Raw genomic sequence first — 111,179 nt, forward strand, 5'->3', positions numbered from 1 at the left:
GCGACGAGCCCGGAGGAAGCCGATGGCCGTACCGCCGAACGCCCTGAAGAAGTGGGAAAAAGTACGCGACTGCGCCCTGAAAATGCCCGGAGCCGCCGAGGAGCACCCCTGGGGCGAGACCGTAGCCAAGGTCAACAAGAAGGTGTTCGTCTTCCTCGGCGTCCACGACGGCAGCCACCCCCTGGGGGTGACCGTGAAGCTCACCGACGAGACGGCGCACGCCCACGCGCTGACCTGCCCGGGGGCCCGGCCCGCCGGGTACGGGCTGGGCAAGGCGGGCTGGGTCGCCGTGCCGCTCGAGCCCAAGGGCGCACCGGCCGCCGGGCTGCTGTGCGACTGGGTGGAGGAGAGCTACCGGGCCATCGCGCCGAAGCGGCTGGCGGCGGAGCTCGACGCCCGCCGGGCGGGCGGCCGTACCGGGGCGGAATCAGGTGCCGCGCCGTAGAGTGGCCAAGCGCTTGCTCGCCCGGTCTTGTGCCGGATGGAGCACCTTCCTAACATCTCAGGTGTTACACCAGTAGTGTCACATCGCATGGGGGCTCGATGACGGAGGCGAAGACGCCGGGACACGGTCCGCTGAGCGGGGTGCGCGTGGTCGAGCTGGCCGGAATCGGGCCCGGCCCGTTCGCCGCCATGCTCCTCGCCGACCTGGGCGCCGACGTCGTCCGCGTGGACCGCCCCGGCGGCCCCGGACTCGGGATCGACCCCGCCCTCGACGTCACCAACCGCAACAAGCGCTCCGTGATCGTCGATCTGAAGGACCCCGGCGGCCCCGCCCGCGTCCTCGACCTCGCCGAACGCGCCGACGTCCTCATCGAGGGCTACCGCCCCGGCGTCGCCGAGCGCCTCGGCGTCGGCCCCGGGGACTGCCACGCGCGCAACCCGCGCCTGGTCTACGGCCGGATGACCGGCTGGGGCCAGCAGGGCCCGCTCGCCGACCGCGCCGGACACGACATCGCGTACATCGCCCTCACCGGCACCCTCGGCATGATCGGCGACCCGGACCGGCCCCCGGCCGTCCCGGCCAACCTGCTCGGCGACTACGCGGGCGGCTCGCTCTACCTCGTCGTCGGCGTCCTCGCCGCCCTGCACCACGCGCGCGCCACCGGCGCCGGACAGGTCGTCGACGCCGCCATCGTGGACGGCACCGCCCACCTCTCCGCGATGATCCACGGCATGCTCGCCGCAGGAGCCTGGCAGGACCGGCGCGGCGCCAACCTCCTCGACGGCGGCTGCCCCTACTACGGCACCTACGGGACAGCCGACGGACGGCACATGGCGGTCGGCGCCCTGGAGCCCCGTTTCTACGCCGAGTTCCTGCGCCTGCTCGGCCTCGAGGAACCGGCCGGGGCGCACACGGACGTCACCCGCTGGCCGGAGCTGCGCGAGCGGGTCGCCGCCCGCTTCAAGGAGCGCACCCGCGACGCCTGGGCGGCCGTCTTCGACGGCACCGACGCCTGCGTGGCGCCCGTGCTCTCCCTCGGCGAGGCCCCGCACCACCCGCATCTCGCCGCCCGCGGCACCTTCACCGACCACGGCGGCATCACCCAGCCCGCACCGGCCCCGCGGTTCTCCGCGACTCCGGCCGGCATCCGGACCGGGCCCGCCCTGCCGGGCGCCGACACCGAGGCGGTGACCCGCGACTGGGACCTGCCCCGGCCGGCGGCCCCGGCCCCCTCGCACTCCGCCGAACCCTCCCACCCTCAGTGAAAGGCCTCCCCGTGAGCACCGAAGCGTACGTGTACGACGCGATCCGCACCCCGCGCGGGCGCGGCAAGGCCGACGGCGCCCTGCACGGCACCAAGCCCATCGACCTGGTGGTCGGCCTCATCCACGAGATCCGCGACCGCTTCCCGGACCTCGACCCGGCGGCCGTCGACGACATCGTGCTCGGCGTCGTCGGCCCCGTCGGCGACCAGGGCTCCGACATCGCCCGGATCGCCGCCGTCGCCGCCGGACTCCCCGACACCGTGGCCGGCGTCCAGGAGAACCGCTTCTGCGCCTCCGGCCTCGAGGCCGTCAACATGGCCGCCGCCAAGGTGCGTTCCGGCTGGGAGGACCTGGTCCTCGCCGGCGGCGTCGAGTCGATGTCCCGGGTGCCCATGGCCTCCGACGGCGGCGCCTGGTTCAACGACCCGATGACCAACCTCGCCGTCAACTTCGTCCCGCAGGGCATCGGCGCGGACCTGATCGCCACCATCGAGGGCTTCTCCCGGCGCGACGTCGACGAGTACGCCGCCCTCTCGCAGGAGCGCGCGGCCACCGCCTGGAAGGAGAACCGCTTCGAGCGGTCCGTCGTCCCGGTGAGGGACCGCGCCGGTCTCACCGTCCTCGACCACGACGAGCACCTGCGCCCCGGCACCACCGCCGACTCGCTGGCCAGGCTGAAGCCCTCCTTCGCCGACATCGGCGAACTGGGCGGCTTCGACGCGGTGGCGCTGCAGAAGTACCACTGGGTCGAGCGGATCGAGCACGTCCACCACGCCGGCAACTCCTCCGGCATCGTCGACGGCGCCGCCCTCGTCGCCATCGGCTCCAAGGAGGTCGGCGAGCGCTACGGACTCACCCCGCGCGCCCGGATCGTCTCCGCCGCCGTCTCCGGCTCCGAGCCCACCATCATGCTCACCGGCCCCGCCCCGGCCACCCGCAAGGCGCTCGCCAAGGCCGGCCTGACCATCGACGACATCGACCTCGTCGAGATCAACGAGGCCTTCGCCGCGGTCGTGCTGCGGTTCGTGAAGGACATGGGCCTGTCCCTGGACAAGGTCAACGTCAACGGCGGCGCCATCGCCCTCGGCCACCCGCTCGGCGCCACCGGCGCCATGATCCTCGGCACCCTCGTCGACGAACTCGAACGCCAGGACAAGCGCTACGGCCTCGCCACGCTGTGCGTGGGCGGCGGCATGGGCATCGCCACCGTCGTCGAACGCCTCTGATCCCCAGCGACCGCACCCGACTTCCACGAAGACCCGGAGACTCCCTCATGACCGAGAGCACCACCATCCGCTGGGAACAGGACCGCACCGGCGTCGTCACCCTCGTCCTCGACGACCCCCAGCAGTCCGCGAACACCATGAACCAGGCGTTCCGCGACTCCCTCGCCGTGATCACCGACCGCCTGGAGGCGGAGCGGGACACCATCCGCGGCGTCATCCTCACGTCCGCCAAGAAGACCTTCTTCGCCGGCGGCGACCTGCGCGACCTGATCCGGGTCACCCCCGAGACGGCACAGGACCTCTTCGACGGCGGCATGGCCATCAAGCGGCACCTGCGCCGCATCGAGACCCTCGGCAAGCCCGTCGTCGCCGCGATCAACGGCGCGGCCCTCGGCGGCGGCTACGAACTCGCCCTGGCCTGCCACCACCGGATCGCCCTCGACGCCCCCGGCTCCAAGATCGGCTGCCCCGAGGTCACCCTCGGCCTGCTCCCCGGAGGAGGCGGCGTCGTCCGCACCGTCCGGATGCTCGGCATCACCGACGCGCTCCTCAAGGTGCTCCTCCAGGGCACCCAGTACAACCCGCGCCGCGCCCTGGACAACGGGCTGGTCGACGAGATCGCCGGCACCCCCGAGGACATGCTCGCCAAGGCCCGCGCCTTCATCGACGCCAACCCCGAGTCCGCCCAGCCCTGGGACCGGCCCGGCTACCGCATCCCCGGCGGCACCCCCGCCCACCCGAAGTTCGCCGCCAACCTGCCCGCCTTCCCGGCCAACCTGCGCAAGCAGACGAACGGCGCGCCCTACCCGGCGCCGCGCAACATCATGGCCGCCGCCGTCGAGGGCTCCCAGGTCGACTTCGAGACCGCCCAGGTCATCGAGGCCCGCTACTTCGTGGAGCTGGCCGCGGGACAGACCTCGAAGAACATGATCCAGGCGTTCTTCTTCGACCTCCAGGCGGTCAACTCCGGCGCCAACCGCCCGAAGGGCGTCGAACCTCGCAAGGTCCACAAGGTCGCCGTCCTCGGCGCCGGGATGATGGGCGCGGGCATCGCCTACTCGTGCGCCCGGGCGGGGATCGACGTCGTCCTGAAGGACGTCGCCCTGGAAGCCGCCGTCAAGGGCAAGGGCTACTCCGAGAAGCTGTGCGCCAAGGCCGTCGCCAAGGGCCGCACCAGCCAGGAGAAGGCCGACGCGCTGCTCGCGCGGATCACGCCCACCGCCGAGGCCGCCGACCTGGCCGGCTGCGACGCGGTCATCGAGGCGGTGTTCGAGGACACCGCCCTCAAGCACAAGGTGTTCCAGGAGATCCAGCACGTCGTCGCCCCCGACGCGCTGCTCTGCTCCAACACCTCCACGCTGCCCATCACCGCACTCGCCGAGGGCGTCGAGCGTCAGGACGACTTCATCGGGCTGCACTTCTTCTCGCCCGTCGACCGGATGCCGCTGGTCGAGATCATCAAGGGCGAGCGCACCGGGGACGAGGCGCTCGCCCGCGCCTTCGACCTGGTCCGCCAGATCAACAAGACCCCGATCGTCGTCAACGACTCGCGCGGCTTCTTCACCTCCCGGGTCATCGGCCACTTCATCAACGAGGGCGTCGCCATGGTCGGCGAGGGCATCGAGCCCGCCTCCGTCGAGCAGGCCGCGGCCCAGGCCGGCTACCCGGCCAAGGTGCTCTCCCTGATGGACGAGCTGACCCTCACCCTCCCGCGGAAGATCCGGAACGAGACGAAGCGGGCCGTGGAGGAGGCCGGCGGCACCTGGACCGCGCACCCGGCCGAGGCCGTCATCGACCGCATGGTCGACGAGTTCGAGCGCCCCGGCCGCAGCGGCGGCGCCGGCTTCTACGAGTACGGCGAGGACGGCAGGCGCGGAGCCCTGTGGCCGGGACTGCGCGAGCACTTCACCCGCGAGGGGAACGCGATCCCGTTCCGCGACATGCAGGAACGCATGCTGTTCTCGGAGGCGCTGGACACCGTCCGGCTCCTCGAGGAGGGCGTGCTGACCTCCGTGGCCGACGCCAACATCGGCTCCGTCCTCGGCATCGGCTTCCCCGGCTGGACCGGCGGGGTCCTGCAGTACATCAACGGGTACCAGGGCGGCCTGCCCGGATTCGTGGCACGCGCGCGGGAGCTCGCCGAGCGCTACGGCGACCGGTTCACCCCGCCGGCCCTGCTGGTGGAGAAGGCGGACAGGGGGGAGACCTTCACGGACGCGCGCTGACGCGACCCGGCTCCGGCGAGGGGTGCCCGGCCCGCCCGGTCACCCCTCGCGGTCCAGCCACTCCCGCAGCTCCTCCCGCAGCGACCGCTGGAAGGTGGTCAGCAGCGCCTGCACCACGAGCGGATGCATCCGCGCGGACAGGGACCGCACGTCCCGCGCCTCCCGCTCCGCGACCGCGTCGCGCAGCAGCCGCGACAGGTCGTGGGCGGCGGCGCGGGAGTGCTCGACGAGCGCGGTACGGGCGGCGAGCAGCGTCTCGTGGGAGAGCGGCATGTCCAGCAGTTCCACACCGAGCCGCAGCAGCCCGGCGTCCACCCGGAAGTCCTCGCCGTCCGCGCCGGACCCGCCGGCCCGCTCGACGACGCCCATCGCCGCCAGCCGCTCCAGGTCCTCCTCGTCCAGCGCCCGTCCCGCCCGGCGCTCCAGCTCCCGCCGGGACACCGCCTCCACCGCCCCGGGCGCCCACGACGCCACCACGGCCCGCTGGATCGCCAGGTCCCGGGCGCTCAGACCGGGCGGCAGCTGTCCGAGGTACCGCTCGATGGCCGCCAGCGTCATGCCCCGGCTCTGCAGCTCCTCGATGAGCTCCAGCCGGGCCAGGTGTTCCTCACCGTAATGACCGACCCGCCGGGGACCGATCACCGGCGGCGGCAGCAGCCCCCTCGTGCCGTAGAAGCGGACCGTGCGCACGGTGACACCGGCCCGGGCCGCCAGTTCGTCGATCGTGAGCGGCTGCTCGGTCTCGGTCGTCATGTGCAGCAGTATCGCTGTCCCACCACTGATGTGACACCTGCCCGGGGCCACTGTCGGTGGCGGGCTCTACGGTGGCGTCATGTCGGGGATCACATACGTCCGGGGTGACGCCACCGTTCCGTCGGTGAAGGGCGTCAAGATCGTCGCGCACGTCTGCAACGACATCGGGGGATGGGGCAAGGGCTTCGTCCTGGCGGTGTCCCGCCGCTGGCCCGAGCCGGAGCGGGCGTACCGGACCTGGCACCGGGAGCGCGCGTCCAACGACTTCGCCCTGGGCGCCCTCCAGCTGGTCCGGGTCGAGCGGTACGTCTGGGTGGCCAACATGATCGGCCAGCGGGGCGTGCGGACGGGCAGCAAGGGCGTGCCCGTGCGCTACGAGGCGATCGGCACGGCGCTCGGCCTCCTGGTCGGCCGGGCGACCGAGCTGAACGCCTCCGTGCACATGCCCCGCATCGGCTGTGGCCTCGCCGGCGGCACGTGGTCCCGCGTCGAGCCGCTCATCACCGAGCGGCTCGTCCGCAGAGGCGTCCCGGTGACCGTCTACGACCACGGGGACGGGGCCTGACCTCCGGAAATTGTGATGCTCGGATGAGGTGAGTTTTGCGCCAAAGGTGGTAGGGGCGTATCGGGAGGAGCGCCCTCCGCCCACGGCTCTGAGGAAAGGTGCCGCCCGTGTCGCAGGAACAGCACAGTGACGAGGACCCCACGGACAGTCCACTGCCGGGCTCCGAGGCGGGCCTGGCGGGCCGGGGGCTCCCGCAGACCGACCGGGTGGTGTTCGGCGTCACGGCCGTGCTCACCCTCGCGTTCGTCCTCTGGGGCGCCGTCGCGACGGACTCCCTCGAGAAGGTCTCCAGCACCGCGCTGAGCGGTCTGATGCACAACGGCGGATGGGCCTTCATGCTGGCCGCCTCCGCCTTCGTGGTCTTCGCCCTCTGGCTCGCGGCCAGCCGCTACGGCCGGATCCACCTCGGCGCCGAGGGCGAGAAGCCGGAGTTCCGCACGGTGTCGTGGATCGCCATGATGTTCAGCGCGGGCATGGGCATCGGCCTGATGTTCTGGGGCGTGAGCGAACCGCTGGCGCACTACACGACGCCCCCGCCGGGCACCCATCCGGCCGACTCGGGCGCTCGTATGGAGACGGCCATGGCCACGACCCTGTTCCACTGGACGCTCCACCCGTGGGCGATCTACGCGGTGGTCGGCCTCGCCATCGCCTACAGCACCTTCCGCAGGCGCCGCCGGCAGACCATCAGCGCCGTGTTCACCCCGCTCATCGGGGAGAAGAACGCCAACGGCGTCGGCGGCCGGGTCATCGACGTGCTCGCCATCATCGCCACGGTGTTCGGCTCCGCGGCCTCGCTGGGCCTCGGCGCGCTGCAGATCGGCTCCGGCGTGGAGAAGCTCGGCTGGATGGGCAAGGTCAGCACCGGGCTGCTGGTCACCATCATCGCGGTGCTGACCGTGGCGTTCGTGGCCTCGGCGATCTCCGGTGTGGAGAAGGGCATCCAGTGGCTGTCGAACATCAACATGGTGCTGGCGCTGATCCTCGCCGTGTTCGTGTTCGTCGCGGGCCCCACCATCATCGTCCTCGACCTGCTCCCCACCTCGGTCTTCGGCTACCTCGGCGACCTGCCCCAGCTGGCCGGCCGCACCGAGATCAGCGGCGGCCAGGACGTCCCGGCGTGGCTGGGCAGCTGGACCGTCTTCTACTGGGCCTGGTGGATCTCCTGGACGCCCTTCGTGGGCATGTTCATCGCCCGGATCAGCCGGGGCCGGACCATCCGCCAGTTCATCGGCGGGGTCATCCTGGTCCCCAGCACGGTCAGCCTGATCTGGTTCGCGATCTTCGGCGGCACGGCGATGAAGCTGCAGGAGCAGGACCGGCTGGGCAACGAGACGACCCCCGAGGGCCGGCTCTTCGCCGTGCTGCAGGAGTACCCCGCCGCCACCTTCACCAGCCTGCTGGTGATGGTCCTCGTCGGCATCTTCTTCGTCTCGGGGGCCGACGCGGCCTCCATCGTGATGGGCACGCTCTCGCAGAAGGGCGCGCTCGAACCCAGCCGCTGGGCGGTGGTCTTCTGGGGCGTCGTCACCGGCGCCGTGGCGGCGATCATGCTGCTGGTGGGCAGCGGGCAGGGCGACGCGCTGACCGGCCTGCAGAACCTCACGATCCTCGCGGCGGCCCCGTTCGTCCTCGTGATGCTCTTCATGTGCGTGGCGCTCATGCGCGACCTGCGCCGCGACCCGCTCATCGTGCGGGGCGAGATGGGCTCGGAGGCGGTGGAACTCGCGGTCATCGAGGGCCACAAGAAGTACGACGGCGAGTTCGAGATCCGCGTGGGCCCGGGCCGCGGCCCGGACATCGAGGGCGACCCCATCGGCAAACACCACTGACAGCCCCCGGCACGACCACGCCCGCCGCGCACGACCCGTGCCCGGCGGGCGTCGCCGCGCCCACCCGAGCACCTCACCGCCGTGCCCGGCGCATCCCCCCGTGCCGCTCCAGTCGCGGGCAGTCGTGCCGCAGGGCGGCACGGGCGGGCGCGACGGCGCCTTCCCGGCGCCGGCCGGCCCATGTGCCCCCCGGCCGTCTCAGCGGGCGGCCAGCGCCGCCGCCTCCTCCGCGCAGCCCCACGCCACCGTGACCCCCGCACCGCCGTGACCGTAGTTGTGCACCCACGCGCGCCCGTCCGCCCCCGGCACCCGCTCCAGCCGCACCGCGTCCCGCGCGGGCCGCAGCCCCACCCGGTGCTCCAGCACCCGCGCCCCGGCGACAGCCGGACACAGCACCGCGCACCGGCGCACGATCGCCGCGGCCACCTCCGAATCCGGCTCCGTGGACCACGCGTCCTCCTCCGCCGTACCCCCGAGCACCAGACGCCCCGGCTGCGGGAAGAGGTACGCCATCGAGCCGTCCGCCCCCGTGGACACCGTCCAGGTGCGGACCCCCGGGTTCGCCACGACCACCAACTGCCCCCGCACCGGCCGCACGGAGGGATCCGGCACCAGCTCCCGCGCCCCCAGCCCCGTGCAGTTGACCACCACCGGCGCGGCAGCCTCCGCCAGGTCCGTCACCGCACGCTCCTCGACCACACCGCCCGCCGCGACGAACCGCTCCCGCAGCCACGCCAGATGAACCGGCATGTCGATGAGCGGCAGCCGGGCCCGCACACCCGACCCGACGGGGTACTCGCCGGCCGTCGCCATGCGCAGCCCCGGCAGCCGCGCGGCCGCCCACGAGCCGACCTCGTCGAGGGCCGTCTCGCCCAGTACCCCCTCGACCATCCGTACGCCCGTGGCCCCCGGCCGCACCGCCAGTTCCTCGTACACCTCCAGCGACCGCAGCGCCCATGCCCGCGCCGACGCCACCGGCTCGATCCGGTACGGCCACCACAGCGCGCCCGCGACCGCCGAGGTGGTCCGCCCGACCGGGTCCCGCGTCCACAGCCGTACCCGCACACCACGCTCGGCGAGGACCACGCCCGTCGTGAGCCCGACGACCCCACCGCCGATCACCAGGACGTCGCAGTCCAGTTCGGTTCCCATCGGGCGACCGTAGCGGAAGCGGTCGTACCGTGCTCAGGTCCGTTCTCCGGTGGGAATACTCACCGCATGTCTGCCGAGTACGCCACCTTCGGCCTGGCACCGGCGATGCGGGCCGGTGGACTCCTCGCCAACGGTGACTTCCAAGTCCACCGGGACTTCGTCGACTTCGTCGTCGACGGCCGCCCGCTGCTCCACCGCCTGTCCGACCTGGACGCCGTCTCCCCGCTCGCCTCCGACGTCCCGCCCTCCCTGTTCACCTCCCAGGTCCGCGCCCTGCTGCTGGAGGCCGGGGCGCCGCTGCCCGCCGGCCGGTACATCGTCTACGGCTGCCCCGAGTGCGAGGACCTCGCCTGCGGCGCGGTCACCGCGGTCATCGAACGGGACGGCGAGGACGTCCTCTGGCGCGACTTCGCCTGGCAGACCGACGAGCACGCCGACCTGGAACGCAACGGCTACCACGGCATCGGCCCGTTCCGCTTCCACGGCGCCGAGTACCGCACCGCCCTCGCCGCCCTCCTCGACGGCGGCGTCCCCGGCGCCCGCCGCCGCGTCCTGCTGATCGGCGCCCGGGCCGCCCGGCTCGCCCGCCTCGCCGCCGCCCTGCGCACCATCGGCGTCGGCGCCGACATCGCCCAGGACGCCGACGGCGTCCCCGCCGACGAACTGCGCGGCTACGGCGCCGTGCTCTTCGGCCCGTCGGTGAGCGACGGGGAACGCGACGCCGTGCGCCGGGCCTTCGCCGGCGCGGGCGTCGACGTGCCCTGTGTCGAGGGGCTCGCCCCCGTCGTCCCGCTGCTCGTCGCCCAGACCGAGCAGGCCCTGGACCGCGGCCCGCGGGAGGGGCGCCGCCTGACGGAGCTCACCGCCACCACCGCGGGGGCGGAGCTGGAGATCACCTCGCCGTGCAGGGTGCGGCTCACCGCGTACCGCCTGGACCGCCTCTCCCGCACCCGCGCCCAGGACCTCTTCGACGGCGTCCTCGAACCCGGCCGCCACCGGGTCCCGCTGGACGGCAGGGCGGTGCGGGGCGAGGCGTACCTCGTGGCACGCACCGGCGGGACGGTGCTGGTGACCGGGGTGGGGCGGTGAGGACCCGGGCGCGTCCGGCCGCGCCCGGCCATTAGGATCGGCGGTCTGATGACTGCCACCCTCGTCGCCAAGAACCTCGCCGCCGGGCACGGAGACCGCTCCCTGTTCACCGGTCTCGACCTCGTCGTCGCCCCCGGCGACGTGATCGGCCTGGTCGGCGCCAACGGCGCGGGCAAGTCCACGCTGCTGCGCCTGCTCGCCGGACTCACCGCACCGGAACACGGCGAGCTGCGCCTCTCCCCGCCCGCCGCGACCGTCGGACACCTCCCGCAGGAGCCGGAGCGCCGGCCGGGCGAGAGCGTGCGGGATTTCCTGGCCCGCCGCACCGGCGTCGCCGATGCCCAGCGGGCGATGGACGAGGCCACCCAGGCCCTGGTGGACGGAGCGCCGGGCGCGGACGACGCGTACGCCACGAGTCTGGAGCGCTGGCTGTCCCTGGGCGGCGCCGACCTCGACGAGCGGGCCGAGGAGGTCGCCGGCACCCTCGGCCTGGCCGTCGGCCCGGAACAGCCGATGACGTCCCTGTCCGGCGGCCAGGCGGCCCGCGCGGGCCTCGCCTCCCTCCTCCTGTCCCGCTACGACGTCTTCCTCCTCGACGAGCCGACCAACGACCTCGACCTGGACGGACTGGAACGCCTCGAGCACTTCGTGACCGGACTGCGTGCCGGGACCGTCGTGGTCAGCCACGACCGCGAGTTCCTCACCCGCACGGTCACCAAGGTCCTCGAACTCGACCTGGCCCAGCGCCGGATCAACCTCTACGGCGGTGGCTACGAGGCCTATCTGGAGGAGCGGGACGTGGCCCGCCGGCACGCCCGTGACGACTACGAGGAGTACGCCGACAAGAAGGCCGCCCTCCAGGACCGGGCGCAGACCCAGCGGGCCTGGATGGACAAGGGCGTGAAGAACGCCCGCCGCAAGGCGGGCGGCGACAACGACAAGATCGGCCGCAAGTTCCGCAGCGAGGCCAGCGAGAAGCAGGCCGCGAAGGCGCGTCAGACGCAGCGCATGATCGAGCGCCTGGAGGTGGTCGAGGAGCCGCGCAAGGAGTGGGAGCTGCGCATGGAGATCGCCTCGGCCCCCCGCTCGGGCGCGGTCGTCGCCACCCTCCGGGACGCGGAGGTCCGGCGCGGCGGCTTCACCCTGGGACCGGTGTCGCTGCAGATCGACTGGGCGGACCGGGTGGCCGTCACGGGCGCCAACGGCGCGGGCAAGTCCACCCTGCTCGGCGCCCTGCTGGGCCGCGTACCGCTCGACGCGGGGCACGCCGCCCTGGGTTCCGGGGTCCTGCTCGGCGAGGTCGACCAGGCCCGCGCGCTGTTCCACGGCCCGGAGAGCCTGCTCGACGCGTTCCGCCCGGCGGTGCCGGACTTGGAACCGGCCGACATCCGCACCCTGCTGGCCAAGTTCGGCCTCAAGGCGGACCATGTGACGCGCCCCGCGGCCACCCTCTCCCCGGGCGAACGCACCCGCGCCGCCCTCGCCCTCCTGCAGGGCAGGGGCGTCAACCTCCTGGTGCTCGACGAGCCGACCAACCACCTGGACCTGCCGGCCATCGAACAACTCGAATCGGCCCTGAACGCCTACGAGGGCACCCTCCTGCTCATCACCCACGACCGCCGCATGCTCGACGCGGTCCGGGTGACCCGGCGCCTGGAGGTCGCCGACGGCAAGGTCACCGAGCGCTAGGCCCTTGGCCCCGAGAGCCCAGCCGCCGCGCCAGGCGCAGGTAGTCGACGACGAAGCCGTCCTCGTCGAGTGCGAGATCGCTGCGGAAGTCCCCGGACGCGTAACGGACGCGCCGGGGCCCGAGATGCGTGTACGTCTGCCGTGACGGCCGCACCGCCAGGTCGGGCACGGACACCCACGCCATCAGGAACTCCCGTTCGCCCGGGGCGCGGTGCAGGCCGTGCCGCAGCACCGGCATGGTGTTGGTCAGCGGGCACAGCCCCAGGTCGCAGTCGAGGGCGCCGTCCAGGCCGTCGAGCCGCTCGCCGTCGGCGCTCCAGCCGCCCCGGACGTCGTGGCGCAGGTCCAGCGAGCGGCTGCCGGAGGCGTCCTCGGCGGTCACCCGCAGCCGCCGGGTGACGAAGCCGGCCCCGGTCACCAGCTCATAGGTGATCCAGTACGGCTCCGGAAGGGTCCCGACGGCCCGCCCGCGGGCCCGCAGGGCGTCCCCGCCGAGTTCGGCCCAGGCGGTCTCGTACCCCCCGCTCGCCGTGACCTCCCAGGTGATGACGCGTGATGTCGGCATGCCGGCACTCTACGAGCGGTGCGGGCCCGCCGTGCGGACCACGCCGGGCCGGTGTCCCCGCCGTCACGGCGGAGCACACCGGCCCGGGTCGGCTCAGCGCCTGCCGTTCTTGGGGTCGACCAGACCGGCCCGGCGCAGCGCGTCGGCCATCGCGCCGTTCGCCGGCGCGGGGGCCTGGCGCGAGCCGCCGCCGCGGCCCTGGCGCTGCTGCGGCGGACGCCCGCCGCGCTGCCGCCGCTCCCCGGAGGGCGCCTGACCCTGCGGCGCGGCCTCGTCGTCCAGGCGCAGCGTCAGCGAGATCCGCTTCCGCGGGACGTCCACGTCGAGCACCTTCACCTTGACGATGTCCCCCGGCTTCACCACGTCCCGCGGGTCCTTCACGAACGTCTTCGACATCGCGGAGACGTGCACCAGGCCGTCCTGGTGCACACCGACGTCCACGAACGCGCCGAACGCGGCGACGTTGGTGACGACGCCCTCCAGCACCATCCCCGAGGAGAGGTCGGCGATCTTCTCCACGCCCTCCTTGAAGACGGCCGTCTTGAACGCCGGCCGCGGGTCCCGCCCGGGCTTCTCCAGCTCCTTGAGGATGTCGCTCACGGTGGGCAGACCGAACGTCTCGTCCACGAAGTCCGGCGCCCGCAGCGACCGCAGCACCGCGGTGTTGCCGATCAGCGCGGCGACCTCCGCCCCGGAGGACGCCACCATCCGCCGCACGACCGGGTACGCCTCCGGGTGCACACTGGACGCGTCCAGCGGGTCGTCCCCGCCGCGGATCCGCAGGAAGCCCGCGCACTGCTCGTAGGCCTTCGGGCCGAGCCGGCTCACCTTCTTCAGCTCGCCGCGCGACCGGAACGGTCCGTTGCCGTCCCGGTGCGCCACGATGTTCTCGGCCAGCCCCGACGTGATGCCGGAGACCCGGGCGAGCAGCGGCGCGGACGCGGTGTTGACGTCCACACCCACGCCGTTCACACAGTCCTCCACCACCGCGTCCAGCGAGCGCGACAGCTTCACCTCGGACAGGTCGTGCTGGTACTGGCCCACCCCGATCGACTTGGGGTCGATCTTCACCAGCTCCGCCAGCGGGTCCTGCAGCCGCCGCGCGATCGACACCGCGCCGCGCAGCGACACGTCCATGTCGGGCAGTTCCTGGGAGGCGAAGGCGGAGGCCGAGTACACGGAGGCGCCCGCCTCGGAGACCATCACCTTGGTCAGCTTCAGCTCGGGGTGCCGGGTGATGAGTTCACCGGCGAGCTTGTCGGTCTCGCGGGACGCCGTACCGTTGCCGATCGCGATCAGCTCGACCGCGTGCTCCTTCGCCAGCCGCGCCAGCTTGGCGACGGCCTCGTCCCAGCGGTTCGCCGGGACGTGCGGGTGGATCACGTCCGTGGCGACGACCTTGCCGGTCGCGTCCACCACGGCGACCTTCACGCCCGTGCGGAAGCCCGGGTCCAGGCCGAGCGTCGCGCGGGTGCCCGCCGGGGCGGCGAGCAGCAGGTCGCGCAGATTGGCCGCGAAGACCCGCACCGCCTCGTCCTCGGCCGCCGTACGCAGCCGCAGCCTGAGGTCGATGCCGAGGTGCACCAGGATGCGGGTGCGCCAGGCCCAGCGGACCGTGTCGCCCAGCCACTTGTCACCCGGACGCCCCCGCTGGGCGATCCCGAACCGGCCGGCGACGATCCCCTCGTACGACGACGGCCCGTCCGTGGGCTCCTCCGGCTGCAGGACGAGGTCGAGGACCTCCTCCTTCTCGCCGCGCAGCATCGCCAGCACCCGGTGGGAGGGCAGCTCGGTGAACGGTTCGGCGAAGTCGAAGTAGTCGGAGAACTTGGCGCCCGCCTCCTCCTTGCCCTCGCGGACCTTCGCGACCAGCCGCCCGCGCACCCACATGCGCTCGCGCAGCTCGCCGATCAGGTCGGCGTCCTCCGAGAACCGCTCGGTGAGGATGGCCCGCGCGCCCTCCAGCGCCGCCCCCGGGTCGGCGACGCCCTTGCCGGCGTCGACGAACGCGGCGGCCGCGGCGAGGGGGTCGACGCCCGGGTCGCCGAGCAGCCCCTCCGCCAGCGGCTCCAGCCCCGCCTCGCGGGCGATCTGCGCCTTGGTGCGGCGCTTGGGCTTGTACGGCAGATAGATGTCCTCCAGGCGCGCCTTGGTCTCCGCGCCCCGGATGCTCGCCTCCAGCTCGTCGGTGAGCTTGCCCTGCTCGCGCACCGACTCCAGGATCGCCGTCCGGCGCTCCTCCAGCTCCCGCAGATAGCGCAGCCGCTCCTCGAGCGTGCGCAGCTGCGCGTCGTCGAGCATCTCGGTCGCTTCCTTGCGGTAGCGGGCGATGAAGGGCACGGTCGAACCGCCGTCGAGCAGCTCCACCGCGGCTCTGACCTGCCGCTCCCGTACGCCGAGTTCCTCGGCGATCCTGCCTTCGATGGACCCTGTGAGGGGTGTCGTCACGTTCCCGTACCGCCTTCTCCACTGAGGTTGCGCGGCAATTGTGGCAGGTGACGCCGACAATCGGGGATCAGGGCGGCGACGCGCCGGGGGACCGCACGGGCGGCGTCAGGCGCGATGACCCCGGGTGCTGGACGAGGCCCCGCCGAAGAGCCTGGCGAGCGCCCGGAACGGCAGTGTCACCACCGTGGCGACGGCTCCACCGATCTGACGCAGTACATCCGCGACGGCACGCAGCATGAGTCTCTCCTTCGCTCCCCCGGCCGCTCCGGCCGGGCTGCCCTCCGTGTACCTCGTCAACGCTTCAACATGCATCCGTCACGAGAAGCGCGGCGTCCGGCGCTCCAGGAACGCGGCGACCCCCTCCGAGGTGTCGCCGCTCTCCCGCGCCCGCTCTTCCCAGTGGGCGTCCCGGTCGGTGCGGCCGTTCGCGAACTCCTTGGCGGCGGCCTGCGTCAGCGAGGAGCGGGACGCCAGGATCCCGGTGAACTCCGCGACCCGTCCGTCCAGTTCGCCCGCGGGCAGCACCTCGTCCACAAGACCGGTGCGCAGCGCCCGCTCCGTCCCGATCAGCTCGCCCGAGAACAGCAGGTACTTGGCGGTGGCCGGACCGACCAGTGACACCAGCCGCCGGGTGGCGGAGGACGGGTAGACGATGCCGAGCTTCGCCGGTGTCACCCCGAACCGCGCGCCCTCCTCGGCGAACCGCAGATCGCAGGCGGCCGCCAGCTGCGCCCCGCCGCCCACGCAGTGGCCGCGGACCGCCGCCAGGGTCGGCCCGGGGAACGCGGCCAGCGCCTCCTCGGCCGCCACCGCCAGCCGCTGCGCCTCCAGCGGCGACCCCCGGAGCGTGGAGATGTCCGCCCCGGCGCAGAACGTCCCGCCCTCACCGGTGAGCACCAGCACCCGTACGCCGGGGTCCGCCGCCAGCGTTTCCAGCAGGGGCGGCAGGGAACCCCACATCGCGGCCGTCATGGCGTTGCGCTTCGCCGGATGGCGTATGACGACCGTGGCGACCTGCCCGGTGACGGTGTGCAGCAGCTGGGGCTCCATGCGCCGGATGCTATCCGCCCCGGTCGAGGCGCCGGCCGGCAGGACTCCGCCCGGCGGGGGACCGGCGGACGGCGGAGACTGGGGGAGGGGAAGACGGGAACGAGGAGGCACTCATGGCCAGGTCCACCAAGCCGCGGGGCGAGGCCGCGAAACTGAGCCGCGGCTTCAGCTGGCTCGCCGTGCTCGGGGTGATCCTGGTCGTCGCCGGCCTGGTCGGGCTCGTCTACACCGGCGTCGCCACCCTCACCTCGATGCTGCTGTTCGGCTGGCTGCTGCTCGTCGGCGGCGTGGTCGGACTGCTGCACGCCGTCCAGGCGCGGCACACCAACTTCTTCTGGCTCGGCGTGGTCGTCGCGGCCCTGAACATCGCGGCCGGCGTGGTCATCCTCAAGACCCCCGAGGCGGCTGCCGAGGCGCTGACCATGTTCGCCGCGCTGCTGTTCCTCACCGGCGGGCTGTTCCGGCTGGTGGGCAGCCTGGTGGTGCGCGGGCCGCAGTTCGGCTGGACGCTGGTGCAGGGAGCCTTCGGACTGCTCCTCGGCATCCTGGTGCTGGGCACCTGGCCGAGCAGCAGCCAGTACGTCATCGGTACGTTCTTCTCCCTCTCCCTGCTGTTCGACGGGCTCGGCCTGATCGCCACCGGCTACGGCGGACGCCGGATCGTCGGGATGGTCTCCGAGCGGCTGGCCGGCGAGGAGGCCGCACGGGCGCCGGGGGAGCCGCCGCACACGGGGGAGCGTCACGCCACCAAACCCGTACAACCCGAATAGTGCGCCGAGACGACACGGAACGCACCGGAACGGTCATGTAAGCGACCGTGTCCTGCAGAAACGGTCGGAAGCGCTCGATACCCGCTGACTTCTGTTCAGTGCGGAGGCGCCGGGCCGATCGGGACCACCATTCGGCGTGTGGTGACAATCGAGCGTGACAGCGGCGACCCGCTGCCGTACGAAGGCGTCTGGCGGTTCACCGCCCCGGCGGTCGACGCCTCGGTGCCGCAGGCCCGTCACGCCGTGCGCGACCTGCTGCTGCGCCAGGGAGTACCCGTCGCGGACGAGGTGGTGCAGGGGCTGCTGCTGATCGTCTCCGAGCTGGTCACCAACGCCGTACGGCACGCGGCGCTGCTGTCCCCGACGCTCGCCGTCGAGGTCGCCGTCGGCGCCGCGTGGGTCCGGGTGTCCGTGGAGGACAACCACCCCTACCGGCCCACCGCCCTGGAGACCGACCACGGCCGCACCGGCGGCCGTGGGCTGCTCCTGGTGCGGGAGATCACCCGCGAGGCGGGCGGGACGTGCGACATCGAGCACACCTCGACCGGCGGCAAGGTCGTCTGGGCGGCCCTCCCGCTCAAGCCCGCGTACCTGCCCTAGCGCCGGTCACCAGCCCGCCGACGGTCCCGTCAGCTCGCGGGCGGCCGGGCGGGCCGCGTCGAGGACGGTCGGGAACCAGGCCGAGAAGGTGTCCCTGGCGTGCCGCTCCGCCAGCTCCGCCGGGGTCACGAACGCGGTGGACGCGACCTCCTCCGGATCCGGCCGCGTCGTCGCCTGCACCATGCCGACGAAGAGGTGGTTGTACTCCTGCTCGACCAGGCCCGAGACCGGGTCCGGGTGGTTGTAGCGGACCGTTCCGGCCTCGGCGAGCAGCGAGGGGGAGACACCCAGCTCCTCGAAGGTCCGCCGGGCCGCCGCGGCGAACGGCGCCTCCCCTGGGTACGGATGACCGCAGCAGGTGTTGGACCACACGCCGGGGGAGTGGTACTTGCCGAGCGCCCGCTGCTGGAGCAGCAGCCGTCCCCGCTCGTCGAAGAGGAACACCGAGAACGCCCGGTGCAGCTGTCCCGGCGGCTGATGCGCGGCGAGCTTCTCCGCGGTGCCGAGCGTCACGCCGTCCTCGTCGACCAGTTCCAGCAAAATCGGCTCTGCGGCGCCGTTCGACGGGCTGTTCGTCGCGGTGGCAGGTGTGATCGGCATACCCATCCTTCACTCGGTCTTCGCGCCCCCAGTCTGCCGCACTGATCCGGCACTCCCGGCACTCCGTGACGCGCCCGCATGTCCCGGGCCGCCCCCACGGGGGGCGGAGAGCCGCGTTCCCCGGCGTGTTGGCGCACGGGGGCGCGCCGTGACCCGGGTCTAGTGGCACAGACGCGCCTCGTGCGCCGCGTGCCCGCCGGGCTCAAGCTGGAAGGTGCAGTGCTCCACGTCGAAGTGGGCGCCCAGGCAGTTCTGCAGTTCGTGCAGCATCTTCTCGTGCCCGATGGCGTTCAGGACCTCGGAGCTGACCACCACGTGCGCGGAGAGCACCGGCATCCCCGAGGTGATCGTCCAGGCGTGCAGGTCGTGCACGTCCTCTACGCCGTCCGTGGCCAGGATGTGCGCCCGCACCTTTCCCATGTCGACGCCCTTGGGGGCGGCCTCCAGCAGCACGTCCAGGGTCTCGCGCAGCAGCTTCCACGTCCGGGGCACGATCATCAGCGCGATCACCAGCGAGGCGATCGGGTCGGCGGCCGTCCAGCCGGTGGCGAGGATCACCAGCGCGGAAAGGATCACCGCGACCGAGCCGAGCGCGTCCGCCGCCACCTCCAGGAAGGCGCCGCGCACGTTCAGGCTCTCCTTCTGCCCGCGCATCAGCAGCGTCAGCGACACCATGTTGGCGACGAGACCGATCGCGCCGAACACCACCGTCAGACCACCCGCGGTCCCGGCCGGTGTGACGAACCGGTCGATCGCCTCGTACAGCACATAGCCGCCGACGCCGAGGAGCAGCAGACAGTTGGCGAGCGCGGCCAGGATCTCCGCGCGGGCGAGCCCGAAGGTGCGGCGCTCGCTCGGCGGACGGTTGGCGACGTGGATGGCCACCAGGGCCATGCCGAGCCCCAGGGCGTCCGTCGCCATGTGGGCGGCGTCCGCCACCAGCGCCAGGGAGTCGGCGAGCACCCCGCCGACGATCTCCACCACCATGACGCCGAGCGTGATCGCCAGTGCCACCCGCAGCCTTCCGCGGTACGCGGCGCTCGCGGTACCGCCGGCGGGCGCGCCGTGCGCATGCCCGTGGTCGTGCCCAGCCCCCATGAAAACGGCCCCTTCCCGTGACCCCGTCCGGATGACAGTGAACTACGGGGAGGGGGTATCCGCAACGCGGCACTGAACACCGTTGTCATGTGCCCTGACCTGCGCAAACCTTTCGCAGGTCAGGCGGCGGGCGACGGGTGGGGGCGGCGCCGCTCAGCCGCCGCGGTGCAGCCGCCAGCCCTGCCACGCGGAGTCGATCATGTCGTGCACCGAGCGCCGTGCGGTCCAGCCGAGGCGCTCGGCCGCGAGGGCGGACGAGGCGACCGCGCGGGGCGCGTCGCCGGGGCGGCGGTCCTCCACGAGCGGGGCCCGGGTGTCGCCGGTGACCTCGCCGATGACCGTGATCAGCTCGCGCACCGAGACGCCCTCGCCCCGGCCGATGTTCACCGTCAGGTCCCCCGTGACGTCCCCGCGGGACAGCCCCCGGGCCGCCGCCAGGTGCGCCTCGGCGAGATCGGCCACATGGATGTAGTCACGGACGCACGTGCCGTCCGGCGTCGGGTAGTCGTCGCCGAAGATGCGCGGGGCCTCGTCGCGGGTGAGCCGGTCGAAGACCATCGGCACGATGTTGAAGACCCCGGTGTCGGCCAGCTCCGGCACCGCCGCCCCCGCCACGTTGAAGTAGCGCAGACACACCGTGGCGATGCCGTGGGCCCGGCCCGCCGCCCGCACCAGCCACTCCCCGGCGAGCTTGGTCTCGCCGTAGGGGTTCGCCGGGGCGCAGGGGCTGTCCTCCGTGATGACGTCCACGTCCAGGTCGCCGTAGACGGCCGCGGACGAGGAGAAGACGAAGCGCTCGATCCCGGCGTCGGCGACCGCGTCCAGGAGCGTGGCCAGACCGCCCACGTTCTCCCGGTAGTACCAGGTGGGCCGCGCCACCGACTCGGCGGCCTGCTTGCGCGCGGCGAGATGCACCACACCGGTCACCCCGTGCTCCGCGCACACCCGGCGCACCAGCTCGCCGTCCAGCGACGAACCCCTGACCAGCGGCACGCCCTCGGGCAGCCGCGCCGGCACCCCGGCCGAGAGGTCGTCCAGCGCGACGACCCGCTCCCCGGCGCCGGTCATGGCCCGCGCCACATGTGCCCCGATGTAACCGGCCCCGCCGGTGATCAGCCATGTCATGGTCGTCCACCCTATGCCGACCGCGGGGGCCGGTTCCCCCGGTCGGGACCGGGGCGACCTGCCCTTTCCGGGGACGCGGTTTGTCGGCCGGGCCCCGCATCACCGATGATGATCGCGGCAGGGGCGCGGGCGAACCACACCGATCCAGCCGTCGAACGGGCGGTGAACACGGGCTTCCGGGGATCCGATAATGTCTGCCGACATGCCGCCCGGGGGGTCTCGCACGGGCGGCTCATCGTGTACATGACCGACGTCGACGCGTCGGCACCCAGGGAGTGAGATTCGGTTTGTCGACCGCCATCCTCACCGGTCAGCCGGTCCCCGGTTCGTCACTCGAGGGCGATCTGCGTTCCCTCGGCTTCGACGTCCGGATCGCGTCCGGCGCCGCCGAGGCCGGGCCGCTGCTCGCCTCAGTGCCCGCCGGGCAGCGGGTCGCCGTGGTCGACGCCCGGTTCGTGGGCCACGCGCACGCGCTGCGCCTCGGCCTCACCGACCCCCGCTTCCCGCTCTCCGCGATCCCCGGCGCCGTCACCGCCCAGCCGGCCGGCCGCGACGCCCTGGCGCGCGCGATGGCCCGCGAGGACTCCTCCGGCGGCTCCGCGGCCGGCGGCACCGCCCTGGCCGGCAGCCTCGCCGACCGCGTCGTCACCGTCCTCGACGGCGACGGCGCCGAGGTGCACCGCCCGGAGCTCGGCAGCCTCGTCGCCACCGTCCCCGGCGACCCCCAGGCCCGCAACGAGGCCCGGCAGGCCGTCGCAGCCGTCGACGACGAGGCGGTACGCCTGAAGTCGGCGGTGAAGGCCCGCGACGGCTTCTTCACCACCTACTGCGTGAGCCCGTACTCCCGCTACCTAGCCCGCTGGTGCGCCCGCCGCGGACTGACCCCCAACCAGGTCACCACCGCCTCGCTGCTCACCGCGCTCATAGCCGCCGCCTGCGCCGCCACCGGCACCCGCGGCGGCTTCGTCGCCGCCGGCGTGCTGCTCATCGCCTCCTTCGTGCTGGACTGCACCGACGGCCAGCTCGCCCGCTACTCCCTGCAGTACTCCACCCTCGGCGCCTGGCTCGACGCCACGTTCGACCGCGCCAAGGAGTACGCCTACTACGCGGGGCTCGCCCTCGGGGCCGCCCGCGGCGGCGACGACGTATGGGCCCTCGCCCTCGGCGCGATGGTCCTCCAGACCTGCCGGCACGTGGTGGACTTCTCGTTCAACGAGGCCAACCACGACGCCACCGCCAACACCAGCCCCACCGCCGCCCTCTCCGACAAGCTCGACAGCGTCGGCTGGACGGTCTGGGTGCGCCGCATGATCGTCCTGCCGATCGGCGAGCGCTGGGCGATGATCGCCGTCCTCACGGCCCTCACCACCCCCCGGATCACCTTCTACGCCCTGCTCGCCGGCTGCGCCTTCGCCGCGACGTACACCACCGCGGGCCGTGTGCTGCGCTCGCTGACCCGCAGGGCGAAGCGGACCGACCGGGCGGCACAGGCCCTGGCGGACCTCGCCGACTCGGGCCCGCTCGTCGAGGCGCTCACCCGCGGGGGGAAGAGCCCCGCGGGCCGTCCGCCCGGCTCCGTGGCCCCTGCCGCCGCCCTGCTCGGCGGCGCCGCCGTCGTCGCCACGGCCGCGCTCACCGGATTCGGCGGCCCCTGGACGGCCGTCGCCGCCTGCGTCTACGTCCTGGCCTCCGCACTCGCCGTCGCCCGCCCCCTCAAGGGCGCCCTCGACTGGCTCGTCCCCCCGTTCTTCCGCGCCGCCGAGTACGGCACCGTCCTCGCACTGGCGGCCGACGCGGACGTGAACGGAGCCCTTCCGGCGGCCTACGGCCTGGTGGCCGCGGTCGCCTACCATCACTACGACACGGTCTACCGCATCCGCGGCAACGCGGGCGCGTCCCCGCGCTGGCTGGTGCGGGCGCTCGGCGGGCACGAGGGGCGCACCCTCGCGGTCGCCCTACTGGCGGCCGTGCTCACCGCTTCCCAGTTCACCGTCGCGCTCACGGCCCTCGCCGTGGCCGTGGCCCTGCTGGTGCTCGTCGAGAGCATCCGCTTCTGGGTGTCCGCAGGGGCGCCCGCCGTACACGATGAAGGAGAACCCGCATGATCGGCCTCGTGCTGGCGGCCGGCGCCGGACGGCGTCTGCGCCCCTACACCGACAGCCTTCCCAAGGCGCTGGTGCCGGTGGGGCCCGCGGGCATAGAGGGCGAACCGACGGTTCTCGACCTCACCCTCGGCAACTTCGCGGAGATCGGCCTCACCGAGGCCGGGATCATCGTCGGCTACCGCAAGGAGGCCGTGTACGAGCGGAAGGCGGCCCTGGAGGCCAAGTACGGCCTCAAGCTCACCCTCATCGACAACGACAAGGCCGAGGAGTGGAACAACGCCTACTCCCTGTGGTGCGGCCGTGACGCCCTCAGGGACGGCGTGATCCTCGCCAACGGCGACACCGTGCACCCGGTCTCCGTCGAGAAGACCCTGCTCGCCGCCCGCGGCGAGGGCAGGAGGATCATCCTCGCCCTCGACACGGTCAAGCAGCTCGCCGACGAGGAGATGAAGGTCGTCGTCGACCCCGAGAAGGGCATGACGAGGATCACCAAGCTGATGGACCCCGCCGAGGCGACCGGCGAGTACATCGGCGTCACCCTCATCGAGGGCGACGCCGCCCCCGAGCTGGCCGACGCGCTCAAGACCGTGTGGGAGACCGACCCGCAGCAGTTCTACGAGCACGGCTACCAGGAGCTGGTCAACCGCGGCTTCCGCATCGACACGGCGCCGATCGGCGACGTGAAGTGGGTGGAGATCGACAACCACGACGATCTCGCCCGCGGACGGGAGATCGCGTGCCAGTACTGACCCGGCTCATCCCCTCACCGGTCGTGGTGGACATCCGTCCGGGTGCCCTCGACGACCTGGGCTGCGTCCTCGCCGACGAGCGCATCTCGCAGTCGGGCCGGCTCGCCATCGCCGTCAGCGGTGGTTCCGGCGCCCGGCTGCGCGAACGGATCGCGCCCTCGCTGCCCGCCGCGGGCTGGTTCGAGGTCGGCGGCGGCACCATCGACGACGCGGTACGGCTGGCGGGCGCCATAAAGGCCGGCCGCTACGACGCGGTCGTCGGCCTCGGCGGCGGCAAGATCATCGACTGTGCCAAGTTCGCGGCGGCGCGCGTGGGGCTTCCCCTGGTCGCCGTCGCCACCAACCTGGCGCACGACGGCCTCTGCTCGCCGGTGGCGACCCTCGACAACGACGCGGGCCGCGGTTCGTACGGAGTGCCGAACCCGATCGCGGTCGTCATCGACCTCAACGTCATCCGGGAGGCCCCGGTCCGCTTCGTGCGCTCCGGCATCGGTGACGCCCTCTCCAACATCTCCGCCGTCGCCGACTGGGAGCTGTCCCACCGCGTCAACGGGGAGAAGATCGACGGCCTCGCCGCCGCCATGGCCCGGCAGGCCGGCGAGGCGGTGCTGCGGCACCCGGGCGGAGCCGGCGACGACGGCTTCCTCCAGGTGCTGGCCGAGGCACTGGTCCTCACCGGCATCGCCATGTCCGTGTCGGGCGACTCCCGCCCGTCCTCCGGCGCCTGCCACGAGATCAACCATGCCTTCGACCTGCTCCACCCCAAGCGGGCCGCCGCCCACGGCGAACAGTGCGGACTGGGCGCGGCCTTCGCGATGTACCTGCGCGGAGCCCACGAGGAATCGGCCTACATGGCCGAGGTGCTCCGCCGCCACGGGCTTCCGGTACTGCCGGAGGAGATCGGGTTCACGGTGGACGAATTCGTCCGCGTCGTCGAGTTCGCCCCGGAGACCCGCCCCGGACGTTTCACCATCCTCGAGCACCTCGACCTGAAGACCGAACAGATCAAGGACATCTACGCCGACTATGTCAAGGCCATCGGTAGCTGAACTCCGTCCGGTCGTGCACCCCCCGGGGGTGAAGGACCGGCGCAGCGGTGAGCACTGGATGGGACGCCTCTACATGCGAGAGGTGTCCCTGCGGGTGGACCGCTACCTGGTGAACACCAGGGTCACGCCCAACCAGCTCACGTACCTGATGACCGTCTTCGGCGTCCTCGCGGCCCCGGCCCTGCTGGTGCCGGGGATCGCGGGGGCCGTCCTCGGCCTGGTCATGGTCCAGCTGTACCTCCTGCTGGACTGCGTCGACGGCGAGGTCGCCCGCTGGAAGAAGCAGTACTCGCTCGGCGGGGTCTACCTCGACCGGGTGGGCGCCTACCTCACCGACGCGGCCGTCCTGGTCGGCCTCGGCCTGCGCGCCGCCGACCTGTGGGGCACGGGCCGCATCGACTGGCTCTGGGCCTTCCTCGGCACCCTGGCCGCGCTCGGCGCGATCCTGATCAAGGCGGAGACCGACCTCGTCGGCGTCGCCCGCCACCAGGGCGGGCTGCCGCCCGTCAAGGAGGCCGCGTCCGAACCGCGCTCCTCCGGCATGGCACTGGCCCGCAGGGCCGCCGCCGCCCTGAAGTTCCACCGGCTGATCCTCGGCATGGAGGCGTCCCTGCTGATCCTCGTCCTCGCGATCGCCGACGCGGTCCGGGACGACCTCTTCTTCACCCGCCTCGGCGTCGCCGTCCTCGCCGGCATCGCCCTGCTGCAGACGCTGTTCCACCTGGTGTCCGTCCTCGCCTCCAGCAGGCTGAAGTGAGCGCCGGGATGAAGGTCGGCGCGGTGATCATCACCATGGGCAACCGCCCCGAGGAGCTGCGGGCCCTGCTGGACTCCGTCGCCAAGCAGGACGGCGACCCGGTCCAGGTCGTGGTCGTCGGCAACGGCTCGCCCGTCCCCGAGGTCCCCGAGGGCGTCCGCACCGTCGAACTGCCGGAGAACCTCGGCATCCCCGGCGGCCGCAACGTCGGCATCGAGGCCTTCGGCCCCGGCGGCCGGGACGTCGACATCCTGCTCTTCCTCGACGACGACGGCCTGCTGGCCGGCCACGACACGGCGGAACTGTGCCGCCAGGCGTTCGCGGCCGACCCGGCGCTCGGCATCGTCAGCTTCCGCATCGCCGACCCGGAGACCGGCGTCACCCAGCGCCGCCACGTGCCCCGGCTGCGCGCCTCCGACCCGATGCGCTCCTCGCGGGTGACCACCTTCCTCGGCGGCGCCAACGCCGTGCGCACCGAGGTCTTCGCCCAGGTGGGCGGCCTGCCGGACGAGTTCTTCTACGCCCATGAGGAGACCGACCTGGCCTGGCGGGCCCTCGACGCCGGCTGGCTGATCGACTACCGGTCCGACATGGTGCTGTACCACCCGACGACCGCCCCCTCGCGGCACGCGGTCTACCACCGCATGGTCGCCCGCAACCGGGTCTGGCTGGCCCGCCGCAACCTCCCCGTCCTCCTGGTCCCGGCCTATCTGGGCGTCTGGATGCTCCTCACCCTCCTGCGCCGCCCCTCGCGTTCCGCCCTGAAGGCGTGGTTCGGCGGATTCCGGGAGGGCTGGGCCACCCCCTGCGGTCCCCGCCGGCCCATGAAGTGGCGTACGGTGTGGCGGCTGACCCGACTGGGCCGGCCACCTGTCATCTGACAAGCTCGTGTCCGGGAACACCGGGGCCGTACCCGGGCCCCGGTTTCAGGCCAGGCCCACCGCGGGCCGCGCACCTCGAGGATGAAAGTTTCCACCAGTGAGTGAGACCACGCACGACGGCACGGTCGCGGTCGGCGCGCCCGTGCCGCCCGACGAGGGCCTGTCGGCGGACCGGCTGGCCGCCAAGTACGGGCTGTCCGTCAGCGGCGCCCGGCCGTCCCTCATCGAGTACGTCCGCCAGCTCTGGGACCGGCGGCACTTCATCCTCGCCTTCTCCCGGGCGAAGCTGACCGCCCAGTACAGCCAGGCCAAGCTGGGCCAGCTGTGGCAGGTGGCGACCCCGCTGCTGAACGCGGCCGTGTACTTCTTCATCTTCGGTCTGCTGCTGGACGCCCGCCGGGGCATCCCGCACGACGTCTACGTGCCGTTCCTGGTGACGGGCGTGTTCGTGTTCACCTTCACCCAGAGCTCGGTGCTCACCGGCGTGCGGGCGATCTCGGGGAACCTGGGGCTGGTGCGGGCCCTGCACTTCCCGCGGGCCTCGCTGCCCGTCTCCTTCGCGCTCCAGCAGCTCCAGCAGCTGCTGTTCTCGATGGTCGTGCTCGTCGTCGTGATGATCGCCTTCGGCAGCTTCCCGGGGCTGTCCTGGCTGCTGGTGATCCCCGCGCTGCTGCTGCAGTTCGTTTTCAACACCGGCCTCGCGCTGATCTTCGCGCGGATGGGCAGCAAGACGCCCGACCTGGCGCAGCTGATGCCGTTCGTGCTGCGCACCTGGATGTACGCGTCCGGCGTGATGTTCAGCATCCCGGCGATGCTGCAGGGCAAGGACGTGCCGGGCTGGCTCGCCGACGTGCTGCAGTGGAACCCGGCGGCGATCTACATGGACCTGGTCCGCTTCGCGCTGATCGACGACTACGGCTCCTCGTACCTGCCCCCGCACGTGTGGGCGTTCGCGGTGGGCTGGGCGGTACTGGCCGGCGTGGTCGGCTTCGTCTACTTCTGGAAGGCTGAGGAGAGGTACGGCCGTGGCTGAGACCACCGACGAGCGGATCCCCACGGTCATCGCGGACGACCTGCACATCGTCTACCGGGTCAACGGCGCCAAGACCGGCAAGGGCAGCGCCACCGCGGCACTCAGCCGCATCGTGAAGCGGGGCGAGGAACGGGGCGTGCGCAAGGTGCACGCCGTGCGCGGGGTGTCCTTCGTCTCCTACCGGGGCGAGGCCATCGGCCTGATCGGCTCCAACGGCTCCGGGAAGTCGACCCTGCTGCGGGCCATCGCCGGACTGCTGCCGGCCGAGAAGGGCAAGGTCTACACCGACGGCCAGCCCTCCCTGCTCGGCGTCAACGCCGCCCTGATGAACGACCTGACGGGCGAACGCAACGTCATACTCGGCGGCCTCGCCATGGGCATGTCGCGCGAGGAGATCAAGGCCCGCTACCAGGAGATCGTCGACTTCTCCGGGATCAACGAGAAGGGCGACTTCATCACCCTGCCGATGCGGACGTACTCCTCCGGCATGGCGGCCCGGCTGCGCTTCTCCATCGCCGCCGCCAAGGACCACGACGTCCTGATGATCGACGAGGCGCTGGCCACCGGCGACCGCAAGTTCCAGAAGCGTTCCGAGGCCCGCATCCGGGAGCTGCGCAAGCAGGCCGGCACGGTGTTCCTGGTCAGCCACAACAACAAGTCGATCCGCGACACCTGCGACCGGGTGCTCTGGCTGGAACGGGGCGAGCTGCGCATGGACGGCCCCACCGACGAGGTGCTCCGGGAGTACGAGAAGTTCACGGGCAAGTAGCCCGGTACGGCCAGGGCCCCGCCGGAACTGTCCGGTGGGGCCCGGCGTCTGCGAAGGAGACGTCAACTCCGGCCGCTCCGTGGAATCTTGACGCCGAACGGTGCGTTGTCGTGTGGTGCGGAGGACCCCGCCGGTGCGCGGCGCGTCGTACCACGTAAGCTGGACCGGTCCCGAAAGGCGGCAATCAGGGCCATAATGCCCGACATCATCCAACGATGCCGCTTGGCGGAAACCTGGGCGGCGTGTCCGAAATAGTGTGCATTGGGTCAGCAGTGTAGAACGGGAGATGTGACGGCAATGGCTACGGAAACTCCCCGGCTGAGCGCATCCTGTGCCGTCCCCGCCCACGGCAGTCCGCGATGACGCCCGTGGCCGCGGCGCGCGCCGCCGACCCGGAGCGCGCCACCCTCGACAAGGCAGCCGACGAGAACTTCCCCGTGGCCCCCTTCTTCCTGCCCCGGTCCTGGCGCGACGACCTCATGGCGGTGTACGGCTTCGCCCGGCTGGTCGACGACATCGGCGACGGCGACCTGGCGCCCGGCGGCGCCGACGCCCGTCTCCTCGGGGTGTCCGAGGAGGACGCCGGGGACCGGCTGCTGCTCCTCGACGCGTTCGAGGCGGACCTCCACCGCGTGTTCGACCCGGCGGGGCCCGGGCCGGGCCACCCGCTGCTGCGCCGGCTCCGGCCGACGGTCCGCCGGCACGCGCTGACCCCCGGCCCCTTCCTCGGCCTGATCGCCGCCAACCGCCAGGACCAGCTCGTCAAGCGCTACGAGACCCACGACGACCTGCTCGCCTACTGCGAACTGTCGGCCAACCCCGTCGGGCGGCTGGTCCTCGCCGTCACCGGCACCTCGACGCCCGAGCGGATCCGCCGTTCCGACGCGATCTGCACCGCGCTGCAGATCGTCGAGCACCTCCAGGACGTGGCCGAGGACCTCGGCCGCGACCGCGTCTATCTGCCCGCCGCGGACATGAAGCGCTTCCACGTCCAGGAGGCGGACCTCGCCGCTGCGACCGCCGGCGCATCGGTGCGCGCACTGGTCGCGTACCAGGCGGAACGCGCCCGCGAGCTGCTGAATGAAGGCGCACCCCTCATGGGTAGCGTCCACGGCAGACTCAGGCTGCTGCTCGCGGGGTTCGTGGCAGGAGGAAGGGCGGCCCTCCGGGCGATCGCCGCCGCCGAATACGACGTACTCCCCGGCCCGCCCAAGCCCGGCAAGGTCCAGTTGCTGCGCGAGGCGGGCGTGACTCTGCGAGGAAAGGGGTGATCCGGACCGTGGAGTCGCACACACCCGCGTCCGCACCGGTACTCGCCGCCTACAGCTACTGCGAGGCCGTCACCGGGCAGCAGGCCCGTAACTTCGCCTACGGCATCCGGCTGCTCCCGACGCCCAAGCGGCGCGCGATGTCGGCGCTGTACGCGTTCTCCCGGCGTGTCGACGACATCGGCGACGGGCCGCTGGCGGACGACGTCAAGGTCACCCGGCTGGAGGACACCCGGGCGCTGCTCACCCGGATCCGGGAGGGCGCGGTCGACGAGGACGACACCGACCCGGTCGCGGTCGCCCTCGCCCACGCGGCCGGGCACTTCCCGATCCCGCTCGGCGGCCTGGACGAACTGATCGACGGCGTCCAGATGGACGTACGCGGCGAGACCTACGAGACCTGGGACGACCTCAAGGCGTACTGCCGCTGTGTCGCGGGCGCCATCGGGCGGCTCTCGCTCGGCGTCTTCGGCACCGAACCGGGCGCGCGCGGCGCCGAACGCGCGTCCGAGTACGCCGACACGCTCGGCCTCGCGCTGCAGCTCACCAACATCCTCAGGGACGTCCGCGAGGACGCCGCGGGCGGGCGCACCTATCTGCCCGCCGACGACCTCGCCAAGTTCGGCTGCTCCGCCGGGTTCGCGGGGCCGACGCCACCGGAGGGCTCCGACTTCACCGGCCTGGTGCACTACGAAGTGCGCAGGGCACGCGCGCTCTTCGCCGAGGGCTACCGGCTGCTCCCCCTGCTCGACCGGCGCAGCGGCGCCTGCGTCGCCGCGATGGCGGGCATCTACCGCCGGCTCCTCGACCGCATCGAGCGCGACCCCGGGGCGGTACTGCGCGGCCGGGTCTCCCTGCCCGGACACGAGAAGGCGTACGTCGCGGTGCGCGGCCTGTCCGGCCTGGACACCCGGCACGTCACCCGGCGCGCCGTCAGGAGGCGTGCCTGATGGACACCCCGCTCCCGGGCGGAAAGCGGTGGGCAACCCTCCGCCGTCCCGCCGCGTCCCTGACGGAGACGGCCGGCCGTGCACCGTTCGAGCGGCGCCGCGCCCGCCGGTCGGGGGAGGGCGCATGAGCCACGGCACACGCACCGAGGGGCCGCGCGGGAACGATCCCGCCGCGGCCCGGCGGCACGCCGTCGTGGTCGGCGGCGGACTGGCCGGCGTCACCGCCGCGCTCGCGCTCGCCGACGCCGGAGTGCGCGTCACCCTGCTCGAGGGCCGCCCCCGCCTGGGCGGGCTCGCCTTCTCCTTCCGGCGCGGCGACCTGACCGTCGACAACGGCCAGCACGTGTACCTGCGCTGCTGCACCGCCTACCGCTGGTTCCTCGACCGGATCGGCGGCGCGGCGCTGGCCCCGCTGCAGGACCGCCTCGACGTGCCCGTGGTCGACCTCGCCCGCCCCGAGGGGCGGCGGCTCGGCAGGCTGCGGCGCGACGCGCTGCCCGTACCCCTGCACCTGGGGCGCGGCCTCGCCACGTATCCGCACCTCTCGCTCGCCGACCGGGCCAGGACGGCCTGGGCCGCGCTCGCGCTGAAGGGGCTCGACCTCGCCGATCCGTCCCTGGACGACCAGGACTTCGGCAGCTGGCTGACCGCGCACGGCCAGTCGGCGCGCGCCGTCGAGGCCCTCTGGGACCTGGTCGGGGTCGCCACCCTCAACGCGGTCGCGGGCGACACGTCCCTGGCGCTCGCCGCGATGGTGTTCAAGACCGGTCTATTGTCCGACCCCTCGGCGGCCGACATCGGCTGGGCCCGGGTGCCGCTGGGCGACCTGCACGACCGGCTCGCCCGCGAGGCGCTCGACGCCGGGGGCGTGCGCACCGAGGTCCGCACCCGGGTCACCTCCGTCTCGGTGAACGGCGACGGGGGGTGGAACGTCCAGGTGCCCGGCGAGACGATCACCGCCGACGCCGTCGTCCTCGCCGTACCGCAGCGCGAGGCCCACGACCTGCTGCCCGCGGGCGCCCTCGACGCCCCCGGGCGGCTGCTCGGCATCGGCACCGCGCCCATCCTCAACATCCACGTCGTCTACGACCGCACGGTGCTCGCCCGGCCGTTCTTCGCGGCCCTCGGCACCCCCGTGCAGTGGGTCTTCGACCGCACCGACGCCTCCGGGCTGCAGCGGGGCCAGTACCTCGCGCTGTCCCAGTCGGTCGCCCAGAACGACATCGACGAGCCCGTCGCCGTGCTCCGCGAGCGGTACCTGCCCGAACTGCGCCGGCTGTTGCCGCGCACCCGCGACGCCCGCGTGGAGGACTTCTTCGTCACCCGGGAGCGCACCGCCACCTTCGCCCCCGCCCCCGGCGTCGGACGCCTCAGGCCCGGCGCCCGCACCAAGGCACCCGGCCTGTACCTGGCCGGCGCGTGGACCGCCACCGGGTGGCCCGCGACCATGGAGAGTGCGGTCCGCAGCGGCGTCGGCGCGGCCGACGCCGCGCTGGGCGCCCTGGGCCGGCCCCGCCCCCGCCGTCTCTTCGCACTAGAGGAGGCGGCCTGATGCCGCACGGCAGCGGCGCGGCAGGTTCCCGCGCTTCCGGTACCGCAACAAGAGGAGAGACTGTGCCCACTGTGCCCCCGGCCTCGCAGGCCGCTCGAAGGACCGCGGTGGACGTGTCCGCGCTCCTGGAGCGCGGCCGGACCCTGGCCACGCCGGTACTGCGGGCGGCCGTCGACCGCCTGGCACCTCCCATGGACACGGTCGCCGCCTACCACTTCGGCTGGATCGACGCCGCGGGCCGGCCCGCCGACGGCGACGGCGGCAAGGCCGTGCGCCCCGCCCTGGCCGTGCTGTCCGCCGAGGTCACCGGGGCGGCCCCGGAGACCGGTGTCCCCGGCGCGGTCGCCGTCGAACTGGTGCACAACTTCTCGCTGCTGCACGACGACCTGATGGACGGCGACGAGCAGCGCCGGCACCGCGACACCGTCTGGAAGGTGCACGGCCCCGCCCAGGCCATCCTGGTCGGCGACGCCCTGTTCGCCCTGGCCAACGAGGTGCTGCTGGAGCTCGGCAGCGTCGAGGCGGGCCGCGCCACCCGCCGGCTGACCGCCGCCAGCCGCGCCCTCATCGACGGCCAGGCCCAGGACATCTCCTACGAGCACCGCGACCGGGTCAGCGTCGAGGAGTGCCTGGAGATGGAGGGCAACAAGACCGGTGCCCTGCTCGCCTGCGCCAGCTCCATCGGCGCGGTGCTCGGCGGCGCGGACGACCGCACCGCCGACGCGCTGGAGAGGTACGGCTACCACCTCGGCCTCGCCTTCCAGGCCGTCGACGACCTCCTCGGCATCTGGGGAGACCCGGAGGCCACCGGCAAGCAGACCTGGAGCGACCTGCGCCAGCGCAAGAAGTCCCTCCCGGTGGTGGCCGCGCTCGCGGCGGGCGGCCCCGCCTCCGAACGGCTCGGCGAGATCCTCGCCGCCGACGCCAAGAGCAGCGACTTCGCGAACTTCTCCGAGGAGGAGTTCGCGGCCCGTGCCGCCCTCATCGAGGAGGCCGGCGGCCGCGACTGGACCGCCGGCGAGGCACGCCGTCAGCACACCATCGCCATCGAGGCCCTCGACATCGTGGACATGCCCGGCCAGGTGCGGGAACGGTTCACGGCGCTCGCGGACTTCGTCGTCGTACGAAAGAGATGATCACTATCGGTCGAATAGCCCTCGCTTAGTCGCCGGCCGGTGTTGCGGGGATAACGGCACCGGCCGACGGCGGACCCACAGCAGACGCACCATTTGCAGGACTGCACGAAGGGGAAGCCATGACAGCGACGACCGACGGAAGCACCGGGGCGGCCCTGCCGCCCCGCGTGACCGCGGCCAGCGAAAACGACACCGACATCCCCGAGGCGGCCGGGGTTCCCGACATCGCCGCCCACGCCATGCGGCGCGCCACCGACTTCCTGCTGTCCCGGCAGGACGACCAGGGCTGGTGGAAGGGCGACCTCGAGACCAACGTCACGATGGACGCCGAGGACCTGCTGCTGCGCCAGTTCCTCGGCATCCGCGACGAGGACACCACCCGGGCCGCCGCCCTGTTCATCCGCGGGGAGCAACGCGAGGACGGCACCTGGGCCACCTTCCACGGCGGGCCCGGCGAACTCTCCACCACCATCGAGGCGTACGTCGCCCTGCGGCTGGCCGGCGACCCGCCCGAGGCCCCGCACATGGCCCGCGCCTCCGCCTGGATCCGCGAGCGCGGCGGCATCGCCGCCGCCCGGGTCTTCACCCGCATCTGGCTGGCCCTGTTCGGCTGGTGGAAGTGGGAGGACCTGCCCGAACTCCCGCCCGAGCTGATCTGGTTCCCGTCCTGGGTGCCGCTCAACATCTACGACTTCGGCTGCTGGGCCCGGCAGACCATCGTCCCGCTGACGATCGTCTCCGCCAAACGGCCGGTGCGCCCCGCGCCGTTCCCGCTGGACGAACTGCACACCGATCCGCGCCGGCCCAGACCTCCGCGGCCGCACGCCCCGCCGAACACCTGGGACGGCGCCTTCCAGCGGCTGGACAGAGCCCTGCACGCCCTGCGCAGGGCGGTCCCGCGCCGGGTGCGCCAAGCCGCCATGAACGCCGCCGCCCGCTGGATCATCGAACGGCAGGAGAACGACGGCTGCTGGGGCGGCATCCAGCCCCCGGCCGTCTACTCGGTCATCGCGCTGCACCTGCTCGGCTACGACCTGCGGCACCCGGTGATGCGCGCGGGCCTGGAGTCGCTCGACCGCTTCGCCGTGTGGCGCGAGGACGGGGCCCGGATGATCGAGGCCTGTCAGTCCCCGGTGTGGGACACCTGCCTGGCGGCCATCGCGCTCGCCGACGCCGGCCTGCCCGCCGACCACCCGAGCCTGGTCAAGGCCGCCGACTGGATGCTCGGCGAGCAGATCGTGCGGCCCGGTGACTGGTCCGTGCGCCGGCCCCATCTGCCGCCCGGCGGCTGGGCGTTCGAGTTCCACAACGACAACTACCCCGACATCGACGACACCGCCGAGGTGGTCCTCGCACTGCGCCGGGTCAGACACCACGACCCCGAGCGGATGGACAGCGCGATCGGGCGCGGGGTCCGCTGGAGCCTCGGCATGCAGTCGAAGAACGGCGCCTGGGGCGCCTTCGACGTCGACAACACCAGCCCGTTCCCCAACCGCCTCCCGTTCTGCGACTTCGGCGAGGTCATCGACCCCCCGTCGGCCGATGTCACCGCGCACGTCGTGGAGATGCTCGCCGTCGAGGGACTCGCCCACGACCCGCGCACCCGGCGCGGCATTCAGTGGCTGCTCGCCGAACAGGAGCCGGACGGCTCCTGGTTCGGACGCTGGGGCGTCAACTACCTCTACGGCACCGGCTCCGTCGTCCCCGCCCTGGCCGCGGCCGGGATCCCCGGCTCGCACCCGGCTGTCCGGCGGGCCGTGGCATGGCTGGAGAAGGTGCAGAACGACGACGGCGGCTGGGGCGAGGACCTGCGCTCCTACCGCCACGTCCGGGAGTGGAGCGGCCGGGGGGCCTCGACCGCCTCGCAGACCGCCTGGGCGCTGATGGCGCTGCTGGCGGCGGGGGAGAGGGACTCCGGGGCCGTCGAGCGCGGCGTCGCGTGGCTGGCGGCCACCCAGCGCGAGGACGGCTCCTGGGACGAGCCGTACTTCACCGGCACCGGCTTCCCCTGGGACTTCTCCATCAACTACCACCTCTACCGGCAGGTCTTCCCGCTCACCGCGCTCGGCCGCTATGTGCACGGGGAACCCTTCAGCAAGAAGCAGACCGCGGCGAGGAACGGGTCCGCGCAGCCGCTCGCCGGGGTGAAGGGAAGCCGATGAGCCCCCGGCCCGCCCCGGCCCCGCTGCTGATCGCCTGCGCGCTCGGCATCGAGCAGCTCGCCCTGCGCAGGCGTGAGCACGGCACCCCGGGCGGGCCGGTCACCGTGCTGCGCACGGGCATGGGGCCGGCGGCGGCCGAGCGCTCCGTCACCCGGATGCTCGCCGATCCGGCCCTGGGCGGGGCGGCCGTCCTCGCCACCGGCTTCTGCGCGGGACTCGCCCCCGGGATGCACCCCGGCGACCTGGTCGTCGCCGGGGAGACCCGGGACCCGCGCGGAAGCGTCCCCTGCGCGGGAACCGAACTGCTGGTGAAGGAGCTGGTGCGCACGGTGCCCGGACGCACCGTCCACACCGGGCCGCTCACCGGCTCCGACCACGTCGTCCGCGGTCACGAACGGTCCGCCCTGCTCGCCACCGGCGCGATCGCGGCCGACATGGAATCCGCGGCCACGCTGCTGGCCGCCGTCCGGACGGGCGAACGCCCGGTTGCGGCCGTCCGGGTGGTCGTGGACGCTCCTGAACACGAACTCGTCCGCATCGGCACGGTGCGCGGTGGAATATCGGCTTTCCGTGTCCTTCGTTCCGTCCTTCCGGCTTTCTATGAATGGCACCGTTCCCTGCTGCTCCCCCGGAGGTGAGCCAGATGGCCATGCCGCTGCGTCAGTCCATCAAGGTCGCTACCTACTTGGCCGAACAGAAGCTCCGCAGGCGGGACAAGTTCCCGCTGATCGTCGAACTGGAACCGCTCTTCGCCTGCAACCTTAAGTGCGAGGGGTGCGGCAAGATCCAGCACCCGGCAGGGGTGCTCAAGCAGCGGATGCCCGTCGCGCAGGCCGTGGGCGCGGTACTGGAGTCCGGCGCCCCGATGGTGTCGATCGCCGGCGGCGAACCCCTGATGCACCCGCAGATCGACGAGATCGTGCGTCAGCTGGTGGCCAGGCGCAAGTACGTCTTCCTGTGCACCAACGCCCTGCTCATGCGCAAGAAGATGGACCGGTTCACCCCGTCGCCCTACTTCGCGTTCGCCGTGCACATCGACGGCCTGCGGGAGCGGCACGACGAGTCCGTGGCGAAGGAGGGCGTGTTCGACGAGGCCGTGGAGGCGATCAAGGAGGCCAAGCGCCGCGGCTTCCGGGTCACCACCAACTCCACCTTCTTCAACACCGACACCCCGCAGACCGTCGTCGAGGTGCTCAACTACCTCAACGACGACCTCAAGGTCGACGAGATGATGATCTCGCCCGCCTACGCCTACGAGAAGGCCCCCGACCAGGAGCACTTCCTGGGCGTGGAGCAGACCCGCGAGCTGTTCAGGAAGGCCTTCGCCGGGGGCAACCGGAGCCGCTGGCGGCTGAACCACTCCCCGCTGTTCCTGGACTTCCTGGAGGGGAAGGTCGACTTCCCCTGCACCGCGTGGGCGATCCCGAACTACTCGCTCTTCGGCTGGCAGCGCCCCTGCTACCTGATGAGCGACGGGTACGTGCCGACGTACCGGGAGCTGATCGAGGACACCGACTGGGACCAGTACGGCCGGGGCAAGGACCCGCGCTGCGCCAACTGCATGGCGCACTGCGGCTACGAGCCCACCGCCGTCCTCGCCACCATGGGCTCCCTGAAGGAGTCGCTGCGCGCCATGCGCGAGACCGTCTCGGGAAACCGGGAGTGAGGCCGTGACCGCTGTCTCCCTCGGGATTCCCGGGGTGCCCCTGCCGCCGCTCGCCGAGCGGCGCGCGTCGCGGCGGATCCAGGTCGGACCCGTCGCGGTGGGCGGCGGGGCCCCGGTGTCCGTGCAGTCGATGACGACCACGCGTACGTCCGACGTGGGGGCGACCCTCCAGCAGATCGCCGAGCTGACCGCCTCCGGGTGCCAGATCGTGCGGGTCGCCTGTCCCACGCAGGACGACGCCGACGCGCTCGCGACCATCGCCCGCAAGTCGCAGATCCCGGTGATCGCCGACATCCACTTCCAGCCCAAGTACGTCTTCGCGGCGATCGAGGCCGGCTGCGCGGCCGTACGGGTGAACCCGGGCAACATCAAGCAGTTCGACGACAAGGTCAAGGAGATCGCCAAGGCGGCCAAGGACCACGGCACCCCGATCCGCATCGGTGTGAACGCCGGATCGCTGGACCGGCGGCTGCTGGAGAAGTACGGCAGGGCCACCCCGGAGGCGCTCGTCGAGTCGGCCCTGTGGGAGGCGTCGCTCTTCGAGGAGCACGGCTTCCGGGACATCAAGATCTCCGTGAAGCACAACGACCCGGTGGTGATGGTCGAGGCCTACCGCCGGCTCGCCGCCCGGTGCGACTACCCGCTGCACCTCGGGGTGACGGAGGCGGGCCCCGCCTTCCAGGGCACCGTCAAGTCGGCGGTCGCCTTCGGGGCGCTGCTTTCGCAGGGCATCGGCGACACCATCCGGGTGTCGCTGTCCGCGCCGCCGGTCGAGGAGGTCAAGGTCGGCATCCAGATCCTGGAGTCGCTGAACCTGCGTCAGCGGCGGCTGGAGATCGTCTCCTGCCCGTCCTGCGGGCGTGCCCAGGTCGACGTCTACAAGCTCGCCGAGGAGGTCACGGCCGGCCTGGAGGGCATGGAGGTCCCGCTGCGGGTGGCCGTCATGGGCTGTGTGGTGAACGGGCCCGGCGAGGCCCGCGAGGCCGACCTCGGCGTCGCCTCCGGCAACGGCAAGGGGCAGATCTTCGTGAAGGGCGAGGTCATCAAGACCGTCCCCGAGTCGAAGATCGTGGAGACGCTGATCGAGGAGGCGATGAAGATCGCCGCGCAGATGGAGAAGGACGGCATCGCGTCGGGGGAGCCGGCCGTCACCGTGAGCTGAACAGCACGGAACCGAAGGGGGCCCGAGCGTGACGATTCTGGAGAGCATTCGGCAACCACGTGACCTGAAGGCGCTGTCCGAGGCGCAACTCGGTGAACTGTCCCATGAGATCCGGGAGTTCCTGGTGCACGCGGTGGCCAGGACCGGCGGCCACCTCGGACCCAATCTGGGAGTGGTGGAACTCACCGTCGCCCTGCACCGGGTCTTCGAGTCGCCCGTCGACCGCATCCTGTGGGACACCGGCCACCAGAGCTATGTGCACAAACTCCTGACCGGGCGTCAGGACTTCTCCAAACTGCGCGGCAAGGGCGGCCTGTCCGGCTATCCCTCCCGCGAGGAGTCCGAGCACGACGTCATCGAGAACAGCCACGCCTCGACGGCCCTCGGCTGGGCCGACGGCCTCGCCAAGGCCCGCCGGGTGCGGGGGGAGAAGGGCCATGTCGTCGCGGTGATCGGCGACGGCGCCCTCACCGGAGGGATGGCCTGGGAGGCGCTCAACAACATCGCCGCCGCCAAGGACCGGCCGCTGATCGTCGTCGTCAACGACAACGAGCGCTCCTACGCCCCCACCATCGGCGGGCTCGCCAACCACCTCGCGACCCTGCGCACCACGGACGGCTACGAACGGGTGCTGGCCTGGGGAAAGCACGTGCTCCAGCGCACACCCGTGGTCGGCGCAACACTGTACGAGGCGCTGCACGGCGCGAAGAAGGGCTTCAAGGACGCCTTCGCGCCGCAGGGCCTCTTCGAGGACCTCGGCCTGAAGTACCTGGGCCCGATCGACGGCCACGACATCAAGGCCGTGGAGTCCGCGCTGCGCCGCGCCAAACGCTTCCACGGCCCCGTCCTCGTCCACTGCCTCACCGAGAAGGGCCGCGGCTACGAACCCGCCCTCGCCCACGAGGAGGACCACTTCCACACCGTCGGCGTGATGGACCCGCTGACCTGCGCGCCCCTCGCCCCGTCCGGCGGGCCGTCCTGGACCTCCGTCTTCGGCGAGGAGATCGTCCGGATCGGCGAGGAACGCGACGACGTGGTCGCCATGACGGCCGCCATGCTGCGTCCGGTGGGCCTCGGCCCCTTCGCCGAGCGGTTCCCGGACCGGGTGTGGGACGTCGGCATCGCCGAACAGCACGCGGCCGTGTCCGCGGCGGGCCTGGCGACCGGCGGACTGCACCCCGTCGTCGCCGTCTACGCCACCTTCCTCAACCGCGCCTTCGACCAGCTGCTGATGGACGTGGCGCTGCACCGCTGCGGGGTGACCTTCGTCCTGGACCGGGCGGGCGTCACCGGCGTCGACGGGCCCTCGCACAACGGCATGTGGGACATGTCCGTCCTGCAGGTCGTCCCCGGTCTGCGGATCGCCGCGCCGCGCGACGCCGACCAGCTGCGCGCCCAGCTGCGCGAGGCGGTCGCCGTCGACGACGCCCCGACCCTGCTGAGGTTCCCGAAGGAGTCGGTGGGCCCGGCGCTGCCGGCACTGGACCGGATCGGCGGCATGGACGTGCTGCACCGGGCGGTCGCCCCCGAGGTGCTGCTGGTCGCCGTCGGGGTGATGGCACCGGTCTGCCTCCAGGCCGCCGAACTGCTCGAGGCCCGCGGCATCGGATGCACGGTGGTCGACCCCCGCTGGGTCAAACCCGTCGACCCCGCCCTCCCGCCGCTGGCCGCGGAGCACCGCATGGTGGCCGTCGTCGAGGACAACAGCCGGGCGGCCGGGGTCGGTTCGGCGGTGGCGCTGGCGCTGGGCGACGCCGGGACCGACGTGCCCGTACGGCGGTTCGGCATCCCCGAGCAGTTCCTCGCGCACGCCAAACGCGCGGAGGTGCTCGCCGACATCGGTCTCACACCGGTCGAGATCGCCGGACGGATCGGCGCGAGCCTCGCCGTCCGGGAAGAGCGCGACGCCAAGTCGCCGGACCCACAGGAGCACCAGGCATGACCACCGCGGAGTCCGCGCCGGAGCCGTCGCGCACGGGGGGCTTCGACCTCGGCGCACTGCTCGCCGAGCGCGGAGCCGAACGCTACGAGCTGCACACCCGGTACCTCAACCACCAGCTGCCGCGCATGCTGCGCACCATCGGCTTCGACAAGGTCTACGAGCGGGCCGAGGGCGCCCACTTCTGGGACGCCGACGGCAACGACCACCTGGACATGCTGGCCGGCTTCGGGGTGATGGGCCTGGGCCGCCATCACCCCGTGGTCCGCAAGGCGCTGCACGACGTGCTGGACGCCTCCCTCGCCGACCTCACCCGCTTCGACTGCCAGCCGCTGCCCGGACTGCTCGCCGAGCGGCTGCTCGCGCACAGCCCCCACCTGGACCGGGTGTTCTTCGGCAACAGCGGCACGGAGGCGGTCGAGACCGCGCTGAAGTTCGCCCGGTACGCGACCGGCAGGCCGCGCGTGCTGTACTGCGCGCACGCCTTCCACGGGCTGACCACCGGCTCCCTTTCGGTCAACGGCGAGTCCGGTTTCCGGGACGGCTTCGCCCCGCTGCTGCCCGACACGGCCGTCCCGCTGGGGGACCTCGACGCCCTGGCGCGGGAGCTGCGCAGGGGGGACGTCGCCGCCCTGATCGTGGAGCCGATCCAGGGCAAGGGCGTGCACGAGGCCCCGCCCGGGTATCTGCGGGCCGCCCAGGAGCTGCTGCGGCGGCACAGGGCGCTGCTGATCGCCGACGAGGTGCAGACCGGGCTCGGCCGGACCGGCGACTTCTACGCCTACCAGCACGAGGAGGGGGTCGAACCGGACCTCGTCTGTGTCGCCAAGGCGCTCTCGGGCGGCTACGTCCCGGTGGGCGCGACCCTCGGCCGGGACTGGATCTTCAAGAAGGTCTACTCGTCGATGGACCGGGTGCTGGTCCACTCGGCCAGCTTCGGGGCCAACGCGCAGGCCATGGCCGCGGGTCTCGCGGTGCTGTCGGTCATGGAGGACGAGGGGATCGTCGCGCGGGTCCGGAGCACCGGCGGACTGCTGAGGACCCGGCTGGCCGCGCTCACCGAGAAGTACGAACTGCTCGCCGAGGTGCGCGGCCGGGGCCTGATGATCGGCATCGAGTTCGGCCGGCCCCGCTCCCTGAAGCTGCGGGGCCGCTGGGCCATGCTCCAGGCCGCGCGCAAGGGGCTCTTCGCGCAGATGGTGGTCGTCCCGCTGCTGCAGCGGCACCGGATCCTCACCCAGGTCTCCGGCGACCACATGGAGGTCATCAAACTGATCCCGCCGCTCGTCATCGACGAGGGGGACGTGAACCGGTTCGTGGACGCCTTCACCGCGGTGATGGACGACGCCCATGACGGCGGTCTGATGTGGGAGTTCGGCAGGACCCTGGTGAAGCAGGCGGTCGCCAACCGCTGATCCGGGGGCTTCGCGGGTTTGCCTCACAGGCAAGGAAATTGCCTGTGGGGTAAATCCGGTGCTGAATGGAGGCATGCACTCCTCCGAGGCCGGGCCGCCGGCCGCACCGGGCGACGCGCTCCCGGCGGTCGCGCCGCAACTGCGCGCCCTGCGGCGGCGGGCCTCCCTGACGCTGGAGGCCGCGGCCCGCGACGCCGGGCTCTCGCCCGCCCATCTCTCCCGGCTGGAGACAGGTCAGCGCCAGCCCTCGCTGCCGACGCTGCTCTCCCTCGCCCGCACCTACGGTACGACGGTGTCCGAGCTGCTGGGCGAGTCGGGTGCCGACCGGGACGCGGTGGTGCGCGCCGCGGACATGGAGTCCACGGCGGCGGGTGGCTGGACGTACTGGCAGGCCGGCGCCGCGGGGCGCGGCATGCAGGCCCTGCGCGTCCGTGTGCCGCACGGCTCCCAGGGCGACATCGTGCGCGTCCACCCCGGCGAGGAGTGGCTGTACGTCCTCAAGGGGCGGCTGCGGCTGCGCCTCGGGGAAACCCTGCACCGCCTCGCCCCGGGGGACAGCGCGCACTTCGACTCGCTGACCCCGCACCGTATCGAAGCTCAGGACCCCGACGGGGTCGAGCTGCTGTTCGTCCACACCCTTCTGCAGAGCCCCACGGCCACCCTGTGCCTGGGCCCGACCCACGGAGACGCGACATGAGCGGTAGAGACATGGAGGAGAAGCTCCCCCGGGCCCTGTGGGTGAGGCTGTTCATCTACGTGGTGGTGGGGCACCTCTTCGCGGCCTTCATCTACTTCCTCTTCGAGGTGGCGCCGAAGAAGTAGGCCCCCGCCTCAGTCGAGCAGGCGCTCGCGCAGCCGCTCCCGGGCCCCGGGGGTGAGCCCGAGCGCCCGCTCCAGGTACGGCTCCACACCGCCCCAGGTCTCCTCGACGGTCTCGAACGCGGCGGCAAGATACTCCGCGCGCGCGTCGAACAGGGGGCTGAGCAACTCCATCACCTCGGCGGAGTAGGCCGAGGCGGAGGAGCCGTTGCGGTGCACCTTGTACCGGCGGTGCTTGGCGTTGGACTTCAGGTAGTCGTCGACGATGGCGTCCCGCTCGACGCCCAGCGCGAGCAGGGTCACCGCGATCGACAGCCCCGCCCGGTCCTTGCCGGCCGCGCAGTGCATCAGCGCGGGGACGCTGTCCTCGGCGAGCGAGCGCAGCACCCGGGAGTGCTCGCCGGTGCGCTCGGTGATGATCAGCCGGTAGGAGCGGATCATGCGGTCCGCGCCCTTGCCGTCGTCGAGGACGGAGCGCAGCTGCTCCAGGTCGCCGTCGCGGACCATCTTCCAGAACTCGGCGCCGTCCGCCGGGTCGCTGAGCGGCAGGTTCACGTTCCGCACGCCCGGCAGCGCGACGTCCGGGCCCTCCAGCTTCTGGTCGGCGGCGTTGCGGAAGTCGAAGACCGTGTGCAGTCCGAGCGCGGACAGGAAGGCGGCGTCCTCCGCCGTCGCGTGCGCGAGATGGCCGCTGCGGAACAGTACGCCCTGCCGCACCCGCCGGCCGTCCACGGTCGGCAGTCCGCCCACGTCGCGGAAGTTGCGTACTCCGGCCAGCTCGGGTTCGGTCGACGGCACCTGCTGCGTCACGAAGGGCTCCTCCCTCTCGGCGCCGCCGGCGGGGCTCGCCGTCGGGCACCACTCGACGATACGACATGCCTGCCTGGGGCAATGAGTTGTCCACAGGCATTGCCCGGCGGCCCCCGTGCCCCCGATGATGTTGGTGTCTGATCACATCTGTTCGGGTCTGTTGGAGGTTCGGTGGCGCAGGTCTGCCAAGACGGTCGTACGTGGCTTCTGTCGGGGCCGCACAGCAGTTACGCGCTGCATCTGACGGACCGCGACGAGCTGGTGCATCTGCACTGGGGCCCCCGGATCGAGCCGGCCGACGCGGAGGCGCTGGCCGCCCGCCCGCTGCCGGACGACTGGCCCTTCGAGTCCCGGCTGGACGGACGCGAGGAGTACCCGGTCGAGGGAGGCCCCCGTTTCGCGCGGCCCGCCCTGTCCGTGCGCTCGCCCGGACGGCGCGGCACCGAGTGGACCTTCGGCGGACACGAGGAGACGGACGACGGCGAACTCCGCCTCCGCTTCCTCGACGGCCCGCTCACGGTGACCCTGCACTACCGGATGCGCGACGACGTGATCGAACGCTGGGTGACCCTGCACAACCGGGGACCGGCCGTCGAGCTGCTGCGCGCCGACTCCGCGGCCTGGACCCTGCCCGACCGCGACCACTGGCGGCTGTCCCAGCTGCACGGCCGCTGGGCCGCGGAGTCCCGGCTGACCCGCTCCCCGCTCACCTACGGCGAGAAGGTCATCGGCAGCCGGCGAGGTCACACCGGCCACCAGCACCTGCCGTGGGTCGCGCTCGACACCGACGCGACCGAGGAGCGCGGCGAGGTCTACGCCTGCGCCCTCGGCTGGTCCGGCTCCTGGCGCGTCTCGGTGGCCCAACTCCCCGACGCGCGCGTGCAGATCACCGGCGGCGCGGGCCACGACGACTCCGGCCTGCTGATGCTGGACACGGACGGGACGTACGTCACACCGGTCTTCGCCGGCCTGTGGAGCGACGGCGGCTTCGGCGGCGCAAGCCGCGCCTGGCACGCCTACCAGCGCGCCCATGTCGTCCCGGACGCCGGCCGGGACCGGCCCGTGCTGTTCAACTCCTGGGAGGCCACCGGCTTCGACATCTCGGAGGAGCAGCAGCGGGCGCTCGCGGCGCGCGCCGCCGGGATGGGCGTCGAGCTGTTCGTGGTCGACGACGGCTGGTTCGGGGCGCGTACGAGCGACCGGGCCGGGCTCGGCGACTGGACGCCCAACCCCGACCGCTTCCCCGGCGGCCTGAAGCCCCTCGCCGACCATGTGCGCGGGCTCGGGATGCGGTTCGGCATCTGGGTCGAGCCGGAGATGGTCAACCCGGACAGCGACCTGTACCGGGCGCACCCCGACTGGGTGCAGTTCCAGCCGGGACGCCGGCGCACGGAGTTCCGCAACCAGCTCGTCCTCAACCTCGCGCGCGACGACGTCCGGGAGTACCTCTGGGAGCGGCTCGACGCGCTGCTCTCCGAGACTCCGGTCGACTATGTGAAGTGGGACTTCAACCGCTGCTTCACCGACGCCGGCTGGCCGGACGACCCCTATCCGCAACGGCTGTGGACCGATCACGTGCGGGGCCTGTACGCCCTGCTGGACCGGCTCAGGGCCGCCCATCCGGGCGTGGCCTTCGAGTCCTGCTCGGGCGGCGGCGGCCGGATCGACCTGGGCGTCCTCTCCCGCACCGACCAGGTATGGACCTCGGACAACACCGATCCGCTCGACCGCCTCGCCATCCAGCACGGCTTCAGCCAGCTCCACCCGGCCCGGGTCATGGCCGCCTGGGTCACCGACAGCCCGAACGCGATGCTGAACGGACGGGTCAGCTCGCTGCGTTTCCGTTTCGTCAGCGCGATGGCCGGGGTGCTCGGCGTCGGCGGTGACCTCACACGGTGGACCGGGCAGGAGCTCGAGGAGGCGCGCGAGTGGGTCGCGCTCTACAAGGAGATCCGGCCGGTTGTCCAGCGCGGTGACCTGTACCGGCTGCGCCCCCCGGCGGGAGGCCTCAGCGCGGTGCAGTACGTCCTCGGCGACGAGACCGTGGTCCTGGCCTGGCTCCAGGCGCAGCACTACGGGGAACCCGTCCCGGCACTCCGGCTGCACGGCGTCGACCCGAACGCCTCGTACGAATGCCTTGAAACGGGTGAAAAGCACCGTGGCGCCGTACTGCGGCACCACGGGCTACACACCGGGCTGCGGGGCGACCTGGATGCGGCGGTCTTCCGGTTCCGGCGCCTGGGATCTGGCGATTGAGGCGTTCTGTCCGATTGGGGTGATTTGCCATAACGCGCCCCGAAAGAAGGGAGGATGGGAAAGGGGCGCGTGAGCATCGTCATATCGGTGACGATGTGTTGTCGCCATGCTCACGTAATTCCGTGAAAAGGCAAGGGAATTCACGGCGCGATCCCTGTGCGGATTGACGCTCGGTGACGCCCTTTCCTCCTTTGGATCACGGAAAAGCGCGTTCGGGGTGAACCTCGCGCTTGTCCCTTCCCGTCCGGGTCGCTTACGTTCGCCACCGATCCGGACGGACGCCTAATCCTGCCGCCGCCCGGAGCCCGCACCCACTGACTGACCCGTGTACGGCAGGAGCGGGGGACCCACAGGTACGACTGCCTGTTCCGGTTCCCGGAACGGCTTGGGGTTAAGCCGCGTGAAAACGCGGCCGGGCATCTCCAGTCCGAACCCGACAGCTCACCTCGCAGGCGCCGGAGAGGAATTCACCATGCCCGCGAAGGGTAAGCACCGCCGTACCACGGCCCAGCGTCTGACCCGTTCCATCGCCGTCGCCGGAACCGGTGGCGCCGTACTCGCCCTGCCGCTTCTCGGCGCCACCGGCGCGCACGCCGCCACGCCGCAGACCGCCCCCGGAAAGACCGTCCAGTCCCTTTCCGCCGCCGGCCAGTCGGCCGCCGCCGAGAAGGGCGACGACGCCCGCACGTACACCGTGAAGGCGGGCGACTACCTCGCGAAGATCGCCGAGGCCGAGCACGTCGACGGCGGCTGGAAGAAGCTCTACGCGGACAACCGCGATGCCGTCGGGTCCGACCCGTCGCTCATCCACCCCGGCCTGAAGCTCTCCCTCGAGGGCAAGGCCGCCGCGAGCACCCCGAAGAAGTCGTCCACCCCGAAGGCCCCCGAGGCCGCCGCGGAGAAGAAGGCCGAGAAGCCCGCCGCGCAGCCGTCGGAGCAGTCCGCCTCGGACACCTCCGCCCAGTCCACGAGCACCGACCAGGCCGCGAGCACCTCCGGTTACACCTCCCCGGTGCCCGGCGGCGGCCTCGGCACCGCCTACAAGGTGGCCGGCAGCATGTGGTCCAGCGGCTACCACACCGGTGTCGACTTCGCCGTCCCGACCGGCACCTCCCTGAAGGCCGTCGGCGCGGGCACCGTCGTCTCCGCCGGCTACGGCGGCGCGTACGGCAACCAGGTCGTCATCAAGCTCAATGACGGCTACTACGCCCAGTACGCCCACCTGTCCTCGCTGTCCGTCTCGGCCGGCCAGACCGTCACCGCCGGCCAGCAGGTCGGCCTCTCCGGCGCGACCGGCAACGTGACCGGCCCGCACCTGCACTTCGAGATCCGCACCACCCCGGACTACGGCTCGGACGTGGACCCGGTCTCCTACCTTCGTGGCAAGGGCGTCTCGATCTGACCCCCTGCGACACCCTTCCTGACACGCGCGCCGGTGGCCGGCCCCGATCCACGGGGCCGGCCACCGGCGTATTCCGGAGTTGGCCAACATTTTGAGGGTGTCTTATCTCACCGCACGTCAACCCCTCCTTACGGTCGCGTAGGTCACATTGGAAGGTGAATCATGTGCAGCTGTGGCAGACGATTCGAAGAGTGACAGCAGAGCAGTGATCGGGTCGTACGTGGCGGTGGGGGACAGCTTCACCGAAGGCGTCGGCGACCCCGGCCCCGACGGGGCGTTCGTCGGCTGGGCCGACCGGTTCGCCGTACTTCTCGCCGACCGCCGCCCCGAAGGGGACTTCGCGTACACCAACCTCGCCGTGCGCGGAAAGCTGCTGGACCAGATCGTGGCCCACCAGCTGCCCCGCGCCGTCCAGCTCGCCCCCGACCTGGTCACGTTCTGCGCGGGCGGCAACGACATCATCCGTCCCGGAACCGACCCGGACGAGGTGGCCGAGCGCTTCGAGCGGGCGGTCGCCGCGCTCACCGCCGTGTCCGGCACCGTCATGGTGACCACGGGGTTCGACACCCGCGGCGTGCCCCTGCTGAAGCACCTGCGCGGCAAGATCGCGACGTACAACGGGCATGTGCGGGCCGTCGCCGACCGCTACGGCTGCCCCGTGCTCGACCTGTGGTCCCTCAGGAGCGTCCAGGACCGCAGGGCCTGGGACGCCGACCGGCTGCACCTGTCGCCGGAGGGACACACCCGCGTCGCGCTGCGGGCGGGGCAGCTCCTCGGCATGGAGATCCCCGCCGACCCGGAACAGCCGTGGCCGCCCCTGCCGCCCCGCGGCGCCTTCGACGTCCGGCGGGACGACGTCCAGTGGGCGCGCGAGTACCTGGTGCCGTGGATCGGCCGCCGGCTACGCGGGCAGTCCTCGGGCGACCACGTGCGGGCGAAGGGGACGCTCTCGCCCGACGACATCAAGGTACGGATCGCCACGGTGGCCTGAGCGCCGGGTACCGCCGCACGCACATAATGGAATGTCTGACCGACTCCACCTGGAGGCACCGTGGCCGTCACCCGTTCCGATCGCTCCGGGCTGCGCGCCCTGCGGCCCGAGTCCTTCGGCGCGGACCCCGGCGGCGAGCGCATGGCGCGCATCCGCAGGTCCCCGCACTTCAAGGACGGCGTCTTCCAGAACCCCGGGGGCCCCGCCCGGATCCGCCCGTCCGGATCGACCCGGGACCTGGCGAGGACCTACTTCGACAAGGACTCCCGGTCCCGGCGCGCCCCCAAGGGCGCGATCCCGGTGCACCCGACCACCCTGGCCGACATCTCCCGTCCGCCGGCCACGGGCCTGCGGCTGACCTGGATGGGCCACTCCGGCGTGCTCGCGGAGATCGACGGCCACCGGGTCCTGTTCGACCCCGTCTGGGGTGAGCGCTGCTCGCCGTTCCCCTTCGCCGGCCCCAGGCGGCTGCACCCCGTGCCGCTGCCGCTGGCCGCGCTCGGCCCGGTCGACGTCGTCGTGATCTCCCACGACCACTACGACCACCTGGACCTGCCCACGATCAAGGCGCTGGCCGGCACGGACACCCTGTTCGCGGTGCCCCTCGGCGTCGGCGCGCACCTGGAGCACTGGGGCGTGTCCGCCGGCCGGCTGCGCGAACTGGACTGGCACGAGACGACGAAGGTCGGCGGGCTCACCCTCACCGCCACCCCGGCCCGCCACTTCTGCGGCCGGGGCCTGCGCAACACCCAGCACACCCTGTGGGCCTCCTGGGTGGTCGAGGGCGAGGAGCACCGCGTCTACCACAGCGGTGACACCGGCTACTTCGATGGCTTCAAGGACATCGGCGCCGGTCACGGCCCGTTCGACGCCACGATGATCCAGGTGGGCGCCTACTCGGACTTCTGGCCCGACATCCACATGACGCCCGAGGAGGGCGTCCGGGCCCATCTCGACCTGCAGGGCGGGGACGCGGCCGGTGTGCTGCTGCCCATCCACTGGGCCACCTTCAACCTGGCGCCGCACGCCTGGGCGGAGCCGGGGGAGTGGATGAGGGACGCGGGCGAGGAGGCGGGCCAGGCGGTGGCGTTCCCCCGGCCGGGCGAGCCTTTCGAGCCGGCGGGGGAGCTGCCGGTGGAGCCGTGGTGGCGGGCGGTGTCCGGTCCGGTCGCCCGTTCGTGGAACCGTCCCCGGAGCGCCGAGGGCGTGGCCGGGACGAGCAAGGGGGATCTCGACCTCGCCGGCGAGCGGTGAGCTCCGGTCCCTCACCTTCGGGACGGTTCATGCCGGCCTGTGTCGCGGGCCTCATGACCGGGACGGCCCTCTCCGGCATGAAGGGGAGGCAGCACCGGGAGGCCGGGGGGCCGCCGGACGCACCCGAGCCGGGGGTCGGCCAGGGCAGCGCCGAAGCGGACTCCGGCGGCGGCTTCGACGGCGACCGAGCGGTGACGCCGGGCGGAGGGGAGCGAGGAAGTGGGGGACTCATGACGGCAGCGGACGCGCCGCCCGTCGTCCTGGTGCACGGGACGCGGTTCAGCGCGGGACAGTGGAGCCCGCAGCTCGCCGCGCTCCAGAAGGACTTCCGGGTGGCCGCCGTCGACCTGCCGGGCCACGGCGCCCGCTCCGCCGAGCCCTGGAGCCTGGACGCGGCGTCGGAGATCATCGCCGCCGCGGTGGACTCGCTCGACCGCGGACCGGCCCTGGTCGTCGGGCACTCGCTCGGCGGATACGCCTCGCTGGAGTTCGCGCGGCGCTTCCCCGAGCGGCTGCGGGGGCTGGTCCTCGCCGGGGCCAGCGCCTCCACTCGTGGCCCGTGGGCGACGCCGTACCGATGGGTCACCGGACTCGTCCCCCGTGTCCCGGCGGACCGGCTGGCCCGGTGGAACGACCGGTTGCTGCGCCGGCTCTACCCGCCCGAGGTGGTGGAGGCGACCATCCGCTCCGGCTACGCCTTCCACACCCTGCCGGCCGCCTGGGGCGAGGTGCTCGGCCGCTTCGACGCGGGTGCGATGCGGCACGTGACGGCTCCCGTGCTCATCCTCAACGGTGAGAAGGACCCCGTCTTCCGGTCCGGCGAGTCGGACTTCGCCCGCGCGCATCCGCACGCCCGCGTCGAGCTGATTCCGCGGGCGGGACATCTAGCGAACTTCGACGATCCGGCCGCCTTCACCGACGCCGTCCGCCGTTTCGCCCGGGAGCTGCCCGCTTCCTGTGGGTGAGGCGGAGGTGATCCACGCGGCCGGGGCGGCTCGGTGGGGGAACTGCTCGGCCGGCACTACGCGCTGTCCTGAAGCGCCCGCTTCTGGGACCGCGGCCCCGCCGGTCCCACCATGCGGGCCATCGGTGATCACTACTTGAACACCGCCCGCGGCGGCGCTCCCTCGGCGCCCTGGCCCGATCGCTACGGAGGGTGATGTTCTGGCCGGAGGGGTGAGGGGTGCAGGAGCGGGCCGGAGGCCCCCGCTCGTCGGTCCCGGGCGAGGGAAGGTGGGCCGGTGCGGGTCCCTCCGCCGGAGGCCGCTCCGCCCCGCGGACTCATGACGACCGCTTGTGACCAGCCTCGACCGCGCTCTGTCCACTCTCGATCCCTTGGGCTGAACGGTTATCGGTCTGTCGTACGACGCCTCATACCAGAGCGCGACGGTGTCCGCACCAGTTTGTCAACTGCCCACCGCACATGATGCGGTGACGACTACGGTGAGTGTCGGTCGGGCGGCGCGCGGCACCTCACGTCGAAGGGCGCGTCATGCCCAGGGGCCGCGTCCAGCAGTCGGATCAGGGAGCGGGGACCGGTACGTGCAGCCACAAGGCGGACGAGGGAGCGGACGGGGCGAGGGACCCCGGCGCCCGGGCCCGGCCGGCGCCCCGGGCGCCCGGGCGCGGGGCACCAGCGAGCAGGCGCCCGCCGGCACCGCGGTCGTGGCCCGCCGGCCGGACCGCGGTGCCGTGATCCCCGCCGGATCCCGGGCCCGCCGGACGGGCCCGGCCACCCGCCAGGAGCGCCGCGAGGGCGGACGGCACGGGCGGCCGCCGTCCCGTACCGGCCCCGTGCCGACCGAGGGCCAGCTACGGCCCCAGCTGCTGCGTCTCGCCGTGCTGCCGCCCGTGGCGGTCGCCCTCAGCGCCTGCGCGGCCGTGCTCTTCACCGTCCGCTCCACCGGCGTCCGGCCGGGCCCCACCCTGTGGGCCGTGCTCGGCGGCGCCACCTCGGTGACGTGCGCCGGCATCGTCATCGCCGCCGTGGCCGCCGACCGCGCCGCCCGGTCCGTGCACGACCGCGTCGCGGCCCTGCGCCGGAGCACCGCCCGGCGCGAGGAGGACCTGCGCGCCCTCGTCGGGACACTGCGCCGCGGCGACGCCCCGCCCGCACACGGACGGCGAACCGAACACCCCGACGACGCCGAGGACGCCGAAGACTTCGACGTGCTCGCCGCCGACCTCGACCGGGCGCACGACGCCGCCGTCACCGCCGTCGTGGAGGCGTCCCGGCTCTCCGGCCGGGCCGGCAGCGAACAGAAGCTCGAGGTGTTCGTCAACCTCGCCCGGCGGCTGCAGTCCCTGGTGCACCGCGAGATCTCCCTCCTCGACGAGCTGGAGAACGAGATGGAGGACCCCGACCTGCTCAAGGGGCTCTTCCACGTCGACCACCTCGCCACCCGCATCCGCCGGCACGCCGAGAACCTCGCCGTGCTCGGCGGGGCCGTCTCCCGGCGGCAGTGGAGCAACCCCGTCTCCATGACCGAGGTGCTGCGCGCGGCGATCGCCGAGGTCGAGCAGTACTCGCGGGTCAAGCTGGTGCCGCCGGTCGAGGGCACCCTGCGCGGACACGCCGTCGCCGACGTCATCCACCTGCTCGCCGAACTCGTCGAGAACGCCACCGTGTTCTCCGCCCCGCACACCCAGGTGCTGCTGCGCGCCGACCTCGTCACCTCCGGGCTCGCCGTCGAGGTCGAGGACCGCGGGCTTGGCATGCCCGTCGGCGAGCAGGACCGGATGAACGCGCTGCTCACCGACCCCGACCAGGTGCAGGTCGCCAGCCTGCTGGCCGACGGCCGGATCGGCCTGTTCGTGGTCTCCCAGCTCGCCAGGCGGCACGGCATCCGCGTCCGGCTCCGCAGCAACATCTACGGCGGGGTGCAGGCCGTGCTCGTGGTGCCGCAGGCACTTCTCGGCACCGAGCCGGGCGCCCTGACCGGCGGCCAGGACACGGGAGCGGCGGGGCGGGAACAGGGGCCTGGTGACACCGGTGCCGTCCCCGCGGTCCGCCATCTGCCCGCCGTACCCGCCCCGGTGGAGGGCCCCGGCACCCCGTACGGCGGCGGCTCCGCGCACGCGCCGGCCGCGCCTTCCACCCCGGCCGGCCCGGAGCCCCGTCCCGCCGCCCCGGCCGGGCCGCCCGGCGGCAACGGGGCCGCACCGCCGCTGCCCCTGCGCGTCGCCCGGGAGGCGCGCCCCAACCCCGCCGAGGCCGTGCCCGGCGTCCGGCGGGCGGACCCGGACACCCGCACGGACCCCGGGACCACGCCGCCCGTCCCCCGCGTCGGCACGGTGCGCGGCACCATGGGCAGACCCCAACTGCCCCGCAGACGTGCCCAGGAGCACATCGCGCCGCAGCTCCGCGACGGTCCCGCGCCCCGCCAGGACGGCGACCGCGCCGCCGGCCACGACCCCCAGCTGATGGCGGCCTTCCAGCGCGGCGTCAGCCTCGCGGAGTCCCGGCAGGACGGGAGCGCGCCCGCCGGATGACCACCCCCGCTCCCCCCACCGCCCCCGACCTCAGCGCTCCCGCAGACCTTCGTACCCCAAGGAGTCGATCCACCATGGCGAGCGATGCGCCGACCGCCCAGGTATCCGACCTCGACTGGCTGATGAGCGGCCTCGTGCAACGCGTGCCGCACACCAGCAGCGCCGTCCTGCTCTCCTGCGACGGGCTGGTGAAGTCCGTGCACGGCCTCGACCCCGACGCGGCCGACCACATGGCGGCGCTGGCCTCCGGCCTGTACTCCCTCGGCCGCAGTGCCGGCGTCCGGTTCGGCGACGGCGGCGACGTCCGGCAGGTCGTCGTCGAACTCGACTCGACCCTGCTGTTCGTCACCACCGCAGGCTCCGGGACCTGCCTCGCCGTGCTGGCCGGCCGCGAGGCCGACGCGGCGGTGCTCGGCTACGAGATGGCGATGCTGGTCAAGTCCGTACGGCCGTACCTGGTGACCGCTCCCCGCCAGCAGGGCGTCGAACCGCCGGCGATGAGGCCTTGAGCGTGATGGCGGCCGGTGACGGGCCCTGGCTCGACGACGCGGCCGGACGGCTGGTGCGCCCCTTCACCGTCAGCAACGGCCGCACCCGTCCCACCGTCGCCCTCGACCTGCTGTCGCAGGTCCGGGCCACCGGCGCCACCCCGTTCGGCTATCTCGGCCCCGAACACGCGCAGGCCCTCGACCTGTGCCGCGCCCCCGTCCCGGTCGCCGAGGTAGCCGCCCATCTCGGGCTGCCGGTGGCCGTCACCAAGGTGCTGCTGGCGGACCTCGTCGACTGCGGGGCGCTGACCGACAAGCCCCCCGCGTTCCACCACACCCCGACGGACCGGGCCCTTCTGGAGGCAGTGCTCGATGGACTACGACGACAGCTCTGACCGCGCCGGCGGAGCGGACCACGGAGACGATGCCTTCCCGACCGCGCTGAAGATCCTCGTGGCCGGCGGATTCGGCGTGGGCAAGACGACCTTCGTCGGCGCGGTCAGCGAGATCGCGCCCCTCAGCACGGAGGAACTCCTCACGACGGCCGGCGCCGCCACCGACAGCCTCGACGGTGTCGAGAACAAGGTGGAGACGACCGTGGCCATGGACTTCGGGCGCATCACCCTCGACGCGGAGCATGTGCTGTACCTGTTCGGCACCCCCGGCCAGGAACGGTTCTGGTTCATGTGGGACGAGCTCTGCGAGGGCGCGCTCGGCGCCGTCGTCCTCGCCGACACCCGGCGCCTCGAAGAGTGCTTCGCGGCGGTCGACTTCTTCGAACAGCGCGGCGTCGGATTCATCGTCGCCGTCAACGAGTTCGACGGAGCGTTCCGCTACGACCCGGGGGAGGTGCGCGCCGCCCTCGACCTCCCCGCGGGCACCCCCGTCGTCCCCTGCGACGCCCGGATCTCCAGCTCCGGCGTGCGGACACTGCTGACCCTGGTCCGGCACCTCATCGCCCACACCCCCGCGCCCGCCACGGGGTATGGCGCCCACATGTGATCCCCGCACACCCTCGGAGCCCCTGTATGACCGTCGCCCACACCCCGGGAGCCCGCCCATGAGCTACGACCCGCCCCGCCCGGCCGGTCGTCTGCTGCTCACGCCCGAGGACAAGGAGGCCCCGGAGCGCACCCGCCGGCTGCGTCTGCTGGGACTCGGGCAACACCCCGAGCCCTGGCTCGACGCCTTCGCCCACGGCCTCGCCGACCTCACGGGCGCGCCGTACGCCATGGTCAACTTCCCCGGCGGGCACGGGCAGTTCTTCGCCGGCCTGCACACCCCGGCCGTCGCGCCGCTCGCGCACCGCGACGGCACCGGCGCGCTGCCGGGCCGCGTACTGCCCCGCGAGCACGGCTTCTGCCCCCATGTGGTGGCCCGCCGCAAGGCACTGGTCCTGGAGGACGTGAGCGACTACCCGCGGTTCGCGGGCAATCCGGTGGTGGACGAGTTCGGCGTCCGCTCCTACCTGGGCGCGCCCCTCATCGACGGCACCGGCACGGTGCTCGGTACCGTGTCGGTCACCGACGTCCGGCCACGCGCCTGGGGGCAGCCGGGGCTCGCCGCCATCAAGGCGCAGGCCGCGGACCTCGTCGTACGGCTGGAGCGGCGGAAGGACGACGGGCTGCCGCCGTGAGCACCGCGGACGCCGCCGATGGGGTGACGGCGTGAAGCAAAGCTGTGGCCGCGCTTAAGAAAACCTCGATGGACCGGTGAGGGTGTTGTACGGCAGATTGCAGTGCGATTCCACTCCTCCTCCCGGACCGGGGCCGCTTCGGCGTGCCCGGGGGCCGGGACTCACCCCTCAGGAGCCGTAGCGTTGAAGGCGCTGGTCAAGGAGAAGGCGGAGCCCGGGCTGTGGCTCGCGGACGTCCCGGAGCCCGCCGTCGGACCCGGCGACGTGCTGATCAAGGTGCTGCGCACCGGTATCTGCGGCACCGACCTGCACATCCGGTCCTGGGACGGCTGGGCCCGGCAGACGATCAGCACCCCGCTGGTCCTCGGGCACGAGTTCGTCGGCGAGGTCGTCGGGACCGGCCGCGACGTCACCGACATCACCACCGGTGACCGGGTCAGCGGCGAGGGCCACCTGGTGTGCGGCAAGTGCCGCAACTGTCTGGCCGGCCGCCGCCACCTGTGCCGGGCCACCGTCGGCCTCGGCGTCGGACGGGACGGCGCCTTCGCCGAGTACGTCGTGCTGCCCGCCACGAACGTCTGGGTGCACCGGGTGCCGGTCGACCTCGACGTCGCGGCGATCTTCGACCCGTTCGGCAACGCCGTGCACACCGCGCTGTCCTTCCCGCTCGTCGGCGAGGACGTGCTCATCACGGGCGCCGGCCCGATCGGCCTGATGGCCGCCGCCGTCGCCCGGCACGCCGGTGCGCGCAACGTCGTGATCACCGACGTCAGCGAGGAGCGGCTGGAACTCGCCCGCAAGATCGGCGCGACCCTGGCGCTGAACGTCGCCGAGTCGACCATCGCCGACGGGCAGCAGGGCCTCGGACTGCGCGAGGGCTTCGACATCGGCCTGGAGATGTCCGGCCGCCCCGAGGCCATGCGGGACATGATCGACAACATGACGCACGGCGGCCGGATCGCCATGCTCGGCCTGCCTGCCGAGGAGTTCGCGGTCGACTGGGCCCGCGTCGTCACCTCGATGATCACCATCAAGGGCATCTACGGCCGTGAGATGTTCGAGACCTGGTACGCCATGTCGGTGCTGCTGGAGGGCGGCCTCGACCTCGCCCCGGTGATCACCGGCCGGTACTCCTACCGCGACTTCGACGCCGCCTTCGAGGAAGCGGCCGCCGGCAAGGGCGGCAAGGTCATCCTCGACTGGACCGCGTAAGCCACCCGCCTCTTTCAGGAGCCCCAGAGATGTTCGACTCCGTGCGCGACGACCTGCGCGCCACCCTCGACGAGATCCGCGCCGCCGGGCTGCACAAGCCCGAGCGCGTCATCGGCACCCCCCAGTCCGCCACCGTGAACGTCACGGCCGGCGGCCGCCCCGGTGAGGTGCTCAACTTCTGCGCCAACAACTACCTCGGTCTCGCCGACCACCCCGAGGTGGTCGCCGCCGCCCACGAGGCGCTGGACCGCTGGGGCTACGGCATGGCGTCCGTCCGCTTCATCTGCGGCACGCAGGAGGTGCACAAGGAACTCGAGGCGCGGCTGTCGGCGTTCCTCGGCCAGGAGGACACGATCCTCTACTCCTCCTGCTTCGACGCCAACGGCGGCGTCTTCGAGACGCTGCTCGGCCCCGAGGACGCGGTGATCTCCGACGCGCTGAACCACGCGTCGATCATCGACGGCATCCGGCTCTCCAAGGCCCGCCGCTTCCGCTACGCCAACCGCGACATGGCCGACCTGGAGCGCCAGCTGAAGGAGGCCGCCGAGGGCGGCGCCCGCCGCAAGCTCATCGTCACCGACGGCGTTTTCTCCATGGACGGCTACGTCGCCCCGCTGGACGAGATCTGCGACCTCGCCGACCGGCACGGCGCCATGGTCATGGTCGACGACTCTCACGCCGTCGGCTTCGTCGGCCCCGGCGGGCGCGGCACCCCCGAGCTGCACGGCGTCATGGACCGCGTCGACATCCTCACCGGCACCCTCGGCAAGGCCCTCGGCGGCGCCTCCGGCGGCTATGTCGCCGCCCGCGCGGAGATCGTCGCCCTGCTGCGCCAGCGGTCCCGCCCATACCTGTTCTCCAACACGCTCGCCCCGGTGATCGCCGCCGCCTCCCTGAAGGTCCTCGACCTGCTGGAGTCGGCCGACGACCTGCGCGTCCGGCTGGCCGAGAACACCGCCCTGTTCCGCCGCCGGATGACCGAGGAGGGCTTCGACATCCTCCCCGGCGACCACGCCATCGCCCCGGTGATGATCGGCGACGCGTCGAGGGCGGGCCGCATGGCGGAACTGCTGCTGGAGCGCGGGGTGTACGTGATCGGCTTCTCCTACCCGGTCGTCCCGCAGGACCGGGCCCGCATCCGCGTCCAGCTGTCGGCCGCGCACTCCACCGAGGACGTCGACCGGGCGGTGGACGCCTTCGTGGCGGCCCGGGCGGAGCTCGACGGCTGAGCGGAGCACACCGAGCGATTTGAGACAATCGCTTCATGATCGAGGCGCGGCGGCTCCACATCCTCCGTGCGGTGGCGGACCACCGCACGGTCACGGCGGCGGCCGCCGCGCTGTATCTGACCCCCTCGGCCGTCTCCCAGCAGCTCGCCGCCCTGGAGCAGGAGACCGGCCACCGTCTCGTCGAGCGCGGCGCCAAGGGCGTACGGCTGACCCCGGCCGGCGAGATCCTGCTCAACCACACCAACGCCGTCCTCGCCCAGCTGGAGCGGGCCGAGGCCGAACTGGCCGCCTACGGCTCGGGGGAGGCCGGCACCGTCACGGTCGCCGCCTTCGCCACCGGCATCGCCCAGGTCGTCGCTCCCGCGGCGGCCCGCCTCGCCGGGTCGGCGCCCGGCATCCGCATCCGGGTCCAGGACGCCGAGGGCGACGCCAGCCTGCCGATGGTCCTCGACCGGCAGGTCGACGTGGCCGTGGCGGTCGAGTACCGCGGGGCGCCGTCCGCCGACGACCCCCGGCTGACCCACGTACCGCTGTACGCCGAGCCCTTCGACGCGGTCGTCCCCGTCACCCACCGGCTGGCCGGCACCGCCGAGGTGGCGCTCGCCGAGCTGGCCAAGGACCCCTGGATCGGCCCCTTCCCCGGCAACCCGTGCCACGACGTGGTCGTCCTCGCCTGCGAGAGCGCCGGTTTCCAGCCGATCCTCGAGCACTCCTCGGACGACTTCCGGGCGGTGGTCGCCCTCGCCTCGGCGGACGTGGGCGTCGCCCTGGTGCCCCGCTCGGCGCTGCGCGGCATGGACCTGACCGGTGTGGTCGTCCGCCCGGTCGACGGGGTGGCCCCGACCCGGCGCGTCTTCGCCGCCGTGCGCCGGGGCGCCGAGGGACATCCCCTCATCCGGCCGGTCCTGGACGCCCTGCGCGCGGCGGCCGCGGAGGCGTAGGCCGGCGCCGGATCAGACGGCGGCCCAGCCGTCGTCCACCGGCAGGATCGCCCCGTTGACGTTCCTCGCCGCGTCCGAGGCGAGGAACAGGATGGCGGCGGCCTGCTCCTCCGGCCGGGCCAGGCGGCCCAGGTTGACGAAGTGCGGGCCGAGGGCCGCGGGACCGTGCCCGGCGGGGTCGGCGTCGACGGCGATGCCGGTGGCGGTGCCGCCCGGGGCGATCGCGTTCGCGCGGATGCCCTGCTTGCGGTACATCACCGCGAGGTTCCGGGTCAGCCCGACGACACCGTGCTTCGAGGCCGTGTAGGCGGCCCCCGCCGCGCTGCCGCGCAGGCCCGCCTCGGAGGCGGTGTTGACGACGACGCCCCGTCCCGCCGCCAGCATGTGCGGCAGCACCGCGCGAGTGAGCAGGAAGGGAGCGGTCAGGTTGACCCGCAGGACGCGCTCCCACTCCGCGTCGGTCACATCGGCGAGCGCCGTCATCCCGTCCATGATCCCGGCGTTGTTCACCAGGACGTCCACCGCGCCGAAACGCTCGACGGCCGTCTCCGTCACCCGGTCCACGACCGTCTGTTCGGCTAGGTCGCCGGTGACCGCGACCGCGGTGCCGCCGGCCGCCTCGATCGCCGCGACCGCCGACGCCGCGCCCCGCGCGTCGAGGTCCGCGACCAGGACCCGGCCGCCCTCGGCGGCGAAGGCCAGGGCGGCGGCGCGGCCTATCCCCGACCCCGCCCCGGTGACGATGACGCCGCGTCCGTCGAATGTGCCGGCCATGAAGCTCTCCTGTCCGTCGCCGCGCGGGGCTCCGACGGCCCCGGGCGTCCTCACCGTACGACTTAATGTCTCTGAGTGACATAAAGTGGTGGGGCAAGATCTCCGTAAGCTCGATCACACGATCGGCGGAGCCGGAGGAACCGATGACCGCATCCCGTGGCCGCACGGGACGACCGCCCCTCACCGAGACGCGCAGGGCCGAGATCCGGCGGGAGATCGCCCGGGCCGCGGTGGAGCTGTTCGTCACCCAGGGCGTCGCGTCCACGACCGGCGAGCAGATCGGCCGCGCCGTCGGGCTGTCGGCGCGCACCGTGTGGCGCTACTTCCCGAGCAAGGAGAGCTGTGTGACACCGCTCTTCTCGGAAGGAGTCGACGCCGTCAGCGCCTTCCTGCGCCAGTGGCCGCCCGGCCGGCCCCTGCGGGAGGCCGTGGACCGGTGGCTCACCGAGGGCGCGGACATCGCCGGCGGGCCGGACCGCGGCACCGTCGGCGCCCTGGTGCGGCTCACCCGCACCGAACCCGGACTGCGCGCCGTCTGGCTCAGGACCCACGACGAGGCCGAGCAGGCGTTCGCCCGCGCCCTGGCCGAGCGGTCCGGACTGCCCGCCGACGACCTGCGGGTGACGACCCGTGCGGCGATGTTCAACGCGGCCCTGCGCGCCGCCGTCGAGCACCACGCCTGGCACGGGGACCGGGCACCGGAGGAACGCGACGCCGCGGGCGCCGAGTTGGTGGAGACCCTGCGGCAGGCCCTCGCCGTCGCCGCACAGGGAGTCGGATAGCGCCACCGGACGGGACGGCGGCGCGCACCGGGGCGCCGGGCGCCCGGCGCACGCCCGTTACGCTGGCCGGATGACCGCACAACCCACGCCGGACGGGCGCAGGCCCGCGAACCGGGGGCCGAGGGCCGCCGCCGGCAACCGGGAGGCTCTGGTCGCCGCCGCCCGGGAGATCTTCGCGGCGCACGGTCTGGACGCCCCGCTGTCCGCGATCGCGCGCCGGGCCGGGGTGGGGCAGGGCGTGCTGTACCGGCACTTCCCCGACCGGGACGCCGTCGCGGCGGCGGTCCTGGAGGAGAACGTGCGCGAGGTCGAGCAGGCGGCCGCCGCCCGGGGCGCGACCCCGGACGGGGTGCTCGGCGTGCTGACCTGGCACCTGGCGCAGTCGGCGGCCTTCATCGGGCTGCTGCACGCCGACGGAGCGAGCGGCCGCTTCGCCGCCCACGCGTACGCCCGCGAGCTCTCCGAGCGGGTCGAGCGCGCCCTGCGGGGGTGCCTGCCGGACGGCCACCGGCTGGCGGACCCGGACGACCTCATGCTCGCCGTCGCCATGGTGTCCGGGGCCGTCACCGGCCCCACGCGGGAGGGGCGCGAACACCGGGCGCTCGCGGCGTGGCGGCTGATCGGCGTCACGGTGGGGCCGGTGCGGCCCTTCGGGGGATGAGCGCTCAGCCGCCGTTGGACTGCCGTATGCCCGCGGCGAGCGCGTCGAAGGTGTACAGATACCCGCCGGCGGGTCCGCTGACCGTCATGTAGGCCCGGGTCCCGCCGGGTGTGATCGCCACGTTCGTCGCCGACTCCAGCCCCTCGGCGCGGGCCGGTACCCGCACCGTCGCGAGGTGTGTGCCGTACTTGTCGTACACGGCCATCGCCGGGCGGCCGTGCAGCGCCTGGTACAGGTTGCCGTCCGCGTCCACGGCGATCGAGTCGGTCTGGGCGAGGCCCGCGTCGACGCGGACGGCGGTGTGCCGGCCGGTCGCGCCGGGCCGCTTCTCGACGGTGAGGTAGGAGATCCGGTTCTCCGTCAGTTCGCTGATCCACAGGCCGCGGTAGCCGACGTCGAACGAGATGCCGTTCGTCGCGGCCAGCCCGTCGGCGAGGACGGTGGCGGTCCCGCCGTCGCGGGCGACGCGCACCACGCGTCCGCGCGCCTCGCCCTCGGAGAGGCCGAGGGAGTCGCTGACGTAGAGGTTGCCGTCCCGGTCGAAGGCGATGTCGTCCGGACGCATCCGGGCGCCGTCGACCTCGCCGGTGAAGAAGGTGCGCCGGTCGCCGCCGCCGGGCGCCAGGGAGACGATCTCGCCGTGCGCGAAGTCGGACAGGTAGAGCCGGCCGTCGTACGGGCTGAACTGGGCCGAGGTGTAGGCGCCCCGCGCGTCGGTGAAGAGCTTGCGCGCCGTCTTCTTCCGGACGTCGACGCGCAGCACCTTCGGCGCTCCGGCCGGGGCGGTGACGTCGACGACCGTAAGCTTCCCGTCCTCGCCGAAGACCGGGCCCTCCAGGAGCGTCATCCCGGTCTCGTCGTGGACCGGGGTCAGCCGCATGAACGGGTGGGCGGTGATGGTCCCGCCCGTGGCGGTGGGGGCGGCCCCGGCGCCGGTCGGGTGCGTCCCGGTGCCGCATCCGGTCAGGGCCAGCGCGCCGAGGGCGGCGAGCGCGGCCAGGGATCGGTTCCTGAGTCGTCGCATGGGGGGTCACTCTTCCTGTCCGAAGGTCGTCGTGCCCCCGCACTCTAACCGGACAGTGTTGTCCGGTTGTTGCTACGGTTCGTCAAGGCCGGTCGTCCGCACGGAAGTTCGGGACACGTCCGGCGTCAGACAGCAGACGGAGAGAAGCGAGGCCCCCCACATGACGTCCCTCCACCCGCCGACCCCCGACGAGCTCACCGCGCTGCGGCGGCGCTACCGCCACGAGCGTGAGCGGCGCGTGCGGCCCGACGGCCCCGGCCAGTACCTGGGCGCCGAGGCCGAGTTCGGCTTCTACGCCGCCGACCCGTACGTGGACGAGGTGGCCGGACGCGAGCCGCTGCGCGACACCGTGGACGTCGCCGTCGTGGGCGGCGGGTTCGGCGGCATCCTCGCCGGGGCGCGGCTGCGCCGGCAGGGCGTGGAACGCGTCCGCCTGATCGACAAGGGCGGTGACTTCGGCGGGACCTGGTACTGGAACCGGTACCCGGGCGTCCACTGCGACATCGAGTCGCACGTGTATCTGCCGATGCTCGACGAGACCGGGTACGTACCGGAGTGGAAGTACGCCCCGGGGGAGGAGATCCGGCGGCACGCGGTACGGATCGCCAGGGTGTACGACCTGTACGCGGACGCCCTGTTCTCCACCACCGTCACCGCGCTGACCTGGGAGGAGAGCTCCGGCACCTGGATCGTGGCAACCGACCGGGGCGACGCGTTCCGGGCGAGGTACGTCGTCACCGGTACCGGCACCATGACCGAGCCGAAGCTGCCGGGGATACCGGGCGTCCAGGAGTTCGAGGGCCACACCTTCCACACCTCCCGGTGGGACTACGCCTACACCGGAGGCACCCCGCGGGGCGGTCTGACCGGGCTCGCGGACAAGCGGGTGGGCGTCGTCGGCACCGGGGCGACCGGCGTGCAGGTCATTCCCGTGCTGGCCGAGGACGCCGGGCACGTCTACGTCTTCCAGCGCACCCCCTCCACGGTGGACGTGCGCGGCAACCGCCGCACCACGGCCCGGGACGTGGGCGCGGACCGCGACGGCTGGGCCCGCGAACGCCGCGAGAACTTCCTGCGCATCGTCTCGGGCGAGGAGTGCGGCGAGGACCTCGTGGCGGACGGGTGGACGGCCTCGGCGGGCCTCCTGGAGAAGCTGCTGCCGAGCTTCTCCCGTCCGGACGGCGACCGGGGGGCATTCGAGGCCGCCTACGAGATCGCCGACGCCGTCAAGATGAACGCGATGCGGGACCGGGTCGCCCGGGAGGTCGCCGACCCGGAGACGGCGGAGAGGCTCAAGCCCTGGTACCGGTACGCCTGCAAGCGGCCCACCTTCTCCGACCTGTACTACCCGGCGTTCAACAGGGACAACGTCACCCTGGTCGACACGGCGGACACCCATGGCATCGAACGCGTCACCGGGAGCGGGGTGGTGGTCGGCGGCACCGAGTACGCACTCGACTGCCTGATCTTCGCCACCGGGTTCTCCGTCGGCGTCTCCGGGATCCACTCCGGCAAGCTGCCCGTCCGCGGCCGGGGCGGGGCCCTGCTGCTCGACACATGGGCCCGGGACGGCGTCCGCACCCTGCACGGCTTCACCAGCAACGGCTTCCCGAACCTGATCCGGATGGGTTCCCTGCACAACGCCAGCAGCGTCAACTTCACGCACATCCTGGACGAACAGGCAGTGCACGCCGCCGCACTCGTCGCGGCCGCCGAGGCCGCGGGCGCCCTCGTCGAGCCGTCCCGCGAGGCGGAGGACGCCTGGATCGCCCTCCTGGCCGAAGGCGCCCCCGACCACGAGTGGTTCCACGCCGAGTGCACCCCGGGCTACTACAACCGGGAAGGGCGCGGGCGCCCCAATTGCCCGACCGCCTACCCGCACGGCGCCGTCGCCTTCCACGCGCTCCTGCGCCGCTGGCGTGAGCAGTCCATGGACGAGGCGCTCGCCCCGGTGTAGCCCCCGGCGGGCAGCGCGGCCCCGGCCGTGCCCGGAGCGGGCAGCCGCTCCGGGCACGGCCGGCGCCCGGTCCGTTCAGAGGCCGTAACTCTTGCCGATGACGTCCCGCTGGATCTCGCTGGTCCCGCCGTAGACCGTGGAGACCACCGCCGCCCGCAGATGGCGCTCCATGTCGAACTCGGTGGTGTAGCCGTAGCCGCCCATCATCTGCATGCCTTCGAGGGCGGCCCGTTTGGCGGTCTCGGTCGCCTTGAGCTTGGCCATGGACGCCTCACGGGGGAACAACCGGTCCGGCTGGGCGTCGCAGTCCAGCGCCACCTCCCGCACCAGCAGCCGGGCGCACTCGATCTCGGTGGCCAGGTCGGCGATCCGGTGCCGCAGCGCCTGGAAGGAGCCGACGGGCCGCCCGAACTGCTCGCGTTCGCGGACGTAGGTGACGGCGTCGTCGAAGGCGCGGCGGGCCAGGCCCAGCATGTTCGCGGCCAGGAAGAGCCGCTCGTAATTGAGTCCGGCCATCAACTGCCGCCAGCCGCCGTCCACTTCACCGACGACGGCGTCATCGGGCAGCCGGACGCCGGTGAGGAAGACGTCGTTGACCTCCCGGCCGCCCATGGTCTCGATGCCCCGGATCTCCACCCCGGGGGTGCCGGCCGGCAGGTGGAACATGGTGAGCCCGGCGTGCTTGTCCTCGCCGGTGCGGGCCACCAGCAGGATGCTCCTCGCGCAGTGCGCGTTGGAGATCCAGGTCTTCTGGCCGTCGACCAGCCAGCCGCCGTCGGGGGCCCGACGGGCCCGGCAGCGCAGCGCGCCCACGTCGGACCCGGCGCCGGGCTCCGACATGGCGATGGACAGGACGTCGCCCCGGACGGCCCCGGTGAGCACCTCCTGACGCTGCCGCTCGGTGCCGAACCGCTCGTAGGCCTTGGCGGCGATGACGGTGGTGACGAACCCGCCGGCCGGGACCATGCCGTACGAGATCTCCTCCAGGAACAGACAGGCGTCGGCCAGTCCGCCGCCCGCGCCCCCGTACTCCTCGGGCAGGCACACGCCGAGCCAGCCCAGCTCGGCGAGCCGGGCGTACAGCCCCGGGTGGTGGGCCTCGCGGCCGCCCCCGGTCAGCGCGTCCCGCTGCTCGCGGGTGCCGCACTCGTGCTTGGCGAAGTCGCGGATGGCCGCGACGAAGTCGGACTGTTCTTCGGTGAGGCGACTGCCCATCAGGTCCTCCGGGATGCGGGAAACGGGACGCGGGATGCGGGGCGGCGGGGTCGGGGTCGAAGAGGAGGGAGTTACAAAGATATGCACATTGTTTCACAGTCTCCCGGTGGAGGGGGTGGCGGTATCGTGAGGGGCACCATGAAGACTGAAGCGAACGACTCCTTGCTCGCCCGGGCCATCGCCCAGCCCGAGACGGAGGAGAAGGTGGCGCGGCGGATCCTCGACGCCGCACTGGAGCAGTTCACCACCTTCGGCCTGCGCCGCTCCTCGGTCGACGACGTCGCCAAGCGGGCCGGCGTCTCCCGGGTCACCGTCTACCGGCGCTTCCAGACCAAGGACAGACTCGTCGAGGCCACGCTGCTGCGCGAGGGCAGCCGGTTCTTCCAGCAGCTGGACGAGGCGGTGGCGGCACTGCCCACCATGGAGGAGCGGGTTGTCGAGGGCTTCGTGGTCGCCCTGCGCCACACCCGCGCCCATCCGCTCTTCGGCGGGCTGCTCCGCCTCGAACCCGAGGTGGTGCTGCCCTACTTGACGGTCAACGGCGGCCCCTCGCTCACGGCCACCGTCGACTATCTGACGGCCCATCTGCGCCGCGCCCAGCAGGCCGAGAACAGGCCCGGCACGGACCCGCGGCCGGTCGCCGAACTCATGGTCCGCGTGGCCGTCTCCTTCCTGCTCAATCCCGCCGGCTGCATCGAGATGGAGGACGAGGACCAGGCCCGGGCGTTCGCCCGCCGCTACCTCGCCCCTCTGCTCGACGCCTGACGGCGGACGCGCCCCCCGGCGGCTCAGCGCCGCCGGTGCAGCGCCCTGGCCAGCCGCACCGCCCGTTCCCGCGTGGCGGCCGGGACGCCGAAGGACGTCAGCTCGACCGGCGGCGCGAACCGCCGGACCGTCACCGACTGCACACCGGTGAAGGCGCGCAGCCCCTCCGCGCCGTGGATCCGGCCGAACCCGGAGTCCCCCGAACCGCCGAACGGCAGCGCCGGCACGGCGGCGAAGCCGAGCACCGAGTTCACCGACACCGCCCCGGCGCGCAGCCGCGCCGCGATCGCCGCGCCGGTCCTCCGGTCACGGCAGAACACGGCGGCGCCGAGGGCGTAGCGCGAGGCGTTGGCACGGGCCACCGCCTCGTCCACGTCCGCCACCGCGTTGACCGCCACGGTCGGCCCGAACGTCTCCTCCGCCATCGCCGGTGCGTCCTCCGGCACCCCGGTCAGCACCACCGGCGCCACGTACGGCGCCCGCACCGACCCGGGCCCGCCGAGCAGGGCCCGGGCCCCCGCGGCCACCGCGTCGCGCACATGCCGCTCGATCACGGCGGTCTGTGCCGGCAGGGTCATCGGACCGTAGTCCGCGTCCGGCTGCGCGCCCGGACGCAGCGCGCCGGCGCGTTCCACCACCTTCTCGCAGAGCGCGCCGTGGATCTCCCGCACCGCGTAGACGCGTTCGACGCCCGCGCAGGTCTGGCCCGCGTTGGCCATCGCGCCCCAGACGATCGCGTCGGCCGCGGTGTCCAGGTCCGCGTCCGCGGTGACGATCACCGCGTCCTTCCCGCCGCACTCGGCGAGGAACGGCGTCAGCGACTCGGCGCACACCGCCATCACCTTGCGCGCGGTACCGGGGGAGCCGGTGAACGCCAGCTTGTCGACACCGGACCGGGCCAGCGCCTCACCCGTCGCCGCCGCGCCGGTGACCACGGTGAGCAGGCCGGCGTGCCCGGGCACGGCGGCGTCGAAGAGCCGGGCCAGCAGGGTCCCCGTGCCGGGGGTCAGTTCGGACGGTTTGAACACCACGGCGTTCCCCGCCGCCAGCGCGTAGCCGATGGAGCCCATCGGGGTGTAGAGGGGGTAGTTCCACGGCCCGATCACCCCGACGACGCCGAGCGGCCGGTGCACCAGGGAGGCCCGCTGGTGGACGGTGAACAGCCCGGTGCGCACCCGGCGCCGGCGCAGTACCCGTTCGGCGTTGCGGGCCGCCCAGGACAGGTGCTCCAGGGTGAGGACGACCTCCAGCGCGGCGTCACCGGCCGGCTTGCCGGTCTCCGCGGCGACGGTGCGGGCCACGGTGTCCAGCTCGGCCGCGAGGGCCCGCTTCCAGCGCAGCAGGTGCTCCCGCCGCCGGGCCGCGGGCAGCGCGGCCCAGGCCGCCCCGGCGGCCCGGGCCCCGGCCACCGCCCGGCCGACCCGCTCCGGCCCGTCCACCGGATGGTCGGCGAGCGGCTCGCCCGTGGCGGGGCTGTACGAGGTGAAGGTCCCGGCGCGGGGTTCGGTGCCGGGGGTGGTGTCGGTCATCGGGGCTCCTGGTCGAGGTGCGTACGGTGCGAGCGGTCCGGGGCGGAGGCGGGCGCGGGGGAGCGGCCGCCGGGGGAGAGGGGCGGGGCGCCCGTCGCCTCCCGGGCCGGCGGCGGGGTGTGGTGGTCCGGGACGGCGGGACCGGGCGGGGGGTCCTCGTCCGTGAGCGGGACCACCGGCCGGGAGTGGGCCCAGTGCGGGCCGAGGTCGTCCAGGGTCCAGCCGAACGGGTAGCTGCGCGGCTTGGGCCTGCGCGGGAACCGTTCGGGGCGGGGCGGCAGCCGGCGTATCACCGCCGCCCGCGCCCGCAGGGCGCGGTCCGCCGCGAACCGCAGCCAGCGGGGCTGCGGGGGAAGCCCGAGCGCCTCCAGCAGCGGTTCGTCCAGCAGGGCGAGCGTCACCCGGGCCGCCAGCTGCCGCAGCGGGGCGGGGTACCACTCGGTGACTACCCGCAACGTGGCGGCGGCGACCCGGCGGTTGGCGGGATCGTAGGCGAACATCTCCCGCTCGTAGGCGTCGTGCAGGCGCTCGAATTCTGCGTAGTCCGCGGGCAGTCCGGTGATGCCCATCAGCTCGCCCATCCGCCGCCCCACCAGCGCCAGGCTCTCCGTCTCCTGCGGGGACAGCGGCCGCCAGCCGTACCGGTCGATCCACCGCTTCGGCCCGACGACGGTGGTGGCGAGGACGTACAGGAAGTCCTCGTTCGGTATCCGGTAGCGGCCGTGGATGCGGTTGAGGTGGCGGGCGGTGGCACGGCCGTGCTCCGAGTCCAGGCCCTCGCGGACCATCTCGTAGGCGATCAGCACCGTGTCGTCGTACCGCTTCTGTCCCGCCCGTTCGAACTCCTGGGTGCGGTCGAGCAGCCGGGAGACGCGCGGCACGCCGTAGTCGCGCAGGAAGGCGACGGACGTGCCCTGGAGGTAGTCGCGCGGGAACTCGTACTGGGTGATCCACCGGAAGATCCGCTCGTGGTCCCGGAGCGGGTCCATCTGCTGGATGCGGCGGAGCCGGCCGTAACGGCCCATGGTGACCTCTCCTGTCGGTGCGCGCTGCGCGCGGTCGGACCGTTCCCGGCGTCCGCCGGCCGGACGGGCCTGGCGTCCCCGGGGTCGCCGATGGACGATGGAAGCGCCGGCACCCCTTCCCCTCGGTGGGTCGAAGATACAAAAACTATTGACTTGTTTCACGAGGCGCGTCAATACTCCGGACACGAGATCAACTCTTGTGCGGGTCAGCAGAGTTGAGGTATCGGGCCGGCGGCCCGACGATCGCTGGGAGTGCACTGACATGACGGCCCGGACCGAACCGGAACCGCTCGCACCGGAAAGTATCCTGTGGGACGTCGCGGGCGACGTACGGCTGCTGCTCTCGCTGCCGGCCGCCACCGTTCTGCAGGTGGCCCACCCCGCGGTCGGCGCCGGCGTCGACGACCACTCCGTCTTCCGCACCGACCCCTGGGGGCGCGCGGAACGCTCGCTGCACTCCCTCCAGCTGTGGGTATACGGCGGGGACCGGGCGGTCGAGGAGGGCCGGCGGCTGCGCAGGCTGCACAGGAACATCAGCGGCACCGACAGTCACGGCCGCCCCTACCACGCCCTCACCCCCGCCCACTACGCCTGGGTGCACGCGACCGCCTACCCGGTCTTCCTGCGCGCCGCGCGCTACCTCTCCCGCCCGTTCACGCCCGAGGAGGAGCGCCGCCTCTACGGCGAACTGCTCCAGCTCGGGCGGATCCTCGGCATCGCCGACCGCGACATGCCGCCCACGCCCGAGGCGTTCTGGCGCTACTTCGACACGATGGTCGCCGGTGAACTGGAGCGGACGGCCGTAGTCGGTGAACTGCTCGACCCGGGCCGGCCGGTGCCGGTGCCGCCCGGCGCGGGCCCGCTGCTGCGCCGGGTCTGGCCGCTGCTTGGCCCCGCTGTGGCCCGGCTGCAGGTCTTCGTCACCGCAGGGCTCCTGCCGCCCACCGTCCGTGACCGTCTCGGCGTGACCTGGACGCCCCGGCAGGAGCGGAGGCTGCGGGGTCTCGGAGCAGTCGTGCGCACCGTGTTCCCGCTGCTGCCCGAGCGGCTGCGCTATCTGCCCCTGGCCCGCGCCGCCCGCTCGGCCGCACGCCGCCCGGAAGCGGGATCGGGGGCCGTCCGGAAATAATTTTGCAGGACGTGCATCTTTGCATAGCATGCACGATGTGAAGGAGAAGGGTGCCGCGCAGGGCGGGCTGCGCGAGCGGAAGAAGCGGGCGACGCGTGCCGCGCTCGCCGAGGCGGCGGTGCGGCTGGCCGCCGAACACGGGGCCGAGAAGGTCACCGTCGAGGCGATCAGCGCGGCGGCCGGAGTGTCCGTACGGACCTTCTTCAACTACTTCGACACGCGTGACGACGCCTTCGTCGTGATCGACGCGGACGCGGGCGCGCGGATCCGCCGCTCCGTGCGCGAGGCGCCGGCCGCACTCTCCCCGCTGGAGGCCCTGCGCGACGCCATGGCGGCGGAACTCGCCGAGGCCGAGCAGCAGCACGAGCTGTGGCGGCTGCACGCCCAAGTGCTGCACGCCTCACCGCACCTGCTGGTCCGCACGCTGGGCGCGCATCTGGCGGACGAGACCGGACTGGCCGAGGCCGTCGCCGCGCGCATCCGGGCGGGCGGGCCGGTGACGGCCGAGCCCGCGTCCGCGTCCGCGAGCGACGAGGAACGGCGCGGCGCGCTCGACCTGTACCCGCGGCTGCTGGCCGGGGTGGCGAGCACCGCGGTGCGCACCAGCGTGGAGCACTGGTGCGCCCGGCCGGAGGAAGCCGGCTTCCTCGACGTCTTCCAGGAGGTGTTCGCCCTCCTCGCCGCCGGTCTTCCGGCGCCCCCCGCGTAAGCCGTCACACCGGCCGCCCGGCTTCCCGCCGGGGCCGCCCCCTCTCCGCTCCGCGCCCACGAGCGCGCCGGCCCACGCCGGCGCCCGCCCCGCGCGTGACCGTTCGACCACCATCCGAAAGAGATTCCGTGAGCTCACCCACGGCGCCCGCCGACGCGCCTCCCACCTCCATGACCCACCGGCAGATACTCCAGGCCATGTCCGGCCTGATGGCCGGCATGTTCGTCGCGATCCTGGCCGGCACCGTCGTGGCCAACGCGCTGCCCACGATCATCGCCGACCTGGGCGCCAGCCAGTCCTCGTACACCTGGGTCGTCACCTCCGAACTGCTCGCCATGACGGCGACGGTGCCCCTGTGGGGCAAGCTGTCCGACCTCTTCAACAAGAAGCTGCTGCTCCAGCTCTCGCTGGGCATGTTCGTCGTCGGCTCGCTGCTGGCGGGCTTCTCCCACGGCGTCGGCCTGCTGATCTTCAGCCGCGTCGTGCAGGGCATCGGCGCCGGCGGTCTCACCGCCCTCGCGCAGGTCGTGATGGCCTCCATCATCCCGCCCCGCCAACTCGGCAAGTACGCCGGTATCTTCGGCGCCGTCTTCGCGGTGGGCACGGTGGCGGGGCCGCTGGTCGGCGGCGTGCTGGTCGACACCTCCTGGCTGGGCTGGCGCTGGTGCTTCTTCATCGGCGTGCCCTTCGCGCTGCTCGCCATCGCGCTGCTCCAGCGCACGCTGCGGCTGCCCACGACACGGCGCGAGGTCCGCATCGACTGGCTCGGCGCGTTCCTGATCGTCGCCGGTGTCTGCGCCCTGCTCATCTGGGTGTCGCTGGCCGGCAACGAGTTCCCGTGGGCGTCCTGGCAGACCGCGGCCCTCGCGGGCGGCGGCGTGCTGCTGCTCGCCGCGGCGGTCCTGGTGGAGGCCCGCACCCCCGAGCCGGTCATCCCGCTCGGCATCTTCCGCAACCGCACGGTGAGCCTGACCACCGTCGCCAGCCTCCTGGTCGGTGTCGCCATGTTCGGCGGCACCGTCTTCCTCTCGCAGTACTTCCAGGTCTCCCTGGGCAAGTCGCCGACCGTCGCCGGCCTGATGAGCCTGCCCATGATCATGGGTCTGCTGGTCTCGTCCACCGTCGCCGGACAGGTGATCAGCAGCACCGGCAAGTGGAAGCGGTACCTGGTGGCGGGAGCGGTCGTCATGGCCGCCGGTCTCGCGATGCTCTCCACGATCGACGCCGGCACCCACTTCGGACTGCTCAGCCTCTACATGGCGGTGCTCGGGATCGGCGTCGGCATGCTGATGCAGAACCTGGTGCTCGCCGCCCAGAACGACGTGCCCGCCGCCGAACTGGGCGCCGCCACCTCCGTGCTGTCCTTCTTCCGCAGCATGGGCGGCACCATCGGCGTCAGCGTGCTCGGCGCGATCCTCGCCAACCGGGTCGCCGACGAGACGACCGCCGGGCTGAAGGAGGCCGGCATCGCCGTGGCGGCCGGCGAGGGCGGAGGCGGCGGCGAGAGCAGCGTCCCGGACATGTCCACGCTGCCCGCGCCGATGCGGGGCATCATCGAGCACGCCTACGCCGTCGCCACCGCCGACCTGTTCCTCATCGCCACTCCGTTCGCGCTGCTCGCCCTGGTCGCCGTCGTGTTCCTGAAGGAGAAGCCGCTGAAGACCACCAGCGGCATGGAGCGCCTCGCCGAGGAGTCCGCCGCCGCGGGCGCCGCCACGGGCACCGTCGCGGACAAGGACCGGACGACCCCGGTCGCCTGACCCGGAACCCGGCCGACGGCACGCGCGCCTGACGGGCCGCCCACCACCCCGTGGGCGGCCCGTCCCGTTCCGCCGGAACACCGGCGCCCCTCCTTCGCCGCGCCTCCGGCGGATGAGCCGACCGGGTGATCACCCGTGGAGCGGGGCCCCTGCCCGCCTGGGTGATCAGCGGTGGCGGGGCGCCAACCCCGCTCATAGCTTCGGCTCATGAACAGACGACACCTCGCGTACCTCGCCACCGCCACCGCCGCCGTGGCCGCCGGGCTGGGCGCCGCCCCGTCGGTCCACCAGCCGACCGTGCACCGCGTCCAGCCCGGCCAGTCGATCCAGAAGGCCGTGGACGCCGCGAAGAAGGGGGACACCGTCCTCCTCGAGCCCGGCACCTACAAGCAGAGCGTCGACATCAGGAAGTCGGGCGTGACCCTGCGCGGCCACAGCGCCGCCCGCACCGTCCTGGTGCCCGCCGCGAAACCCGGCAAGAGCGCCTGCGCCAAGGCGGGCAACGGCGTCTGCGTGACCGGCACCGACAAGAGCCCTCTCAAGGACGTCACCGTACGGTCGCTGACGGTGCGTGGCTTCGCCAAGAACGGGCTGTGGGCCACCGGGACCGACCGGCTGAAGGTCCGGTACGTGATCTCGGAGAAGAACGGCCAGTGGGGCATCGCCGAGGAACGCTCCGTGGACAGCGTGCTCAGCCACAACATGGTCCGCAAGAACGGCGACGCCGGCCTCTTCGTGGCCAACACCGTCGACACCGAGGAGGGCGCCAGGGACGCGGAGCGGACCGTGATCCGGCACAACCGGATGGCCGACAACCGCGTCGGCGTCACCGTGCGCCGGCTGCGGAACCTGGACGTCGACCGCAACGAGGCCACCGGCAACTGCACCGGCGTCTTCGTGGTCGGCGACGAGTCCAAGCCGCGCGGCGGCCACCTGAGCGTGACCCGCAACTACGTCCACGACAACAACAAGTACTGCGCCAAGACGCCGCGCCTGCCCTACCTGCAGGGCTCGGGCATCGTCCTCACCGGCGTCGAGCAGACCCTCGTCGCCCGGAACCGGGTCGAGGACAACAAGGGCAAGTCCCCGCTGTCCGGCGGCATCGTGCTCTTCAAGAGCCTCGTCGGCACCCCCAACGAGCGCAACGACATCCGCGACAACCTGGTGACCGGCAACAGCCCGGCCGACCTGGCCAACCGGGACACCGCGAAGAACAACACGTTCGGCCGCAACACCTGCACGCTCTCCGAGCCCGCGGGCATGTGCTGACCCGCCCGCACCACCGTTTCCCCCCACCACCCACCGCACGACAGCAGAAGCGAGGCAACGGATGACCACCGTTGATCCGGCTCCCCCGCCGCCCATGCGGCTGAGGGAGCTCGTTTTCGGGGCGGCGTGCGCCGCCGCCGTACGCGCGGCCGTACGCCTGGGCGTGGCGGACGCACTGGACGACACCCCCATGACCGCCGACGAACTGGCGGCGGCGGTGAAGACCCAGCCGCACACCCTGCGGCGGCTGCTGCGCGCCCTCTCGTGCCAGGGCGTCTTCGCCGAGAACCCCGACGGCGCCTTCGAGCACACCGAGATGTCCCGGCTGCTGCGCGAGGACGACCCGCACAGCCTGCGGTACATCGCCCTGTGGTGCACCGAGCCGTGGACCTGGAACGTCTGGCCGCAGCTCGACGAGGCGGTGCGCTCCGGCGGCAACGTCTTCGAGGACGTGTACGACCAGGAGTTCTTCACCTACCTCAACGAGTCCGCCCCCGAGTCCGCCCATGTGTTCAACCGGGCCATGACGACCTCCAGCGAGCAGTCCGCGCGTGACGTGGCCCGGCTGCTCGACCTGGACGACGCCGCCTCGGTCGTCGACATCGGCGGCGGCCAGGGACACGTCCTGGCCAGCCTGCTGGAGAAGCACCCCCACCTCCACGGCACCCTGCTCGACCTCCCCGGCGTCGTCGAGAACGCCGACCCTCGGCTGCGCGAGGGCGGCGCGCTCGCCGGCCGCGTCGACGTCGTGGCCCGGGACTGCCGCGAGGACGTCCCCGTCCAGGCGGACGTGTACATCATCAAGAACGTCCTGGAGTGGGACGACGACAGCACCCGCCGGGCGCTCGCCAACGTGCGCGCGGCGGCCCGGCCCGGCGCCCGGGTCGTCGTCATCGAGAACCTCGTCGACGACACCCCGTCGATGCGCTTCACCACCGCCATGGACCTGCTGCTGCTCCTCAACGTCGGCGGCGCCAAGCACACCCGGCAGAGCATGGTCGACCGGCTGACCGACGCGGGCCTGGTCATCGGCGACATCAGCCCCGTCAACGCCTATCTCCACGCCTTCGAGTGCACCGTCCCCGGCTGACGAAGGCCCCCGGAAACCCCGAGGCCGCCGGCTCCGCGACTGACGCGGGACCGGCGGCCTCGGGGTGGTGCGGGCCGTCCGCTCAGGAGCCGGCGCCGCGCTCCCAGCGGTAGAAGCACCGGGCCATGGCGTCCCGGGGGCCGCGCCAGGTGGCCGGGTCGTACGGGCTGACGTACGCCTCCAGGCGCTCGCTGACACCGCGGAACTCGGGGTGCGAGGTCAGCTTCGCGATGGCGGGCGCCGGGTCCTGCTCGGACTCGATGAGGTGCAGGTACACGTCGTCACCGAACTGGAAGAGGCTGCGCCGGTTCACACCGACCAGGTGGGGGAGTTCACCCCGGTCGGACGCCGCGAACACGTCGGCGATGTCCGGCGCCGAACCGGGTTTCATCCGGGCGACGATGAGGGCGTGGTGCATCGGATGTGTCCTTCCTGGACCGGGGTTCAGCGGGAGGACGCGACGGACGCGCTCTCGCTGTCGCGGGCGACCTGCTCGATCCGGTCCCGGATGAGGGCCATCTGCGTACGGGAGTTGCGGTTGATGTTGTCCGTCATCCAGTCGTCGTCGACCGGGGCGTCGGGCTTCATCGCGAAGTCCTGCGTCCAGCGCATCTGGACCCCGCCCGGCAGCTCCGCGTACTCCCACACGATGTTCATGTGGGCGAACGGGCCCGTCTCCACGCGGCGGGCGCGGACCATGCGCTTCTCACGGTCCGGGGTGCGCTCCGACACCCAGCTCCACACCTTGCCGTTCTCGTCCGGGTGCATGGTCAGCCGGAACGTCGTCGTGGAGCCCTCCCGGGAGAGGACCTCCACGGACGCGTACTCGCTGAACAGCCGCGGCCAGTTCTCCAGGTCGTTGGTCATCTCCCACACGAGGTCGAAGGGAGCGTCGATGGTGATGCTGTTCTCGGTGTGTCCTGCCACTTTCAGGCTCCAGCCGTGAGGGTGCTGTTGACGAGGTTCAGGAACTCCCGGGGCGTGCGGCAGCGCTCCGAGTCGGGGGGAAGCGACGCGCCGTACCGGTTCTCCAGCTCGCCGACGATGCCGAGCAGGCCGAGCGAGTCCAGTCCGAAGGCGTCGAAGGGGGACTCCGCCGACTGCCTGAGCTCCTGCGGGTCGACGGTGATGCCGGCCGCCTGCTTCATCAGCGCGGCGAGTTCCTCGTAGGTCACTTCGGTGGTGATCATGGGTGACTGCTCCTTCCCCGCCCGGTCCTACCGGGCGGAATCGTCACCGCGGCGCACGACCAGCGCCGCGTTGGAGCCCATCAGTCCCCTGCTGAGGACGAGGGCGGTGCGCAGCTCGGCGGGGCGAGCGCGCGACATCACCAGGTCGAGGTCGTGGCAGATGTCGGACACGTTGGGTGTCGGGGGCACCTGGCCGTGTTCCATGGCGAGCACCGCGGCCACCGTGTCCAGCACGGGCGCCGCGCAGTAGGCGCGGCCGATGCCGGTCTTGGGCGCCGTGACCGGGACCCGGGTGCCGTGCGCGCCCAGGGCGTCGGAGATCGCCAGCGCCTCGGCGCGGTCCGCCTCCGGCACGCCCAGGGCGTCCGCGAACACGACGTCGATCTCCTCCGGGGCGCAGCCCGCATCGTCGAGGGCGCCGCGGATCGCGCGGGCCAGGCCCTCCCGGGACTCCGCCCAGCGGGACGCCCCGGTGAACGTGGCGGCGTGGCCGGCCACGGTGGCCCGTACGGGCACCCCGCGGTCGCGGGCACGGGACTCGTCCTCGACGACGAGCAGCGCGCCGCCCTCGGCGGGCACGAAGCCGCAGGCCTTCTCGGTGAACGGGCGGTAGGCGCGGGCCGGGTCGTCGAGGGTGCTGAGCTCGGGGTAGCCGAGCTGGCAGACCATCGAGTACGGGGCCAGCGGCGCCTCCGCGGCTCCCACGACCATGACGTCGGTGCCGCGCTCCACCGCCCGCGCCGCGTGCGCGAGGGAGTCCAGACCGCCGGCCTCGTCGTTCGCCACCACACCGCAGGGCCCCTTGAAGCCGCCGCGTATGGAGATCTGGCCGGTGCTCGCCGCGTAGAACCAGGCGATGGACTGGTAGGGGCCGACGAACTTGGAGCCCCGGCCCCACAGTTTCTGCAGTTCGCGCTGGCCGAACTCGCCGCCGCCCGATCCGGCGGCGGTGACCACCCCGATGGAGAACGGCTCCGCGGGTTCGCCGCCGAGTCCCGCGTCGTCGAGGGCGAGGGCGGCCCCGGCCATCGCGAAGTGGCTGAACCGGTCGGTCTGCACCAGGAACCGGTCCTCGATGAGGGCCGCCGGGTCGAAGGCCCGGACCTCGCCCGCCACCCGCAGCGGCAGCTGCTCGCAGCCCTCGCGGGTGACCGAGTCCAGTACCGAGATGCCTTCGCTCACGGACTTCCAGTAGGCGTCGGTCCGCATTCCGTTGGGCGCGATCACGCCGATGCCGGTGACGGCCGCGCGCCGGGGGCGACGGTTGTTCATCGTGTCCTCCCGCCCGGCCCGGACAGCAGCACCGCGGACTGGAAGCCGCCGAAGCCGCTGCCGACGGAGAGCACATGGTTCAGCTTCCGCGGGCGGGCGGTGCGCGGCACGTAGTCCAGGTCGCACTCGGGGTCGGGGGTCTCGTAGTTCGCCGTGGGCGGCACCACCTGGTGCCGCAGCGCGAGCACGCACGCGACCACCTCGATCGCTCCGATCGCGCCCAGCGAGTGCCCCACCATCGACTTGATGGAGCTCATGGGCGTCCCGTGGGCGTGCGCGCCGAGGGACCGCTTGACGGCGGCCGTCTCGTGCCGGTCGTTCTGCCGGGTGCCGGAGCCGTGCGCGTTGACGTAGTCGATCAGTGTGGGGTCGATGCGGGCCTGGTCGAGCGTGGTGTCGATCGCCCGGGCCATCTCCAGCCCCTCACTGGTCAGACCGGTCATGTGATAGGCGTTGCCGTAGGTGGCGTAGCCGCTGATCTCGCAGAGGATGTCCGCGCCGCGCGCCCGCGCGTGCTCGTACTCCTCCAGGACGAGCACCGCCGCGCCCTCGCCCATCACGAAGCCGTCGCGGTGGGCGTCGAAGGGGCGGGAGGCGTGCTCCGGGTCGTCGTTGTTGGGCGACGTCGCCTTGATGGCGTCGAAGCAGGCCATCGTGATCGGTGAGATCGGCGAGTCCGACGCCCCCGTGATGCAGACGTCGGCCCGGCCCTCGGCGATGGTGTGGAAGGCGTAGCCGACCGCGTCGAGGCCGGAGGTGCAGCCGGTGGAGACGGTCTGCACGGGGCCCCGGGCGTCGAACCGTTCGGCGACGACGGAGGCGAGCGTGCTCGGCTGGAACGCGGTGTGCAGCTGGGGCTCGGCCTTCTCGTGGTCCACGTCCCACCGCCGGCCGCGTTCGCTGACCAGTACGTAGTCGTGTTCCAACCGGGTCGTGCCGCCGACCGCGCTGCCCAGTGAGACCGCCGTGCGCCAGGGGTCCCCGGCGGCGGTGTCGAGTCCGGAGTGGCGGACCGCCTCCGCGGCCGCGACCACGGCGAACTGGACGTAACGGTCGGCACGTTGGCACAGTTCGGCGTCCAGGCCGTGCTCGAACGGGTCGAAGTCGCACTCGGCGGCGATGCGCGAACGCAGCCCCGCCGGGTCGAACAGGGAGATGCCGCGGGTCGCGGTGCGGCCGGCTGCGAGGAGATCCCAGAACGCCGTCGCTCCGATGCCGCCGGGAGCGACCACACCGATACCGGTGACGGCCACTCGGCGGGTCATTTTATGGCCTCACTGGGCTCGGCGGAACGGTCGCGCTCGGGCCCGCCGACGGCCAACTGGGGCCCGGCGGCGGCGCCTTCGGTCTCCTCCGTGTCGACGTGGCCGAGACTCGGGTGTGGGGCGAGCGGACCCAGGTGGAACACCATGCGGGCCTCCTGGTCGCCGACGTTGCGGAAGCGGTGCCGCATGTCGACGGGGATCAGCAGCCCCTGTTCGGCGCGGAGCGCGAACGGCTCGCCGTCCAGGTCGACTTCGAGGGCGCCCTCGACGACGTAGACGAACTCCTCGGAGTACGGGTGGTAGTGCTCGCCGATGCGCTCGCCGGGCTTGATGATGGCCAGGCCCATGAAGCCGCTGGTGGAGCCGACGGTGGCCGGGGTGAGGAGGGTCCTGAGGTCGCCTCCGCGCCGTCGGTTGGGTTCCGTCTCGCTCAGGTCCACGATGCGTGGATGCTGTTGGGACATGGTTGATACCTCCGGGTGTGCCGGTGACGTCCGCGGGCGTGGCCCGCGGACGTCACCGCGGTGGACCGTCAGGAGTCCGCCGAGCTGCGGTCGGTGACGGGCAGCATGTCGGCGTGCGCCAGCAGCCGGTTGAGATTGCGCTCGGAGTCCAGGGAGCCCTCGACGCCGATCGCGGCGCCGTCCAGCAGGCGTTCCAGCTCCGCCGCCTTCCCCGCGCCCTTGATGCCGAGGGCGGCGAGCGGGTCCAGGTCGAGTTCGCCCGTGACGTCCACGAGACGTACGACGATGTCGTCCCGCTGGAACACGGTGCTGGCGTGCACCGGGCTGTCCGGGTCGTCCGCGGCGGCCTCGTCCTGGTGGGCGAGGAACCGGGCCAGTTCCATGCCCCGGCCCTCGACGGCCGGGTAGTACAGCGCGTGCCGGCGCACCCCGGAGGGCTCCGGCCGGCCGGCCACCACATGGTGCACCGCCGGGAGCGCCGCCCGGGTGAAGAACACCCGCGCGGAGTCCGGGTCGGTCAGGTCCCGGTCCTGCTCGAGATAGGGGTTGATGGCCTCCTCGACCGCCCTGATCTCGGGCTGACGGGCGACGTGGCGCAGCGCGGCCAGCAGGTCGCCCTCCACCTCGACGGCCCGTACGACACGGTTGCCGTGCATGAACAGCGAGGTGCGGCGCAGCCGTGTGGTGTCGTCGACCTGGGCCTTGGGCGACTGGTAACCGGCCAGCAGCTCCGCGACCTTGGACTCCGAGCCCGGCTTCACGGTGAAGGTGAGGGCGTGACGCGCCACGCCGTCGCCCACGCGGGCGGCCGACTGCAGGCCGGCCGTCGCGGCCTCGGGAGCGGCCTGCCGGCCCGGGTGGGTCTCGCGCAGGATGCTGTAGCGCATCGACCGGGTGTCCCGGACGCAGTTGTGCATCGGCCGGACGGTCTCGACGTGCTCCTCGCTGTTCACCCACGCCAGGAACGGCGGGGCGCTCTCCCACTCGCTGGTGATGAGCCACTGCGAGGGGTTCTCGATCGACTGGCACAGCTGGTCACTGATGTGACCGGGGACGGACGCGACCTTGTTGCGCATGTGCTCGTACGCGTCGAGGAACTGCTCCTGGGCTCCTTCGTACAGGTCGAGCAGCAGGATCACCCGCAGCCTCGAACCGTCGAAGGCCGACTGCGATATGCGTCCCGACATGGTCATCCGGCGCACCTCTCCTCTTCTTCCGGAAGGTCAGGAACGACCGCCGTGTCCGAAAGGCCGTCGGTCGCCATGAGTCGATGGTCGACGCGCCCCCCGGAGCGCGCGAGCGACACGGGGCAGGTGGGTGAACCCCGTGCCAACCGGGTGCCGCGGGGACGCGAACCGGTCCGTGGCGGGCATGAAATGTGCGTCTTGTTCCTCAGCCCGTCGAGGGCGACGCTGGAGGCGTTTCAATGAACCGATCGGACACGGCCGGTGAGGCGGTTCACCGCACGCCCGTCCTCATCGTCGGCGGCTCCCTGGTGGGTCTGTCGACGTCCCTGTTCCTGGGGCGGCTGGGGGTGCCGCACACACTCGTCGAACGGCACGCCGGCACCTCGATCCACCCGCGCGGACGCGGCAACAACGTGCGGACCATGGAGCTGTTCCGCACCGCCGGGGTGGACGGGCGGATCGCCCGGGCCGCGTCGGTCCTGGCGGACAACCACGGCATCCTGCAGACGCCGTCCCTGGTGGGCGACGCGGGCGAGTGGCTGTTCCGGGAGATCGACCCCGGTGGCGGGCTGGCGCGGTTCAGTCCCGCCGGCTGGTGCCTGTGCAGCCAGAACGACCTGGAGCCGGTGCTGCTGGAGTGCGCCCGAGAGCTCGGCGGGGACCTGCGGTTCCACACCGAGATGATGTCGTTCGAGCAGGACCCCGAGGGCGTGACGGCGAGGGTCAAGAGCCGGGAGACCGGCGAGCACACCACCGTGCGGGCGGACTACCTCGTCGCCGCGGACGGCCCGCGCAGCCCCGTGCGGGAACGGCTCGGCATCGGGCAGAACGGCCCCGGCGACCTGTTCCACAACGTCAGCGTCACCTTCACCTCCCGTGACCTCGCCGACGTGGTCGGCGACCGGCGCTTCATCGTCTGCTACCTCACCAGCCCGGACGCCGACGGGGCGCTGCTGCCCGTCGACAACCGGGAGAACTGGGTGTTCCACGCCCCCTGGCACCCCGAGCACGGCGAGACCCTCGAGGAGTTCACCGACGAGCGGTGCGCCGCCCACATCCGGCGGGCCGTCGGCGTACCGGACCTCGACGTGAAGATCACCGGACGGGCGGCCTGGCACGCCGCCGAGCGGGTCGCCGAACGGTACGCCGACGGCAGGGTGTTCCTGGCCGGCGACTCGGCCCACGAGATGTCCCCCACCGGGGCGTTCGGCTCCAACACCGGCATCCAGGACGCCCACAACCTGGCCTGGAAACTGGCCGCGGTGCTGGGCGGCTGGGCCGGTCCGGGTCTCCTGGAGTCCTACGACGCCGAACGCCGGCCCGTCGCGGAGGCGACCAGCGCCCGCGCCTCGTCCCGCTCGGTGGAGCACAGCCACCCCGGGTACACGCCCGCCCCGGAGGCCGGCGGCCCCGGAGGCAGGAAGGGCGGCATCCTCAACGTGGCGCTGGCCTACCGCTATCCGCGCGGCGCGGTCCTCGGCGCCGACGCCGCGACGCCGGTGGTCCCGGAGGGGGTCGCGCTGAACGGCGAGCCCGGCAGCCGTGCCCCGCACCTGTGGCTGACCCGGGCCGGCGAGCGGATCTCCACCCTCGACCTGTACGAACGGTCCCTGGTCCTGCTCAGCTCCGACACCGGAGCCTGGCACGCGGCGGCGACGGAGGCGGTGGCCGGCCTGCCCGTTCCCCTGGACTCCCACCGCATCGGCACCGGCCCCGGGGCGGATTTGGTCCCGGCCCCCGGCGCCGACTGGGCCGCGGCCCACGGCGTCACCCCGGACGGCGCGGTCCTGGTACGCCCCGACGGTTTCGTCGCCTGGCGTCACGAGGGCCCGGCCGCCGACCCGGCGAAGACCCTGCGCGAAGCGGTCACGGCGATCCTGTCCCGCGGCTGACGGTCTCCCGGTCAGGAGCCTCCGACGCCGCCCTGACGGCCCCGTTCCGCCTTGGACAGATGCTGTTCGAAGCGGGCGACGGCGGGGCCGTCGACGTCCCACGGCCAGGGGGTGACCATGCCCTGGAGGGACTGGAACACCGGGTGCGCGTCGGCGGCCCGCCCCGCCGCGCACAGCGCGTACGCCAGCACGTTCAGGTCCGCCTGCGCCGCCGCGTGCTGGAAGAAGCCCGGCTTCGCCCACAGCGCCGCGGCCTGCTCCAGCGCGGCCGCGATCTGCCCGCCCTCCCACAGCTGACCGGCCGTCATGGCCCGTACCCCGCCCTGCGCCAGCAGCCCCTGGTACTGCCGTACGGCCGCGGTCAGTTCGACGGCGGCACACGGGGCGTTCGCCGGGATGCGGGTGCGCACCACGTCGACGAAGTCGAGGACGGACGCGCTGGAACCGCCCTCCTCCGGCGACAGGTACGCGAGCATCTGCAGATACGCCTCACGGTGCCAGCGGTCGCGCCCGGTGGCCTCCCGCCAGATGGCGTTGACGTCGCCCTGCCCGTAGCGCTCGATGCGCGAGACCCCGAGCAGGACCACCCACGGCAGCGGGTCCTCCGGTCTTCGCTCGGCGGAGCGGTGGCACTGGGAGACGACCTGCCCGGCGTCCTCGAGCCGTCCCTCGCGCAGGCCGCGCGCCAGCGCGGTCCAGGAGTGGAACACCAGCGCGTCCGGGTTCTGCGGCTCCTTGTCCCGCCACACCTCCGCGACGCCCGCGTCCGCCGTCGCCTCGGCCAGTACGGACATCCGGTGGCCGCGCCGGTCCCAGTCGTCCCCGGTCTCCTCCAGCAGGGACGCCACGAGGGTCACGTCCGCAGCCTTGGCGCCCGCGTTCCGCTTGCTCAACCGCCCCAGCACCCGGGCGAGCTCGGCGTCGTCGAGGGCGGGTGCGACACGGGGACGTCTGCTGGTGCGACTGCTGAAGAGAGCCATGTCGGAAGACTAGGAAGTCCGGGGGCCCCGGCAAGCCGTACCGGATGATCGTTACCGATCTGCCCCTTACCGCCCGGTACACCGGAGACCGGGCGGGGCCGGACATCTCGCCAACCCCGCCCGTCGCCGCGTTCGTTCCGTTTGCGGACCTGATCCGTGCTCAGACGGCCGGCGCCGGGTAGGTCGGGTACTCCACCCCGGAGACGTGCTGGACGACCCTGACGACCTGGCAGGAGTAGCCGAACTCGTTGTCGTACCAGAGGTAGAGGATCGCGTTGTCGCCCTCGACCTTCAGCGCGCCGGCGTCGACGATCGAGGCGTGCCGCGAGCCGATGAAGTCGCTGGAGACCGCGTCGGGCGCGCTGATGAAGTCGATCTGGCGCTTGAGCGGCGAGGTCAGCGACACGCTGCGCAGGTAGTCCAGGACCTCCTGCCGGCCGGCCGCGCGGCCCAGCTGGAGGTTGAGGATGGCGATCGACACGTCCGGGACGGGGACGCGGATCGAGCTGCCGGTGATGGTCGCGTCGAGGTCGGGCAGCGCCTTGGCGACGGCCGAGGCGGCGCCCGTCTCGGTGATCACCATGTTCAGCGGCGCCGAACGGCCGCGGCGCTCCGACTTGTGGTAATTGTCCAGCAGGTTCTGGTCGTTGGTGAAGGAGTGCACCGTCTCCACGTGCCCGCGCAGCACGCCGTACTCGTCCGCCATCGCCTTCAGCGGCGGGACGATCGCGTTGGTGGTGCAGGACGCGCAGGACAGGATCCGCTCGTCCGGCTTGAGGGTGTCGTGGTTGACGCCGTGCACGATGTTGGGCACGTCGCCCTTGCCGGGCGCGGTCAGCACCACCTTGTCGACGCCGGGGCGCAGATGCTGCGAAAGCCCTTCGCGGTCACGCCACTTGCCGGTGTTGTCGATCAGGATGGCGTTGGTGATGCCGTACGCGGTGTAGTCGATCTCCGTCGGGTCGCCGGCGTAGATCACCTTGATGGTGTTGCCGTTGGCGACGATCGTGCTGTTCGCCTCGTCGACGGTGATGGTGCCCTGGAACTGACCGTGCACGGAGTCGCGGCGCAGCAGCGAGGCCCGCTTGACGATGTCCTGCTCGCCGCCCCGGCGGACCACGATGGCGCGCAGCCGCAGGCCGTTGCCGGACCCGGACTTCTCGATGAGCAGACGGGCGAGGAGCCGGCCGATGCGGCCGAAGCCGTAGAGCACGACGTCGCGCGGCTCACGCCGGTCGATCCTGTCGGCGCCGGTCGCGCCGGCGACGGCCTCGGCGGTGAACTCGGCGACCGACTGTCCCCGGTCGTCGGCGCGGTAGGCCTCGGCGAGCAGGCCGATGTCGATCTGGGACGGGCCGAGGTCGAGGGTGGTGAGCGCCTGCAGGAAGGGCAGCGTCTCGGTGACCGAGAGCTCCTCGCCGGCGATCTGCCGGGCGAAGCGGTGGGTCTTGAGGATGCTGACCACCGACTTGTTGACCAAGGAGCGGCTGTGCAGCAGGACGGTGACGTCCCGCTCGCGGTGCAGCTTCCCGATGACCGGGATCATCGACTCCGCGATCTCCTCGCGGTGCTTCCAATTGGTGAACGAGTCTTCATTGACAGTCACAGGATCATCTTTCGAGCTAGAGGGTGCTCATATGATAGCTGTGCTGATCGGCCGGCCCCGAGGGGGTGTCCGAAGGGGTGCGCGAAGCGGCCGCGGGCGCGGGAGACGCCGGGAATCGCAGGGTTGCGCGAGGGGCGAACGGGTACGCGTGCAGCACTGTGCCCGGGCCGGAGGCTGTCCCGGGCGGGCCGTACGACCGCCGCTACCAGGGAATCTGTCATGGAAACACCCGCGCACGAGAACAACGCCCCCACGCCCGCGCAGCGGGCCCTGGACACCCTGTCGGAGGACACCGGGGACACGGTCGCGCTGGACGCCCTCGCGAACAGCGACGTACTGATCCCGGTGCCGGACGACGCGGGCGACGAGGAGGCCGCCGATCCGGGCGCGGTGGCCCTGCCCGTGCTGGAGCAGCCGGGCGGCGCCCAGGTGGTGCCCGTCTTCACGTCCGAACTGGAGATGGCCGGGCTGCTGCCGTTCGTCTCCCGCTACCGCCTGGTCCCGCTCGGCGCGCTCGCCGCCCAGTGGCCGGCCGAGGACCTGTCACTCACCATCGACGGCAGCTCCGAGCACCGTCTGACGCTCACCTCGGAGGGGGTGCGCACGCTGCTGGCCCGCCCGTAGGGGCCGCCGCACCTGGCCCGCGCGCTACGCGTCCAGCGTGCGGGCCAGTACCGCGCGCTGCAGCGGAAGCACCTCGGAGTGCAGCTCGCGGCCCTTGCGGGTGAGCTGCACATAGACACCGCGCCGGTCCTCGAGGCACATGCTGCGCTCGACGAGCCCGTCCTTCTCCAGGCGGGCGATGAGGCGGGAGAGCGCGCTCTGGCTCAGATGGACCCGGCCCACCAGGTTCTGCACCCGGCACTGCTCGCCGTCCCGCGGCGCGGCGGTCGCGAGCAGGTCGAGCACCTCGAAGTCGGAGGCGACGAGGCCGTACGGGTGCAGCGCGCGGTCGATCTCACCCAGCGTCCGCGCGTGCACCGCGAGGATCTCGCGCCACCGTTCCTCGAGCCGCGCCCCGCCCGTCTTCGCTCCCATACCCGAACCGTAACATTTGTTCGACATTCAATGAACGCGCATCGACGCTCGTCCCCGCGGGTCAGGCGGGCGCGTCCTGGAACAGTCCGACGGGGTTGCCGTCCCGGTCCCGCACGGAGGCGATCAGAGTGCCGCCGCCCACGTCCTGCACGTCCCCCAGCGGCTCCGCCCCGGCCTCCAGCAGCTCGGCCAGCGACCGCCTGATGTCGGCCACGACCCAGTAGGGGACCGGCCCGGTCATGCCCTTGGCGTGGCCCTGGGGGTCCAGCCCGATCTCGTGGGTGCCGGTCCGGAACCCGGCGTAGTACGGCTCGTCCGCGTAGGGCTCCACCCCGAGCAGGGCCCGGAACAGCGCCTTCGCCGGGGCGAGGTCCTTCACGGGGTAGACGATCGTCTTCAGGCCGTCGCTCATGACGTACTCCTCCGGAAGCGGGACCGGCGCCCGGATGCGCGCCGGTGCCTCCACGCTAGGCAGGGGGAGCGCCGTACGGCTTCTCCGATCCTGACCGGCTGAGCCGCCCGGGGGAGGGGACCCGCCCTCCCGCTCCCGGGCCCCTACGTCGAGTCCCGCTTCACCAGCTCCGTCGGCAGGATCACCGCCGCCGCGTCCTCGCCGCCGATCTGGGCCAGCAGCACCCGCACCATCTCCGTGCTGATGCGGTCCCACGGCTGGCGGATCGTGGTGAGCTCCGGGCTCGCGGCGACGGCCGCGGGGGAGTCGTCGAAGCCGCCGACCGCGACGTCCTCCGGCACCCGGCGTCCGGCCCGGTGCAGCGCGGTGAGCACGCCCTGGGCCATCAGGTCGGACGCCACGAACACCGCGTCCACGTCCGGCGCCCGCGCCAGCAGACGCTCGGCGGCCGCCTCACCGCTGGCCCGGCTGTAGTCCCCGGAGACGATCAGCCGCTCGTCCGCCCCGACGCCCGCCCCGGCGAGCACCTCCCGGTAGCCGGCGAGACGCTCCACACCGCCCGGGGTGTCCAGCGGACCGGTCACCACCCCGATCCGCCGCCGGCCCAGCGCCAGCAGGTGCCGCACCATGTCACGGGCGCCGTCCCGGTCGTCCGCGGCCACGTAACTCACCTTCGAGCCCAGCCCGATCGGCTTGCCGCAGGCGACCAGCGGCACCCCCGCCGCCCGCAGCTCCTCCGCCACCGGGTCGCCGGAGTGGCTGGACACCAGCAGCACCCCGTCGACGTGCCCCGCGGTGATGTACCGCGTGATGCGCCGCCGTTCGTCGTCCGTGCCGGCCAGCATCAGCAGCAGCGGGATGTCGTGCGCCGCCAGCGCCTGGGTGCAACCGCGCAGCAGCACATTGAAGTTGGGGTCCTCGAAGAACCGCTCCTGCGGCTCGGTGAGCAGGAAACCCACCGAGTCCGACCTGCCGGTGATCAGCGAGCGGGCGTGCCGGTTGACGACGTACCCCGTCTTGCGGATCGCGGCGTTGACCGCCTCCGCGGCGGTGGGGCTGACGTAGTGACCGCCGTTGAGCACCCGCGAGACGGTGCCGCGCGAGACCCCGGCCTCGCGCGCCACGTCGTGGATCGTCGGCGGCTTGCGCCTGCCCCCCGTGTTGCCCATGGTCATGACTTTACGGCCCCGGAGAGCAGATCCAGACTCCAGAACCGCTGGACGACCAGGAACAGCGCCACCAGCGGGAACACCGCGAGGAACGCCCCCGTGATCACCAGTGTGTACAGCGCCGGGGTGTTGGCGCCCTGTTCGAGCAGGGTGTGCAGACCGAGGGTGATCGGGAACTTCTCGTCGTCGCTCAGCATGATGTACGGCAGCAGGAAGTTGTTCCAGATCGCCACGAACTGGAACAGGAACACCGTCACCAGTCCGGGCACCATCATCGGCAGCGCGACCCGGGAGAAGATCCGCCACTCGCCGGCTCCGTCCATCCGCCCGGCCTCCACCACATCGGCCGGCACCGCCGCGGCGGCGTAGATCCGCGCGAGGTAGACGCCGTACGGGGAGAGGATCTGCGGCAGCAGCACGGACAGGTAGGAGTCCGTGAGATCCGCCTGCGCCAGCAGCAGGTACTGGGGGATGGCGAGGATCACCGGCGGCATCAGCACGCCCGCGAGGAGCACGTTGAACAGCGTCTCGCGCCCCCGGAACCGGTAGACCGCCAGCGCGTAGCCGCTGAACGCCGACACGCACGTCGACAGCAGCGCGCCCAGCACGGCGTACAGGGCGGAGTTGCCCATCCACCGCCAGTAGACGCCGTCGCGGTAGGCGTTCAGATCGGAGAGGTTGTCGGCGAAACCGGTGCCCGGCCAGAAGGTGAAGGTGGAGAACAGTTCGGCGCCGGACTTGGTGGACGCGATGACCACCCAGGCGACGGGCAGCAGGCAGTAGAGCGCGCCGAGCAGCAGCGTCACGGTCGGGACCATGGCGATCCGGCGGCGGCGCCCCGGGCCGAGGGCGGTTTCGCGCGCGGTGCCGGCCGGGGGCTCGGCCTTGCGCAGAGCCGGCGAACTCATCGGGCGGCCTCCTGCTTGTTGCGTCGGTTCGCGGCCCGCAGGAAGCCGAAGGACAGCACCAGGGTGGCGAGCGCGATGAGGGTCGCCTGGGCGGCGGCCGCGTGGATGTCGCCCTTGCCGAAGGCGTCCTGGTACACCTTCATCAGCGGACTCCAGGTGGTGGCCACGGAGTTGGTGAGCGGCTTGAGGGTGGTCGGTTCGCTGAACACCTGCAGCGTCGCGATGATCGAGAAGAAGAAGGTCAGCACCAGTGAGGGCGCCACCATCGGGATCTTGATCCGCAGCGCGGTCTGCAGCGGTGTGGCGCCGTCCAGCTTCGCCGCCTCGTACACCTCGGCGGGGATCGCCCGCAGCGCCGTGTAGATGACGATCATGTTGAAGCCGGTGCCGCCCCAGACCGCGATGTTCGACAGCGCCAGATACAGCGGTCCGCCGTCCAGCAGATCCGGCTGCGGCAGGCCCAGCCGGTCGAGGACGAAGTAGAAGGGGCTCACGTCCGGCAGGTACAGGAAGCCCCACAGCAGGGCCGCCACCACACCCGGGACCGCGTACGGCAGGAAGATCGCGAGCCGGGTGAAGGGGGCGAGCCGCACCTTCTCGGAGTCGAGCATCAGCGCGAACAGCAGCGCCAGACCCAGCATCACCGGCACCACGATGCAGCCGTAGCCGAGCACGCGCAGCGCGCCGTTCAGCAGCTCGCTGTCGGACAGCGCGCCGGTGTAGTTCTCCAGCCCGGCCCAGACCTCCTCACGGGCGCCGGCCCCCAGCCCGAGGCCGGAGACCCGCACCTTGCGGAAGCTGAGCCAGACGGCGTAGCCGATGGGCAGCGCGAAGAACAGGAGGAACAGGAGGGTGGCGGGGATCAGGAACGTGTACGGGGCCCCCTTGACCCCGTGCGACGTCCGGCGGGCCGGCAACTTCACTCCGCGACCCCGAAGCCCTGCTTCTTCAGGTCGGCGACCGTGTCCTGCTGCATGGTGTCCAGGGCGGCGGTGAAGTCCGACTTGTTCTTCGCGGCGGCGCCGAAGGCGTCCTTGAACGTCGTGTAGGCGACGTTCACGTTCGGGCCCCAGGCGGACGGCGCGGTGGTCTCCGCGATCGCGGCGGCCTTGGTGTAGAAGTCGGGCTGGTTGGAGAAGTACTCCGGCGGCGTGGTGAAGGCGCCGCTGAGCTGGGCCGAGGTGGAGGCCGGGTAGATGCCGCTCTCCTTGGCCAGCGCGTTCAGCGCCTCGCCGTCGGTGTTCAGCCAGGCGGCGAACTTCGCGGCGGCGGCCTTGTTCCCGGAGTCGGTGGTCACGGCCGTGGAGGAGCCGCCCCAGCTGCCGGTGCTGCTCCCGCCCTCGTCCCACTGGGGGAGCGGGGCCATCGCCCACTTGCCCTTGGTGTCGGGCGCGGCCGTGGTCAGCGTGCCCGGCGCCCACACGGCGCTCACCCAGGCGATCTGCTTGCCGGTGTTGAGCGCCTTGTTCCACGCCGGGGTGTACATCGGCTGGTTGTCCACGGCGCCCTCCGCGACCAGGCCGCCCCAGAAGTCGGCGACCTTCTTGGTCGCCGCGTCGTTGATGCCGACCTTCCACTTGTCGCCGGAGGTGGTCCACCAGCGGGCGCCGGCCTGCTGGGCGAGGCCCGCGAACAGGCCGGAGTCGTTGGCGGAGAAGGTGGTGAGGTCCTTGTCGGGAGCCTTCTTCTTCAGCTTGCGCGCGGTCTCGGCGAACTCGTCCCAGGTGGCCGGGACGGACAGGCCGTACTCCTCGAACAGGTCCTCGCGGTAGTAGAACATCATCGGCCCGATGTCCTGCGGGACCGCGTAGACGGCGTCCGTGCCCAGGGTGGTCTGCTGCCAGACGCCGTCGGCGAACTTGCTCCTGGCGTCGCCCACGTTCCCGCCTATGTCGGCCAGCGCGTCATTGCTGACCAGCGTCGGCAGCGCCTGGTACTCCGCCTGCACCAGGTCGGGCGCCTTGCCGGCCTTGTGCGCGGTGAGGATCTTGGTGACCAGCGTGTCGCCGGACGCCTGCTTCTTCACCGTGACGGTGATCTGCTCCTTCTTGCCCGGACCCTTGTTCCACAGGTCCACGACCTTGTCCATGCCCGGGGTCCAGGTCCAGTACGTCAGTGAGACCGGACCCGACTGGGCCTCGCCGTCGTCGGAGGACGAGCCGCAGGCGGCGAGTGCGGTGGCGCCGAGCGTGACGGCGACGGCGGAACTCACGAGGCGACGGCGCTTCGTGTACGGCATGGAACTCTCCCCTGACCTGGGGTCCCCGCCTGCTGCGAGAACCAGCCATGCTTCTGTGAGCGTTCACAGTAGAGAAACATCCCGGACACTTGTCAATGGTTGTTGCTGTGCGGTTATGTTGAGCTCGCACCGCCAAAAGTGTGTGTGCACGTTCCCAAAAGATCGATACATCGGGAGACAATCCATGCCGGAGACCACCCCCAGGGGCCTCACCGGGCTCGCCTTCGGTGGGGACTACAACCCCGAGCAGTGGCCGGAGTCCGTCTGGGACGAGGACGTACGGCTGATGCGGGAGGCCGGCGTCACCATGGTGAGCGCCGGGATCTTCTCCTGGGCCCTGCTCCAGCCCGCGCCCGGCGTGTACGACTTCGGCTGGCTCAACCGCAACCTGGACCTGCTGCACGACGCCGGCATCCGCGTCGACCTCGGCACCCCGACCGTGGTGCCGCCCGCCTGGTTCTACCGCGCCCACCCCGACGCGCTCCCCGTCACCGAGGACGGCGTACGGCTGGAGTTCGGCTCCCGCGGCGCCATCTGCCACAGCAACGCCGACTACCGCGCGGCCGCCGCGAACATCACCACCAAGCTCGCCGAGCGCTACGGCGACCACCCCGCGCTCGCGATGTGGCACGTCCACAACGAGTACGGCGTCCCCGTCTCCGCCTGCTACTGCGAGTCCTGCGCCGCCCACTTCCGCCGCTGGCTGGAGCGGGAGTACGGCACGGTGGACGGCGTCAACGAGGCCTGGGGCACCGCCTTCTGGGGCCAGCACTACGCCGCTTTCGACGAGATCAACCCGCCGCGCCGCACCCCGACGGTCGGCAACCCGGCCCAGGCGCTGGACTACCGGCGGTTCGCCGACGCCACCATGCGCGAGAACTTCACCGCCGAGCGGGACATCCTGCACCGTCTCTCCCCGGGCGTCCCGGTGACCACCAACTTCATGACCGCCCTCAGCCAGTGCGACTCCGTCGACTACTGGGCCTGGGGCCGCGAGGCCGACCTGGTCACCAACGACCACTACCTGATCACCGACGGCCGCCGCACCCACGTCAACCTCGCGATGGCCGCCGACCTCACCCGCTCCGTCGCCGGCGGCGCCCCCTGGCTGCTGCTGGAGCACTCCACCTCGGGCGTCAACTGGCAGCCCCGCAACCCCGCCAAGGCGCCCGGCCAGATGGCCCGCAACTCTCTGGCGCACGTGGCCCGCGGCTCCGACGGCGCCATGTTCTTCCAGTGGCGCCAGTCCCGGCGCGGCGCCGAGAAGTTCCACTCCGCGATGCTCCCGCACGGCGGCACCGAGACCCGTGTCTTCCGCGAGGTGACCGAACTCGGCGCGGCGATCGACTCGTTGGCGCCGGTCCGCGGCACCCGCACCGAGGCCGACGCCGCCGTGCTGTGGGACTGGCACTCCTGGTGGGCGCAGAACCTCGACTGGCGCCCCAGCGAGGACCACGACGCCCGCGAACGCGCCGACGCCTACTACGAGGCCCTCTACGACCACCACCTCACCGTCGACTTCGCCCACCCCGAGGCCGACTTGTCGAGGTATCCCCTTGTCGTCGTACCGGCCCTGTACCTGATGACGGAGGCGGCCGGGAGCAACCTCAGGGAGTACGTCGAGAACGGCGGGACCCTCGTGGTGTCGTACTTCTCCGGCATCGTCGACGAGCACGACGCCGTGCACGAGGGCCCCTACCCGGGCGCCCTGCGCGACGTCCTCGGCCTGACCGTCGAGGAGTTCTCGCCCCTGCTCCGGGGCGAGCGGGTCCGGCTTGACGGCCCCGACGGCGCCGGACTCGACGCCGACGTGTGGACCGAGTTCGTGGTGCCGCGCGGCGCCGAGACCGTGTGGACGTACGCCGACGGCCTCACCGCCGGCCGTCCCGCCGTCACCCGGCACCGGCTCGGCGAGGGCACCGCCTGGTACGTCTCCACCCGGCTGGGCGCCGAGGGCCTCGCCACCCTCCTCGGCCGCGCCGCCGAGGACGCCCGGATCGCCCCGCGCGGCGATCTGCCCCGCGACGTCGAAGTGGTGCGCCGCACGGGCGAGTCGGGCACCTTCCTGTTCGCGATCAACCACACCGCCACCGATGCCAAGGTGCCGCTGGAGACGCCCGGCACCGAACTGCTGACCGGTGAACGCGCCGCGGGACGCCTCGCGGTCCCGGCCGGAGCCGTCCGGGTCGTCCGACTCGACGGCTGAGCCGCGACTCCCCTCCGCCCGCGTGAGCACACCGGCCGCGGGCGGAGGGGGCCCTCCACCCCCTCCCGGGTGCGGGGCACCCCACCCCACGTCGAAGGGACGACGAACGCCCATGTTCCATCCCAGACGCACACTCCGGGCCCTGCTGCCGCCGCTCGTGGCCGGGCTCGCACTCACCGCCCTGCCGGCCCCCACCGCCACCGCCGCGAGCACCCTCACCAACGGCGGCTTCGAGACCGGCGGTTCGGGCGCGGCCGTCCCGGCAGGCTGGTCCGAGTACGGCGACACCGCCGCCTCGTACACGGAGCCCGGTGGCCGCGACGGCGGTCACCGCCTGTCCCACTGGTCGTCCTCGGCCTACAAGGTGGAGACCTACCAGTACCTGTCGGGCCTGACCGACGGCGACTACCGGCTCACCGCCTGGGTCCGCTCCGGCGGCGGCCAGAACGCGGCCCACCTCGCCCTGAAGAACTGCGGCGGCGCCGAACAGCGCACCGACCTGCCGGTCTCCGACTCCGGATGGCTGCGGATCGTCGTGCCGGTCCGGGTCACCGGCGGCCGGTGCACGGTCAGCGTCACCAGCGACGCCAAGGCCGGCAACTGGCTCAACGTCGACGACCTCACCTTCACCCCGGGCACCTCGGGCCTGTCCGTCAAGGGCGCGGACATCTCCTCCCTGCCCAAGAGCGAGGCCAGGGGCGGGGTCTACCGCACCGCCTCCGGCACCGCGGGCGACCCGGTCGCGATCCTGAAGTCCGCCGGCATGAACTACGCCCGCCTCAAGGTCTGGGTCGACCCGGCCGACGGCTTCAACGACAAGGCGCGTGTGCTGGCCCTGGCCAAGCGGATCAAGGCGCAGGGCATGAAGCTGCTCGTGGACTTCCACTACTCCGACGCCTGGGCCGACCCGGGCAAGCAGAACAAGCCCGCCGCCTGGGCCGGACACGGCTACGGGCAGCTCAAGAAGGACGTCTACGACCACACCTACGACGTGCTCAGCGCCCTCAAGTCGCAGGGCACGACGGCCGACATGGTGCAGGTGGGCAACGAGATCAACGGCGGCATGCTCTGGAACGAGGGCTCCTCGGCCAACTGGCCCCAGCTCGCCGGACTGCTCAACTCCGGCTACGACGCCGTCAAGGCGGTCAGCCCCTCCACGGTCGCCGCGCTGCACCTCGCGGAGGGCGGTGACCTCGACGGCACCCGCTGGTGGTTCGACAACGCGGTCTCCCACGGGGTGAGGTTCGACGCCATCGGGCTGTCGTACTACGGCTACTGGCACGGCACGCTGCACGACTTCCAGACCACGCTGGACGACGCGGCCACCCGTTACGGCAAGCCCGTCTTCGTCGCCGAGACCGCCTACCCGTTCCGCCTGGACAGCGAGGACGGCCTCGAGAACATCATCGACCTCGACAGCGAACTCGTCCCCGGCTACCCGGCGTCCACCGCCGGTCAGACCCGCTGGATGAACGACGTGGCGAGCATCGTGGAGGCCGTCCCGAACGGGCGCGGCCTCGGCGTCTTCTACTGGGAGGCCACCTGGACCGCCCGCACCGGCAACGGCTGGGACCCGGCCGACCCGTCCTCCGGCAACGGCTGGGAGAACCAGGCGCTGTTCGGCTACGACGACCGCGCCCTGCCCGCGACGGCCTGGTTCCGCCACCGGTGATCCCGCAGGTCCCGCCGCCCCGCGGCGGCGGGGCCGAACGGCCCTGTAGCGGAGGGGCGTTGGGTCCCGGACAAGGTGCCGTCAGTCCGGGACACGGCGCCCCTGCCCACGGCAGAGTGGAAGGGCTCCGGGCGTGCGGCCCGGCGCGGAGGTGTACGAGATGCTGAGGATCCCCCTCGACAGGACACGGCTGCGCATCCTGGCATGGCTGGAGGAACCGGACGTCGCCGGCCGCGGCCTCACCGCGGACGACGTCGCCGCACGGCTCGGCGTCCCCCGCCCGGCCGCCGTCACCCATCTGCGGCTGCTCACGGCCCTCGGCCTGCTGCGCGCCGTCCCCCGCGACGGCTGTCCGCACTACCGGCGCGACGAGCTCCGGATCTCCGATGTCGCGCAGATGTTCGAGAAGGGCTGGTAGCGCGCGGGCCACGACATGACCCGCCGCGCCCCGGGACGTTACGCTGATCCCGAACGAGTGGGAGACGTACGACGGTGACAGCCCCGGAAACCGGAGGCCTCAGGGCCCGCCCCGCCTTCCGCGCCCAGGCACCCGTCGTCGCGGTGGTCGCGCTCGGCGGGGCAGCGGGGGCGACGGCCCGGTACGCGGCCACCCTCTGGTGGCCGACCCCGCCGCACGGATTCCCCTGGACGATCCTCTGGGTCAATGCCGTCGGCTGCGCCGTCATCGGGGTGTTCATGGTGGTCGTCACGGAGGTCCGCGCGGCCCACCCGCTGGTCCGCCCGTTCTTCGGCACCGGAGTGCTCGGCGGGTTCACCACCTTCTCGACCTACGCCGTCGACACACGGAACCTGCTCGACGGCGGCCACCTGGCCTCCGGCCTCGTCCATCTCGCGGTGACTCCCTGCGCGGCGCTCCTCGCCGTTTGGACGGCCGCCGCGGCGACCCGCCGAGTACTGATCGGGAGGCAGCCATGACGCGGCTGACCGGCACCGTCCTCCGTCTGACCGTGTACGTCGGCGAGAACGACACCTGGCAGCACCGGCCCCTCTACTCGGAGATCGTCCACCGGGCCCGTGCCGCCGGGCTCGCGGGCGCCAGTGTCTTCCGCGGCGTCGAGGGCTTCGGCGCCTCCTCCGTCGTCCACACCTCCCGGCTGCTGTCCCTGAGCGAGGACCTCCCGGTGGCGGTCGTCGTGGTCGACACCGAGGAACGGGTACGGGCCTTCCTGCCGGAACTCGACGAACTCGTCGACGAAGGTCTGGTGCTGCTCGACCGCTGCGAGGTCGTCCGGCACGCGCACCGTGAGGGGCCGCGGTGAACTGGCTGTACGTGGTGCTGGGCGCCATGGTCGGAGCACCGCTGCGCTACCTCACCGACCGCGCCGTCCAGTCCCGGCACGACTCGGTGTTCCCCTGGGGCACCTTCACGGTCAACGTCACCGGCAGCCTGGTCCTCGGCCTGCTCACCGGCGCGGCGGCGGCGGGCGCGGCGGGGTCCCCCCTCCAACTGCTGATCGGCACGGGCCTGTGCGGCGCCCTGACCACCTACTCCACCTTCTCCTACGAGACCCTCCGCCTGGCCGGGACCGGCGCCCGCGCCTACGCCGCCCTGAACGTGGCGGCGAGCGTGGCGGCCGGCCTGGGCGCGGCCTTCGCCGGCGCGGCCCTGGCCGGCGCGGTGTGGGGTTAGGGCCCGCCCCGCAGCGGCTCGCCGACCTCCCTGAGGTGGCGCAGCGCCGCACGGTGCGAGGCGAGCAGACCGGTCCGGCAGTACGGAACGCCCAGCTCGGCGCAGTACCGCTCGGTGATGAGCTGCGCCCTTCCCAGGGCCGGCGTCGGCATGCTGGGGAACAGATGGTGCTCGATCTGGTAGTTCAGCCCGCCCATGAACGCGTCGACGAACACCCCGCCGTCGACGTTGCGGGAGGTGAGGACCTGGCGGCGCAGGAAGTCCAGCTCGGTGCCCTCCTCGACCATCGGCATCCCCTTGTGGTTGGGGGCGAAGACCGAGCCGAGGTAGATGCCGAACAGCCCCTGGTGCACCGCGAGGAACGCGAGCGCCCGGCCGGGGGAGAGGACCAGGAACAGGCCGCCGAAATAAACGGCGAAGTGGGCGACGAGAAGCGTTCCCTCCAGCACCGGCCGCTTCACCGAAGGGCCCAGCAGGGCCTTGAAACTGCTGAAACTGAGATTCAGCCCCTCCAGGGTGAGCAGCGGAAAGAAAAGGGCCGCCTGGTGCTTTCCGATGAAACGCGCGGGGCCTTTCGCCTGTTTCGCCTGCCGCCGTGACCACACCAGGATGTCGGGAGCGACATCCGGGTCCTTCTTCTCGTGATTGGGGTTCGCATGGTGCCGGGTGTGCTTGTTCATCCACCAGCCGTAGCTCATGCCCAGCAGCACGTTGGCCACCACCAGTCCACCCGTCTCATTGGCGCGCCGCCGGGAGAACACCTGGCGGTGGGCCAGATCGTGCGCGGCCAGTCCGAGCTGGCCGAACACCAGGGCCATGACCGCGGCGACGATCAGCTGGCTCCAGCTGTCGCCCAGGGTGAGGAAGGCGGCGACACCGCCCGCGAGCGCGAGGCCCACCGCCCCGAAGCGCACCGTGTAGTACAGCGGGCGGCGCCGCAGCAGACCCGCCTCGGCCATACGCCGTGACAATTCGGCGAAATCGCTTCCCCTTTCCCGCTCGCGTGGGGGAGGGACATCACTGAGTACCGTTGGATTGGCCATGCGCTCGAGTATGTGAACGATCGCGCGGCGGTGGAATGCTGGTGGCCCCGGCGGGAAGTGCTGCCGGCCCCCGGAGGGGGGTGTGGCTGACCCCACCCCGTCCCGCGCTTGACAGTGCCCGAGCCGCCGCCGCACCATCGGCCTCGTGAACCTGTCAGACAGCCAGACAGGTGGCGCGGGACCGCGGCGCGTCAGCGCGACGGAAGCGGTGCTCTCCCACCTCCGCGGCGCCATAGAGCGCGGCGCGTACGCGATCGGCGACAAGCTCCCCTCCGAGGCCGAGCTCTGCCGCACCCTCGAGGTCTCCCGGCCCGTGCTGCGCGAGGCGCTGCGGGCCCTGCAGACCATGGGGCTGACCGTGTCCAGGACCGGCAGGGGCACCTTCGTCGTCGCCGACGCCGTCGAGGAGCCCACCTTCGGCGACTACGCGGCAGGCGATCTGATGGAGGTGCGCCGGCACATCGAGATCCCGGTCGCCGGGTACGCCGCCCGCCGCCGCACCCCGGAGAACCTGGACCGCCTGAACCGTCTGCTGGACCGGATGGAACGGGAGACCGACACCGCCGCCTGGGCCGCCATGGACACCCTGTTCCACCTCGCCGTGGCCGAGGCCGCCCAGAACCCCGTCTTCCGCCGCGTCATCGAGGAGATCCGGGACGCCCTCGCGCGCCAGTCCGCCTTCCTCAACGAACTCGGCGGCCGCCGCGAGCAGTCCGACCGCGAGCACCGGGCGATCGTCCAGGCGCTGACCGACGGCTCCGAGCACGACGCGACCGAGGCCATGACCCACCATCTCGACCGCGTCGGGACGACCCTCACCGACATCGTGCGCCGCGGGCGCACGAACCCCACCGGAGCCGGCACGTGACCCCCGCCACACCGGCCCACGACCACCAGCGAGACATCATGCACGACAGCCTCCCCGCGGACGCCCCCCTGGTCCGCGACCCCCTCCACGCCCCCGTCGCCCACCTGGTACGCGGCGGCATCGTCGAAGGCGTCCACTACGGCTCCGTCGTCGTCCTCGGCGCCGGCGGCGAGGTCCGGTTCCGGCTCGGCGACACCGAGGCCGCCTTCTACCCGCGCTCCGCGCTCAAGCCCGTCCAGGCCGCGGCGATGGTCCGCGCGGGACTCCCGCTCGACGGCGAGCTGCTGTCGCTCGCCGCGGCCAGCCACTCCGGCGAGGAACGCCACCTCGCCGGCGCCCGGCGCATCCTCGAACTCGCCGGGCTGACGGAGGACGACCTCGGCAACGTCCCGGACCTCCCCCTCGACCCGGCCGTCCGGGACACCTGGATACGCGAGGGCCGCCCGCCGTCCCGGCTCGCCCAGAACTGCTCCGGCAAGCACGCCGCCATGCTGTACACCGCCCGGCTCAACGGCTGGTCCCTCGACGACTACCTCGACCCCGCCCACCCGCTCCAGCGGATGATCGCCGAGACGGTCGAGGACCTCACCGGGCAGCGTGTCGCCACGGTCACCGCCGACGGCTGCGGCGCACCGCTGTTCGCGGTCTCGCTGCACGGCCTCGCACGCGCCGCCGCGCGGATCACCACCGCCGCGCCCGGCACCCCGGAGGCACGCGTGGCATTCGCGATGCGCGAGCACGCGGAGATGGCCTCCGGGTCCGGCCGGGACGTGGCCGCGCTGATGCGGGCGGTCCCGGGGCTGCTCGCCAAGGACGGCTTCGAGGGCGTGCAGGTGGCCGCGCTGCCGGACGGACGCGCCGTCGCCGTGAAGATCGCCGACGGGGCGAGCCGGGCGCGGATCCCCGTGACCGCGGGGGCGCTGGCGAGGGCGGGTGTCGATCCGTCACCGCTCGCGGAGTTCGGCGGAGAGGTGCTGCTCGGGGGCGGACGGCCGGTGGGGGAGGTCCGGCCGGTCCTCGCGCTGCGCCCGGAGCCCGTGCCCGCCCTGCTCTGACACGGCGTTCAGTCCGTCGGTACCGGTCCCCAGCGCAGGCGCAGATACAGGGACACGCCGGCGGCGCCCAGCAGGGCGGCCGCGGCGACGGGCCAGGCCGGCGGGTGGGCGGGTGCGTGGTGCCGGCGTGCCGCCGGCTCCGCCTCCGGGCCGCGCAGGGGGCCTGGGCGCAGGGCGTCCAGGGAGCCCACCGGATCGACCCGGCCGGTCGCCTCGAACCCCCAGTCGAGCAGCGAGCGCGCCTCCTCGTAGACCGCGTGGCCGCCACCCGACTGGGGGTTCATCACCGTCACCACCAGGGTGTGGCCGTCCCGGCGGGCGGCCGCCACGAGCGTGTTGCCGGCGTTGCTGGTGTAGCCGTTCTTGATCCCGACGAGACCGTCGTAGGCTTCGACGCCGTCCGCGCCGGTGAGCAGCCGGTTGGTGTTCACGATGCCGAAGGATCCGCCGTCGCGGGCCGGGAACCGCGCCTCGTGCCGGGCGCAGTACCGCGCGAACTCGGCGTTGCGCAGCCCGGCCCGGCCGAACACCGCCAGGTCGAACGCCGACGAGACCTGTCCCGGCGTGTCGTAGCCGTCGGGGGACTTCACCCGGGTGTCGCGGGCGCCCAGCGCGCGGGCCTCGGCCTGCATCCGCTCTGCCGTCACCCGCCAGCCGCCGCTGAGCGTGGCGAGGACCCGCACGGCATCGTTGCCGGAGCTGAGGAAGACCCCGTTCCAGAGGTCGGAGACCCGGTAGGCGCGGTCCTCGGCGACCCCGACCAGGCTGCTGCCGGGGCCGATGTCCGCCAGCTCCCGCTCGCTGACCCGGTGCCGGATGCCGGCCGGCAGGGCGGGCAGCACGGTGAGCGCGAACAGCGTCTTGAGCGTGCTGGCCGGCGGCAGCCGGCGGTGCGCGTCGTGCGCCGCCAGTACGTCACCGGTGCGGGCGTCGGCGACCAGCCACGACAGGGCGGACACCTCGGGGACCTCGGGCGCTCCCGGACGCGGGCGGACCTGCGTGCCGGGCCGGTGCAGCGGGGAGGATGCCGTGGCCGCGGCGTCCGGCCCGGGGTCCGCGCCCGCGGTCGCCGCGGCGGGCGCCAGAACCAGCAGACCCGCCGTGCAGAGCACGCAGGTGGACACGGCAGCCCGCGAAGCAAATCCGATAGTCATACCGCAAACGTAGGAATGGTCCCCGGAATCACCGCGCTGCCCCGGCCGGGGACCGTCCGCGAGCACCCGGATGCCACACCCCGGCCGCGTGTCAGCCGCCGGGCAGAGTGGGCTGGACGAGCCGCAGGAACGACGCGTTGTCGGGGGTCTCGCGCATCCGTCCGAGCAGTGTCTCGAGATCGGCCTGCCCGTCCCGCGACCGCAGCACCCGCCGCGGCCCCCGCACGGCCGTCGCGGGCCCGTGCGGCGGAGTCTCCCCCCGCGGGTTCAGGCGGGGTTCTCCTGGGCCCGCGCCGCGTCGGCGATCTGCTCGAACCGCGCCCCCATGGCCGCCGCCAGCGCCTGCGCGCCCGACAACGGGCGGACCATCACGGTCAGTTCGTCGATGAGGCCGTCGTCGTCGACATGGAGGAAGTCGCAGCCCTCGATCCGGCGGTCCCCCACCCGCGCCGTGAAGACGAGCGCGTGGTCGCGGCCACCGGGGTCGCCGATCCCGCGCACGTACCGGAAGTCCTCGAAGACCTCCGCGACGGCACGCAGGATCGCCGCGGTGATCGCCCTGCCGGTGTAGGGCTTGAACACGACCGGGCTGGTGAAGACGACGTCCTCGGCCAGCAGCTCGACGACGGCGTCGAGGTCGTGGGCCTCCACCGCCTCCCGGAATGCTCGCATCTCGGCTCCTTCGTGCAACTCGTCGAACAGGTGCGGAAGAGAATAATCGCGCGGGTGCCGCCGGTGCCGGGCGGCCGTGCTCCCCTAAGCTGACGCGATGTTCAGCCCCGAAGGCCCCCGGCTGCGCGAACTCGCCGTCCAGGCTCTGTCGTCCGTGGAACACGGCTACGACCTGCTCGCGCCGAAGTTCGACCACACCCCCTTCCGCACGCCCGACTCGGTGCTCGACGCCACCACGGAGGCGCTGCGCTCCTCGGGCCCCTTCGACGCCGGGCTCGACCTGTGCTGCGGCACCGGAGCGGGCATCGACGTACTGAGGCAGGTGTGCCGGGGGAGCGTCACCGGAGTCGACTTCAGCACCGGCATGCTGACCGTCGCACGGGAACGCGCCCGCCCGCAGGGGCCGGCGGTCGGCTGGGTGCGGGCGGACGCGCGGGCGCTGCCGTTCGGCCCCGTCTTCGACCTCGTGGTCAGCTTCGGCGCGTTCGGCCACTTCCTGCCGCGTGAACTGCCGGGGCTGTTCACCCAGGTCCACTCGGTGCTGCGGCCGGGCGGACGGTTCGTCTTCCCGGTGGTCGCGCCGCCCCGGCCGGGCTCGCTCACCTACGGGATGCTGCTGGGCTTCGACGCCGTGATGCGGGTGCGCAACGCCGTCCGGCGCCCGCCGTTCGTCATGTACTACCGTGCCGTCCGCTTCGGCGACATGGGGCGGGAGCTGACCCGGGCCGGACTCCGGGTGGAGCTGCGGGCGTTGCCGGAGTTCGGCCGGCGCCGGGACGGCAGTCCGCGGGTCAGGCTGGTGGTCGCCACGCGCCCCGGGGCCGGCCGGAGCGCGGCCGGTCCCGTCGACGCGTAGACCGGCCGGCCCGGTTCGCTCAGATGTACGCGCGCATCCAGCGCAGCTTGGCCGCCTCCTGGAACGGGCCGCCGCCCTCGTGGTCGTTGAAGTCGTACACCTCGATCGCCTTGTCGTCGTGCGCCCAGGCGTTGAACGCCCCGAAGACCGTCGAGGGCGGGCAGGTCTGGTCCTCCAGGGCGGTCGAGAACAGGGCGGGCGCGGTGCCGCGGGCGGCGAAGTGCACGCCGTCGAAGTAGGACAGGGTGCGCAGCGCGTCCTCGAAGCGGCCCCGGTGCGTCTTGAGGTAGAGGCCGATCTCCCGGTACGGATTGCGGTCGGTGAGCGTCGTCGCACGCGGGAAGTCGCACAGGAACGGCACGTCCGGCGCGACGGCGGCCAGGTCCGGGACGAGGCCGCCCACCGCGAGGGTGATGCCGCCGCCCTGGCTGGCGCCCACGGCCACCGTGCGGCTCGCGTCGGTCAGCGGGTGCGAGCGCGCCGCCTCCACCGCGCGCACGGCGTCCGTGAACACCCGGCGGTAGTAGTAGTTCTCGGGCGCGTCCATGCCCCGCGTCATGAACCCGGGATAGGCCGGCGCGCCGCCGACCGGGTCCGCGGTACCGCCGCCGGCGCCCCAGGCGCTGCCCTGTCCGCGGGTGTCCATCACGAAGTGGGCCCGGCCCGTGGACGCCCACAGCAGATGCTCGTGGGGCAGTCCGCGGCCGCCGCCGTAGCCGATGAACTCCACCACCAGCGGCAGCGGGGCGTCGGCGCCGGCGGGCAGCGTCAGCCAGCCCTTGACCGGGTGACCGCCGAACCCCGCGAACGTCACGTCGAACACCCGCACGGTGGACAGGCCCGTGTCGACCGGCTCGAAACGCGCGTCCAGCTCGTGCTCGCGTGCCTCGTCGAGCGTCTTGGACCAGAACGCGTCGAAGTCCTCGGGCGCGGTGGACGCGCTGCGGTACTCGCGCAGTTCGTCGAGGGGGAGGTCGAACAGGGCCATCAGGGACCGCCTTCGTGGAGAGACAGTGCGAAGCGATGACACCGTACGTGGATCACCTGTGACATCGCCAGAGGCTTCGGGAGAAGTCCCAGGTGAAAGGCGCAGAAAGCGATTACTGCCGAGTACTCGGGCACGGGGCCGGCTCAGGCGCCGCGGTGCGACCACTCCGGCTCGGCGCGGGCCCAGGCCCGCTCCCACTCCGCCAGCCTGCGGCGCATGGCCGCCCCGCGCACCGCCCGGTGCGCGAGCAGCACCGCGGCCGCAGTGCCGCCCGCCGCCCCCGCCCCCATGCCGATGCCGTACTGCCACACCGAGGCGTCGTCGACCGGGGGTTCCACATCGCGCCCCCGGGAGTCGAACCACACGTGCACCACGTCTCCGGGACGCGCGTGCACCGGGACCCGGGCGGCGGCGGTGCGGGTGACCTCGCCGGGCTCCGTCCAACGCACGTCGGCGCGCAGGACCTGCCGTTCGCCCGACTCGGCGGCGGGCCAGGACCGGGACGGCCGCTCCACGACCTCGGCGCGCACCCGGTGGCGGTCGCCGCGCTGTTCCAGCGCGGTCGCCCGCGCCTCGCCGTGCGCCCACCAGGCGGTGACCGCGCCCACCAGGGGCGCGCCCACGCACAGCAGCACGGCGACGGCCAGCACCGTCCACCCCTCGACGACGTCCGAACGGCGGCACAGCGGACCACGCCGGCGGCGGCACAGCACCCGCGTTCGCATCTTCGACCTCCCTGCCGTCACCGCGGCCGGGTGCCCGGCCGCCCGTGCGCGAAACGGCGGGCGTCCGGGCCCGCCGCGCCGCCGCCACGGCGGGGGACCGGGGTCAGCCGAAGCGCTCGATCCGGATCCGCTCCACGGGCTGGCCGGCCGCCACGAGCAGCCGGGAGGCGTGCTCGGCAAAGGAGTTGGAGCCGCACACATAGGCCTCCCACCCACTGGGTGGCTGCTTGGCCAGGAACGGCGCCACATGTGCGGCGGTCATACGTCCCACCGGCACACCCTCGGGGGCGCTGCGGGTGAACACCGGGGTGGTCTCCGCGCCGAACTCGCGCGCGTAGATGAGGTCCTCGGGTCCGCGGGCCGACACCAGCAGGCGCAGCGGGATCCTCATGTCCCGGGCCCGGTGGTGCCGCAGCATCGACATCAGCGGGACCACCCCCGAGCCGGCGCCGACCAGCAGCGCGGGCCGGTCGCCCGGCCAGGCGAAGAAGCCGCTGAGCGGCCCCCGCACCTCGATCCGGTCCCCGGGCCGGGCCACCGTGTGGAACCAGCCCGAGACCTCGCCGTCCTCGACATGGTCCAGGGTCAGCTCGATGTGCCCGGAGTCGTCCGGCGCGGACGCGATCGAATAGTGGCGCTGGGCCACATAGCCGTCCTGCGCGGTCAGCCGCACCATCAAGTGTTGCCCGGGCACATGCCCCGGCCAGCCGGGCACCGCGAAGCGGAAGGTGGCCACGCGCGGGGTCTCCCGGCGGACCTCGGTCAGTGTGGCCGTCCGCCACACGGAGGCGGTCCCCTCGCTCACCCCGATGCGTCCGGGCACCGCGAACCGCGTCGGAGGGGTGAAACGCCCGGCCGAGTCCGGTGATGTCCGTCCCGCCCACTGTTCCGCCGGCGTCGTCTGCTCAGTCGCCTCAGTCACCGGAGTACCGCTGCTCCTTCCACGGGTTGCCCCGCGCGTGGTAGCCGTTGCCCTCCCAGAAGCCCGGCTCGTCGTGGTCCAGGAGCCGCAGCCCCGCGATCCACTTGGCGCTCTTCCAGAAGTACAGGTGCGGCACCAGCAGCCGCGCCGGGCCGCCGTGCTCGGCGGGCAGCGGGCGGCCGTCGTAGTCCCAGGCGATCCAGGCCCGGCCACCGGTCACGTCCGCGAGGGGCAGGCTGGTGGTGTAGCCGGTGTGCGCGTACGCCACCACATGTGTGGCCGACCCATGGGGCCGGACCATGTCCAGGAACGCGTCCAGCGAGACCCCGCCGAACCGCACGCCGAACTTCGACCAGCTCGTCACACAGTGGATGTCACCCTCGTACGCCGAGGCGGGCAGGGCGTGCGCCTGCTCCCAGTCCCAGGTGCGGGGCTCCGCCACCAGCCCGTCGATCCGGAAGGTCCAGTCGGCGGGCGCGATGTCGGGCGTGACCTCGGCGGACAGGACGGGCCATTCGTCGCCCGCGTCGTACTGCCCGGGCGGCAGCCCGGGACGGTGCACACGAGGGCGGCCGGTGAAGCCTCGGGTGGTGTTCACGTGATCGGCGGTTTCCGTTGCGCTGGTGCTCGAGTGTTTCGGTGTTCAACGGTACGGGGTGTCCGCGCCCGGCGTGGCGCCAGGCCGGTCACGGCCCCGGTCACGGCCCCGGTCAGGGCCCCGGTGACGGCTGCGGGGGCGGGGCCTTCCGGGGGCCGGACCACGCGTTGTAGCGCTCCAGGTAGCCGGCGAACCGGCGCAGGTCCTCCTCCGGCCAGTCCGCGAGCCGCTCCCCGAAGGCCGCGCGGCGGCTCTCGGTCACCCGGGCCAGGATGCGCCTGCCCTCCGACGTCAGCATCACCACCTGCACCCGGTGGTCCTCCGGGTCCGGGCGCCGTTCGACGAGTCCGGACCGCTCGAGCGCGGTCACCTGGCGGCTCACCGTGGACTTGTCCAGCGCGTAGTGGGCGGCCAGGTCGGTGGCCCGGCAGCCGCCGCTGGTCTCCAGATGCCCCAGCAGCGTGTACGACACCAGCGACAGCTCGGGGTGCATCCGCCCGGCCGACGCGCGGGCACGGCGGGCGAAGACCGTCATCTCGCGCTGGATGGTCTCCACGGCCTCGGCAGCGTCCACCCGTGCACACCTCCCTCCGCGTTCCGGGTCCCGAATGCACCGTACAGGGGCGGTGATCGTCGGGTACTGTGGCCGTCCGGCTGCGGACCGACCCTGCCGGGGAGACGCCTGGGAGGTGAGACCCATTACCGCTGTGTCAGGTCGGGTGCTCTCACCTCGAAGCGACGCGGACCACCGGCAGTAGGTGTCCGCGGGAGCGCCCTTCGGCTTTCCGAAAGGTCCAGGCTCTTGCCGCACACGCCGTCCCAGTCCTTCCCGCCCTCTCCACCCTCCGCACCGTCCGCGCCCGCGTCCCGGGAAGCGGTGGAGTCCGCGCTGCGCGCCGCCGGCTGCGTCTTCGCCGAGGACGAGGCCGAGCTGATCCTCGCCGCCGCGCCCACCCCCGACGACGTCGCCCCGATGGTCGAGCGCCGGGCGGCCGGGCTGCCCCTCGAACTCGTCGTCGGCTGGGCCGAGTTCCACGGCCGGCGCATCACCGTGGAACCCGGTGTCTTCGTGCCCCGCCGCCGTACCGAGTTCCTCGTCGAACAGGCCCTGGCGCGGGCGCCCGGCGCGACGCTCGTCGTCGACCTGTGCTGCGGTTCCGGCGCCGTCGGCGCGGCGCTGGCCGCGGCACTCGGCGGGGTCGAGCTGCACGCCGCCGACATCGACCCGGCCGCGGTGCGCTGCGCCCGCCGCAATGTCGCCGGACTCGGCGGGCAGGTCCACACCGGTGACCTGTTCGCGGCGCTCCCCGGAGAGCTGCGCGGCCGGGTCGACGTCCTCGCGGCCAATGTGCCGTACGTGCCCAGTGACGAGATCGGCCTGCTGCCCCCGGAGGCCCGCGACCACGAGCCGCGCGCCGCGCTCGACGGCGGCGCGGACGGTCTCGACGTGCTGCGCAGGGTCGCCGCGGAGGCGCCGGACTGGCTGGCGCCGGGCGGCTGCCTCCTGGTGGAGACCAGCCGCCGCCAGGCACCCGCCGCCGTCGACACCTTCACCGCCGCCGGCCTGCGCCCCGACCTGGCCGCCTCCGAGGACCACCACGCCCACGTGGTCATCGGCGTCGCACCGTAGCCCCGCCCGACCGACCGACCGACCGACCGGCCCCGGTGCCGACGTTCGCCCACACGGGTGACCTCGGGACGAGCCGGCGCGGGTGTGCGCGTCCCGCCGGACGTGGCTGGGCAGGGGGTCAGGCCGGTGTGGTGGCCCGGGCGATGAGGAGGGCCACGTCGTCGACGTTGTCCGGTTCGCGGAGGGTGCCCAGGAGGAGGTCGCAGACCTCCTCCAGGGAGTGGCCGGGACGGTCCAGCAGGCCGAGCAGCCGGTCCAGGCGCTCGTCCAGCGCGTGCCGGCGCGTCTCGACGAGACCGTCGGTGTAGAGGACCAGACGGTCGCCCGGTCCCAGGTCGACGGTGGTCGTGGAGAAGCCGACCCCGCCCACGCCCAGCGGCACCCCGGTCGGCAGGTCCAGCAGTTCGGCGGCGTGCCCCGCCCGCACCCGGGCGGGCGGCAGATACCCGGCGTTGGCGATCGTGCACCGCCGCTCACGGGGATCGTGGACGGCGTAGACGCAGGTGGCGAGCGCCTGGTCCAGGCCGGCGGTGATCCGGTCCAGGTGCTCCAGGAGCACCGCCGGATCGAGACCGAGGGAGGCGAGGGTGTGGGTCGCCGTGCGCAGCCGGCCCATGGTGGCCGCCGCGGGAATTCCGCTGCCCATCACGTCCCCCACGACGAGGGCCGTCCTGCCGTCCTCCAGCGGGATCACGTCGAACCAGTCGCCGCCCACCTCGCTGGTGGCGCCCCCCGGCTGGTAGCGGGAGGCGACCTCGAGCCCGCCCGTCACGGGCGGATGGCTCGGCAGCAGACTCCGCTGGAGGGTGAGGGCGGTGTCGCGGGCGCTCTGGTACCAGCGGGCGTTGTCGATCTGCACGGCCGCGCGGGAGGCCAGTTCCCGCGCCAGCAGCAGATCGTCCTCGTCGAACGCGCGGGGGTTGCGTGTACGGGTGAGGTCGAGGGCGCCCAGCACCTCCCCGCGCGCGATCAGCGGCACGGCCAGGTACGAGTGGACACCCGCCCGCGCCAGCAGCGCCGCCGCCTCCGGCGAGCGCGCGATCCGCGCCAGGTCCTCGTCGTCCACGTGCGGCACCATCACCGGCAGCCCGGTGCGCACGCACTCGGTGATCAGCCGGTCGGGCGCGTACCGCGTCACCAGACCCGGCGGATCGGCCGCCGACAGCACGTCCGGCGTGGCCACCCAGCGCACCGCCAGTGCCCGGATCACCGCGTCCTCGGTGGGCCCGAAGGTGCTGCGCCGGCCCTGCGCCACCGCCTCCAGCAGATCCACCGCGGCCGCGTCGGCCAGCTCCGGCACGGCCACGTCGGCGAGCTCACCGGCCGTCCGCTCCAGGTCCAGGCTGGTGCCGATCCGGGCGGTGGCGTCGGCGATCACGGCCAGCCGCCGCCGGGCGCTCTCCGCCTCCGTGTTCGCCCGGTGCTGCTCGGTGATGTCCACCACCGACACCGCCACGCCCAGCACCGTGCCGAGCGTGTTCTCCAGCCGGTACAGCGAGACGTGCCAGGCGTGGTCGTCGTCCGGGTCGGCCGGGGTACGCCCCGTCATGGACCGGTCGACGGCGGGCAGGCCGGTCTCCAGGACCCGGCGGGCGCTGTCCTCGACCTCCTCGGTGTCGATCCGCGGCAGCACCTCGGGCATGGTGCGGCCCAGGTGCTCCCCGGCCGGGAGGCCGTGCATCCGCTCCAGCGCCGGGTTCACCGAGACGTAGCGCAGATCGCCGTCCAGCACGGCCAGGCCGATGGGGGACTGGGCGACGATCCGGTTGGAGAGCGCCACCTCCTGCTCCAGCCGGCGCACGGTCGCCTGGTCCACCGCGAGCCCGAGGGCGTACACCTTGCCCCGGTCGTCCAGCAGTCGCATGTTGCGGAACTCCACCAGCCGGGTGCCGCCGTCCTTGCGGCGGATCGGGAAGGCCCCGGCCCAGCTCCGTCCGGTGCGCATCACCTCGGCGAAGAGTTTCACCACGAGGTCCAGGTGCTCCTCGTGCACCATGATCTGCGCGGCGTACCGGCCCAGCGCCTCCCGGGCGCCGTACCCGAACAGCTCCTCGGCCTGGGGGCTCCACAGCACGATCCGCCCCTCGGTGTCCAGGACCACCGAGGCCACGCGCAGCACGTCGAGCAGCCCGCTGGGACGCACCGGCCCCTCGCCGCCGGCCGGGGGTGACCCCGCTGCACTCATCGCACGCCCCGCCTTCACCGATCGCCGTGGTACGCCGTCGCCGTGCCGCGGTCCCTGCTCCCTCGGGCGAGGGAGCGGATCCGCGCCGCTCCCGCCGTTCGTTCCAGCTTCTCCCACCATCGCGGCGGGCGCCCGCGAAGCCGTCCCCGCGGCGGCGGGCGCGGGTAGTGCTCCGCGGGCGGTGGTGCTTAGCTGGGTGAGGGGCGGGGATCGCGTGGGCCACGAGAGGAGCGATCACGATGGGCAGCGAGCGACCGCACCCGGAATCCGTCTCGGTCGAGATCAGCGGATGCAGCAAGGACGACGCCCGCATCGTGTTCGACGCGCTGTGCGCGTGCTTCACCTCGGACCGGTGCTCCGACGACGTACCGGAGGAGTTCTCCGAGACCCGGCCGACCGTCTGGCTCGGCACCTTCGACGTCGCCGCCCCGCGGGAGGGCGCCAGGCCGCGGGCCCGGCTCGCCTCGTCGGTCGACGCCGACGTGCAGGGCGGCTACTGGGCGATCGACCGGTTCCGCACCACCCTGGACTCCCTGTTCACCGTGCGCGACCTGAGCACGGTCCCCGGCGACCAGGAGGAGGAGCTGCACGTACGGCTCGAGGGGCGGTGACGCCGCCCCCGGCGCTGTGCCCTCCGTCACCCCTTATGCAACTAGTTGCATAAGGGGTTGCGCGTGCCTTACAACTACAGGCACGACACCGCGCACGGAGGGCCCGATGAGCCGTTACCCCCACCTGCTGACCCCCCTCGACCTGGGCTTCACCACCCTGCCCAACCGGGTCCTCATGGGTTCCATGCACATCGGTCTGGAGGAGGCCGAGGGCGGCTTCCCGCGCATGGCCGAGTTCTACGCCGCCCGCGCCCGCGGCGGGGTCGGCCTCATCGTCACCGGAGGCATCGCCCCCAACGACGAGGGACGGCCCTACGAGGGCGGCGCCAGGATGACCACCGAGGCGGAGGCGGAGCAGCACCGGACCGTCACCGACGCCGTGCACCGCGAGGGCGGGCGCATCGCGATGCAGATCCTGCACTTCGGCCGGTACGCCTACCACCGGGACCTGGTCGCCCCCAGCCCCGTGCAGGCGCCGATCAGCCCCTTCCCGCCGCGCGAGCTCACCGACGCCGAGGTCGGGCGCACCGTCGACGACTACGCCCGCGCCGCCCGCCTCGCCCGGCAGGCCGGCTACGACGGCGTCGAGATCATGGGCTCCGAGGGCTATCTGATCAACGAGTTCGTCGCCGCGCAGACGAATCAGCGCACCGACCGCTGGGGCGGCTCCTACGAGAACCGCATGCGCTTCCCCGTCGAGATCGTCCGCCGGGTGCGCGAGGCGGTCGGCGAGGACTTCATCGTCATCTACCGGCTCTCCATGCTCGACCTGGTGCCCGGCGGCTCCACGCTGGACGAGGTGATCACGCTGGCCAAGGCGGTCGAGGCCGCCGGAGCGACGATCATCAACACCGGCATCGGCTGGCACGAGGCCCGCATCCCCACCATCGCCACCTCCGTGCCCCGCGGCGCCTACACCTGGGTGACCAAGCGCCTCATGGGCGAGGTCTCGGTGCCGCTGGTCACCACCAACCGCATCAACACGCCCGAACTCGCCGAACGGCTGCTCGCGGAAGGCACGGCGGACATGGTGTCCGTGGCCCGCCCCATGCTCGCCGACCCCGACTTCGTCGCCAAGGCCGCCGACGGCCGGCCCGAGGCGATCAACACCTGCATCGGCTGCAACCAGGCCTGCCTCGACCACACCTTCAGCGGGCAGATCACCTCCTGCCTGGTCAACCCGCGCGCCTGCCACGAGACCGAGCTGGTCCTCGCCCCGACCCGCCGCCGCAAGCGCGTCGCCGTCGTCGGCGCCGGACCGGCCGGCCTCGCCTGCGCCGTCAGCGCCGCCGAACGCGGCCACGCCGTCACCCTGTTCGACGCCGCGAGCGAGATCGGCGGCCAGCTGAACGTCGCCCGCAAGGTCCCCGGCAAGCAGGAGTTCGACGAGACCCTGCGCTACTTCCGCACCCGGCTCGCCGAACTGGCCGTTGAGGTACGCCTGGACACCCGCGTCACCGCGGGCGACGTGGCCGGGCACGACGAGGTCGTCGTCGCCACCGGCGTCAGCCCCCGCGTCCCCGACATCCCCGGCGTGGACCACCCGAGCGTCCTCGGCTACCTCGACGTGCTCCGGGACGGCGCCCCCGTCGGCGACCGGGTCGCCGTGCTCGGCGCGGGCGGCATCGGCTTCGACGTGGCCGAGTTCCTCACCGACGGCGGCGACAAGGCGCACGAGGACCCGGCGACGTACTTCCGCCAGTGGGGCGTCGACCTCGACTACCGCGCGCCCGGCGGGCTGGCGGCGCCCGAGCGTCCCGCCCCGCCGCGCACCGTCCACCTGCTCCAGCGCAAGCCGACCAAGGTCGGCGCCGGCCTGGGCAGGACCACCGGCTGGATCCACCGGACCGAGCTCAGGCACCGCGGCGTCACCATGGTTCCCGGTGTGCGCTACGACCGGATCGACGACGCCGGACTGCACGTCACCATCGACGGGGAGAGCACCGTCCTGGAGGTCGACACGGTGGTCCTGTGCACCGGTCAGGAGCCGCGCCGCGACCTGTACGAGGAACTGGTCGCCGCCGGCCGGGCCGTCCACCTGATCGGCGGCGCCGACGTGGCCGCCGAACTGGACGCCAAGCGGGCCATCAAGCAGGGCACCGAGCTGGCCGCGGCGCTGTAGGGCCCGTCCCTAGGATGAGCCCATGTCACTCCCGCACGCGATCCTCACCGCCCTGCTCGAGAAGCCGTCGTCGGGGCTGGAGCTGACCCGCCGGTTCGACAGGTCGATCGGCTACTTCTGGTCCGCGACGCACCAGCAGATCTATCGCGAGCTCGGGAAGCTGGACGCGGAGGGCCTGATCCGGGCCCTCCCCTCCGAGCAGCCGGCCCGCGGGCAGAAAAAGGCGTACGAGGTGCTGCCGGCGGGCCGGGCGGAACTGGCGCGCTGGACCGCCGCGTCCCAGGACCCCAAGCCGCACCGTGACGCGATGCTGCTGCGGCTGAGGGCGGCGGCCGTGGTCGGCACCGCCGGTCTCGAGGACGATCTCCGGCGCCACCGGGAGCTGCACGAAAGGCAGTTGGGGGAGTACCGGGAGATCGAACGGCGGGACTTCCCGCCGGGCAAGGACGGCAGGGAGGACCGGCTGCGGCATCTGGTGCTGCGCGCCGGCATCGACCTGGAGACGTTCTGGACGCAGTGGCTCGACCGCGCGCTCGCGGAGTTCGCCCGGCTGCCGGACGCGGACCAGCCGGAACGCCCCGGCGCCCGGGACACCTGAGTCCCGGGACACCGCGGCGCGTCGACGCCGGCCGCCCGACCGGAGCGCGTCGGACGTGAGGGCGGCCGGCGCCGGTCCAGGGGCCCGCCCGGCGTCCGGGCCGGCGCGTCCCGGCGCGACCCCGGACGGCGGCTGCGCGCCGCCGGCCGGGGTCGCGCCGGGACCTCGCTCCCGTCCGGCGTGATCCGCCGGACGGGCGTCACAGGTGCCGCGGCTTGCCGCGGCGGCGCAGGTACCAGGCCGTGGCGATCAGACCGGAGCCGACCAGGGCGCCGCCCGCCACCATGGTGACCGTGCCGTAGTCCGCCGAGCCGCCGCCGATGCCGCCCATGACTCCGCGGGACGGCGAGGCGGAGGGGGAGACCGACGGGCTGGGCGACGAGGAGACGACGACGGACTGGGTGCCCGCGGTGTTGCCGTTGGAGCACATCACGATCACCGTGTAGGTGCCCGGAGTGACGTTCGACCAGGCGGCGGACTGTCCCGAGGCGGTGCCCGACAGTGCCACCTGACGGCCCTGCGAGAAGCTCGCCTGGCCGCTGCCGAGCAGCGAGGCGGTGCCCCACTGGCCGTTGGTCTGGGTGCACGCGGTGGTGGAGACCGAGACCGTCGACCCGGTGGTGCTGACGGAGATCCCGGCCGCGGCGGCCGGCCCGGCCAGGGTCAGGGCGAGCGCGGCGGCGGCTGCCGCG

Annotated in this window: 107 protein-coding genes, 1 pseudogene and 1 riboswitch (1 of these 109 cut by a window edge); of the genes and pseudogenes, 67 read left to right on the forward strand and 41 right to left on the reverse strand. The window is 72.8% G+C overall.

The features are described from left to right. Positions 1-22 precede the first annotated feature (22 nt). The 4 genes from CNQ36_RS30985 (at position 23) to CNQ36_RS31000 (ending at position 5,161) form a co-directional block, all read left to right on the forward strand. A complete protein-coding gene (locus tag CNQ36_RS30985) occupies positions 23-445 on the forward strand; it encodes an MmcQ/YjbR family DNA-binding protein (RefSeq protein WP_121548838.1) in 423 nt (140 codons plus the stop codon). Between the two features lie 98 nt (positions 446-543). Further along, positions 544-1,710 (forward strand): CaiB/BaiF CoA transferase family protein, encoded by a 1,167-nt coding sequence (locus CNQ36_RS30990; protein ID WP_121548839.1) that lies wholly within the window; start codon positions 544-546, stop codon positions 1,708-1,710. Between the two features lie 11 nt (positions 1,711-1,721). After that, positions 1,722-2,936, forward strand: coding sequence for an acetyl-CoA C-acetyltransferase (locus CNQ36_RS30995; RefSeq protein ID WP_040905554.1), 1,215 nt, complete (start codon positions 1,722-1,724; stop codon positions 2,934-2,936). 47 nt (positions 2,937-2,983) lie between these two features. Beyond that, positions 2,984-5,161, forward strand: coding sequence for a 3-hydroxyacyl-CoA dehydrogenase NAD-binding domain-containing protein (locus CNQ36_RS31000; RefSeq protein WP_121548841.1), 2,178 nt, complete (start codon positions 2,984-2,986; stop codon positions 5,159-5,161). A 39-nt stretch (positions 5,162-5,200) separates the two neighbouring features. Here CNQ36_RS31000 and CNQ36_RS31005 read toward each other — a convergent pair whose 3' ends face one another. Then, positions 5,201-5,914 carry a MerR family transcriptional regulator gene (locus CNQ36_RS31005; protein ID WP_121548843.1) on the reverse strand — a complete coding sequence of 238 codons (714 nt, stop codon included), beginning with the start codon at positions 5,912-5,914 and terminating at the stop codon, positions 5,201-5,203. A gap of 79 nt (positions 5,915-5,993) precedes the next feature. On the opposite strand from CNQ36_RS31005, the gene CNQ36_RS31010 reads away from it, so the two are divergent. Then, complete coding sequence (locus CNQ36_RS31010) at positions 5,994-6,479, forward strand: macro domain-containing protein (protein ID WP_121548845.1); 486 nt, start codon at positions 5,994-5,996, stop codon at positions 6,477-6,479. Positions 6,480-6,577: 98 nt separating this feature from the next. Beyond that, positions 6,578-8,311: a BCCT family transporter gene (locus CNQ36_RS31015; protein WP_420857175.1), complete on the forward strand. Its 1,734-nt coding sequence runs from the start codon at positions 6,578-6,580 to the stop codon at positions 8,309-8,311. Positions 8,312-8,509: 198 nt separating this feature from the next. Here the strand turns inward: CNQ36_RS31015 and CNQ36_RS31020 are convergent, their stop codons facing one another. Next, entirely contained in the window at positions 8,510-9,463 is a 954-nt protein-coding gene (locus tag CNQ36_RS31020; RefSeq protein ID WP_121548849.1) for an FAD-dependent oxidoreductase, read from the reverse strand. A 66-nt stretch (positions 9,464-9,529) separates the two neighbouring features. Between CNQ36_RS31020 and CNQ36_RS31025 the strand changes: the two genes are divergently transcribed. Then, positions 9,530-10,552 carry an oxidoreductase gene (locus tag CNQ36_RS31025; RefSeq protein ID WP_121548851.1) on the forward strand — a complete coding sequence of 341 codons (1,023 nt, stop codon included), beginning with the start codon at positions 9,530-9,532 and terminating at the stop codon, positions 10,550-10,552. A 48-nt stretch (positions 10,553-10,600) separates the two neighbouring features. Continuing rightward, positions 10,601-12,241 carry an ABC-F family ATP-binding cassette domain-containing protein gene (locus CNQ36_RS31030; protein WP_121548852.1) on the forward strand — a complete coding sequence of 547 codons (1,641 nt, stop codon included), beginning with the start codon at positions 10,601-10,603 and terminating at the stop codon, positions 12,239-12,241. Here the strand turns inward: CNQ36_RS31030 and CNQ36_RS31035 are convergent. From CNQ36_RS31035 to CNQ36_RS31045, 4 genes are all read right to left on the reverse strand, one after another. Then, a complete protein-coding gene (locus CNQ36_RS31035) occupies positions 12,228-12,806 on the reverse strand; it encodes a putative glycolipid-binding domain-containing protein (protein ID WP_121548854.1) in 579 nt (192 codons plus the stop codon). The two genes, CNQ36_RS31030 and CNQ36_RS31035, sit on opposite strands and share 14 nt — an antisense overlap. Positions 12,807-12,899: 93 nt before the next feature. Next, positions 12,900-15,254: a Tex family protein gene (locus CNQ36_RS31040; protein ID WP_121548856.1), complete on the reverse strand. Its 2,355-nt coding sequence runs from the start codon at positions 15,252-15,254 to the stop codon at positions 12,900-12,902. Positions 15,255-15,359: 105 nt separating this feature from the next. Continuing rightward, positions 15,360-15,491, reverse strand: a complete 132-nt coding sequence (locus CNQ36_RS35655; RefSeq protein WP_254895904.1) for an LPFR motif small protein — start codon at positions 15,489-15,491, stop codon at positions 15,360-15,362. 78 nt (positions 15,492-15,569) lie between these two features. Further along, positions 15,570-16,304, reverse strand: a complete 735-nt coding sequence (locus CNQ36_RS31045; protein WP_121548858.1) for an enoyl-CoA hydratase/isomerase family protein — start codon at positions 16,302-16,304, stop codon at positions 15,570-15,572. Positions 16,305-16,417: 113 nt separating this feature from the next. Here CNQ36_RS31045 and CNQ36_RS31050 point away from each other — a divergent pair, with 113 nt between their 5' ends. Then, complete coding sequence (locus CNQ36_RS31050; RefSeq protein WP_121548859.1) at positions 16,418-17,074, forward strand: HdeD family acid-resistance protein; 657 nt, start codon at positions 16,418-16,420, stop codon at positions 17,072-17,074. Positions 17,075-17,212: 138 nt separating this feature from the next. Next, complete coding sequence (locus CNQ36_RS31055; RefSeq protein ID WP_040905542.1) at positions 17,213-17,674, forward strand: ATP-binding protein; 462 nt, start codon at positions 17,213-17,215, stop codon at positions 17,672-17,674. A 6-nt stretch (positions 17,675-17,680) separates the two neighbouring features. Here CNQ36_RS31055 and idi read toward each other — a convergent pair whose 3' ends face one another. The 3 genes from idi to galE all read right to left on the reverse strand — a co-directional run bounded on the left by idi (position 17,681) and on the right by galE (position 20,497). Further along, positions 17,681-18,274 carry an isopentenyl-diphosphate Delta-isomerase gene (gene idi, locus CNQ36_RS31060; protein WP_121548861.1) on the reverse strand — a complete coding sequence of 198 codons (594 nt, stop codon included), beginning with the start codon at positions 18,272-18,274 and terminating at the stop codon, positions 17,681-17,683. Positions 18,275-18,433: 159 nt separating this feature from the next. Further along, complete coding sequence (locus CNQ36_RS31065) at positions 18,434-19,372, reverse strand: cation diffusion facilitator family transporter (protein WP_121548863.1); 939 nt, start codon at positions 19,370-19,372, stop codon at positions 18,434-18,436. Positions 19,373-19,525: 153 nt separating this feature from the next. Then, on the reverse strand, positions 19,526-20,497 hold the full coding sequence (gene galE / locus CNQ36_RS31070; protein WP_121548865.1) for a UDP-glucose 4-epimerase GalE: 972 nt from the start codon (positions 20,495-20,497) through the stop codon (positions 19,526-19,528). 287 nt (positions 20,498-20,784) lie between these two features. On the opposite strand from galE, the gene CNQ36_RS31075 reads away from it, so the two are divergent. From CNQ36_RS31075 to CNQ36_RS31165, 20 genes are all read left to right on the forward strand, one after another. Beyond that, positions 20,785-22,602 (forward strand): DUF5941 domain-containing protein, encoded by a 1,818-nt coding sequence (locus CNQ36_RS31075; protein WP_121548867.1) that lies wholly within the window; start codon positions 20,785-20,787, stop codon positions 22,600-22,602. After that, the gene (locus CNQ36_RS31080) at positions 22,599-23,351 is read left to right on the forward strand and encodes a phosphocholine cytidylyltransferase family protein (RefSeq protein ID WP_121548869.1); all 753 of its coding nucleotides are present in this window, start codon (positions 22,599-22,601) and stop codon (positions 23,349-23,351) included. Before CNQ36_RS31075 ends, CNQ36_RS31080 begins: the two co-directional genes overlap by 4 nt. Beyond that, complete coding sequence (locus tag CNQ36_RS31085) at positions 23,339-24,400, forward strand: iron-containing alcohol dehydrogenase family protein (protein ID WP_121548871.1); 1,062 nt, start codon at positions 23,339-23,341, stop codon at positions 24,398-24,400. Before CNQ36_RS31080 ends, CNQ36_RS31085 begins: the two co-directional genes overlap by 13 nt. Further along, entirely contained in the window at positions 24,378-25,157 is a 780-nt protein-coding gene (locus CNQ36_RS31090) for a CDP-alcohol phosphatidyltransferase family protein (RefSeq protein WP_163013449.1), read from the forward strand. Before CNQ36_RS31085 ends, CNQ36_RS31090 begins: the two co-directional genes overlap by 23 nt. A gap of 8 nt (positions 25,158-25,165) precedes the next feature. Beyond that, complete coding sequence (locus CNQ36_RS31095; protein ID WP_040905538.1) at positions 25,166-26,038, forward strand: glycosyltransferase family 2 protein; 873 nt, start codon at positions 25,166-25,168, stop codon at positions 26,036-26,038. Between the two features lie 97 nt (positions 26,039-26,135). Beyond that, positions 26,136-27,071 carry an ABC transporter permease gene (locus tag CNQ36_RS31100; protein WP_121548874.1) on the forward strand — a complete coding sequence of 312 codons (936 nt, stop codon included), beginning with the start codon at positions 26,136-26,138 and terminating at the stop codon, positions 27,069-27,071. Continuing rightward, positions 27,064-27,840 (forward strand): ABC transporter ATP-binding protein, encoded by a 777-nt coding sequence (locus CNQ36_RS31105; protein WP_040905532.1) that lies wholly within the window; start codon positions 27,064-27,066, stop codon positions 27,838-27,840. Before CNQ36_RS31100 ends, CNQ36_RS31105 begins: the two co-directional genes overlap by 8 nt. Positions 27,841-28,199: 359 nt before the next feature. Then, complete coding sequence (gene hpnC / locus CNQ36_RS31110) at positions 28,200-29,111, forward strand: squalene synthase HpnC (protein WP_121548876.1); 912 nt, start codon at positions 28,200-28,202, stop codon at positions 29,109-29,111. Next, positions 29,108-30,058, forward strand: a complete 951-nt coding sequence (gene hpnD, locus CNQ36_RS31115) for a presqualene diphosphate synthase HpnD (protein ID WP_004922379.1) — start codon at positions 29,108-29,110, stop codon at positions 30,056-30,058. Before hpnC ends, hpnD begins: the two co-directional genes overlap by 4 nt. After that, the gene (locus CNQ36_RS35880; protein WP_352314252.1) at positions 30,058-30,186 is read left to right on the forward strand and encodes a DUF6380 family protein; all 129 of its coding nucleotides are present in this window, start codon (positions 30,058-30,060) and stop codon (positions 30,184-30,186) included. The genes hpnD and CNQ36_RS35880 overlap by 1 nt, the downstream gene beginning before the upstream one ends. Then, positions 30,183-31,610 carry a hydroxysqualene dehydroxylase HpnE gene (gene hpnE, locus CNQ36_RS31120; protein WP_121548878.1) on the forward strand — a complete coding sequence of 476 codons (1,428 nt, stop codon included), beginning with the start codon at positions 30,183-30,185 and terminating at the stop codon, positions 31,608-31,610. Before CNQ36_RS35880 ends, hpnE begins: the two co-directional genes overlap by 4 nt. Positions 31,611-31,681: 71 nt before the next feature. Continuing rightward, the gene (locus CNQ36_RS31125) at positions 31,682-32,746 is read left to right on the forward strand and encodes a polyprenyl synthetase family protein (protein WP_050782333.1); all 1,065 of its coding nucleotides are present in this window, start codon (positions 31,682-31,684) and stop codon (positions 32,744-32,746) included. Positions 32,747-32,865: 119 nt separating this feature from the next. Next, a complete protein-coding gene (shc, locus tag CNQ36_RS31130; RefSeq protein ID WP_121548880.1) occupies positions 32,866-34,908 on the forward strand; it encodes a squalene--hopene cyclase in 2,043 nt (680 codons plus the stop codon). Then, the gene (locus CNQ36_RS31135; RefSeq protein WP_121548882.1) at positions 34,905-35,546 is read left to right on the forward strand and encodes a 5'-methylthioadenosine/S-adenosylhomocysteine nucleosidase family protein; all 642 of its coding nucleotides are present in this window, start codon (positions 34,905-34,907) and stop codon (positions 35,544-35,546) included. Before shc ends, CNQ36_RS31135 begins: the two co-directional genes overlap by 4 nt. A 5-nt stretch (positions 35,547-35,551) precedes the next feature. Continuing rightward, on the forward strand, positions 35,552-36,574 hold the full coding sequence (gene hpnH / locus CNQ36_RS31140) for an adenosyl-hopene transferase HpnH (protein ID WP_121548884.1): 1,023 nt from the start codon (positions 35,552-35,554) through the stop codon (positions 36,572-36,574). 4 nt (positions 36,575-36,578) lie between these two features. Beyond that, positions 36,579-37,736, forward strand: coding sequence for a flavodoxin-dependent (E)-4-hydroxy-3-methylbut-2-enyl-diphosphate synthase (gene ispG, locus CNQ36_RS31145; RefSeq protein ID WP_121548886.1), 1,158 nt, complete (start codon positions 36,579-36,581; stop codon positions 37,734-37,736). A 28-nt stretch (positions 37,737-37,764) separates the two neighbouring features. Further along, positions 37,765-39,678 carry a 1-deoxy-D-xylulose-5-phosphate synthase gene (gene dxs, locus CNQ36_RS31150; protein WP_121548888.1) on the forward strand — a complete coding sequence of 638 codons (1,914 nt, stop codon included), beginning with the start codon at positions 37,765-37,767 and terminating at the stop codon, positions 39,676-39,678. Then, a complete protein-coding gene (locus tag CNQ36_RS31155) occupies positions 39,675-41,090 on the forward strand; it encodes an aspartate aminotransferase family protein (protein ID WP_121548890.1) in 1,416 nt (471 codons plus the stop codon). The genes dxs and CNQ36_RS31155 overlap by 4 nt, the downstream gene beginning before the upstream one ends. Positions 41,091-41,163: 73 nt before the next feature. Further along, complete coding sequence (locus tag CNQ36_RS31160) at positions 41,164-41,787, forward strand: helix-turn-helix domain-containing protein (protein ID WP_040905521.1); 624 nt, start codon at positions 41,164-41,166, stop codon at positions 41,785-41,787. Continuing rightward, complete coding sequence (locus tag CNQ36_RS31165) at positions 41,784-41,912, forward strand: DUF6126 family protein (protein WP_040905518.1); 129 nt, start codon at positions 41,784-41,786, stop codon at positions 41,910-41,912. The genes CNQ36_RS31160 and CNQ36_RS31165 overlap by 4 nt, the downstream gene beginning before the upstream one ends. 9 nt (positions 41,913-41,921) lie before the next feature. Here CNQ36_RS31165 and CNQ36_RS31170 read toward each other — a convergent pair whose 3' ends face one another. Next, on the reverse strand, positions 41,922-42,719 hold the full coding sequence (locus CNQ36_RS31170) for a tyrosine-protein phosphatase (protein ID WP_004922345.1): 798 nt from the start codon (positions 42,717-42,719) through the stop codon (positions 41,922-41,924). Between the two features lie 171 nt (positions 42,720-42,890). Here CNQ36_RS31170 and CNQ36_RS31175 point away from each other — a divergent pair, with 171 nt between their 5' ends. From CNQ36_RS31175 to CNQ36_RS31235, 13 genes are all read left to right on the forward strand, one after another. Then, positions 42,891-44,975, forward strand: a complete 2,085-nt coding sequence (locus tag CNQ36_RS31175) for an alpha-galactosidase (RefSeq protein ID WP_121548892.1) — start codon at positions 42,891-42,893, stop codon at positions 44,973-44,975. 305 nt (positions 44,976-45,280) lie between these two features. Next, positions 45,281-45,445: riboswitch (cyclic di-AMP (ydaO/yuaA leader) on the forward strand. A gap of 2 nt (positions 45,446-45,447) precedes the next feature. Then, positions 45,448-46,377 carry a M23 family metallopeptidase gene (locus CNQ36_RS31180; protein ID WP_121548894.1) on the forward strand — a complete coding sequence of 310 codons (930 nt, stop codon included), beginning with the start codon at positions 45,448-45,450 and terminating at the stop codon, positions 46,375-46,377. Positions 46,378-46,582: 205 nt separating this feature from the next. Beyond that, entirely contained in the window at positions 46,583-47,368 is a 786-nt protein-coding gene (locus CNQ36_RS31185; RefSeq protein WP_121548896.1) for an SGNH/GDSL hydrolase family protein, read from the forward strand. Between the two features lie 60 nt (positions 47,369-47,428). After that, positions 47,429-48,622 carry an MBL fold metallo-hydrolase gene (locus CNQ36_RS31190; protein ID WP_121548897.1) on the forward strand — a complete coding sequence of 398 codons (1,194 nt, stop codon included), beginning with the start codon at positions 47,429-47,431 and terminating at the stop codon, positions 48,620-48,622. 230 nt (positions 48,623-48,852) lie between these two features. Continuing rightward, the gene (locus CNQ36_RS31195) at positions 48,853-49,587 is read left to right on the forward strand and encodes an alpha/beta fold hydrolase (protein WP_121548899.1); all 735 of its coding nucleotides are present in this window, start codon (positions 48,853-48,855) and stop codon (positions 49,585-49,587) included. A gap of 727 nt (positions 49,588-50,314) precedes the next feature. Continuing rightward, a complete protein-coding gene (locus CNQ36_RS31200; protein ID WP_240659560.1) occupies positions 50,315-52,114 on the forward strand; it encodes a sensor histidine kinase in 1,800 nt (599 codons plus the stop codon). Positions 52,115-52,188: 74 nt separating this feature from the next. Further along, positions 52,189-52,623, forward strand: a complete 435-nt coding sequence (locus CNQ36_RS31205; RefSeq protein ID WP_121548901.1) for a roadblock/LC7 domain-containing protein — start codon at positions 52,189-52,191, stop codon at positions 52,621-52,623. 2 nt (positions 52,624-52,625) lie between these two features. Beyond that, positions 52,626-52,997 (forward strand): DUF742 domain-containing protein, encoded by a 372-nt coding sequence (locus tag CNQ36_RS31210; RefSeq protein WP_040905512.1) that lies wholly within the window; start codon positions 52,626-52,628, stop codon positions 52,995-52,997. Further along, positions 52,975-53,604 carry a GTP-binding protein gene (locus CNQ36_RS31215; RefSeq protein ID WP_040905509.1) on the forward strand — a complete coding sequence of 210 codons (630 nt, stop codon included), beginning with the start codon at positions 52,975-52,977 and terminating at the stop codon, positions 53,602-53,604. The genes CNQ36_RS31210 and CNQ36_RS31215 overlap by 23 nt, the downstream gene beginning before the upstream one ends. A gap of 58 nt (positions 53,605-53,662) precedes the next feature. Further along, complete coding sequence (locus CNQ36_RS31220; protein WP_121548903.1) at positions 53,663-54,238, forward strand: GAF domain-containing protein; 576 nt, start codon at positions 53,663-53,665, stop codon at positions 54,236-54,238. Positions 54,239-54,421: 183 nt separating this feature from the next. Continuing rightward, positions 54,422-55,450 carry an L-threonine 3-dehydrogenase gene (gene tdh / locus CNQ36_RS31225; protein WP_004922312.1) on the forward strand — a complete coding sequence of 343 codons (1,029 nt, stop codon included), beginning with the start codon at positions 54,422-54,424 and terminating at the stop codon, positions 55,448-55,450. 29 nt (positions 55,451-55,479) lie between these two features. Continuing rightward, positions 55,480-56,679 carry a glycine C-acetyltransferase gene (locus CNQ36_RS31230; protein WP_121548905.1) on the forward strand — a complete coding sequence of 400 codons (1,200 nt, stop codon included), beginning with the start codon at positions 55,480-55,482 and terminating at the stop codon, positions 56,677-56,679. Positions 56,680-56,714: 35 nt separating this feature from the next. Continuing rightward, a complete protein-coding gene (locus tag CNQ36_RS31235; protein ID WP_121548907.1) occupies positions 56,715-57,620 on the forward strand; it encodes a LysR family transcriptional regulator in 906 nt (301 codons plus the stop codon). 12 nt (positions 57,621-57,632) lie between these two features. On the opposite strand, the gene CNQ36_RS31240 is transcribed toward CNQ36_RS31235, so the two are convergent. Further along, positions 57,633-58,394 carry an SDR family NAD(P)-dependent oxidoreductase gene (locus CNQ36_RS31240; protein ID WP_121548909.1) on the reverse strand — a complete coding sequence of 254 codons (762 nt, stop codon included), beginning with the start codon at positions 58,392-58,394 and terminating at the stop codon, positions 57,633-57,635. 143 nt (positions 58,395-58,537) lie between these two features. On the opposite strand from CNQ36_RS31240, the gene CNQ36_RS31245 reads away from it, so the two are divergent. Together CNQ36_RS31245 and CNQ36_RS31250 are read left to right on the forward strand one after the other, a co-directional pair. Continuing rightward, complete coding sequence (locus CNQ36_RS31245) at positions 58,538-59,176, forward strand: TetR/AcrR family transcriptional regulator (protein ID WP_004922300.1); 639 nt, start codon at positions 58,538-58,540, stop codon at positions 59,174-59,176. 70 nt (positions 59,177-59,246) lie between these two features. Continuing rightward, a complete protein-coding gene (locus tag CNQ36_RS31250; protein WP_121548911.1) occupies positions 59,247-59,837 on the forward strand; it encodes a TetR/AcrR family transcriptional regulator in 591 nt (196 codons plus the stop codon). A 4-nt stretch (positions 59,838-59,841) separates the two neighbouring features. On the opposite strand, the gene CNQ36_RS31255 is transcribed toward CNQ36_RS31250, so the two are convergent. Continuing rightward, positions 59,842-60,861 (reverse strand): SMP-30/gluconolactonase/LRE family protein, encoded by a 1,020-nt coding sequence (locus tag CNQ36_RS31255; protein ID WP_121548912.1) that lies wholly within the window; start codon positions 60,859-60,861, stop codon positions 59,842-59,844. 160 nt (positions 60,862-61,021) lie between these two features. Here CNQ36_RS31255 and CNQ36_RS31260 point away from each other — a divergent pair, with 160 nt between their 5' ends. Beyond that, the gene (locus CNQ36_RS31260; RefSeq protein WP_121548914.1) at positions 61,022-62,818 is read left to right on the forward strand and encodes a flavin-containing monooxygenase; all 1,797 of its coding nucleotides are present in this window, start codon (positions 61,022-61,024) and stop codon (positions 62,816-62,818) included. 75 nt (positions 62,819-62,893) lie between these two features. On the opposite strand, the gene CNQ36_RS31265 is transcribed toward CNQ36_RS31260, so the two are convergent. Continuing rightward, positions 62,894-64,033 carry an acyl-CoA dehydrogenase family protein gene (locus CNQ36_RS31265; protein WP_121548916.1) on the reverse strand — a complete coding sequence of 380 codons (1,140 nt, stop codon included), beginning with the start codon at positions 64,031-64,033 and terminating at the stop codon, positions 62,894-62,896. A 138-nt stretch (positions 64,034-64,171) separates the two neighbouring features. Here CNQ36_RS31265 and CNQ36_RS31270 point away from each other — a divergent pair, with 138 nt between their 5' ends. Beyond that, the gene (locus tag CNQ36_RS31270; RefSeq protein WP_040905503.1) at positions 64,172-64,798 is read left to right on the forward strand and encodes a TetR/AcrR family transcriptional regulator; all 627 of its coding nucleotides are present in this window, start codon (positions 64,172-64,174) and stop codon (positions 64,796-64,798) included. A gap of 23 nt (positions 64,799-64,821) precedes the next feature. Here CNQ36_RS31270 and CNQ36_RS31275 read toward each other — a convergent pair whose 3' ends face one another. After that, a complete protein-coding gene (locus CNQ36_RS31275) occupies positions 64,822-66,327 on the reverse strand; it encodes an aldehyde dehydrogenase family protein (RefSeq protein WP_004922286.1) in 1,506 nt (501 codons plus the stop codon). After that, positions 66,324-67,352, reverse strand: a complete 1,029-nt coding sequence (locus tag CNQ36_RS31280) for an oxygenase MpaB family protein (RefSeq protein ID WP_121548917.1) — start codon at positions 67,350-67,352, stop codon at positions 66,324-66,326. Before CNQ36_RS31280 ends, CNQ36_RS31275 begins: the two co-directional genes overlap by 4 nt. A gap of 262 nt (positions 67,353-67,614) precedes the next feature. On the opposite strand from CNQ36_RS31280, the gene CNQ36_RS31285 reads away from it, so the two are divergent. From CNQ36_RS31285 to CNQ36_RS31305, 5 genes are all read left to right on the forward strand, one after another. Further along, positions 67,615-68,481: an oxygenase MpaB family protein gene (locus CNQ36_RS31285; RefSeq protein ID WP_121548919.1), complete on the forward strand. Its 867-nt coding sequence runs from the start codon at positions 67,615-67,617 to the stop codon at positions 68,479-68,481. 28 nt (positions 68,482-68,509) lie between these two features. Continuing rightward, on the forward strand, positions 68,510-69,190 hold the full coding sequence (locus tag CNQ36_RS31290; RefSeq protein ID WP_121548921.1) for a TetR/AcrR family transcriptional regulator: 681 nt from the start codon (positions 68,510-68,512) through the stop codon (positions 69,188-69,190). A 170-nt stretch (positions 69,191-69,360) separates the two neighbouring features. After that, on the forward strand, positions 69,361-70,950 hold the full coding sequence (locus tag CNQ36_RS31295) for an MDR family MFS transporter (protein WP_420857178.1): 1,590 nt from the start codon (positions 69,361-69,363) through the stop codon (positions 70,948-70,950). Between the two features lie 207 nt (positions 70,951-71,157). Continuing rightward, positions 71,158-72,219: a right-handed parallel beta-helix repeat-containing protein gene (locus CNQ36_RS31300; protein WP_121548925.1), complete on the forward strand. Its 1,062-nt coding sequence runs from the start codon at positions 71,158-71,160 to the stop codon at positions 72,217-72,219. A 61-nt stretch (positions 72,220-72,280) separates the two neighbouring features. Further along, positions 72,281-73,309, forward strand: coding sequence for a methyltransferase (locus CNQ36_RS31305; RefSeq protein WP_121548927.1), 1,029 nt, complete (start codon positions 72,281-72,283; stop codon positions 73,307-73,309). Positions 73,310-73,391: 82 nt separating this feature from the next. Here CNQ36_RS31305 and CNQ36_RS31310 read toward each other — a convergent pair whose 3' ends face one another. The 7 genes from CNQ36_RS31310 to CNQ36_RS31340 form a co-directional block, all read right to left on the reverse strand. Beyond that, a complete protein-coding gene (locus CNQ36_RS31310; protein ID WP_004922267.1) occupies positions 73,392-73,727 on the reverse strand; it encodes a TcmI family type II polyketide cyclase in 336 nt (111 codons plus the stop codon). A 26-nt stretch (positions 73,728-73,753) separates the two neighbouring features. Further along, positions 73,754-74,236, reverse strand: a complete 483-nt coding sequence (locus CNQ36_RS31315; protein ID WP_121548929.1) for an SRPBCC family protein — start codon at positions 74,234-74,236, stop codon at positions 73,754-73,756. A 2-nt stretch (positions 74,237-74,238) separates the two neighbouring features. Then, positions 74,239-74,499, reverse strand: a complete 261-nt coding sequence (locus CNQ36_RS31320; protein ID WP_121548930.1) for an acyl carrier protein — start codon at positions 74,497-74,499, stop codon at positions 74,239-74,241. 27 nt (positions 74,500-74,526) lie between these two features. Further along, positions 74,527-75,771, reverse strand: coding sequence for a ketosynthase chain-length factor (locus tag CNQ36_RS31325; protein ID WP_121548931.1), 1,245 nt, complete (start codon positions 75,769-75,771; stop codon positions 74,527-74,529). Further along, positions 75,768-77,036 carry a beta-ketoacyl-[acyl-carrier-protein] synthase family protein gene (locus CNQ36_RS31330; protein WP_004922256.1) on the reverse strand — a complete coding sequence of 423 codons (1,269 nt, stop codon included), beginning with the start codon at positions 77,034-77,036 and terminating at the stop codon, positions 75,768-75,770. The genes CNQ36_RS31325 and CNQ36_RS31330 overlap by 4 nt, the downstream gene beginning before the upstream one ends. Continuing rightward, a complete protein-coding gene (locus CNQ36_RS31335) occupies positions 77,033-77,500 on the reverse strand; it encodes a cupin domain-containing protein (RefSeq protein ID WP_121548933.1) in 468 nt (155 codons plus the stop codon). Before CNQ36_RS31335 ends, CNQ36_RS31330 begins: the two co-directional genes overlap by 4 nt. Positions 77,501-77,568: 68 nt before the next feature. Continuing rightward, positions 77,569-78,693: a SchA/CurD-like domain-containing protein gene (locus CNQ36_RS31340; protein WP_040905498.1), complete on the reverse strand. Its 1,125-nt coding sequence runs from the start codon at positions 78,691-78,693 to the stop codon at positions 77,569-77,571. 233 nt (positions 78,694-78,926) lie between these two features. Between CNQ36_RS31340 and CNQ36_RS31345 the strand changes: the two genes are divergently transcribed. Next, positions 78,927-80,579, forward strand: coding sequence for an FAD-dependent oxidoreductase (locus CNQ36_RS31345; RefSeq protein ID WP_121548935.1), 1,653 nt, complete (start codon positions 78,927-78,929; stop codon positions 80,577-80,579). A gap of 11 nt (positions 80,580-80,590) precedes the next feature. Here the strand turns inward: CNQ36_RS31345 and CNQ36_RS31350 are convergent, their stop codons facing one another. Next, positions 80,591-81,559 (reverse strand): hypothetical protein, encoded by a 969-nt coding sequence (locus CNQ36_RS31350; RefSeq protein ID WP_004922245.1) that lies wholly within the window; start codon positions 81,557-81,559, stop codon positions 80,591-80,593. A 160-nt stretch (positions 81,560-81,719) separates the two neighbouring features. After that, entirely contained in the window at positions 81,720-83,165 is a 1,446-nt protein-coding gene (locus CNQ36_RS31355) for a glyceraldehyde-3-phosphate dehydrogenase (protein WP_121548937.1), read from the reverse strand. A 219-nt stretch (positions 83,166-83,384) separates the two neighbouring features. Between CNQ36_RS31355 and CNQ36_RS31360 the strand changes: the two genes are divergently transcribed. Continuing rightward, entirely contained in the window at positions 83,385-83,789 is a 405-nt protein-coding gene (locus CNQ36_RS31360; RefSeq protein WP_004922242.1) for an SseB family protein, read from the forward strand. 24 nt (positions 83,790-83,813) lie between these two features. Here CNQ36_RS31360 and CNQ36_RS31365 read toward each other — a convergent pair whose 3' ends face one another. The 6 genes from CNQ36_RS31365 to CNQ36_RS31390 all read right to left on the reverse strand — a co-directional run bounded on the left by CNQ36_RS31365 (position 83,814) and on the right by CNQ36_RS31390 (position 88,931). Continuing rightward, positions 83,814-84,203, reverse strand: a complete 390-nt coding sequence (locus CNQ36_RS31365; protein WP_121548939.1) for a MarR family winged helix-turn-helix transcriptional regulator — start codon at positions 84,201-84,203, stop codon at positions 83,814-83,816. Between the two features lie 61 nt (positions 84,204-84,264). After that, the gene (locus CNQ36_RS31370; protein ID WP_004922238.1) at positions 84,265-84,615 is read right to left on the reverse strand and encodes a VOC family protein; all 351 of its coding nucleotides are present in this window, start codon (positions 84,613-84,615) and stop codon (positions 84,265-84,267) included. A 143-nt stretch (positions 84,616-84,758) separates the two neighbouring features. Then, on the reverse strand, positions 84,759-85,790 hold the full coding sequence (locus tag CNQ36_RS31375) for a LacI family DNA-binding transcriptional regulator (RefSeq protein ID WP_121548941.1): 1,032 nt from the start codon (positions 85,788-85,790) through the stop codon (positions 84,759-84,761). Next, on the reverse strand, positions 85,787-86,692 hold the full coding sequence (locus tag CNQ36_RS31380) for a carbohydrate ABC transporter permease (RefSeq protein ID WP_121548943.1): 906 nt from the start codon (positions 86,690-86,692) through the stop codon (positions 85,787-85,789). The genes CNQ36_RS31375 and CNQ36_RS31380 overlap by 4 nt, the downstream gene beginning before the upstream one ends. Next, a complete protein-coding gene (locus CNQ36_RS31385) occupies positions 86,689-87,615 on the reverse strand; it encodes a carbohydrate ABC transporter permease (RefSeq protein WP_121548945.1) in 927 nt (308 codons plus the stop codon). The genes CNQ36_RS31380 and CNQ36_RS31385 overlap by 4 nt, the downstream gene beginning before the upstream one ends. After that, entirely contained in the window at positions 87,612-88,931 is a 1,320-nt protein-coding gene (locus tag CNQ36_RS31390) for an ABC transporter substrate-binding protein (protein WP_121548947.1), read from the reverse strand. The genes CNQ36_RS31385 and CNQ36_RS31390 overlap by 4 nt, the downstream gene beginning before the upstream one ends. A 184-nt stretch (positions 88,932-89,115) precedes the next feature. Between CNQ36_RS31390 and CNQ36_RS31395 the strand changes: the two genes are divergently transcribed. From CNQ36_RS31395 to crcB (CNQ36_RS31420), 6 genes are all read left to right on the forward strand, one after another. Next, positions 89,116-91,137: a beta-galactosidase gene (locus CNQ36_RS31395; protein WP_121548949.1), complete on the forward strand. Its 2,022-nt coding sequence runs from the start codon at positions 89,116-89,118 to the stop codon at positions 91,135-91,137. 112 nt (positions 91,138-91,249) lie between these two features. Further along, a complete protein-coding gene (locus CNQ36_RS31400; RefSeq protein ID WP_121548951.1) occupies positions 91,250-92,809 on the forward strand; it encodes a glycoside hydrolase family 53 protein in 1,560 nt (519 codons plus the stop codon). A 160-nt stretch (positions 92,810-92,969) separates the two neighbouring features. Further along, positions 92,970-93,227, forward strand: a complete 258-nt coding sequence (locus tag CNQ36_RS31405; RefSeq protein ID WP_176119044.1) for a helix-turn-helix domain-containing protein — start codon at positions 92,970-92,972, stop codon at positions 93,225-93,227. Between the two features lie 74 nt (positions 93,228-93,301). After that, positions 93,302-93,745: a fluoride efflux transporter CrcB gene (crcB, locus tag CNQ36_RS31410; RefSeq protein ID WP_004922218.1), complete on the forward strand. Its 444-nt coding sequence runs from the start codon at positions 93,302-93,304 to the stop codon at positions 93,743-93,745. Further along, positions 93,742-94,089 (forward strand): DUF190 domain-containing protein, encoded by a 348-nt coding sequence (locus CNQ36_RS31415; RefSeq protein ID WP_004922216.1) that lies wholly within the window; start codon positions 93,742-93,744, stop codon positions 94,087-94,089. The genes crcB (CNQ36_RS31410) and CNQ36_RS31415 overlap by 4 nt, the downstream gene beginning before the upstream one ends. Further along, positions 94,086-94,460 (forward strand): fluoride efflux transporter CrcB, encoded by a 375-nt coding sequence (crcB, locus tag CNQ36_RS31420; protein ID WP_121548953.1) that lies wholly within the window; start codon positions 94,086-94,088, stop codon positions 94,458-94,460. The genes CNQ36_RS31415 and crcB (CNQ36_RS31420) overlap by 4 nt, the downstream gene beginning before the upstream one ends. On the opposite strand, the gene CNQ36_RS31425 is transcribed toward crcB (CNQ36_RS31420), so the two are convergent. Continuing rightward, on the reverse strand, positions 94,457-95,503 hold the full coding sequence (locus CNQ36_RS31425) for a fatty acid desaturase family protein (RefSeq protein WP_121548955.1): 1,047 nt from the start codon (positions 95,501-95,503) through the stop codon (positions 94,457-94,459). The genes crcB (CNQ36_RS31420) and CNQ36_RS31425 overlap by 4 nt on opposite strands. 145 nt (positions 95,504-95,648) lie before the next feature. Between CNQ36_RS31425 and CNQ36_RS31430 the strand changes: the two genes are divergently transcribed. Continuing rightward, positions 95,649-96,371 (forward strand): FadR/GntR family transcriptional regulator, encoded by a 723-nt coding sequence (locus tag CNQ36_RS31430; protein WP_121548956.1) that lies wholly within the window; start codon positions 95,649-95,651, stop codon positions 96,369-96,371. A 38-nt stretch (positions 96,372-96,409) separates the two neighbouring features. Then, positions 96,410-97,426, forward strand: coding sequence for an asparaginase (locus CNQ36_RS31435; protein WP_121549620.1), 1,017 nt, complete (start codon positions 96,410-96,412; stop codon positions 97,424-97,426). An 8-nt stretch (positions 97,427-97,434) separates the two neighbouring features. Here CNQ36_RS31435 and CNQ36_RS31440 read toward each other — a convergent pair whose 3' ends face one another. The 3 genes and pseudogenes from CNQ36_RS31440 to CNQ36_RS31450 form a co-directional block, all read right to left on the reverse strand. Next, a complete protein-coding gene (locus tag CNQ36_RS31440; protein ID WP_121548958.1) occupies positions 97,435-98,580 on the reverse strand; it encodes a D-alanyl-D-alanine carboxypeptidase family protein in 1,146 nt (381 codons plus the stop codon). A gap of 91 nt (positions 98,581-98,671) precedes the next feature. Next, positions 98,672-98,815, reverse strand: a pseudogene (locus tag CNQ36_RS31445) (transcription termination factor Rho); the annotation flags it as partial. Between the two features lie 32 nt (positions 98,816-98,847). Continuing rightward, the gene (locus CNQ36_RS31450) at positions 98,848-99,252 is read right to left on the reverse strand and encodes a nuclear transport factor 2 family protein (protein ID WP_121548960.1); all 405 of its coding nucleotides are present in this window, start codon (positions 99,250-99,252) and stop codon (positions 98,848-98,850) included. Between the two features lie 97 nt (positions 99,253-99,349). Here CNQ36_RS31450 and CNQ36_RS31455 point away from each other — a divergent pair, with 97 nt between their 5' ends. After that, positions 99,350-100,108 (forward strand): class I SAM-dependent methyltransferase, encoded by a 759-nt coding sequence (locus CNQ36_RS31455; RefSeq protein ID WP_121548962.1) that lies wholly within the window; start codon positions 99,350-99,352, stop codon positions 100,106-100,108. A 19-nt stretch (positions 100,109-100,127) separates the two neighbouring features. Here CNQ36_RS31455 and CNQ36_RS31460 read toward each other — a convergent pair whose 3' ends face one another. The 5 genes from CNQ36_RS31460 to CNQ36_RS31480 form a co-directional block, all read right to left on the reverse strand. After that, a complete protein-coding gene (locus CNQ36_RS31460; RefSeq protein WP_121548964.1) occupies positions 100,128-101,096 on the reverse strand; it encodes an acetylxylan esterase in 969 nt (322 codons plus the stop codon). A 143-nt stretch (positions 101,097-101,239) separates the two neighbouring features. Then, positions 101,240-101,821, reverse strand: coding sequence for an Rv1733c family protein (locus CNQ36_RS31465; RefSeq protein WP_121548966.1), 582 nt, complete (start codon positions 101,819-101,821; stop codon positions 101,240-101,242). 103 nt (positions 101,822-101,924) lie between these two features. Further along, positions 101,925-102,644, reverse strand: coding sequence for a ferredoxin reductase (locus CNQ36_RS31470; RefSeq protein ID WP_121548968.1), 720 nt, complete (start codon positions 102,642-102,644; stop codon positions 101,925-101,927). A 91-nt stretch (positions 102,645-102,735) separates the two neighbouring features. Then, on the reverse strand, positions 102,736-103,341 hold the full coding sequence (locus tag CNQ36_RS31475) for a sulfite oxidase-like oxidoreductase (protein ID WP_004922186.1): 606 nt from the start codon (positions 103,339-103,341) through the stop codon (positions 102,736-102,738). A 112-nt stretch (positions 103,342-103,453) separates the two neighbouring features. Next, complete coding sequence (locus CNQ36_RS31480; protein ID WP_121548970.1) at positions 103,454-103,915, reverse strand: MarR family winged helix-turn-helix transcriptional regulator; 462 nt, start codon at positions 103,913-103,915, stop codon at positions 103,454-103,456. Between the two features lie 228 nt (positions 103,916-104,143). Between CNQ36_RS31480 and CNQ36_RS31485 the strand changes: the two genes are divergently transcribed. Continuing rightward, complete coding sequence (locus CNQ36_RS31485; RefSeq protein ID WP_121548972.1) at positions 104,144-104,971, forward strand: putative protein N(5)-glutamine methyltransferase; 828 nt, start codon at positions 104,144-104,146, stop codon at positions 104,969-104,971. 118 nt (positions 104,972-105,089) lie between these two features. Here the strand turns inward: CNQ36_RS31485 and CNQ36_RS31490 are convergent, their stop codons facing one another. Next, the gene (locus CNQ36_RS31490; RefSeq protein ID WP_121548974.1) at positions 105,090-107,156 is read right to left on the reverse strand and encodes a SpoIIE family protein phosphatase; all 2,067 of its coding nucleotides are present in this window, start codon (positions 107,154-107,156) and stop codon (positions 105,090-105,092) included. Between the two features lie 239 nt (positions 107,157-107,395). Here CNQ36_RS31490 and CNQ36_RS31495 point away from each other — a divergent pair, with 239 nt between their 5' ends. The 3 genes from CNQ36_RS31495 (at position 107,396) to CNQ36_RS31505 (ending at position 110,487) form a co-directional block, all read left to right on the forward strand. Next, on the forward strand, positions 107,396-107,767 hold the full coding sequence (locus tag CNQ36_RS31495; protein WP_004922172.1) for a hypothetical protein: 372 nt from the start codon (positions 107,396-107,398) through the stop codon (positions 107,765-107,767). Between the two features lie 106 nt (positions 107,768-107,873). Further along, positions 107,874-109,889, forward strand: a complete 2,016-nt coding sequence (locus CNQ36_RS31500; RefSeq protein WP_121548976.1) for an NADPH-dependent 2,4-dienoyl-CoA reductase — start codon at positions 107,874-107,876, stop codon at positions 109,887-109,889. 22 nt (positions 109,890-109,911) lie between these two features. After that, entirely contained in the window at positions 109,912-110,487 is a 576-nt protein-coding gene (locus tag CNQ36_RS31505; protein ID WP_121548978.1) for a PadR family transcriptional regulator, read from the forward strand. A gap of 199 nt (positions 110,488-110,686) precedes the next feature. On the opposite strand, the gene CNQ36_RS31510 is transcribed toward CNQ36_RS31505, so the two are convergent. Then, on the reverse strand, positions 110,687-111,179 hold the 3' portion of the coding sequence (locus tag CNQ36_RS31510; protein ID WP_040905481.1) for a hypothetical protein. 38 nt of this gene lie beyond the right edge of the window; the window shows 493 of its 531 coding nt (coding positions 39-531); its start codon lies beyond the right edge, outside the window; the stop codon is at positions 110,687-110,689.

Origin of the sequence: Streptomyces fungicidicus (genome assembly GCF_003665435.1) — a bacterium.
In the GTDB taxonomy this organism is placed as follows: domain Bacteria; phylum Actinomycetota; class Actinomycetes; order Streptomycetales; family Streptomycetaceae; genus Streptomyces; species Streptomyces fungicidicus.

What these genes read in the sequence shown, in the direction of transcription:
- CNQ36_RS31300 (WP_121548925.1), top strand. Translation starts at nt 71,158, where the DNA reads ATGAACAGACGACACCTCGCGTACCTCGCCACCGCCACCGCCGCCGTG.
- CNQ36_RS31010 (WP_121548845.1), top strand. Translation starts at nt 5,994, where the DNA reads ATGTCGGGGATCACATACGTCCGGGGTGACGCCACCGTTCCGTCGGTG.
- CNQ36_RS31155 (WP_121548890.1), top strand. Translation starts at nt 39,675, where the DNA reads ATGACCACCGCGGAGTCCGCGCCGGAGCCGTCGCGCACGGGGGGCTTC.
- hpnH (WP_121548884.1), top strand. Translation starts at nt 35,552, where the DNA reads ATGGCCATGCCGCTGCGTCAGTCCATCAAGGTCGCTACCTACTTGGCC.
- CNQ36_RS31425 (WP_121548955.1), bottom strand. Translation starts at nt 95,503, where the DNA reads ATGGCCAATCCAACGGTACTCAGTGATGTCCCTCCCCCACGCGAGCGG.
- CNQ36_RS31240 (WP_121548909.1), bottom strand. Translation starts at nt 58,394, where the DNA reads ATGGCCGGCACATTCGACGGACGCGGCGTCATCGTCACCGGGGCGGGG.
- CNQ36_RS31250 (WP_121548911.1), top strand. Translation starts at nt 59,247, where the DNA reads ATGACCGCACAACCCACGCCGGACGGGCGCAGGCCCGCGAACCGGGGG.
- CNQ36_RS31455 (WP_121548962.1), top strand. Translation starts at nt 99,350, where the DNA reads ATGTTCAGCCCCGAAGGCCCCCGGCTGCGCGAACTCGCCGTCCAGGCT.
- CNQ36_RS31090 (WP_163013449.1), top strand. Translation starts at nt 24,378, where the DNA reads ATGTCAAGGCCATCGGTAGCTGAACTCCGTCCGGTCGTGCACCCCCCG.
- CNQ36_RS31495 (WP_004922172.1), top strand. Translation starts at nt 107,396, where the DNA reads ATGGGCAGCGAGCGACCGCACCCGGAATCCGTCTCGGTCGAGATCAGC.
- idi (WP_121548861.1), bottom strand. Translation starts at nt 18,274, where the DNA reads ATGCCGATCACACCTGCCACCGCGACGAACAGCCCGTCGAACGGCGCC.
- CNQ36_RS31025 (WP_121548851.1), top strand. Translation starts at nt 9,530, where the DNA reads ATGTCTGCCGAGTACGCCACCTTCGGCCTGGCACCGGCGATGCGGGCC.
- CNQ36_RS31400 (WP_121548951.1), top strand. Translation starts at nt 91,250, where the DNA reads ATGTTCCATCCCAGACGCACACTCCGGGCCCTGCTGCCGCCGCTCGTG.
- CNQ36_RS31095 (WP_040905538.1), top strand. Translation starts at nt 25,166, where the DNA reads ATGAAGGTCGGCGCGGTGATCATCACCATGGGCAACCGCCCCGAGGAG.
- CNQ36_RS31405 (WP_176119044.1), top strand. Translation starts at nt 92,970, where the DNA reads ATGCTGAGGATCCCCCTCGACAGGACACGGCTGCGCATCCTGGCATGG.
- CNQ36_RS31265 (WP_121548916.1), bottom strand. Translation starts at nt 64,033, where the DNA reads ATGGGCAGTCGCCTCACCGAAGAACAGTCCGACTTCGTCGCGGCCATC.
- CNQ36_RS31360 (WP_004922242.1), top strand. Translation starts at nt 83,385, where the DNA reads ATGGAAACACCCGCGCACGAGAACAACGCCCCCACGCCCGCGCAGCGG.
- CNQ36_RS31390 (WP_121548947.1), bottom strand. Translation starts at nt 88,931, where the DNA reads ATGCCGTACACGAAGCGCCGTCGCCTCGTGAGTTCCGCCGTCGCCGTC.
- CNQ36_RS31415 (WP_004922216.1), top strand. Translation starts at nt 93,742, where the DNA reads ATGACGCGGCTGACCGGCACCGTCCTCCGTCTGACCGTGTACGTCGGC.
- CNQ36_RS31245 (WP_004922300.1), top strand. Translation starts at nt 58,538, where the DNA reads ATGACCGCATCCCGTGGCCGCACGGGACGACCGCCCCTCACCGAGACG.
- CNQ36_RS31270 (WP_040905503.1), top strand. Translation starts at nt 64,172, where the DNA reads ATGAAGACTGAAGCGAACGACTCCTTGCTCGCCCGGGCCATCGCCCAG.
- CNQ36_RS31450 (WP_121548960.1), bottom strand. Translation starts at nt 99,252, where the DNA reads ATGCGAGCATTCCGGGAGGCGGTGGAGGCCCACGACCTCGACGCCGTC.
- CNQ36_RS31335 (WP_121548933.1), bottom strand. Translation starts at nt 77,500, where the DNA reads ATGTCCCAACAGCATCCACGCATCGTGGACCTGAGCGAGACGGAACCC.
- CNQ36_RS31365 (WP_121548939.1), bottom strand. Translation starts at nt 84,203, where the DNA reads ATGGGAGCGAAGACGGGCGGGGCGCGGCTCGAGGAACGGTGGCGCGAG.
- CNQ36_RS31345 (WP_121548935.1), top strand. Translation starts at nt 78,927, where the DNA reads ATGAACCGATCGGACACGGCCGGTGAGGCGGTTCACCGCACGCCCGTC.
- CNQ36_RS31160 (WP_040905521.1), top strand. Translation starts at nt 41,164, where the DNA reads ATGCACTCCTCCGAGGCCGGGCCGCCGGCCGCACCGGGCGACGCGCTC.
- CNQ36_RS31235 (WP_121548907.1), top strand. Translation starts at nt 56,715, where the DNA reads ATGATCGAGGCGCGGCGGCTCCACATCCTCCGTGCGGTGGCGGACCAC.
- CNQ36_RS31050 (WP_121548859.1), top strand. Translation starts at nt 16,418, where the DNA reads ATGGCCAGGTCCACCAAGCCGCGGGGCGAGGCCGCGAAACTGAGCCGC.
- CNQ36_RS31230 (WP_121548905.1), top strand. Translation starts at nt 55,480, where the DNA reads ATGTTCGACTCCGTGCGCGACGACCTGCGCGCCACCCTCGACGAGATC.
- CNQ36_RS31000 (WP_121548841.1), top strand. Translation starts at nt 2,984, where the DNA reads ATGACCGAGAGCACCACCATCCGCTGGGAACAGGACCGCACCGGCGTC.
- CNQ36_RS31215 (WP_040905509.1), top strand. Translation starts at nt 52,975, where the DNA reads ATGGACTACGACGACAGCTCTGACCGCGCCGGCGGAGCGGACCACGGA.
- CNQ36_RS31255 (WP_121548912.1), bottom strand. Translation starts at nt 60,861, where the DNA reads ATGCGACGACTCAGGAACCGATCCCTGGCCGCGCTCGCCGCCCTCGGC.
- CNQ36_RS31370 (WP_004922238.1), bottom strand. Translation starts at nt 84,615, where the DNA reads ATGAGCGACGGCCTGAAGACGATCGTCTACCCCGTGAAGGACCTCGCC.
- CNQ36_RS31500 (WP_121548976.1), top strand. Translation starts at nt 107,874, where the DNA reads ATGAGCCGTTACCCCCACCTGCTGACCCCCCTCGACCTGGGCTTCACC.
- CNQ36_RS31195 (WP_121548899.1), top strand. Translation starts at nt 48,853, where the DNA reads ATGACGGCAGCGGACGCGCCGCCCGTCGTCCTGGTGCACGGGACGCGG.
- shc (WP_121548880.1), top strand. Translation starts at nt 32,866, where the DNA reads ATGACAGCGACGACCGACGGAAGCACCGGGGCGGCCCTGCCGCCCCGC.
- CNQ36_RS31180 (WP_121548894.1), top strand. Translation starts at nt 45,448, where the DNA reads ATGCCCGCGAAGGGTAAGCACCGCCGTACCACGGCCCAGCGTCTGACC.
- CNQ36_RS30985 (WP_121548838.1), top strand. Translation starts at nt 23, where the DNA reads ATGGCCGTACCGCCGAACGCCCTGAAGAAGTGGGAAAAAGTACGCGAC.
- CNQ36_RS31330 (WP_004922256.1), bottom strand. Translation starts at nt 77,036, where the DNA reads ATGACCCGCCGAGTGGCCGTCACCGGTATCGGTGTGGTCGCTCCCGGC.
- CNQ36_RS31165 (WP_040905518.1), top strand. Translation starts at nt 41,784, where the DNA reads ATGAGCGGTAGAGACATGGAGGAGAAGCTCCCCCGGGCCCTGTGGGTG.
- CNQ36_RS35880 (WP_352314252.1), top strand. Translation starts at nt 30,058, where the DNA reads ATGGACACCCCGCTCCCGGGCGGAAAGCGGTGGGCAACCCTCCGCCGT.
- CNQ36_RS31285 (WP_121548919.1), top strand. Translation starts at nt 67,615, where the DNA reads ATGACGGCCCGGACCGAACCGGAACCGCTCGCACCGGAAAGTATCCTG.
- CNQ36_RS31380 (WP_121548943.1), bottom strand. Translation starts at nt 86,692, where the DNA reads ATGAGTTCGCCGGCTCTGCGCAAGGCCGAGCCCCCGGCCGGCACCGCG.
- CNQ36_RS31045 (WP_121548858.1), bottom strand. Translation starts at nt 16,304, where the DNA reads ATGGAGCCCCAGCTGCTGCACACCGTCACCGGGCAGGTCGCCACGGTC.
- CNQ36_RS31295 (WP_420857178.1), top strand. Translation starts at nt 69,361, where the DNA reads ATGACCCACCGGCAGATACTCCAGGCCATGTCCGGCCTGATGGCCGGC.
- CNQ36_RS35655 (WP_254895904.1), bottom strand. Translation starts at nt 15,491, where the DNA reads ATGCTGCGTGCCGTCGCGGATGTACTGCGTCAGATCGGTGGAGCCGTC.
- CNQ36_RS31280 (WP_121548917.1), bottom strand. Translation starts at nt 67,352, where the DNA reads ATGGGCCGTTACGGCCGGCTCCGCCGCATCCAGCAGATGGACCCGCTC.
- CNQ36_RS31135 (WP_121548882.1), top strand. Translation starts at nt 34,905, where the DNA reads ATGAGCCCCCGGCCCGCCCCGGCCCCGCTGCTGATCGCCTGCGCGCTC.
- CNQ36_RS31460 (WP_121548964.1), bottom strand. Translation starts at nt 101,096, where the DNA reads ATGGCCCTGTTCGACCTCCCCCTCGACGAACTGCGCGAGTACCGCAGC.
- hpnC (WP_121548876.1), top strand. Translation starts at nt 28,200, where the DNA reads ATGACGCCCGTGGCCGCGGCGCGCGCCGCCGACCCGGAGCGCGCCACC.
- CNQ36_RS31340 (WP_040905498.1), bottom strand. Translation starts at nt 78,693, where the DNA reads ATGACCATGTCGGGACGCATATCGCAGTCGGCCTTCGACGGTTCGAGG.
- CNQ36_RS31490 (WP_121548974.1), bottom strand. Translation starts at nt 107,156, where the DNA reads ATGAGTGCAGCGGGGTCACCCCCGGCCGGCGGCGAGGGGCCGGTGCGT.
- CNQ36_RS31305 (WP_121548927.1), top strand. Translation starts at nt 72,281, where the DNA reads ATGACCACCGTTGATCCGGCTCCCCCGCCGCCCATGCGGCTGAGGGAG.
- CNQ36_RS31320 (WP_121548930.1), bottom strand. Translation starts at nt 74,499, where the DNA reads ATGATCACCACCGAAGTGACCTACGAGGAACTCGCCGCGCTGATGAAG.
- CNQ36_RS31275 (WP_004922286.1), bottom strand. Translation starts at nt 66,327, where the DNA reads ATGACCGACACCACCCCCGGCACCGAACCCCGCGCCGGGACCTTCACC.
- CNQ36_RS31030 (WP_121548852.1), top strand. Translation starts at nt 10,601, where the DNA reads ATGACTGCCACCCTCGTCGCCAAGAACCTCGCCGCCGGGCACGGAGAC.
- CNQ36_RS31020 (WP_121548849.1), bottom strand. Translation starts at nt 9,463, where the DNA reads ATGGGAACCGAACTGGACTGCGACGTCCTGGTGATCGGCGGTGGGGTC.
- CNQ36_RS31435 (WP_121549620.1), top strand. Translation starts at nt 96,410, where the DNA reads ATGCACGACAGCCTCCCCGCGGACGCCCCCCTGGTCCGCGACCCCCTC.
- CNQ36_RS31350 (WP_004922245.1), bottom strand. Translation starts at nt 81,559, where the DNA reads ATGGCTCTCTTCAGCAGTCGCACCAGCAGACGTCCCCGTGTCGCACCC.
- CNQ36_RS31465 (WP_121548966.1), bottom strand. Translation starts at nt 101,821, where the DNA reads ATGCGAACGCGGGTGCTGTGCCGCCGCCGGCGTGGTCCGCTGTGCCGC.
- CNQ36_RS31005 (WP_121548843.1), bottom strand. Translation starts at nt 5,914, where the DNA reads ATGACGACCGAGACCGAGCAGCCGCTCACGATCGACGAACTGGCGGCC.
- CNQ36_RS31505 (WP_121548978.1), top strand. Translation starts at nt 109,912, where the DNA reads ATGTCACTCCCGCACGCGATCCTCACCGCCCTGCTCGAGAAGCCGTCG.
- CNQ36_RS31310 (WP_004922267.1), bottom strand. Translation starts at nt 73,727, where the DNA reads ATGCACCACGCCCTCATCGTCGCCCGGATGAAACCCGGTTCGGCGCCG.
- CNQ36_RS31205 (WP_121548901.1), top strand. Translation starts at nt 52,189, where the DNA reads ATGGCGAGCGATGCGCCGACCGCCCAGGTATCCGACCTCGACTGGCTG.
- CNQ36_RS31035 (WP_121548854.1), bottom strand. Translation starts at nt 12,806, where the DNA reads ATGCCGACATCACGCGTCATCACCTGGGAGGTCACGGCGAGCGGGGGG.
- CNQ36_RS31395 (WP_121548949.1), top strand. Translation starts at nt 89,116, where the DNA reads ATGCCGGAGACCACCCCCAGGGGCCTCACCGGGCTCGCCTTCGGTGGG.
- CNQ36_RS31325 (WP_121548931.1), bottom strand. Translation starts at nt 75,771, where the DNA reads ATGAACAACCGTCGCCCCCGGCGCGCGGCCGTCACCGGCATCGGCGTG.
- CNQ36_RS31065 (WP_121548863.1), bottom strand. Translation starts at nt 19,372, where the DNA reads ATGGGGGCTGGGCACGACCACGGGCATGCGCACGGCGCGCCCGCCGGC.
- galE (WP_121548865.1), bottom strand. Translation starts at nt 20,497, where the DNA reads ATGACATGGCTGATCACCGGCGGGGCCGGTTACATCGGGGCACATGTG.
- CNQ36_RS30990 (WP_121548839.1), top strand. Translation starts at nt 544, where the DNA reads ATGACGGAGGCGAAGACGCCGGGACACGGTCCGCTGAGCGGGGTGCGC.
- CNQ36_RS31220 (WP_121548903.1), top strand. Translation starts at nt 53,663, where the DNA reads ATGAGCTACGACCCGCCCCGCCCGGCCGGTCGTCTGCTGCTCACGCCC.
- hpnE (WP_121548878.1), top strand. Translation starts at nt 30,183, where the DNA reads ATGAGCCACGGCACACGCACCGAGGGGCCGCGCGGGAACGATCCCGCC.
- CNQ36_RS31440 (WP_121548958.1), bottom strand. Translation starts at nt 98,580, where the DNA reads ATGACTATCGGATTTGCTTCGCGGGCTGCCGTGTCCACCTGCGTGCTC.
- CNQ36_RS31260 (WP_121548914.1), top strand. Translation starts at nt 61,022, where the DNA reads ATGACGTCCCTCCACCCGCCGACCCCCGACGAGCTCACCGCGCTGCGG.
- CNQ36_RS31080 (WP_121548869.1), top strand. Translation starts at nt 22,599, where the DNA reads ATGATCGGCCTCGTGCTGGCGGCCGGCGCCGGACGGCGTCTGCGCCCC.
- CNQ36_RS31375 (WP_121548941.1), bottom strand. Translation starts at nt 85,790, where the DNA reads ATGACCATGGGCAACACGGGGGGCAGGCGCAAGCCGCCGACGATCCAC.
- CNQ36_RS31290 (WP_121548921.1), top strand. Translation starts at nt 68,510, where the DNA reads ATGCACGATGTGAAGGAGAAGGGTGCCGCGCAGGGCGGGCTGCGCGAG.